Annotated in this window: 93 protein-coding genes, 1 tRNA gene, 1 other RNA gene and 1 pseudogene (2 of these 96 running past the window's edge); 40 read left to right on the forward strand and 56 right to left on the reverse strand. The window is 63.0% G+C overall.

All coding sequences use genetic code 11. From position 1 onward, the window contains the following. Nucleotides 1–1426, reverse strand: partial view of a tetratricopeptide repeat protein gene (locus HRU71_11985; protein ID QOJ04158.1) — the 5' portion only. Its footprint begins 17 nt before the window's first position; only the first 1426 of its 1443 coding nucleotides appear in the window; it begins with the start codon at nt 1424–1426; its stop codon lies beyond the left edge, outside the window. A gap of 365 nt (nt 1427–1791) precedes the next feature. On the opposite strand from HRU71_11985, the gene HRU71_11990 reads away from it, so the two are divergent. Next, a complete protein-coding gene (locus HRU71_11990; protein QOJ04159.1) occupies nt 1792–2499 on the forward strand; it encodes a hypothetical protein in 708 nt (235 codons plus the stop codon). Nucleotides 2500–2538: 39 nt separating this feature from the next. Here HRU71_11990 and HRU71_11995 read toward each other — a convergent pair whose 3' ends face one another. Further along, nucleotides 2539–3270 carry an SDR family oxidoreductase gene (locus HRU71_11995; GenBank protein ID QOJ04160.1) on the reverse strand — a complete coding sequence of 244 codons (732 nt, stop codon included), beginning with the start codon at nt 3268–3270 and terminating at the stop codon, nt 2539–2541. A gap of 345 nt (nt 3271–3615) precedes the next feature. On the opposite strand from HRU71_11995, the gene HRU71_12000 reads away from it, so the two are divergent. After that, a complete protein-coding gene (locus HRU71_12000; protein QOJ04161.1) occupies nt 3616–4113 on the forward strand; it encodes a DinB family protein in 498 nt (165 codons plus the stop codon). 47 nt (nt 4114–4160) lie between these two features. On the opposite strand, the gene HRU71_12005 is transcribed toward HRU71_12000, so the two are convergent. Together HRU71_12005 and sppA are read right to left on the reverse strand one after the other, a co-directional pair. Beyond that, the gene (locus tag HRU71_12005) at nt 4161–5006 is read right to left on the reverse strand and encodes a hypothetical protein (protein QOJ04162.1); all 846 of its coding nucleotides are present in this window, start codon (nt 5004–5006) and stop codon (nt 4161–4163) included. A gap of 315 nt (nt 5007–5321) precedes the next feature. Further along, on the reverse strand, nt 5322–6323 hold the full coding sequence (gene sppA / locus HRU71_12010; protein ID QOJ04163.1) for a signal peptide peptidase SppA: 1002 nt from the start codon (nt 6321–6323) through the stop codon (nt 5322–5324). A gap of 261 nt (nt 6324–6584) precedes the next feature. Here sppA and HRU71_12015 point away from each other — a divergent pair, with 261 nt between their 5' ends. Continuing rightward, nucleotides 6585–6839 (forward strand): hypothetical protein, encoded by a 255-nt coding sequence (locus HRU71_12015; protein QOJ04164.1) that lies wholly within the window; start codon nt 6585–6587, stop codon nt 6837–6839. Nucleotides 6840–6948: 109 nt separating this feature from the next. Here the strand turns inward: HRU71_12015 and HRU71_12020 are convergent, their stop codons facing one another. The 4 genes from HRU71_12020 to HRU71_12035 form a co-directional block, all read right to left on the reverse strand. Then, a complete protein-coding gene (locus HRU71_12020) occupies nt 6949–7746 on the reverse strand; it encodes a class I SAM-dependent methyltransferase (GenBank protein QOJ04165.1) in 798 nt (265 codons plus the stop codon). 185 nt (nt 7747–7931) lie between these two features. Continuing rightward, on the reverse strand, nt 7932–11723 hold the full coding sequence (locus HRU71_12025) for an isoleucine--tRNA ligase (GenBank protein ID QOJ04166.1): 3792 nt from the start codon (nt 11721–11723) through the stop codon (nt 7932–7934). Nucleotides 11724–11751: 28 nt separating this feature from the next. Continuing rightward, nucleotides 11752–13413, reverse strand: a complete 1662-nt coding sequence (locus tag HRU71_12030) for an MATE family efflux transporter (protein ID QOJ04167.1) — start codon at nt 13411–13413, stop codon at nt 11752–11754. A 301-nt stretch (nt 13414–13714) separates the two neighbouring features. Beyond that, a complete protein-coding gene (locus HRU71_12035; protein QOJ05005.1) occupies nt 13715–13936 on the reverse strand; it encodes a NifU family protein in 222 nt (73 codons plus the stop codon). Between the two features lie 381 nt (nt 13937–14317). Between HRU71_12035 and HRU71_12040 the strand changes: the two genes are divergently transcribed. Further along, entirely contained in the window at nt 14318–15109 is a 792-nt protein-coding gene (locus tag HRU71_12040; GenBank protein QOJ04168.1) for a hypothetical protein, read from the forward strand. Between the two features lie 72 nt (nt 15110–15181). Here HRU71_12040 and HRU71_12045 read toward each other — a convergent pair whose 3' ends face one another. From HRU71_12045 to HRU71_12060, 4 genes are all read right to left on the reverse strand, one after another. Beyond that, nucleotides 15182–15730: a dihydrofolate reductase gene (locus tag HRU71_12045; GenBank protein ID QOJ04169.1), complete on the reverse strand. Its 549-nt coding sequence runs from the start codon at nt 15728–15730 to the stop codon at nt 15182–15184. Nucleotides 15731–15826: 96 nt separating this feature from the next. Continuing rightward, nucleotides 15827–16681, reverse strand: coding sequence for a thymidylate synthase (gene thyA, locus HRU71_12050; GenBank protein QOJ04170.1), 855 nt, complete (start codon nt 16679–16681; stop codon nt 15827–15829). Between the two features lie 293 nt (nt 16682–16974). After that, nucleotides 16975–18474: a hypothetical protein gene (locus HRU71_12055; GenBank protein QOJ04171.1), complete on the reverse strand. Its 1500-nt coding sequence runs from the start codon at nt 18472–18474 to the stop codon at nt 16975–16977. 74 nt (nt 18475–18548) lie between these two features. Beyond that, nucleotides 18549–19487 (reverse strand): ABC transporter ATP-binding protein, encoded by a 939-nt coding sequence (locus tag HRU71_12060; protein QOJ04172.1) that lies wholly within the window; start codon nt 19485–19487, stop codon nt 18549–18551. A 293-nt stretch (nt 19488–19780) separates the two neighbouring features. On the opposite strand from HRU71_12060, the gene HRU71_12065 reads away from it, so the two are divergent. The 3 genes from HRU71_12065 (at nt 19781) to HRU71_12075 (ending at nt 24223) form a co-directional block, all read left to right on the forward strand. Next, on the forward strand, nt 19781–21385 hold the full coding sequence (locus HRU71_12065; GenBank protein ID QOJ04173.1) for a glycosyltransferase: 1605 nt from the start codon (nt 19781–19783) through the stop codon (nt 21383–21385). Between the two features lie 184 nt (nt 21386–21569). Beyond that, on the forward strand, nt 21570–22280 hold the full coding sequence (locus tag HRU71_12070) for a hypothetical protein (GenBank protein QOJ04174.1): 711 nt from the start codon (nt 21570–21572) through the stop codon (nt 22278–22280). Continuing rightward, nucleotides 22280–24223 (forward strand): family 20 glycosylhydrolase, encoded by a 1944-nt coding sequence (locus HRU71_12075; protein ID QOJ04175.1) that lies wholly within the window; start codon nt 22280–22282, stop codon nt 24221–24223. Before HRU71_12070 ends, HRU71_12075 begins: the two co-directional genes overlap by 1 nt. On the opposite strand, the gene HRU71_12080 is transcribed toward HRU71_12075, so the two are convergent. From HRU71_12080 to HRU71_12090, 3 genes are all read right to left on the reverse strand, one after another. Beyond that, nucleotides 24203–25120 carry a hypothetical protein gene (locus tag HRU71_12080; protein QOJ04176.1) on the reverse strand — a complete coding sequence of 306 codons (918 nt, stop codon included), beginning with the start codon at nt 25118–25120 and terminating at the stop codon, nt 24203–24205. The two genes, HRU71_12075 and HRU71_12080, sit on opposite strands and share 21 nt — an antisense overlap. Before the next feature lie 47 nt (nt 25121–25167). Continuing rightward, entirely contained in the window at nt 25168–25764 is a 597-nt protein-coding gene (locus tag HRU71_12085) for a sigma-70 family RNA polymerase sigma factor (protein ID QOJ04177.1), read from the reverse strand. Nucleotides 25765–25968: 204 nt separating this feature from the next. Beyond that, a complete protein-coding gene (locus HRU71_12090) occupies nt 25969–27363 on the reverse strand; it encodes a metallophosphoesterase (protein ID QOJ04178.1) in 1395 nt (464 codons plus the stop codon). 86 nt (nt 27364–27449) lie between these two features. Between HRU71_12090 and HRU71_12095 the strand changes: the two are divergent. Further along, a pseudogene (locus HRU71_12095) lies at nt 27450–28187 on the forward strand (glycoside hydrolase family 1 protein). Nucleotides 28188–28885: 698 nt separating this feature from the next. On the opposite strand, the gene rnpB reads toward HRU71_12095, so the two are convergent. After that, nucleotides 28886–29362, reverse strand: an RNA gene (rnpB, locus tag HRU71_12100) — RNase P RNA component class A. A gap of 460 nt (nt 29363–29822) precedes the next feature. On the opposite strand from rnpB, the gene HRU71_12105 reads away from it, so the two are divergent. Beyond that, the gene (locus HRU71_12105; GenBank protein ID QOJ04179.1) at nt 29823–30254 is read left to right on the forward strand and encodes a hypothetical protein; all 432 of its coding nucleotides are present in this window, start codon (nt 29823–29825) and stop codon (nt 30252–30254) included. Between the two features lie 46 nt (nt 30255–30300). Then, on the forward strand, nt 30301–31839 hold the full coding sequence (locus HRU71_12110; GenBank protein ID QOJ04180.1) for a TlpA family protein disulfide reductase: 1539 nt from the start codon (nt 30301–30303) through the stop codon (nt 31837–31839). A 25-nt stretch (nt 31840–31864) separates the two neighbouring features. Here HRU71_12110 and HRU71_12115 read toward each other — a convergent pair whose 3' ends face one another. After that, nucleotides 31865–33016: an RluA family pseudouridine synthase gene (locus tag HRU71_12115; GenBank protein QOJ04181.1), complete on the reverse strand. Its 1152-nt coding sequence runs from the start codon at nt 33014–33016 to the stop codon at nt 31865–31867. A 143-nt stretch (nt 33017–33159) separates the two neighbouring features. Next, nucleotides 33160–34782 carry a glycosyltransferase family 2 protein gene (locus tag HRU71_12120; GenBank protein ID QOJ04182.1) on the reverse strand — a complete coding sequence of 541 codons (1623 nt, stop codon included), beginning with the start codon at nt 34780–34782 and terminating at the stop codon, nt 33160–33162. A gap of 342 nt (nt 34783–35124) precedes the next feature. Between HRU71_12120 and HRU71_12125 the strand changes: the two genes are divergently transcribed. The 4 genes from HRU71_12125 to HRU71_12140 all read left to right on the forward strand — a co-directional run bounded on the left by HRU71_12125 (nt 35125) and on the right by HRU71_12140 (nt 39453). Beyond that, complete coding sequence (locus HRU71_12125) at nt 35125–35529, forward strand: helix-hairpin-helix domain-containing protein (GenBank protein ID QOJ04183.1); 405 nt, start codon at nt 35125–35127, stop codon at nt 35527–35529. Between the two features lie 93 nt (nt 35530–35622). After that, entirely contained in the window at nt 35623–35958 is a 336-nt protein-coding gene (locus tag HRU71_12130; protein QOJ04184.1) for an STAS domain-containing protein, read from the forward strand. Nucleotides 35959–36361: 403 nt separating this feature from the next. Beyond that, nucleotides 36362–38053 (forward strand): response regulator, encoded by a 1692-nt coding sequence (locus tag HRU71_12135; GenBank protein QOJ04185.1) that lies wholly within the window; start codon nt 36362–36364, stop codon nt 38051–38053. 104 nt (nt 38054–38157) lie between these two features. After that, a complete protein-coding gene (locus tag HRU71_12140; protein QOJ04186.1) occupies nt 38158–39453 on the forward strand; it encodes a hypothetical protein in 1296 nt (431 codons plus the stop codon). Between the two features lie 538 nt (nt 39454–39991). On the opposite strand, the gene HRU71_12145 is transcribed toward HRU71_12140, so the two are convergent. Then, nucleotides 39992–41302 (reverse strand): PQQ-like beta-propeller repeat protein, encoded by a 1311-nt coding sequence (locus HRU71_12145; GenBank protein ID QOJ04187.1) that lies wholly within the window; start codon nt 41300–41302, stop codon nt 39992–39994. A gap of 147 nt (nt 41303–41449) precedes the next feature. On the opposite strand from HRU71_12145, the gene HRU71_12150 reads away from it, so the two are divergent. Both HRU71_12150 and HRU71_12155 read left to right on the forward strand, forming a co-directional pair. Then, on the forward strand, nt 41450–42556 hold the full coding sequence (locus HRU71_12150) for an alcohol dehydrogenase catalytic domain-containing protein (GenBank protein QOJ04188.1): 1107 nt from the start codon (nt 41450–41452) through the stop codon (nt 42554–42556). A gap of 83 nt (nt 42557–42639) precedes the next feature. Beyond that, nucleotides 42640–43782, forward strand: coding sequence for a phosphatase PAP2 family protein (locus tag HRU71_12155; GenBank protein QOJ04189.1), 1143 nt, complete (start codon nt 42640–42642; stop codon nt 43780–43782). 303 nt (nt 43783–44085) lie between these two features. Here the strand turns inward: HRU71_12155 and HRU71_12160 are convergent, their stop codons facing one another. The 3 genes from HRU71_12160 to HRU71_12170 form a co-directional block, all read right to left on the reverse strand. Continuing rightward, nucleotides 44086–45063 (reverse strand): hypothetical protein, encoded by a 978-nt coding sequence (locus HRU71_12160; GenBank protein QOJ04190.1) that lies wholly within the window; start codon nt 45061–45063, stop codon nt 44086–44088. 112 nt (nt 45064–45175) lie between these two features. Further along, entirely contained in the window at nt 45176–45610 is a 435-nt protein-coding gene (locus HRU71_12165; GenBank protein ID QOJ04191.1) for a hypothetical protein, read from the reverse strand. Nucleotides 45611–45627: 17 nt separating this feature from the next. After that, on the reverse strand, nt 45628–46254 hold the full coding sequence (locus HRU71_12170; protein QOJ04192.1) for a sigma-70 family RNA polymerase sigma factor: 627 nt from the start codon (nt 46252–46254) through the stop codon (nt 45628–45630). A gap of 209 nt (nt 46255–46463) precedes the next feature. On the opposite strand from HRU71_12170, the gene rpmB reads away from it, so the two are divergent. The 3 genes from rpmB (at nt 46464) to gatA (ending at nt 48529) form a co-directional block, all read left to right on the forward strand. Continuing rightward, nucleotides 46464–46727, forward strand: a complete 264-nt coding sequence (gene rpmB, locus HRU71_12175) for a 50S ribosomal protein L28 (GenBank protein QOJ04193.1) — start codon at nt 46464–46466, stop codon at nt 46725–46727. Between the two features lie 84 nt (nt 46728–46811). Continuing rightward, complete coding sequence (gatC, locus tag HRU71_12180) at nt 46812–47114, forward strand: Asp-tRNA(Asn)/Glu-tRNA(Gln) amidotransferase subunit GatC (protein QOJ04194.1); 303 nt, start codon at nt 46812–46814, stop codon at nt 47112–47114. Continuing rightward, nucleotides 47111–48529 carry an Asp-tRNA(Asn)/Glu-tRNA(Gln) amidotransferase subunit GatA gene (gene gatA / locus HRU71_12185; GenBank protein ID QOJ04195.1) on the forward strand — a complete coding sequence of 473 codons (1419 nt, stop codon included), beginning with the start codon at nt 47111–47113 and terminating at the stop codon, nt 48527–48529. The genes gatC and gatA overlap by 4 nt, the downstream gene beginning before the upstream one ends. Nucleotides 48530–48539: 10 nt before the next feature. Here the strand turns inward: gatA and HRU71_12190 are convergent, their stop codons facing one another. Both HRU71_12190 and preA read right to left on the reverse strand, forming a co-directional pair. Further along, complete coding sequence (locus HRU71_12190) at nt 48540–49805, reverse strand: endonuclease/exonuclease/phosphatase family protein (GenBank protein QOJ04196.1); 1266 nt, start codon at nt 49803–49805, stop codon at nt 48540–48542. After that, a complete protein-coding gene (gene preA / locus HRU71_12195; protein ID QOJ04197.1) occupies nt 49798–51291 on the reverse strand; it encodes an NAD-dependent dihydropyrimidine dehydrogenase subunit PreA in 1494 nt (497 codons plus the stop codon). Before preA ends, HRU71_12190 begins: the two co-directional genes overlap by 8 nt. 275 nt (nt 51292–51566) lie before the next feature. Between preA and HRU71_12200 the strand changes: the two genes are divergently transcribed. After that, nucleotides 51567–52685: a beta-lactamase family protein gene (locus tag HRU71_12200; protein ID QOJ04198.1), complete on the forward strand. Its 1119-nt coding sequence runs from the start codon at nt 51567–51569 to the stop codon at nt 52683–52685. 89 nt (nt 52686–52774) lie between these two features. Here HRU71_12200 and HRU71_12205 read toward each other — a convergent pair whose 3' ends face one another. Then, entirely contained in the window at nt 52775–53302 is a 528-nt protein-coding gene (locus tag HRU71_12205) for a RidA family protein (GenBank protein ID QOJ04199.1), read from the reverse strand. Between the two features lie 160 nt (nt 53303–53462). Between HRU71_12205 and typA the strand changes: the two genes are divergently transcribed. The 3 genes from typA (at nt 53463) to HRU71_12220 (ending at nt 57686) form a co-directional block, all read left to right on the forward strand. Next, nucleotides 53463–55286 (forward strand): translational GTPase TypA, encoded by a 1824-nt coding sequence (gene typA / locus HRU71_12210; GenBank protein QOJ04200.1) that lies wholly within the window; start codon nt 53463–53465, stop codon nt 55284–55286. A 6-nt stretch (nt 55287–55292) separates the two neighbouring features. Then, on the forward strand, nt 55293–56096 hold the full coding sequence (locus tag HRU71_12215) for a GNAT family N-acetyltransferase (protein ID QOJ04201.1): 804 nt from the start codon (nt 55293–55295) through the stop codon (nt 56094–56096). Nucleotides 56097–56255: 159 nt separating this feature from the next. Continuing rightward, a complete protein-coding gene (locus HRU71_12220; GenBank protein ID QOJ04202.1) occupies nt 56256–57686 on the forward strand; it encodes an SGNH/GDSL hydrolase family protein in 1431 nt (476 codons plus the stop codon). Nucleotides 57687–57908: 222 nt separating this feature from the next. Here HRU71_12220 and HRU71_12225 read toward each other — a convergent pair whose 3' ends face one another. Continuing rightward, nucleotides 57909–58532: a hypothetical protein gene (locus HRU71_12225; protein QOJ04203.1), complete on the reverse strand. Its 624-nt coding sequence runs from the start codon at nt 58530–58532 to the stop codon at nt 57909–57911. Between the two features lie 269 nt (nt 58533–58801). Next, nucleotides 58802–60085 carry a VCBS repeat-containing protein gene (locus tag HRU71_12230; GenBank protein QOJ04204.1) on the reverse strand — a complete coding sequence of 428 codons (1284 nt, stop codon included), beginning with the start codon at nt 60083–60085 and terminating at the stop codon, nt 58802–58804. Nucleotides 60086–60251: 166 nt separating this feature from the next. Between HRU71_12230 and serS the strand changes: the two genes are divergently transcribed. Then, nucleotides 60252–61580 (forward strand): serine--tRNA ligase, encoded by a 1329-nt coding sequence (gene serS / locus HRU71_12235; protein ID QOJ04205.1) that lies wholly within the window; start codon nt 60252–60254, stop codon nt 61578–61580. Between the two features lie 22 nt (nt 61581–61602). Here serS and HRU71_12240 read toward each other — a convergent pair whose 3' ends face one another. From HRU71_12240 to HRU71_12250, 3 genes are all read right to left on the reverse strand, one after another. Beyond that, entirely contained in the window at nt 61603–63270 is a 1668-nt protein-coding gene (locus HRU71_12240) for a sodium/solute symporter (GenBank protein ID QOJ04206.1), read from the reverse strand. 63 nt (nt 63271–63333) lie between these two features. Then, nucleotides 63334–64215 carry a methylisocitrate lyase gene (gene prpB / locus HRU71_12245; GenBank protein QOJ04207.1) on the reverse strand — a complete coding sequence of 294 codons (882 nt, stop codon included), beginning with the start codon at nt 64213–64215 and terminating at the stop codon, nt 63334–63336. A gap of 51 nt (nt 64216–64266) precedes the next feature. Continuing rightward, a complete protein-coding gene (locus HRU71_12250; protein QOJ04208.1) occupies nt 64267–65412 on the reverse strand; it encodes an aminotransferase class V-fold PLP-dependent enzyme in 1146 nt (381 codons plus the stop codon). Between the two features lie 124 nt (nt 65413–65536). On the opposite strand from HRU71_12250, the gene HRU71_12255 reads away from it, so the two are divergent. The 6 genes from HRU71_12255 (at nt 65537) to HRU71_12280 (ending at nt 70695) form a co-directional block, all read left to right on the forward strand. Continuing rightward, on the forward strand, nt 65537–66661 hold the full coding sequence (locus tag HRU71_12255; protein QOJ04209.1) for a threonylcarbamoyl-AMP synthase: 1125 nt from the start codon (nt 65537–65539) through the stop codon (nt 66659–66661). After that, a complete protein-coding gene (gene rpiB, locus HRU71_12260) occupies nt 66658–67122 on the forward strand; it encodes a ribose 5-phosphate isomerase B (protein QOJ04210.1) in 465 nt (154 codons plus the stop codon). The genes HRU71_12255 and rpiB overlap by 4 nt, the downstream gene beginning before the upstream one ends. A 105-nt stretch (nt 67123–67227) precedes the next feature. Further along, nucleotides 67228–68568 (forward strand): ATP-dependent protease ATPase subunit HslU, encoded by a 1341-nt coding sequence (gene hslU / locus HRU71_12265; protein ID QOJ04211.1) that lies wholly within the window; start codon nt 67228–67230, stop codon nt 68566–68568. A gap of 12 nt (nt 68569–68580) precedes the next feature. Continuing rightward, on the forward strand, nt 68581–69417 hold the full coding sequence (locus HRU71_12270) for an alpha/beta fold hydrolase (GenBank protein ID QOJ04212.1): 837 nt from the start codon (nt 68581–68583) through the stop codon (nt 69415–69417). Nucleotides 69418–69432: 15 nt separating this feature from the next. After that, nucleotides 69433–70503 (forward strand): tRNA-dihydrouridine synthase, encoded by a 1071-nt coding sequence (locus HRU71_12275; GenBank protein ID QOJ05006.1) that lies wholly within the window; start codon nt 69433–69435, stop codon nt 70501–70503. Nucleotides 70504–70527: 24 nt separating this feature from the next. Next, nucleotides 70528–70695, forward strand: a complete 168-nt coding sequence (locus tag HRU71_12280; protein QOJ04213.1) for a hypothetical protein — start codon at nt 70528–70530, stop codon at nt 70693–70695. A 45-nt stretch (nt 70696–70740) separates the two neighbouring features. On the opposite strand, the gene HRU71_12285 is transcribed toward HRU71_12280, so the two are convergent. From HRU71_12285 to HRU71_12335, 11 genes are all read right to left on the reverse strand, one after another. Continuing rightward, nucleotides 70741–71418 carry a cytochrome c biogenesis protein CcdA gene (locus HRU71_12285; protein ID QOJ04214.1) on the reverse strand — a complete coding sequence of 226 codons (678 nt, stop codon included), beginning with the start codon at nt 71416–71418 and terminating at the stop codon, nt 70741–70743. After that, a complete protein-coding gene (locus HRU71_12290) occupies nt 71418–71846 on the reverse strand; it encodes a thioredoxin family protein (GenBank protein QOJ04215.1) in 429 nt (142 codons plus the stop codon). The genes HRU71_12285 and HRU71_12290 overlap by 1 nt, the downstream gene beginning before the upstream one ends. A 15-nt stretch (nt 71847–71861) precedes the next feature. Beyond that, on the reverse strand, nt 71862–72110 hold the full coding sequence (locus tag HRU71_12295) for a TM0996/MTH895 family glutaredoxin-like protein (protein QOJ04216.1): 249 nt from the start codon (nt 72108–72110) through the stop codon (nt 71862–71864). Between the two features lie 9 nt (nt 72111–72119). Further along, complete coding sequence (locus tag HRU71_12300; protein QOJ04217.1) at nt 72120–73427, reverse strand: permease; 1308 nt, start codon at nt 73425–73427, stop codon at nt 72120–72122. Between the two features lie 98 nt (nt 73428–73525). Next, complete coding sequence (locus HRU71_12305) at nt 73526–73855, reverse strand: winged helix-turn-helix transcriptional regulator (protein QOJ04218.1); 330 nt, start codon at nt 73853–73855, stop codon at nt 73526–73528. Nucleotides 73856–74389: 534 nt separating this feature from the next. Further along, entirely contained in the window at nt 74390–74635 is a 246-nt protein-coding gene (locus HRU71_12310; protein QOJ04219.1) for a carboxymuconolactone decarboxylase family protein, read from the reverse strand. Between the two features lie 144 nt (nt 74636–74779). Then, nucleotides 74780–75883: a permease gene (locus HRU71_12315; GenBank protein ID QOJ04220.1), complete on the reverse strand. Its 1104-nt coding sequence runs from the start codon at nt 75881–75883 to the stop codon at nt 74780–74782. 94 nt (nt 75884–75977) lie between these two features. Beyond that, a complete protein-coding gene (locus HRU71_12320; GenBank protein ID QOJ04221.1) occupies nt 75978–76763 on the reverse strand; it encodes a zf-HC2 domain-containing protein in 786 nt (261 codons plus the stop codon). Further along, nucleotides 76763–77332: an RNA polymerase sigma factor gene (locus HRU71_12325; GenBank protein ID QOJ04222.1), complete on the reverse strand. Its 570-nt coding sequence runs from the start codon at nt 77330–77332 to the stop codon at nt 76763–76765. Before HRU71_12325 ends, HRU71_12320 begins: the two co-directional genes overlap by 1 nt. Before the next feature lie 323 nt (nt 77333–77655). Continuing rightward, nucleotides 77656–77742, reverse strand: a tRNA-Ser gene (locus HRU71_12330). Nucleotides 77743–77994: 252 nt separating this feature from the next. Then, the gene (locus tag HRU71_12335; GenBank protein ID QOJ04223.1) at nt 77995–78675 is read right to left on the reverse strand and encodes a ribulose-phosphate 3-epimerase; all 681 of its coding nucleotides are present in this window, start codon (nt 78673–78675) and stop codon (nt 77995–77997) included. A 533-nt stretch (nt 78676–79208) separates the two neighbouring features. Between HRU71_12335 and HRU71_12340 the strand changes: the two genes are divergently transcribed. Then, entirely contained in the window at nt 79209–79520 is a 312-nt protein-coding gene (locus HRU71_12340) for a hypothetical protein (GenBank protein QOJ04224.1), read from the forward strand. Nucleotides 79521–80111: 591 nt separating this feature from the next. Here the strand turns inward: HRU71_12340 and HRU71_12345 are convergent. The 3 genes from HRU71_12345 to HRU71_12355 form a co-directional block, all read right to left on the reverse strand. Further along, nucleotides 80112–81491, reverse strand: a complete 1380-nt coding sequence (locus HRU71_12345; GenBank protein ID QOJ04225.1) for a hypothetical protein — start codon at nt 81489–81491, stop codon at nt 80112–80114. 148 nt (nt 81492–81639) lie between these two features. Then, on the reverse strand, nt 81640–83565 hold the full coding sequence (locus tag HRU71_12350; GenBank protein ID QOJ04226.1) for a hypothetical protein: 1926 nt from the start codon (nt 83563–83565) through the stop codon (nt 81640–81642). A 303-nt stretch (nt 83566–83868) separates the two neighbouring features. Next, nucleotides 83869–85575, reverse strand: a complete 1707-nt coding sequence (locus HRU71_12355; protein ID QOJ04227.1) for an AarF/ABC1/UbiB kinase family protein — start codon at nt 85573–85575, stop codon at nt 83869–83871. Nucleotides 85576–85715: 140 nt separating this feature from the next. Between HRU71_12355 and HRU71_12360 the strand changes: the two genes are divergently transcribed. Next, complete coding sequence (locus HRU71_12360; GenBank protein ID QOJ04228.1) at nt 85716–87341, forward strand: DUF2142 domain-containing protein; 1626 nt, start codon at nt 85716–85718, stop codon at nt 87339–87341. Nucleotides 87342–87368: 27 nt separating this feature from the next. Here HRU71_12360 and HRU71_12365 read toward each other — a convergent pair whose 3' ends face one another. Then, the gene (locus HRU71_12365; protein QOJ04229.1) at nt 87369–88643 is read right to left on the reverse strand and encodes a hypothetical protein; all 1275 of its coding nucleotides are present in this window, start codon (nt 88641–88643) and stop codon (nt 87369–87371) included. Next, complete coding sequence (locus tag HRU71_12370; GenBank protein ID QOJ04230.1) at nt 88630–92616, reverse strand: alpha-mannosidase; 3987 nt, start codon at nt 92614–92616, stop codon at nt 88630–88632. The genes HRU71_12365 and HRU71_12370 overlap by 14 nt, the downstream gene beginning before the upstream one ends. A gap of 113 nt (nt 92617–92729) precedes the next feature. On the opposite strand from HRU71_12370, the gene HRU71_12375 reads away from it, so the two are divergent. The 3 genes from HRU71_12375 (at nt 92730) to HRU71_12385 (ending at nt 96801) form a co-directional block, all read left to right on the forward strand. Continuing rightward, nucleotides 92730–95021: a tetratricopeptide repeat protein gene (locus HRU71_12375; protein ID QOJ04231.1), complete on the forward strand. Its 2292-nt coding sequence runs from the start codon at nt 92730–92732 to the stop codon at nt 95019–95021. Between the two features lie 92 nt (nt 95022–95113). After that, nucleotides 95114–96331, forward strand: a complete 1218-nt coding sequence (locus HRU71_12380; protein QOJ04232.1) for an aminopeptidase P family protein — start codon at nt 95114–95116, stop codon at nt 96329–96331. A gap of 53 nt (nt 96332–96384) precedes the next feature. Further along, entirely contained in the window at nt 96385–96801 is a 417-nt protein-coding gene (locus tag HRU71_12385) for a rhodanese-like domain-containing protein (GenBank protein ID QOJ04233.1), read from the forward strand. Nucleotides 96802–96861: 60 nt separating this feature from the next. On the opposite strand, the gene HRU71_12390 is transcribed toward HRU71_12385, so the two are convergent. Continuing rightward, entirely contained in the window at nt 96862–97377 is a 516-nt protein-coding gene (locus HRU71_12390; protein QOJ04234.1) for a TIGR00725 family protein, read from the reverse strand. A 197-nt stretch (nt 97378–97574) separates the two neighbouring features. Here HRU71_12390 and HRU71_12395 point away from each other — a divergent pair, with 197 nt between their 5' ends. Then, nucleotides 97575–98450, forward strand: coding sequence for a type II secretion system protein (locus tag HRU71_12395; GenBank protein QOJ04235.1), 876 nt, complete (start codon nt 97575–97577; stop codon nt 98448–98450). A gap of 170 nt (nt 98451–98620) precedes the next feature. On the opposite strand, the gene HRU71_12400 is transcribed toward HRU71_12395, so the two are convergent. From HRU71_12400 to HRU71_12420, 5 genes are all read right to left on the reverse strand, one after another. Further along, the gene (locus HRU71_12400; protein ID QOJ04236.1) at nt 98621–99349 is read right to left on the reverse strand and encodes a hypothetical protein; all 729 of its coding nucleotides are present in this window, start codon (nt 99347–99349) and stop codon (nt 98621–98623) included. A gap of 134 nt (nt 99350–99483) precedes the next feature. Then, nucleotides 99484–100101, reverse strand: a complete 618-nt coding sequence (locus HRU71_12405; protein QOJ04237.1) for a PEP-CTERM sorting domain-containing protein — start codon at nt 100099–100101, stop codon at nt 99484–99486. A gap of 58 nt (nt 100102–100159) precedes the next feature. Further along, nucleotides 100160–100864, reverse strand: a complete 705-nt coding sequence (locus HRU71_12410) for a prepilin-type N-terminal cleavage/methylation domain-containing protein (GenBank protein QOJ05007.1) — start codon at nt 100862–100864, stop codon at nt 100160–100162. Nucleotides 100865–101169: 305 nt separating this feature from the next. After that, entirely contained in the window at nt 101170–101445 is a 276-nt protein-coding gene (locus tag HRU71_12415) for a hypothetical protein (protein ID QOJ04238.1), read from the reverse strand. Between the two features lie 189 nt (nt 101446–101634). Beyond that, a complete protein-coding gene (locus HRU71_12420) occupies nt 101635–102402 on the reverse strand; it encodes a DUF2817 domain-containing protein (GenBank protein ID QOJ04239.1) in 768 nt (255 codons plus the stop codon). Between the two features lie 55 nt (nt 102403–102457). On the opposite strand from HRU71_12420, the gene ispG reads away from it, so the two are divergent. Next, nucleotides 102458–103672 carry a flavodoxin-dependent (E)-4-hydroxy-3-methylbut-2-enyl-diphosphate synthase gene (gene ispG, locus HRU71_12425; protein ID QOJ04240.1) on the forward strand — a complete coding sequence of 405 codons (1215 nt, stop codon included), beginning with the start codon at nt 102458–102460 and terminating at the stop codon, nt 103670–103672. Nucleotides 103673–103794: 122 nt separating this feature from the next. Here the strand turns inward: ispG and HRU71_12430 are convergent, their stop codons facing one another. The 4 genes from HRU71_12430 to HRU71_12445 form a co-directional block, all read right to left on the reverse strand. Further along, nucleotides 103795–105987, reverse strand: a complete 2193-nt coding sequence (locus HRU71_12430; GenBank protein QOJ04241.1) for a glutamine synthetase III — start codon at nt 105985–105987, stop codon at nt 103795–103797. Between the two features lie 338 nt (nt 105988–106325). Then, nucleotides 106326–106667, reverse strand: a complete 342-nt coding sequence (locus HRU71_12435; GenBank protein ID QOJ04242.1) for an MmcQ/YjbR family DNA-binding protein — start codon at nt 106665–106667, stop codon at nt 106326–106328. 70 nt (nt 106668–106737) lie between these two features. Next, nucleotides 106738–107364, reverse strand: coding sequence for a hypothetical protein (locus HRU71_12440; GenBank protein QOJ04243.1), 627 nt, complete (start codon nt 107362–107364; stop codon nt 106738–106740). Between the two features lie 45 nt (nt 107365–107409). Then, complete coding sequence (locus tag HRU71_12445; protein ID QOJ04244.1) at nt 107410–108399, reverse strand: hypothetical protein; 990 nt, start codon at nt 108397–108399, stop codon at nt 107410–107412. A 1620-nt stretch (nt 108400–110019) separates the two neighbouring features. On the opposite strand from HRU71_12445, the gene HRU71_12450 reads away from it, so the two are divergent. From HRU71_12450 to HRU71_12460, 3 genes are all read left to right on the forward strand, one after another. Beyond that, a complete protein-coding gene (locus HRU71_12450) occupies nt 110020–112950 on the forward strand; it encodes a hypothetical protein (GenBank protein QOJ04245.1) in 2931 nt (976 codons plus the stop codon). 281 nt (nt 112951–113231) lie between these two features. Beyond that, complete coding sequence (locus HRU71_12455; GenBank protein ID QOJ04246.1) at nt 113232–115139, forward strand: hypothetical protein; 1908 nt, start codon at nt 113232–113234, stop codon at nt 115137–115139. Between the two features lie 124 nt (nt 115140–115263). After that, nucleotides 115264–115343, forward strand: partial view of a hypothetical protein gene (locus HRU71_12460; protein ID QOJ04247.1) — the 5' portion only. 643 nt of this gene lie beyond the right edge of the window; only the first 80 of its 723 coding nucleotides appear in the window; its start codon is at nt 115264–115266; the stop codon falls past the right edge of the window.

Here is a 115343-nt window from a genome sequence, read left to right on the forward strand (position 1 = left end):
CCGGGCGCGGCGGATACAACTCCAGCCGCTTTTCGGCTCGCCGGCGTGCGTCGGGGTCGGACGCGGCATGGGTCGCCGCGCGGGTCCACGCTTCGCGAGCCGCGTCGCGGTCGCCGCTAAACAGGGCGACGTCGCCAGCGGCAAGCAGCCCCTCCACGTCGTCGGGGGCGGCTGCGAGTACCGCGTCAAGCGTCCGACGAGCAGAGTTGTAATCGCCTCGCCGCGCTTGAACAAGGGCCAGCCCGCGGAGCGACGGCACGTGTTGCGGCGACTTGGCCAGCGCAGTCTTGAAGGCGCGCTCGGCGTCCTCCAGCCGACCTTGGAGAATGAGAATCCCGCCCAGATCGTGCCAGGCGTCGAGCAGGTTCGGGTCGAGTTTCAGCGCTTCGCGCAGCCGCACGACCGCGAGATCGTATTCCCCGCGAAGCCGATGGTACGTTCCCAGATCGAATCGCTTTTTCGCGTCGCGGCTGGTCTTCACATCGACCCGCGTCGCGCCGGCATCCGGCTCGCCGGCAGGAGTGAGAGGCTCCGATCTGCGAGGACCGGCTTTCATGCGCTGCGACTCGCTCGCGCCGCGTTCGGTTCCATCGGCAGAGAGCGAATCCACCATATCCGAATCGGCCGCTGCATCGTCCGCGCCGCGGACCCGCGCGCCATCGGCCGTAATCAGAAGCCGGTCGGAGATGTACTGACCGACATTCCCCGCGCGGTCGCGCGCGGTCAGGCGAATCTCCACTCGGCCGCTCACGTCGCCGGGCACGGTCCAGCGGTACGCGCTGATATCGGGCAGCCCCTCGGCAATTCGGCGGTAGGTCTTTGAGGTCTCGGTCCGCCAGTCGATGGCGACGGGGCGGTCGGCCATCGCCGCGTCGGCTGCGCGCCAGCGAAGATGCACTTCTCGATTCACCGAGAAATCCGGGTCGGCCGTGAGGCTCAAGAGTTGCACCTCCGGCGACGTGGCATCGACGCGAATAAAGGTTTGCGGCGCGATGCCCGGCCGGGGGGCGTCCGAGGACGGACCCGCTTCGTTGTGCAATACGAGGAACAATCCGTATTCACCGTCGCCGGGGAGCGCGCAGCGAACCGCACCGGTATCGAGCGTCGCATCGTGGGCCTTGGTCCAGGTGCGACCGTGATCCGTGGTGAACCACAACTCGGCGGAGGTGGGGGCCTCTTGACCATCCATTGTCTGAAAGCCGACGCGAACGGTTCGTGATTTGACGATCGGCGGCGTGGGTGCGGCGTTGGGCTTGGTCTCCGACGTTGCCTTCTCGCCGTCACCATCGGTTTGCTCGACCAGCGGAGCTTCGGGCGACTCGAAGGTTTCCGGGCGATTGGGAAGGGGGGTTGCGTTTGCGAGCGTTCCACCTAGCGACCGGATGAAAATCGCGAGAATGACAAACCGGGCAATCACCATGTGCATGAACTTTTCAAGCGGATGTCGGATCGTGCAGGCGTCGCGCGAAATGCGGCCGACTCCTTCGTTACCTTCTTATCGGGCAAACATGCTCCTCGTGGGCAGTCTGCGAGCGGTCGGGACATCACGTCAACGAGGCATTTCATAGGCGCTGTTCGTAACCGCGCCCAACCGGAACGAGTTAACGGTACTCCGAGGCCGATGCGCCGATAGGAATGGCGTTACAGACCCTGTCACGATGCCTCCCGCGCACGTCGCCCGGTAGAAGTCAACCCGGCAGAGCTGCCATTCGATGAAGGCTCCGTTGGCGGTCTGGTCTGCATTTTCAATACTGAAAATGGGGCCTGGCCGGCCGGGCGAACAATGCCGCCATGCGACGAGGGTATCAGGCCGTCGCGAATCGGACGCCCGGAGCGGATTCACACAAGCCGGCGAATCATCGCTTCGACCGGCGCAGGTGGGGGGACGGGGCGATGGGGCACGAACTTCTTCGCAACCAGATCGCCGTTCAGGCGAATCGCGCGACGCGTCTTCAATTCACTTTGGGCACAACGGGCTCAACGGCGCTCCTTCGAGTAGCAATCATCGTCTTGGCGAGCCTCACGGTCGGATGTTACCCCGCCCGTGATGCCGACATGGCCATGTCACCGCAATCCAAGCCGATGACGGGCTACCGAAACTACCCCTCGCCGGGCAATCGGTCCTCATCGGGCGGCTCGACGTCATCCGGTTATCGAAATAACAACGGCACAAGCAGTGGATCGATGGGCTATCGATCACCGAGCAAGAGTGCTTCACCGGGAACCTATCGTGCGGCGCCGAACCGCGCGAACGCGCCCCGCAATCTCAACGCGCCCTTGCCGGACCTGGTTCCCGCACGACCCGGCTCGCCGGTGTATCGCAACACGCCATCTACGCCCCCTCCCCAGCCGGACAGCGGCTGCGGATCATGTCCCGGTGGGCGGGCCGCACCGGTTGATCCTCCCATGCGCGAGCCGGCGCAAAAACCGGTGGACGCATCCGATGATGATCGCCATCCGAGCCGGTGGAAAAAGAAGCTCAAGGCGCATTACGCATAATCGGCTGCACGGGCCGGTAGGCCGGCGCGCCGGGGCTGATCACGGTTTATTGATCGGAATCGTCTGCCCGCTGATGTATCGGCAGGCCGGTGAGAGCAGCGTCTCCACCAGTGCCGCCACGTCGTCGGGAGCGAGGGTTTGTTCGGCGGGGTATTCCGGAAACGCGCCGCGCAACATCTCGGTTTCGACGGCCCCGGGCGCGACGGCGTAGGCCCGCACACCGTGCGGCGCGCCCTCGACCGCCAGGCCACGGGTGTATAAGTTGACAAAAGACTTCGTTGCGCCGTACGCCGCCAGCCCCGGGAACGGATCGAACGACGCCATCGACGAAATGCTCACCACCGCGCCGCGCCGCCGCACGAGATCAGGCCAGGCCGCCCGCGTACACAGATAAACCGAGCGAACGTTGGCCGACAGCAGGTGTTCAAACGCCTCCGGTTGCAAGTCCGCCAGCGTACTTAAGTACGCGAACCCCGCGTTGTTGATGAGCACGTCGATCGGCCCAAACGTCGCACGCGCTTCCTCCGCGATCCGCTGCACGTCGGCGTCGTTCGACACGTCGCCCACCAGCGCCAGCGCTCGGCCGCCCTGTTGCGTCACCAAGTCGCGCGTCTGCTGAATTTGATCGGCGCTGCGCGAGACACATGCCACGCTCGCCCCGGCTGCCGCAAGCCGCCGCGCGATGGCCCGGCCGATGCCGCGCCCGGCGCCGGTGACCAGGACCGTGCGCCCCGCCAGCGATGGTTGGGTCAATTCAAGTGACACGGCCATTCTCCGCATCCGCTCGCCGACTGGTCACGCTGATTTCGATCAATTCGCGTCGCGTGCCGAGTCGGTCCGTTTCGGCTGACGGCGCAGCTGAACGACTCGAAGCGGCGCACCCGCAGGATGTACCGCAGGCTGACGGACGGCGCAGCGCCTGCACGATTCGGACGATCAGGGCGACCGCAGCGCACGCGACGATTACGAGGGCGACCACCGTTTGCATGAGGAGATTCTACGCACGCGCGAAAGACCCCGCCACGAACCCACCTGGCTTTGGCGAACCTCCCCGCAACCGGATAAAATGCCGCGACGCATCGTCGCAACGCAACGTTGTTCTCAAGGAGCTCACGCATGAACGTCGCCGAGTTGTTGGCCAATCGACTGCACCTCGCCCGCCAGTGGACGCTTAGCCTGCTCGGCGACCTTCCGGAATCGTCGTGGTATGACTGCCCGATCCCGGATTTCGGCCATGTCGCGTGGCAGGTGGCGCACCTCGCCGTGTCGCAGATCGGGCTGGTCCACGTGCGCTGCTTCGGCAAGTCATTCACCGACTTCGCGCCGGAGCCGTATCTGAAGCTGTTCGGGCGCGCGTCGAGGCCCACCAACGGCCCGGCGGGTTATCCCTCGCTCGGCGAGATCAAGACGTTTTTCCACAAGACGCAGGACAGCACCCTGCAACTCATCCGCTCGATGGATGACGCCATGCTGTCACGCCCGACAGCCGGCGACCCGCACCCGATGTTCAGCGACTGCGCCGGGGCCGCGGCGATGGCCGGCGCGCATGAGACGTTTCACGGGGGGCAGATCGCGATGATCCGGCGGATGCGCGGACTGGCACCGCTGCGGTAGTCAATCTCGTTCACAAAGGGTGATCGCTCGGATCGAGCGAGTCGGGGTTATTCGCTACGCCGTACGAGGTCGTCGAGCAGATCGTCGGTCACGGGGATGAACCGACCGCCGGTGGCGTTGGCGATGGGCGAGAGGTCCTGCTCGGCCGCCTGCCCCAGCGCGACGACGTGCGTGATCGCGCCGGACTGCTCGGCCGCCTGCGTCAGCAGGGCCATTTGCTCGTTATCGACGGGCTTGCTCAACAAGAGGAAAAGTTGATCGGCATACCAGCCGCGCGTGGTCAGGAGCGCGCGGGGCAGATCGGTGTCGCCGGTGGGCACACGGGAGACCAGGACGCTGCGGGCACCCTCAAGATCGCCCGACGGCTCGGCCACTTCGACGATGTTGCTGCGGTCTCGATTGGCAGGGCGGACGATGCCGAACCGCCGACCCTGGAGATGTTCCGAGCGGGTCAGCGAGTTCGTCACGGCGGCGAGTCGGTCAATGTACGGAGCCATCGTGCGATCGTTGTCAACGACGAGGCCGATGGTCTTGCCCTCGAGCGGCAATCCGAAATAAGTGGTTTTGGGATTGGATTCGAGGATGGCCGTTTTCGGATCCCACGGGGCGGGCGGCGAGGGCTCAACCGGCGTCGCGCTGACCGGTGGCGTCATGGCGACAATTGTCGGCGGCTCGCTCCGACCTTCGCCGGTCCACAGCCACACCGTCAGGCCGACGCCGATGAACAGGCACGCCGCCGCTCCACCCGTGAGAAGTTTGGCCGTCAGCGTGCGAGGGAGATAACTCGCTGACGCCCATCGTGTCGGCTTCGCAGCCTGGCTGCCCGAGGAACGAGCGGGGGCGCCGGCGCGGGATTTGATTCGGTTCGGCGTGGCGGCCGCGAGAGGCGGCATGGCGGGGCGCTGCGAAGGTCTTGCAGCGGCTTCAACACCGGCGCGCGGAACGTGTAACACATTTCGACAGCGCGGACATTTGCAGCTCGCTCCGGCGAAGACCGGATCAAGCGAAAGATCCTTGCCACAGGATGTACACTTCATCCGCAGCGGCATAGAGATACCGCTCCTGACGAAAGGCATTCCCACCTGGGCTTGGCAGACTGACGCCTTTTTCGCCGCGGGATTCTAGCCAGTTGCGGGAGAGGTCAGACGACGGCTATCCGCAACACGTGAATTGCAAAGGCCTTACCGCACGACGATTCTGCCACGACCCTACCCTTCCACACGCCAAATATACATGAAACGGGGGCCTCCTGTAAAGAGCGAAGGCAGTTGAAAGTTGAAAACGTTAACATTGGCCGGGCTTTCCGGCCCGCCGCGGGCGTAGATATTCGGTGTCCAATCCAACGGGCGATGGTAAACCACGACGTTGGCACGCTTTATGTTGGCGCGGGTCTTCGCGGCGGTCAGGGCGTCGTCCAAGGTCCCGATTCGATCAATCAGGCCCGCCTCCAGGGCCTGCTGGGCGTTGTAGACCCGGCCGTCGGCCAGTTTCACGATCTGCTCGCGCGTCAGCTTCGGCCGCCCGGCGGCGACAATATCGACAAATTGATTATAGAAGCCGTCGACCAGGTCCTGAAACACCTTGCGCTCTTCGGGCTTCATTTTTCGCAGCGGCGAGCCGGCGTCCTTGAAGGCGCCCGACGTGATTGCGTCCGTCACGACACCGATCTTGCCCAGCGTGCCCGATACATCCATCATCTGCATGATGACGCCGATCGAACCGGTCACGCTTGTGCGCTGCGCGATGATCTCATCCGCGGCGCACGAAAGGTAGTACGCACCGCTCGCCGAAACATCCTGAAAGTAGGCGATCACCGGCTTGCCGGTCTTCTTCCGAAACGCGAGGAGTTCCTCGTACATCGTGTCGCTCGCCGTCACGCTGCCGCCCGGCGAATTGATGCGCAGCACGATGGCCTTGACGCGGTCATCCTTCGCCGCGGCCTGGAGTTTTTCGACGAGAAATGAAACGGGATGCTCGCCTTCGGAGAACAGACCCATCTGGTGGCTGTTCATCAGAATGCCGGAGACTTCGATCAGCGCGATGCGGTTGGATTCCCAGATCGACTCGGTGATGACCAGGCGCTCCTTGAGCGACAGGTCGGCCGGAAGCGCCGTGACCTTGAAGCTGCCGGTCGGCGCGCAGCCGACGATGCACAGCATGAGTACGCCAGGCACGCAGAGCACGACGCGACGATGAAAGCATGGAACCATGTGGGGTGATCTCCTTCCACTCTATATCGGCGGCGGCTTGACTGGCGGCCGAACAGAAGGCCTCGATCGGGCCGTCGACGAGGATTCTAAGTGGAGCCGCAGAATGATTCATCGGGTGTGGCACCCGCCGCGGCGGGTGAATCACAGGCGAGACGCCAGTGCCACAGGTGAATGCTGATCGCGGCTTCACTTAGTCATCGGCGGTTGTCGGATCGTGCCGCGCTGGTTAACGTACCCAGGATGGCAGCAAGTGATCGGACGATGTTTGAGATTTATCGCGAGGCGGGGTACGGCCGTGCGTATCGCGTGGTGTACTTCACCGAGCTGGAGGAGAAGAACAAGGAGCAGGAGATCAACCGGGCGATGGCGGGCGAGCACGTCTTCGACGGGTTTCTGCTCGACTTGAAGAAAGAGACCGGCAAGGCGCGCGTGGCGGAAATTCTGACGCGGCTCAACGCGGGGGAGGCGCTGGGGTCGGAGGAAATCGCGGCGCAGCTGGAGGGATTCTTGGCGTAGGGCGCGTTCATCGCCTCTTGGAGCGTCAAGACGCTCCCTCCGGCGGGCGAAGTGACGCGTCGTCTCCTAACGTCTATTGCAATTTTGCAATTGGCTTTTTCATTTTGGCTTACGGCAGCGCCATCATGTAGGCGTGCCAGCCCGGGCAGTTCTCGGCGCGCTCGGCCCGGCGAAAGACGCCGTTGCCCTCGCCGTCGCGGCCGGTGCCTTCCCAGTAGACGTGTGACGATTTGAAACCTGCGGCGCGAAGGCAGTCGCGGATGCCGCCAATCGTCCACAGCCGCCAGTCGTAGGTGAAGGCGCGCTTCAGCTTCGTGCCATCGGGAAACTCAAAGTGAATGTGGCAGATGGCGTCGTCGGTGGTCGGGTTGTAGGCGGCCTGATCCCAGACGTAGGTGAACCCCTTGTAACGTGTGCGCTCCTGCATGACTTTCTGCGATTCCCAGCCGCCGTAGGAGTCGAGCACGAACAGCCCGTCGCGCGCGAGCGAACGGCGCACCTGCGTGAAATACGCCGTCAACAGCTCGGGTGTTTTGAAAACGAAGAAGCTGAAATTGAACGCGCCGACGACTTGGACCTTCGGTTTCGTGACGTGCAGCACGTTGCGCCGCAGCAGGTGAATACGCCTTTGCTGTTCGGCGGACAGTTTCGAGAGATTGTTCCGGCGGCCCCATGCGAGCGTGTCGGCGCAGAGGTCCACGCCCCAGGCGACGTTGTCCCGCCGCCGCCGTACCCATTCGCAGGAGATCAGCGCCGTGCCGCAGAAATCCTCGCGGAAGCGCGTTGGAAGACGCCCGTATTCTTTCCGATAGACGCGGTCGATGAAATCAATCTCCGCTTCGGGCGATTGAACCGATTCCTGGTAGAGCACGAACTTGTCAGCCGTGCGTGCGGTGAACTTTGCCATGCGTGCTTCGATCCTCTATTGGCTGCGATCCCCATGCTGCTTCGCGCCATGCTTCGTTTCAACGATTTCCGTCGCTCCTGAAACGGGGACGGGAAAGTTAAGGGCTGCGTGGCGAGTTGAAAAGCCTTAACACGCGTGCGCCACGGGGTCAGCCCGCCGCTTGGCGGTGTGCAGCGCGGAACGCCTCACAGATGATGCACGTAAATCTCCACGGCGTGCCCCTCGATCTCCACGCGGGCCGGTTCCACGTCGTGCAGTGGTGCATCGCGCAGCGAATCCGCCAGCGTCTCGCCGCGGATCGTATCGCCATGCGCCGCGAGCACGCGCTGGATGTCCGCGTCGCCGAGCACGGCGAGGTCGATGTGCTGCTCGTAGCGCAGGTTGAGATTCTTCCGCACCTGCTGAATCTGATTCACCAGGTCGCGCGCCATGCCCTCGTCGATCAACGCCGGCGTCAGATGCGTATCGAGCACGAGAATGCCGCAGCCCGGCACGCGCTCGGCGGCGAAGCCCTCCTTCGCGTGCAACTCGACGAGCATCTCCTCGGAGGTCAGTTCCACGTCCTGCCCGGCGACGTTGATCTTGCAAACGCCGCCTTGCTCGAGCTGCCGCACGAGCGCGTCCACATCTTGGTGCGCCGCCAGGGCCGCCTTGATCTTCGGCGCGAGCGGCCCGTGCTTGGGGCCGATCTTGCGGAAGTCGGGCTTCAATTCGTACGTCACATACTCCGCGATCGCGGCCGAGTCCTTGTACTCGATTCGTTTGACGTTCAGTTCATCGCAAATGACGGCTTCGTACTTGCGCACCACCTCGGCGCGCCGGTGGAACAGTTCCATCGTCGCGAGGGGCTGCCGCACGCGCAGCTTCGACGCCGCCCGGGCCGCGCGCCCGCACGACACGAGCTGCCGCACCAGTTCGATTTCTTCGTTGAGCGCGACGTCGATTCGCGCGCGCACCGCCTCGCGCGTGTCGGCAGTCACCGGGTAGTCGCAGAGATGCACGCTTGACGGCGGCAACGAGCCGCTGGCTTCAGCCCGCGCGGCACCAGGAATTTTCGCGCCAGCCACCACCAGATTCTGATACATCTCCTCGGCGATGAACGGCGTGAACGGCGCGATCAGCTTCGCGACCGTCACGAGACACTCGTACAGCGTCGCGTAAGCGCTGTGCTTGTCGGCGTCCATTGCCGATTTCCAGTAGCGGTCTCGACTGCGGCGGATGTACCAGTTCGACAGCGCATCCACGAACGCGCTCAACGTCCGCGCGGCGGTGAAGTTGTCGTACGCTTCCATCGCATCAAAGACGCGCACGCTGCACTGCGCCAGTTCGGAGAGAATCCAGCGGTCGAGTTCGGATCGGGTTTCGCCGGACGGCGCTCCCGACGACGGCGCCGCGCGGGCTGAAGCCCGCGGCTCGTTGGCCGATGGCGTCCATTGGTCGATGTTCGCGTAGATCACGAAGAAGCTGTAGCAGTTGTAGAGGCGAATGAGGAATTCACGCTGGCCCTCGGCGATGGCGCTCTCCTGAAAGCGGATACTCGTCCAAGGCGTCTGGCCGCTGAAGAACAGCCAGCGCATGGCATCGGCGCCTTCGTGATCGAAGATGTACGTCGGCTCCTTGTAATTCTTCTTGCTCTTGGACATCTTCAGCCCGTCTTCGCCCATGAGCAGCCCGAGAACGATGCAGGTTCGAAACGGGAGCGGGTATTCCTGTGGCTGGATGGCCGTAGCATGAGAGCCAACGCCCAATGAGCCGTCCAATGAGCCGTCCAATGAGCCGCGGGCTTCAGCCCGCGCGGAAGCCGTATCAGCGGTTGCATTCAACGTCGCCACGCCGTCCTTCCCGAACAGCATCGTGCTGATCGCCACGAGTGAATAGAACCACCCGCGCGTCTGATCCAGGGCCTCGCTGATGAAATCCGCCGGAAACTGCGACGCAAACATGTCATGATTCCGGTGCGGCCAGCCCCATTGCGCGAACGGCATCGCGCCGCTGTCGTACCAGCAGTCGATCACCTCGGGAACGCGCCGCATCCGCGACGAAGCATCATTCTCAAACGAGCCGCGGGCTTCAGCCCGCGCGGCCTGTCGATCGTGCGCGCACTTCGCACACGGAAACGTCACCGCGTCGATGTACGGCTTGTGGATCTTCAAATGATCCGACAGCGACGGCTCGGCGGCTTTCGCCTTCTCCCACACGTCCAATCCCGCCACGCCCGGTTTGGCTGTCAGCGCGGCGTACGAATCGACGGCCTCCATGTGGCCGCACGTTTCGCACACCCAGATCGGCAGCGGCGTTCCCCAGTAGCGCTCGCGCGAGAGCGACCAATCGACGTTGTCGCGCAGGAAGTTCCCGAAGCGGCCTTCCTTGATGTGTTCGGGCAGCCAATGGATCTGCGCGTTGTTTTCCAGCATCGCATCGCGGAATTGCGTCGTGCGGATGAACCAGCTCCTGCGAGGATATTGAATGAGCGGATCCTCATCGGCCCGCCAGCAGAACGGATAGTCGTGGCGATACTGCTCCTGATGCAATAGCAAGCCGCGCTCCTTCAAATCGCGACAGATGTCCTTGTCGCATTCCTTCACCCAGCGGCCGCGGCAGTACTCGGGGCCTTCGTCGGTGAAGGTGCCGTTCGGGGCGACGGCGCAAAGCAGCGGAATGCTCGCCGGGTTCTTGAACCGCTTGCGCTCCTGATTCATCAGGTCAAAGTCGACTTCGCCGAATGCCGGCGCTTCGTGAACAAGGCCCGTACCCGATTCGAGGGTCACAAAATCGGCGTGCAGCACACGCCAGCAGGCGTAGTCCGCGCCACCGGCGGCGAGTTCCGGTTTGTAATCGCCGAGGAGGTCCGCCGGGCTTGCGTGAGCGACGTGCGGCTTCGCGGCGCTTTTGCGGTACAGATCGAACGGCGGGCGATAGCTCAACCCCACCAGCTCCGCGCCCTTGACCGTCCGCTCGACTTGCCAGACGTCGGTCTTTTTCACCTTCTTGGCGATCGATTCGACCAGTGCCGCGGCGAAGATCAGCCGCTCGCCGGTTTCGCGGTCGTGCACGATGGCGTAGTCAAAGTCTTTGTGCACCGCCGCAAACATGTTGCTCGGCAACGTCCACGGTGTGGTCGTCCAGACGAGGAGCGAATAACGAGCCGCGGACTTCTGCCTGTGCGGCGCTGAATCGATGAGTGAATCGCTCTCTCCCATGCGATCGGCCGCGCGAGCTGAAGCTCGCGGCTCATTGTGGGAAGCTCGCGGCTCGTTGTGGGAAGCTCGCGGCTCGTTGTGGGAAGCTCGCGGCGCTGCCGCCCACGTATCGAGCTTCTGCCGAAACCGCTCATCCTCGACCAATGGAAATCGCACGAACACGCTGGGGTCGTCCACCTCGCGATAGCCCTGACCCACTTCGCCGCTCGAAAGCGCCGTGCCGCCCTGCGCCCACCACCAGACGATCTTGTGCCCCTGGTAGAGCAGCCCCGCGTCAAACAGCTGCTTCAACGACCACCAGACGCTCTCAATGTAGCTCTGGTGATAGGTGACGTACGCCTCGTCGAGATTGACCCAGAAGCCCAGCCTCCGCGTCAGCTCCTCCCACTCCTTCGTATACCGAAATACGCTTTCGAGGCACTTGCGGTTGAACGCCTCGACGCCGTATGCCTCGATTTCTTCTTTTGTATGAATGCCAAGATCTTTGCAAACCTCGACTTCGACCGGCAGGCCGTGGGTGTCCCAACCGCCCTTGCGCAGGCACCAGTGGCCGGTCATGGTCTTGTATCGCGGGAACAGGTCCTTGATGGCGCGGGTGAGGCAGTGGCCGGGGTGCGGCAGGCCGTTGGCCGTCGGCGGGCCTTCAAAAAAAACAAACGGCTTGCATCCCTTTCGTGCATCGAGCGATTGCTGATAGATGTTGTTGGCCTGCCAGAAGGCGAGGATGCGCTTCTCCATCGCGGGAAAATCGAGTTGACTGGGGACTTCGTTGAACATGTGGTTATCTCAAATTGGCCGCTTGTTCTCATGGAGCCGCGGGCTTCAGCCCGCGCGGCGCTGGATTCGCGAGAGCATCGTTCAATCCCGTTTGATCGGCCGCGCGAGCTGAAGCTCGCGGCTCGTTGCCAGAAACGCACGGCTCGTCGCCTGAAGCTCGCGGCTCGTTGCCAGAAACGCACGGCTCGTTGCCTGAAGCTCGCGGCTCGTTGCCAGAAACGCACGGCTCGTTGCCAGAAGCTCGTGGCTCGATTTCGGACGAGCGAGGCTCGATAGCCTTTGCATCGCTTTCGCGCTGGTGGGCGAAGATGTCGATCTTTCGCCATTTTCCGCCCTGCCAGCGACCGTACATCAGCACGCCGAGGAAGATAATGTAAAGCGTGCAGGTCATCCACGGGCCGTGATGCAGCCAGCCGGGCAGCAGCTTCGTCGCGAGCCAGCCGCCGCCGATGAACAGGATCCAGCAATTGAGAATGACCACGACGGCGGGCCACTTGGCGTCGCCCGCGCCGCGCAGCGCGCAGGTGTAGGTGATGCACGCCGCGTCAAACACCTGAAACACGGCGGCCCAGATGAGGATCCCCGCGCCGACGGCGATCACCGCCGCGTCGGACGAGAGAATCCGCATCAGTGACTCGTTGAATACCCAGAAGCCGATGCCGACGACCCCCATGTATGCGCCGGTGATCCACATGCACGCGCGCACCCGCCGCATCGCCAGGTCCAACCGCTTCTCACCGATCGCGTTGCCGACGAGCGTGCTGACGGCGATGCCCACGCCGATGGCCGGCATGAATGACACGTGCATGTATTGCATGGCGATGTTGGTTGCGGCGAGGGTGGCGGTGTCGAACCCGGCCATGAGCCAGGCGAGGAAGACAAACCACGAGGCGACGTCGAGCGTCCACTGGATGCTGGCCGGCGCGCCGAGGTTGAGGATGCCGCGCTGGCACGACCAGTCGAACCGCCAACCCGAGCGCGAGGCGAACTGCCGATGGTACTCGCGTGACAGGAAGATTCCCGTGAGCATCGCCGCGCGCACCAGCCACGAGATCAGCGTGGCCCAGGCCGCGCCCTCGATCCCCAGTCGCGGCAGCCCGAATTTGCCGAACACCAGGCCGATGTCAGCAAAGATGTTCAGTACGACGGCGACGAGCACCGAGTGCATGGCCACCTTCGGATGGTGCACGCCGTTGAAGAACGACTCCAGCCCGGTGCAGAGAATGGCCGGGCCGATCGACCACATCACAATGCGGCAATAGGCGATTTCCATTTCCTGCACGGCCGGCGCGTGTCCGACGGCGCCCCAGAACGTGGGCAAGGCCGAATTGATCAGCGGCACGAGCGCGGTGAACGCCGCGCCGATGTAGAACGTCTGCCAGGCGTAGGCGGCGCCCTCGGCGGGCTTTCCGCGGCCCAGCGACTGGGCGGCGAAGGTCTGCACCGCGTTGGAAAGCCCCATGCCCAGGCAGAGGATGATGAACAGAAAGAAGGTGCTGGGGCTGATCGCCGCAGTGGCCTCGGTTCCCAAGCGTGAGACGACGATGAAGTCGGTCAAACCCAGCGCGAAGTGAGAGACCTTGGTGCCAATGATCGGCAGGGCGAGGATGATGAGCGCGCGCATGTCGGCGCGGAGACCCGTTGGGTCGGGTTGCTCGGCGACGGGCAGCGGCATGGATGGACCACTCATAACGTGATATTCCAACAAAAAAGCCCTGGAAGCGTTGGTCTTCCAGGGCCGGTGAACTTGGTTCGCGCGAGCTCGCGGATCGTCCCAGCCTAGGAAGCTCCCTTCATAACAATGTCCGGCGCAATCAGCGTCGGCTGATTGGCCGTCGCAAGGATGATGGAGTACCGCGTCAGCATGGGACGTACCTCAATTCGACAAGGGCATGGTAGAGGGCGGCGCTTGACGTGTCAAGCGGAACGTGCGAAGGGCGAGTAGCAAGAGAAACCAGGCGAACGATGACTGGTATGCGGTTCGACGTTTCCTAGACGCAGACGACTTCCCGCACCTGTGGCAGGTGTTTCTTCAGCGACGCTTCGACGCCCATCTTGAGTGTCATCGCCGCAGAGGGGCAGCCGATGCAGGCGCCGTGCAATCGCACGCGCACCACGCCCTCCTGCGTGATGTCAACCAGCTCGATGTCGCCGCCGTCGCTTTGAACGGCCGGACGAAGCTGCCGAATGATGTCGGCGACCTGGTCGTGCAGCGTGGTTGCATCGGATGCGGCATCGGACGGCGCGGCCTGGGATTTGGGGGCGACGGGCATCGAATGACTCCGCAGGTGCTTCGACAGGATTATAACACCTTGGGGCCACACGACCAAGTTTGTCGGCCGGCGCGTCCGATTTGCTCGCCGCGTCCTGAAAAGTCGCTGCTTGCCGAACGAGAGTCGATGGATGCGGCCGGAATCCGAGTTTCGCGTCGCGCCGGGACGATTTGTATTTGATACTTGGTGTGCGGCGATGCCCAATTCGGAGGCGCGCCCGGAGATCGGACTCTGCACCGGATTGTGAGTACCGCGATGAATTGGGATTTTGTCTCTTCGCGCTCGCAGCACCGCGCCCCCGTTGCCAGTTGCTTGCGCCCGATGGGTTTTTCGTTCGCCCTGATGATCGCGATGATCCTCGCGGTCGGTTGCGGCAATCAGAGCGTGTCCGGTCTGTTAAGCGCGCTGGGCGGGCAGACGCTGCCGCCGATGACGCTCGAACAGTTGCAGCAGATGGTCGACTCGGACGGCGACGGGATTCCAGATGCTTTTGACCCGTTTCCCTTTAATCCTGACGCCGACAACGACGGAATCATCGACGGTCTGGACAACGACTGGGACAACGATGGGATTCCCAACAACATCGATCCCGACAATACCGGCAACGACGCCGACGGCGACGGTATCCCCGACTTGCTCGATCCGTACCCGCTCGATCCCGATGCCAACAACAACGGCGTGCCGGATGGCCAGGAGACCGACTCCGACGGCGATGGGCTGTTCGACTCGGTCGATCCCAACCCCGGCAATCCCGACATCGACGGGGACGGCATTCCCGACGGCGTCGACCCCGATCCGTCCAATCCCGATGTGAACGGCAACGGCATCCCCGACGGCTATGAGACTGACTCCGATGGCGATGGCATCCTGGATGCCGAAGACGCGTATCCGTTAAACCCCGACGCGAACGGAAACGGAATCCTCGATGGCAGCGATCCCGACTACGATAACGGCGACCCCTACGGCGACCTCACCGGCGTGGATGAAGACGTCGACGCCGACAGCGACGGTCTGGCGGCCGGTCTCGACCCCGATGACAACGATCCCGACTTCGACGGCGACGGGGTGATTGATGGACTGGATCGGTACCCTCGGGATTCCACGCAATGGTGATCGCAGGATCGCGACGGTCCGAGCTGTGCCGCAACAAGCATTCACTGGTGGCGCCGGCGTTTCACCTGTGATTCACCCGCCGCGGCGCGCGTAGCGGACAAGGTCCAGCCCCGCGTCGTTCGCGACGGGTGTCGCGATCCAATCGGTCTTGTTCCACTCGGGAAAAAACGTGTCGCCCACGGCATCCGGGCGATGCATCCACGTGACGATCAGTTCGTCCGCGCGCGGCAGGGCAGCGGCGTAGGTCTGCGCGCCGCCGATGACGAACGCGGTTTTTTCGCCGCGCCGGTGGCATACCTCAACGGCCGCATCAAGCGAATCCGCCGTCTCAAGTGTTGCGTCGACGATGCCGGCGCGCTCGTTGTCGTGCGGCAAGGTGGAAGGCGCGTGGAATTGTTGGCGAATACGAGTTGCCCACGCCGCGTCGCGCGTCAGCACGAGGTTTCGGCGATTCGGGAGCGGTTTGCCGATCGATTCAAACGTCTTACGGCCCATGATGACGGCATGACCGGTGGTGGTGCGCTTGAAATGCGCCAGGTCGGCCGGATCGTGCCAGGGCAGGGCGCCGCCGCGACCGATCAGGCCCTGCGGCGTCATGGCGACGATGATGGCGAGTTTCATGAAAGAGTTCCGGGGCCTGCTGCCATTGGCCAAGCACTCGCTTCCATTTCCGCATCGCGACCGGCTCGCCTGCGACCGTTCGGATAATTCATTCCTTCACACCGCCACCTTGAATCGAATCGGATCGTGGCATCGATAGCCGACCAGTTCGAAATCCTCAAAGCGCAGCTCATCAAACGGCTTCGGCGCGATCAGCAGCTTGGGCAGCGGATACGGCTCGCGCGTCAGTTGCTGTTTCAATCCCTCCAGGTGGTCGTGGTCCTGCGTCGCCGCGCCGGGTTTGGCCACGTAAATGTGCGCGTCGACAATCGTATGCGCAAAGCGGCCGGCCTGCATGCCGACTTCCTGCGCGATCATCTGCGTGAGTGCGGCGTAGGCCGCCATGTTGAAGGGGATGCCGAGGGCCAGGTCGCCTGACCGCTGGCAGAGGTGACAATTCAATCGCCCGTTGGCCGCGTGAAAGGCGAAGGTGTAATGACAGGGCGGCAGCTTGCTGCGGATCGCGTTGCCCGGTTCCCACGCCGAGACCACGAGCCGTCGGCTTTCGGGGTTTTGCTTCAGCGCGTCGATCACGTAGCGGATCTGATCGACCTCGCGCACGCGCCACTGACCGTCTGCGTCCTTCTCGGCGCTGGGGAAGTGCCGCCAGTAGTAGCCGTAGGCCGTATCGAGGTTCCCGTCGGCGTCGGCCCAGTCGTCCCAGATTTTCGTGTGCTGCCGGAGATTGCGAATGTGATTCTCGCCGGAGAGATACCAAAGCAACTCACGCAGGACGGCGTTCCAGTTCATCTTCTTGGTCGTCAACAGGGGAAAGCCGGCGGCGAGATCGAGCTGATAGTGCGCCGAGAAGAGGCTGATCGTGTCGACGCCGGTGCGCGAAGGCTTGAACACGCCTTCGTCCATGACGCGCTTCACAAGATCGAGGTACACCACATCGGCGTGCGTGGACATGCGGACTCCCTTCCGATTTACACGGCGATTCTTACAAAGCTGTTTCAAAACCCCATCTCCCTTTCAGGAAGAGGCTCGGGGTGAGGGTGAATCCTTTCGGTTGAACTACTTTTCCCCCTCACCCAACCTCTCCCCCAAGGGGGAGAGGAGTTTTGAAACCAGTTTCTAGTCTACGGTTTTCCGCCGGCGGCGGAAGGGGGGTGTGAATTTCAAACTTGTTGTTTGCTTCATCGCCTTGCGGAGATTGCAGATCGTGATTTTTCCCTGCATTGAATCTCGATTTTCGCCATTCGCTATTCGCTATTTTTCATCACCCGCCCCGCGTACTTCGCCCGGCTCGCCAGGACCATCGCGCCCAGCGCCAGCACGCCTTGCACGATCAAACCGCTCCACACCGGTGCATCGAAATTCTTAAACGCCCACAACCAGGTGCCGACGGGCGACGCCGTGAACAGGATCGACCGCGGCCCGTCGAGGTCCAGTTCGCGCATCGCATCGAGCGAAGCGTCCGCGAACGGCGGAATGGCCCAGGTCGCGATGACAAAGAGAACAATCGCCCAGAGGGCCTTGGGCGACGCGGCATACACGAATCGCAAGACGCCGCCCAGCGTCAGCAGCGTGAGAAACGATGCCGCCAGCGCGGCGCACAATCGCGCTTCCACGATTTGCCAGTTCTCAGTCTCCAACAGCCGGCTCCAGTCGCGCCCGGCCACGGCCGTCAGCACGCCAAAACCCAGGATGCACGCCAGCAGCGCGCCGGCCCAGTAGTTCAGCGGGCGCTTCTCGCGAAAGAGCGGGTCCAGTGCCTGGCGACGGCTCCAGACGGCGTGATGAAACGCCGCGCTGGCGACGGGCACCATCAGCACGAACGTAAGCAGCAGCGTCGTGAGGAACATCCAGTTCGACGGTTCGTTGAAGATTTCGTTCGGCAGGAAAAAGGTGGTGCGCGGCTGCCAGAAGCGCAGGCCGACGCCGCCGACCAGCCCGCTCAACGCCGCCAGAGCCATTGCCAGCAGCGGGTCGAAGGCGGCGAGGTCATCGTGGTGATACTTTCGCGCCGAGGCGACGAAGAAGATCAGCGCGAAGCCCAGTTGTGCGAACACCGAGAACATGAGCCACCAGGCGATGGTGGCCAGGGACGATTGATCGATCAGATCGGTGGCGATGGACGAGCCGAACAGCATGGCCAGCCCCGGCACGATGTAGATGAATTTCGCGTTCGTGGCGATGAACACGCATACGATCAGCGGCGCGACGGACACTTTGCCGCGCGTGCAGAGGCCGGTGAGCAATGCGAACGTCCACCAGCTCAACCCCATCACGAGCATGACCGCGAACAGGCCGATCATGCCGACCGGCGATTGCCCCAACGGCGTGGTGCCCATGCGTGCGAGAAGGGTGCAGATCAGCCAGTTCACGAACGTGACCATCATCGCCTGCGCCAGAGGCCCGGTGAGATAGCCCATGCAGGCGGTCGCGCCGGACATGCTGGTGCGCCGATGTGATGAAATCATCTCCGAGGTGAAGTCGCGCTGGATGGCCTTCTTGATCGCGCCGGTACCGACGAAAAAAATGAACGCGGCGGCGATCATCAGGTTGACGTTCAGCGCCGCGTCCGCGAACCGCGGCAGCGTCACTTCTTCGCGAATCAGCCGGTAGATCAGGACATGCACGACGAGCGACACGAGCGCGTAGCCGCCGGTGGCCATCATCAACCGCTTCCATCCGCCCGCCAGCCGCACCTGCGCCCAGCCGATCGGATCGTGAATCAGTTCGTCAACCGTTGCGGCCATCTTTGAAAGGTCCCGCTCGACCGTTCGCGCGGTCGGCACCTTGTTCTCGATTGCTCGCGCAATCGGCTCTTTGGTCAATCCACCTGGCGGATGCCGGTCCGCAGGTACGCCTGCTCCAGATCATGCTCCACCGGCGCGAACCGTGCGACCGGCAGCCCGGACTCCAGAAACTTCGCCAGCAGATCGGCCGCCGCCTGGTCATCGTGCTCGTACTCAAACGACACCTGTCGTCCGTGCACTTCCAGCGCCGTCAGGCCCGGAATCGCGCCGATTGCCCCGGCGACATCGGGGATCTGCCTCGCCAGCGTCACTTCCCATCGGCAGCGGTTGTCTTCCTTCGCGCCAACCACCTGCGCGACCGTCCCGAACTGTATCATCCGACCGCCCTGCATGATGCCGATGTGCGTGCAGTACTCGTGCAGGTCGGCGAGGATGTGCGAGCTGACGATCAGCGCCTTGCCCTGATCGCGCAGGCTGGCGAGCATCTTACGAAATGCGACGCGCCCGGCCGGGTCCAGCCCCGCGGCCGGCTCATCGAGCAACACGAGCGGCGGATCGGGCAGCAGGGTCCGCGCGACGGTCAGACGCTGCTTCATGCCGCGCGAGAGGCTCTTGATTTTCGAATTGCGGCGATCGTGCAGCCAGAGCTGTTCCAGCCAGAAGTCGATCCGCTCGTTGATGAGATCGAGCCGGATGCGATGCGCGCGACCGATGAACTCCAGGAACTGCGCGACCGTCAATTCGTCGTAGACCGGCGGCGTGTCCGGCGCGAAACCGCAACGCGAGCGAACCAGCGGGTCGGTCAGCGTCAGCTCGTCGCCGAGAATCGTGACGCGCCCGGCCGTCACCGGCACGATGCCGCACATCGCCTTGAGACAGGTCGTTTTGCCCGCGCCGTTCGGCCCGATCAATCCGAGCAGGTGCCCGGCCGAAAGTTGGAGTGAAAAATCCGAGAGCGCCGTGAAGCGGCCGTAGTCGACGCGCAGGCGTTGGGCATCCAGAACAATGGTCATGCGAGGGTCCGTATCCGTTCCTGCGGTGAACGTCGGGTCGCCGTGGCGTGTCGGAGCCAAAGGCCTGCTTCTACCCTGACGATACCGCCGTTCAGCCGCAAATTCGAGTCGACTGCGTCAGCAACGTGGGATGGCCGCTTTTCACAGCGTTTCTCCACCCGCCGAGACGCGGATTTGACAGACAATTGAAAATAAAGCTAGAATCCACCGGCAATTAGCTTCACGGGATCATCGCCGCGATCCAGCCGAAATCACCTGCGATCTGCAACGATTGAAAGGGCGACCGCCTTACCATGGAATCGTATTCGTACTGGCATTACCTGCTTCTCTTTACGCACCTGTTCGTATGTCTGGCGCTGGCGGCCTACGGCATTCATCGCTATTCGCTGGTGTACCTCTACTACAAGTACCGGCGCAATTCGCCCCGTGCGAAGGCCTGCTTCCGGGAGAAACCGTTCGTCACCATCCAACTCCCGATGTTTAACGAGCAGTACGTCGCCCAGCGGGTCATCGAGGCGGCTTGTCACATCAAGTGGCCGCGCGATCGCCTGGAGATTCAGGTGCTGGACGACTCGACCGACGAGACGGTGGAGATCGCCCGCTCGACGTGCGAACGAATGGTCGCGCAGGGTTGCCCGGTGACCTTCATCCACCGCGACAACCGCGAGGGGTTCAAGGCCGGCGCGCTGGCCAACGGGCTGAAATCGGCGCGTGGTGATTTCATCGTCATCTTCGACGCGGACTTCATTCCGCCGGAAGACATTCTTGACCATCTGATCGATCACTTTGTCGACGACAAGGTTGGCATGGTTCAGGCGCGGTGGGAGCACATCAACCGCGAGCAATCCCTCCTGACCAAGACGCAGGCGATCCTGCTCGACGGGCACTTTGTCATCGAGCACACGGCGCGGCATCGCTCCGGCCGATTCATGAGCTTCAACGGCACGGCCGGCGCGTGGCGGCGAAGCTGCATCGACGACGCCGGCGGCTGGCAGCACGACACCCTGACCGAGGATCTCGACCTGTCCTATCGCGCCCAGATGCGCGGCTGGAAGTTCATCTATCTGCCCGACGTCGTCAGCCCGGCCGAGCTGCCGCCCGAGATGAACGCCTTCAAGAGTCAGCAGCATCGCTGGGCCAAGGGCGGCGCGCAGACCTGCCGCAAGTTGCTGCCGGCCATTCTCCGTTCGCGCCTGCCGTGGCGGATCAAGCTGGAGGCGTTTTTCCACCTGACCAGTTGCGTCAGTTACTTTTTGATTGTCATCCTTGTGGTGCTGCTGCTGCCCGTGCTGCATCTGAAGTTGCACATTTTCTCCAACAACGCGGCGCTGCGGGCGATCTTTGACATTTCACTCGTGTTGATCGCCACCTGCTCGGCCAGCACGTTTTATGTCGCCTGTCAACGCGAGTTGTTCCGAAGCTGGGCCGACAGCCTCAAGTACCTGCCGTTCCTGATGAGTCTGGGGGTCGGCGTATCGCTTAACAACGCCCGCGCGGCGTTGGAAGGCTTCTTCGGCAAGGCCGGCGAGTTCGTGCGCACACCCAAGTTCGGCGTGGCCGGCCGCGAGGACAAGGAACTGGCCCGTAAGGCCGCGCGCCATCGGCTCGATCCGAAGCGCGTCCAGGCATGGTGCGAACTGTTCATCGGGCTGTACCTGGCGACCTGCGTTGCGTACTGTCTGATGCATAAGTTCTGGATCGGCACTTTCTTCATCTGCCTGTTCATGATCGGCTACCTGTACGTCGCCATGCTCACCCTCCATGGGCAATTCGTCACGGCACGTGCGGCGAACCAGTCGGACACCTCGGCGGCCGATGCGGCCTTGTCCGGGCAGCCGCCCAGGCCGTCTCACTCGTACAGCGCGCGGGCCTTCGCGCCGGTCAGAACGCGCGAGTAACTCCGCCGCGCGCGGTCAATCCATTCCCCTCCGGCGTCGGCGTTAAACCGGTGAGCATTGACCTGCCGGATTGCTTTTTGCGTTGACATGGTTCCGCTCGCCGCGCACCATGTGCTCGGTGCGTTTCCACACCAGGGTCGCGCCGGTTGCGTCCGGCGGAGCCCGCGCGCCGGGAGCATCGCGCATGACCATCCGACGGATTGATGTTTGCCGCACGTCACACACGCTGACTTGTTGGATCACCGCAGCCGTTCTGGGCCTCATGCAGGGATCGGCCTGCAATCGTGCGCCGTCGGCGGAGCCACCGCCCGTTCAGGATGCGTTGAGCGTCTACATCGACGGCGGTGAAGCCGATGCGACGCGCCGCGCCGTGCGCGCCGACGATTCAACAGCCGACACAGCCAAGTCGAGCGAGCATCTTCCTCGTACACTGGCGTTTGAGATGGCCGGCGTGGCCCGGGCCGATGCGAATCACGCCGAGGCCGCGCGCCAGGCGGCTGTCATCGAGGCATTCGCCAAGGCGCTGATCGAAGCGCGGCGTCTGCGCCGCCAGCCGACGGCGGATTTCACCGCGCGGCTCGGCCCAAGGCTGACCGTCATCCATCGGTCGCTGGGCGACGGCTGCGAGATCGAAGTAGCGCTCACGCATCGCGGCGAGGAGACGCGCTTTGATGTCAAGCGCGGTGTGCTGCAACACGAACCGCGCAACCCCGACACGCTGGCGCGGCTCTTCGACGAAACCAACGGCGAGTTCATCCTGCTCGAAACGCGCTGGCTGCCATCGGGCGAGGAGTGCCTCGCGCGCGTTGCCTGTTTCCGCCCGGCCGGTTTGGGCACGCTCGCGCCCGAGACGCTCGCCGGCCACCCCGACGACGAGCCGCCCATCGAGCCGTGATGGCGCCCGACCGACGGCCGCGCGATTGGATTTCTCGCCGCTCCGGGCCGCGACCCGTGCTTTCTATCGCCCAAGTTGCGGAGTGCATCTTCCCACGGCCGCGGCGCATTGCGCGCGTCGCCGGTTCGCCTGTGCGATTAGGCCTTACGACACCGATCACGTTGTTGTGCCCGGAAACGATCGCTCACGTTCACCGCGCACTCCGGCGCATCTTGAACAAACTCCCGGCGGCCAAGCGACCACGCATCAACCTGCTCGGCACGATCGGCGCGGGCAATTTAACCTCCCAGGGTTATGCCATTGACATCCGCGACGGCGGCGTCACGGCCATCGCGGCCGATCTCGCCGGGGCACGATTCGCCGTCACAACTCTGGCACAGTTGATTCGGTCTGCCCGTGGACCGATTCCTGCCCTGACCATCACCGACTGGCCTGACTTCCCCGTGCGCGGCGTCATGCTCGACATCAGCCGCGACAAAGTCCCGACGATGCGCACTTTGATGCGTCTCATCGACCGCCTCGCCGACTGGCGGATCAATCACCTCCAGCTTTACACCGAGCATACGTTTGCCTATCGCGGGCACGCGCGCGTCTGGCGCGGCGCCTCGCCGATGACGCCGGCGCAGATTCGCAAGCTGGATCGCTACTGCGCCGAGCGCGGCATCGAACTCGTGCCGAATCAAAACTCGTTCGGCCACATGGAACGCTGGCTGAAACACGAGCCGTACCGCGCGCTGGCCGAGACGACCGGCCCGTGGAAATCGCCTTTCGGCACGATCCGCACGCAGGCGGCGACGCTGAACCCGCTCGATCCGCGCTCGTTGAAGCTCGTCATCGGACTGTACGATCAATTGCTGCCGAACTTCACCAGTCGGCTGTTCAACGTCGGCTGCGATGAGACGTTCGAGCTGGGGCAAGGTCGCAGCGCCGCCGAGTGCAAGCGCCGCGGCGTTGGCGAAGTCTATCTCGACTATTTGCTGAAAATCCACCGCGCGCTCGCGCGCCGCGGCCGGCGCATGATGTTCTGGAGCGACGTCGTCCACCAGCACCCGCGCATCCTCCCGCGCCTGCCGAAAGACGCGATCGCGCTGATCTGGGGATACGAATCCGATCACCCGTTCGACGCCCAGTGCCGCGCGCTGCGCCGCGCCGGGCTGGACTTCTACGTCTGCCCCGGGACGTCGAGCTGGTGCAGCTTTGGCGGGCGCACCGCCAACATGCTCGCGAACCTGCGCAACGCGGCTCGAGCAGGTCGCCGGCACGGCGCGATCGGCTATCTCGTCACCGATTGGGGTGACTACGGCCATCGTCAGCAGTTGCCCGTCAGTTACCCCGGATGGCTGTTTGGCGCGGGCATCGCATGGTGCGCCGAATCCAACGAGCGCATCGACCTCGGCACCGAATTGAGTCGGCTGGTCTTTGACGGTTCATCCCGTGCGGGCGAACTCTGGTGCGAGGCAGGCCGAATCCATGAGCCGACGCGATTGAACCTGAAGAACAAGACGCCGCTATTCGTGGCCATGCACGGCGACTGGCTCGACCCGGCCAGCGTTAACGGGCTGACGCTTCGAAGCATCAACGCCATGCTCGCGCGACTGAAGCCTCTGTACCGGTCCGCATTAAGTCTCAAACTCAAGGAACCTGACCCCGCCCTCGTTCGGCGGGAGTTGATCCTCACCTTTCTCGTGCTGCGCCATGCCGTCTTGCGCGCGCGGGCGGCGCTGAACCCGCGCTTGCGCGCCGCAGCCGCGCGGCATTTGCATTTCGACCTGCGCCGGATCATGGCCGAGCATCGACGGCTGTGGCTGGCGCGCAATCGCCCCGGCGGACTCGCGTCGAGTCTTAGTTACTACGAGCGCAATCTGAAGGAGTACGCCGACTACCTGAAACGCGCCGAACCGCGATCCCGTCGGAGGACGAATCTAATCACGGTAATGGATTAGCGCCAGCCGCACCGCGACATCCAGCTTCGCCAAAGCCTCGCGCGACGAACCGACCATCTCGATGATCCGCTCGAAGGGCACCGGCCCGCAGCAGATGTAGGTCGTGGCGTTCTGGTGCCACGCGACGATGTGCAACGTCTGGCCGGACTCATCGTCGACTTCGTAGCGGCGGTAGCCATCGCCGGTGCGAATGCCGCCCTTGCCGCATTTGTCGAGGCAGTCCCAGCGCGGAATGCTGAAGACGCTCAACCGCTGCGCGCCGCCGGCCGAGGCGTAAATCAGGTGCGCCCCCTCGCAGCCGGGTTTGTTGCGCACACCGCACAGATTAACCGATTCAAAGGAGAAACCGAAACGGCTCAAGTCGGGCGTCAACGAGGCGATCGTCTCGTGGTACTTGTCTTTGAGGACCGGCCCCAGGGCCTTCAGCTCGCGTGGCAAGGCGTCGCTCTGGTGGTCCGGCCCGTGAGCGCAGCAGGTGTTATGCGTCTGGGCGATCATCGTCGCCGCCGAGGCGCTGCGCGGAACCGTGATCGTCGCGCTGGACGACTCCACCACACCCGGCAGATACCACACCGCGCCGACCGCCAGCAGCAGACACGCCGCCACCACCAGCGGCCGCAGCACGCTTAACTTGCGCGGGGCCATCGCCGGTCGCGGCCCGCTCGCCAAGGCGGCGTCGCTTCCCGTCGCCGCGAAGATCTGTTGCTTTAATCGCGAAGGCACCGGCACGCGCTCCAGGTCCTTCGCCAGCTTCGCGCGAAGCGCCTGGTGCTCGTCCACCAGCGCTCCGCACACCCGGCACATCTTGAGATGGTCCAGAATGTCGCAATTGCCCTTCACGTCCAGCTGGCCGTCGGCAAATGCGTAAATGTATTTTCGAACGCTGTCGCAGTTCATCGGTCTTCGTCGGCCTCCACCCGGCCACTTGCTCCTGCCGTCTTATTCTAGCGTTCCACCGGTCGAATGCCCCGCTTGGCGGCGTACTCGGTCAGCGCCAAGGCGAGTTGACGTCTCGCCCGAAAAAGACGGCTCATCACCGTTCCGATGGCGATCCCCAGCACCTGCGCGATTTCCTTATACGACATGTCGCCCAGCGCCCACAGCAGCAGCACCATTCGATACTCGGGGGCGAGCTTTTCCACCGCGTGCTTCAACTCCTCATCGAACAAGTCCCAGTTCAGGCGCCCCGGCGCCAGGCTATCCAGCGTCTGCGGCTCGAAGTCGGCGGCGAAATCGTTGAGACTCAAATCATCCAGCAGCGTCGGCCCCCGACCCGCGACGCCCCGCCGCGTCAGGTACGCGTTGTGCATGATCTTCAGCAACCAGGGCTTGGCGCCGTAATCGCGCAGTTCGAAGCCGCCGAAACTCCGCCGAGCCTTCAGGAAAACTTCCTGCACCAAGTCTTCGGCTTCGTGGGCATCCCCCGTGAGCTTGTAGGCCAGCCGGTAGACGATGTCGAAGTGCGGCAGGACCAGCGCCTCAAAGGAGCGGTCTTCCGTCGGCTCGTCGGTACGGGTTCCCGGTGTGGTCGGCATCGCCATGCTTCAGCCTACTCTAACCCGCCCCAGGGACGGATTATTCCAGCGAATCAGTAGACCGGCGAATCCGGCGGGAATCGGAAATTCTGGTGTGGTAATCTAAGGTTTTCTGCCGACGGGCTTGTATTCTTCGGAGTTCGAACCAATTAGCCGGCGGGCTTGCCCGCCGCGAGTGCGCCGGATGACCCCCGACCCGACCTAACCGCGTCAGACCAGCCGCAACTGCACAATCTCGGCCGGGGCATTGATCCGCACCGGGAACCAGTTTCCCACGCCGGAATTCACGAACAGCCGCGACCGGTCATCCCCGAAGAACCCGCGGATGTATCGGAAGAGCAGCTCGCCCGCGCCGCGGTCAAAGCCCGACCCCGGCGGCGCGAACATCAGTTGCCCGCCGTGCGTGTGCCCCGACAGCGTCAACGGCACGCCGCTGTCCCGCAGTGCATCCCACGTGTGCGGATGATGCGCCAGCGCGATCATCGGCCCTTCGACGTTCTTGTCATAATTCATCAGCGCCGAACGGACATCGCGGCGATGCCCCGGCCGACTGCCACGCGGCTCGTCGCTTCCCGCGTAGTCGATTCCGGCGATGCAGAGTCGCTCGCCGCCGATCTCCAGCGAGCGCCGCCGGTTGATGAGCAGATCGAACCGCTCGCGCACCATGCGGATGAACTCGGCGCGATCATCAATCTCGTCGTGATTGCCGATGCAGAGGAAGCAGCCGTAGCGGTGCTGCATGCGCCCGATCGCGTCCAGCGCAGGCGGCAGCAGGGCGTTGGAGTTGTCGACGACGTCGCCAGTGATCAGGAGCAAGTCGCTGTTCAGCGCGTTCACCGCGTCCACGACGCGCGGAAGCATGTCGGGCCGGAACAGCCGCCCGACGTGCAGGTCGCTCACGTGCGAAATGGTCAGTCCGCGCAATCGATCAGGCAGCCACGGCGCGGGCACATCATGTCTGCGAACGACGAACGCCGCCTGATCGCGCCACGCCAGGACCGACCCGCCGAGCAGCGCCATCGGTGCTGTCGCGACGGCTGTCTTTAACAACGCACGACGCGATACGAGCGCGTTCGGCGTCGTTTGCTCCGCGCTGGAAGGCGGTGCGCGCGGCGGAAGCGGCGCGGGATCGTGTTCGACTCGTCCTCGCCCGCACCACCGTTGCCATGACCAAGAGAAGGCCAGTGCCGCAAGCCGAAGCCCGGCGACAAGCGGCAAACAACAAACCAGCCCGATGTTCCAGAGCGTGACGGCCGAGGCGTACCAGACCGGCCCCTTCATGAACTGCGGCATGCGGCCGGTGATGAACATGTACACCATCGGCGCGACAAGGCCGGCGGTGAAAGCGCCGGCGATGGCGCGCGCGGCATTCGAGAATCGCGTTGACTCGATGCAGCGCGCGAATCGACGATCGGCGATCGACCACCAGAGGGCGTTGAACACGAGCATGGAGAGGATGACCAGTCGAAAGCCCAGCCCGCGCGGCGTCGGCACGAACCGCGCGATCACGAAGCCGTACAGCAGCAGCGCCGCCACGAGGGCGATCAGCGTCCATTGAAGACGCGAATAGAATCGATCGGTGGGGGCGCGAGGCGGTATCCACATGAGCGATTATAGGGTTGCGTGGTACGCTCGCCTTCTAACGAATTGCGCGTCTCACGCGTCGGCCTGCTTCCGCGCATAATGCCGACATGACGATCCCGGCGAACCGACCTGTCTCGAGGCGATGCACGCGCGCGATCATTGCCGCCTGCCTCGCCCTTCTCCTGCCGGCGCCGGTCGCTTGCATTCATCCGACCTCGCGGAAATACGACATTCCCCCCGCGCCGAAATCGACTGCTTCGCAGCGAGCCTCCGAACCGCAGCCGTTCTGGTGGGGGGTATCAACCTCGCCGTATCAGATCGAGGGTCCGCCCCGTGCCGACGGCGGCACGACCATCTCGTTCAAGACGGACTGGGATCTGCTGCACGAGATGGGCAAACTCGACGCCGCGCGCGATCGGCGGATCGACAGTTTTGAATGCTTCGAGCGGGATCTGGCGGCGCTGAAGTACCTCGGCGTGACGCACTATCGCTTTGGCATCGAATGGGCGCGCGTCGAGCCGACGCCCGGCGCATTCGACGAAGCGGCGATCGAGCGCTACGTCAGCATGGCTCGCCGCCTGCGCGAAGAAAATATAACGCCAATTGTCTGTTTTTGGCACTTCTCCCTGCCCCACTGGCTTTGCAATATGGTTGAAGACCCCGACGCGCACGGCTGGTTTCATCCGGACGCGCCGGCCGCCTGGGAGCGGTACGTCTCGCGCATGGCGAAAGCCCTCGCGCCGGACGTGGAACTGTTCGCGCCGCAGAACGAGCCGAACATTTACGCGCTGGCGGTCTCGATCGGAATCTTTCCGCCGGGTAAAAGCCTGGGCAAGCCCTATTACGAAAAGTTGACGGAGCGCGAGGTCCAGTTGTTCCTTCGCGCAGCCGAGATCATCCGCGCCGAGCGCCCGGGCGCGAAGATCATCAGCGTGCAGAACATCATCCATTGGGAACGCGACGCGTTTGACCTCTTCGGCATCTGGTACGACATCGCCCGGTGGCACAATTACGCCCATCTGGATCGCGTCGCGTCGGCCGTTGATTACATCGGCTTCAACTATTATCAGCGCGAAGTCGCCAGCCCGCTGGCGCTGTGGGCGCAGTCGCTGCGAAAGGGCGAGCACGTTTCCGATCTCGGCTGGATCATCGACCCGCGCGGGCTGGAAGAGGAGATCGTCGAGCTGGCCCGGCGCTACCAGAAACCGATGGTGATCATGGAAAATGGCATCGCCGACGCGGGAGATGAAAAACGCCAGTTGTATCTATTGCAGCACATCCAGGCCGTGCGCCGCGTGCGCGAAGCGGGCTACGACCTGCGCGGCTACTTTCACTGGTCGCTCATGGACAACTACGAATGGACGCACGGCTACAGCCAGAAGTTCGGCCTCTTTGCGTTGGAACCGACCATGCCCGCCGCGCCCGGAGCAATCGCCGGCCCGTCAAAACTGGTCCCCAAGCCCTCGGCGAATCTCTATCGGTTTCTAATCAAAAATGCGCTTCACGATGTGCAAGCCAAGGCGTTTGAGGGAGAGCTTGAAAAAAGCAGAGTGGGCCGGTAAGCCGAATTCTGTCCCGCAGGATCGCTCCCGCGGTGGCGATCATTTCTCTGGGCCGACGATTGCTCGCCGGCTCAAGCGCCCTACCCGCGGCGTGGTGCGAGACGGGCCGCCTCGCGCCGCCGCGACGCCGATCAGCTTTCGCCGATCGCGCCCGCACTCGTCGATCGAAATCGACAATCGCAGGCTTTCGTCGCTGCGGACTCGCCGCTTACATGGGCTTGCTGGCGGTGGGGTTTGCCGTGCCGCGACCGTCGCCGGCCGCGCGGTGCGCTCTTACCGCACCGTTTCACCCTTGCCTGTGATGCCGTCTCGAGAGCCGGCACCCATCGGCGGTCTCATCTCTGTGGCACTGTCCCTGGCGTCGCCGCCGGTGGCCGTTAGCCATCACCGCGCCCGGACCAGTTCGGACTTTCCTCCCGAAGCGCTCTCGCGCCCCGGGCGACCGCCTGGCCCACTCTGCTTGGAAGCATTGTAGCCGAGGGTGGATGCTGCGTCCGGGATGCCCCGAAGGGGCTATGGAATATAACCACGGGTGCAGATCGCGCATGCCACCGGCACCCGTGGTCGCATATTTTCCGCTTGACATCGCCATAGGGGGGGGGTATGCTACACGAAATGGCTCTTTTGCTTTTTGCACCAATGGAGGCTTGAACTATGTCACGGATTAACTCGCTGATTGTTTCATGTATGATGTTGGTTGTGTTGACGGGATGCCCTGTCAACCCTTGTTTGAAGCCCGCTGGAACTACAAACTGTATTACTGCATGTGCGGCAGCCGCGAATCCGCGTCGCTCCTGCAACTCGTGCTGTAACGCCAAACCACAAACACCGCTGGCTCGTCAACAATGCTTCGACGCCTGCAATACAGCCTATGGCGGATTCGCAATCATAGCGAACCCGGTTGAAGAGGTCAGAGATGTGGAAGCAACTGAAGTAATCGTAGAAACTGAATCCGTGGATAATAGCTTGAGCGCATGCTCTTGTGAACGCATCGTGCCATGCGACACATCGATTACTCAACCGATTCTCATGGCTATTCCGGAATTCTGGCGAACCGTGACGATTGCAAATTTCATTTGTTATCTTTCCCCGTCGGAGCGATCCGAACTGCTCATGGACATTCAGAATTCGGAGAATTGGGTGTTTGGACGCACCCAAGCAGATTTTGACGCTCAAATGGCAATACTTGACGCGGCCGTGATTGAGATAATGGCGGCCAATGAAGTAGAAGGTAGCGCCCATTATACTTTCTATATGAACAACTTACTTTATGGGCTATGGGGAATGCACGGGCCAGACTTGATCAGAGAGGTGCCGGAGCCTGTTCCAGCTCCTCCGGAAGCACAATGAGAGAGTAGATCGCATTTGTAAATCGCCAGAGATATCGAGGCAGTCGATGAAGACTCGTCCGTGGATCGGGATCGCAGCATTTGCAGTGGCGGCAATGCTTGCAATAGCTGTTGCAGCATATTGTCTAGTGGATGCCGGCCCTGGCTCCGCCGGTTCAAAGCCTGCACAGGTACTCTGTCCACTTGATTCTGTTGAGTGGTTTAATACCGAGAGGCCCGTTTCATGGCAAACGCTTCGCGGCAGGCCGGTCCTGCTGGAAGTTTGGGCGACATGGTGTTCCGTCTGCCTCAAGCAAGTTCCAAAGCTCAACGCCCTGCAACGGAAATACGCTGACCGCGGGCTTGTCGTCATCGGCGTCACCGAGGAATCCGCTGAAAAGGCTCACGCTTACATCAGGCGTTATCAAATGGAGTATGTCGTCTGTACAAACCAAAAATTAGTTGGCGTCAATGCCTTGCCAACAGTAATTCTTATTGATGGCAGTGGAAATGAGCTGTTGAGAGAAGTAGGAGAAACATCGACTCGGCGTCTCGAAACAATATTGAGCCAAATGCCATTAATGAGTGTAGATAATCCGGTTCGACTTGGAGCGATGAGCGGATTTGTCTCAAACAGGCCTGCGTCTGCCAAGGGCTACGATCAAGCCGCCTTGAATATTGAGATCGATCACTTCATTACTCGAATTGAAGCAGGTCAAGCGGATGAGATTGAGAGGGACATCAAGCGTATTATGAGTTTCTACCAGGCAAATCTTCCGGTCGGTGGCTGGCAGGGCGATTCGGCATGTCGTCTCTTTCTTATGGGAGCGTTATTTGATCTGTTGACACCCATGAAAGCACGCAACCTTAATGCGGGTATTTCGTTGCTAGGCGACGAATTACTGGATACGTTTGACTGGACCGAACCGGACTGGGAAGTTCGAGCCGAACGAGCGCGAAAAGTCGGCAAGGCTCTGCGTCCCGGGAATGCGCGAGCGATCAACGTATTGTCACAGGCCGAGCGTTCGGAAGCTCATCCCTTGGTTCAATACGCTTTAATCGAATCCTTGTCGCAACTGGACAAGACCAGGCCACGAGTTATTCGACCGCCGTCAGAATGGGAAATCGCCTACAGAAAATATACAGACGAATCACTAAAATGGACCACCCGATGGTTCGGTGCAGCCGGGGAGTACAAGGCATTTGATGACTATGTTCGCGACATGGAAGCCCGGATGACAACGGCCGACATGGAAATACTGTTGTCAAAGCTGATGTCTGATTATTCAATTCATTCGGGAATGTCGGAATTAGATTTGCTGGTTCGTTATTTTATTCTCGATCAACTCAGCACAATCCCATACAGCCGCACAGTGACCAAGAGCGACCGTTGCCGCATGCAAAAATGGTTGCTATCCGTTCTCAAGCATCACGAACCTGATTGGCGCATTCGGCTCCATTTGCTACTCACGCTCGACCAATGGAAATATGATTGCCTTCCATTGCCTGAACTGATTTACGTGTTGGATGAACGAATTCGTAGCGAAGACGTGAAATATGTGAAAGCCCATTTCGAATCCATACGAATGCAAGTCGCTTCAAAATAGAAGCGAGCAATAAGGTCTCGTTCCTTCACCGCCCCCGCTTCGGTCCCGTCGGATGGACCAACGGCCGCTGTTCCAGCAGGTCAATCAACTCCTGCATATCCGGCGCGACCGGGGCGATCAGTTCCAGCGGCGTCTGGTGGATCGGATGCTGCACCACCAGTCGGTGCGCGTGCAGCATCTGCCGGCAGAATCGCGGCTCGGCGCTGTCGCTCGGCCGGCCGGTCACGTCGCGCAGCGAGATATTCCGCCCGCCATAGAACGGATCGCCGACAATCGGGTGGCGGATATGCGACATATGTATACGCAACTGGTGCGTGCGGCCGGTGCGGGGGTGCAGCTCTACCAGCGAAAAACCCTGATACCGCTTGAGCACCTTGTAGCGCGTGACGGCGCTCTTGCCCAGCTTTTTCTCGAACTTGCCGCCCATGCGCTCGGCCAGCCCGCTGGCGACGTAGCGATCGTGCACGGTCGGATGCTGCCCGATGGGCACGTCGATCACGTCTTCGTCGAACTCGGGGTTGCCGTGGACGACGGCGAGATACACTTTCGTCGTCGTTCGATTCTCGAACTGCGCCGCCAGCCGCCAGTGGGCCTCATCGGTCTTGGCGATGATCATCACGCCTGTGGTGTTCTTATCCAGCCGATGGACGATGCCGGGGCGGAAGACATCCCCCCCGCGCGACAGGCTCTTGCAGTAGAACGCCAGCGCGTTGGCGATCGTGCCGCCCTGCGTGCGACTCGCCGGGTGACAGATGATGCCCGCGGGCTTGTTGATAGCGAGGACAAAGTCGTCTTCGTAAATGATATTCAGCGGAATGTCTTCAGGTGAAACGTCATACACCGGCGGCGGCGGGAAGATGATATCAATCACGTCGTCGCCTTCCATCTCGTAGCTGTTCTTCGTCGGCCGGCCGTTGACTAAGACGTCGCCCTGCTTGATGAGGCGTTGAATCGTGGTGCGCGAAACCTTGGGGAAGCGGCTGGTCAGATACTTGTCCAATCTCGCGCCGGGGAGACGTCGGCGGACGATGATCTGCACGCGCGGGCGGGATTCGTCTTCGGCTGCGTCAATCGTTTGAATCGTCGCGGCGTCGTCTGCGGCAATGACGGACGGATCTTCAATCGGCGCGGCGGGGGCGACGGGCGCGACGATCTCGTCGTCAACATCGGCGGACATCGATCCGTGGGCGGGATTCCTGGACGCTTTGTCGGTCATCACGCCGGAATGGTAGATGAACGGCGGCGCGATTGCGAACGCACCGGAGTCCCGTCTCATCCGCCACAGGACGGATCTGCGCCTCGCGCCTGTGGCTGGGATGATTACTGCGCCATGGCCACGACCGGATTGAGCGCGGGTGCATGTTGAGCGGCAGCGGGGGCGGTTCTCGCGGCGGCTGGCAGATGCAGCGTCGCGGTGGCGGGGACCGCCTCCGGCTCAAGTTCGCTCGCCGAGTCGGATGTCGCTGCATTGCCGCGGGTCAGCCAGCCGGTGTTGCGAAGCGTGAAGGCCGAGTAGGGAATGATCCACGAGAAACCCGGCACCCAACTGAATTCGTAGAGGAACAGCCAGATCCAGTCGCTGTCGCGCTCGTTGACGTAATAAATCGTCGCCATCGTCGCGCCGTAGATCAGCAACATGCCAAGCTGGTGCATCACGTAGCCGTAGCTGGTGAAGAGCAGCAAGGTGCTGTTGAAGATCATGAACGGCGGGAGGACGAGCGTCAGCGCGACCAGCACCATTTGAAACTGGAACGTGCGGAGGTACTCGCGTCGGAAACGCGTGAACAGGAAGCGGAACAGAACAATCGTCTCGCGAATGTTGCTGCGGCCCCAGCGGAGCAGCATCCTCACCATGCCCGGGTACGTGTGCGGCATCTGGCTGTAGACCACCGCATTCTGCTGGTACGCCGTCAGCCAGCCCTCGCGCAGGATGAGGTTCGTCATGGCGCGGTCTTCGCCGGTGGTGCAGGGCAGGCCGAGAAAGTGCTGATTCAGCCATTCGTCGGCGACTTTCCGCACGACGTCGGCGCGATAGACGCTCAATGCCCCCGGCGTGCAGAAGACGCCGTAATACTGATTCTGGTAGGCCCGCACGAACTTGAACGACAGGCTGAACGTGGTCTTGAGGAATCGCGTGATGATGCTCTGCCGGGGGTTCATCACCTCGACGCAGCCGGCCACCGCGCCGATGCGAGGATTGCGCACGACGGGCGAGACGGCGTTCCGCAACGCTTCGGGGTGCAGCACGCTGTCGGAGTCGATGGTGACGAATACGTCGCCGCGGCCGTGCATGAAGCCGTGATACAGAGCGTGGCGCTTGCCCATGTTCTTCGGTTGCTTGTGGGTGGTGATGCGGATGCGCGGATCGACTTCCGCCGCCGCGGCGCGAATGTGCAGCCATGTGTCGTCGCTGCTGCCGTCGTCGATCGCGAAGATCTCCAGCTTGTGGCGCGGGTAGCGGTTGGCCGCGACCGACAGGATCGACTGGCGAACGAGCGCGCCTTCGTTGAAGGCGGGGATGATGACCGTCAAGGAGGGGAGATGCTTTTCCGGCACGGCGTCCATCGGCTTGTAGCGCCGCCACATCACGACGCGCCAGACCAGCACGGCGTACATGAGACCGCCGTAGAAAATTGCCGAGTACCAGAACGTATCGCCCAGTGCGCTGCCCGTGAACAACGAGTGGCGAAGGGTGAATCGACCGCTTGCGATAACCATCGCGGCGACGACGACGCACAACACCAGGATGCCCGCCTTGATCCATGCCTCATAACGAACCATCGACTGCGGCTGCTCCGGCATGAACCGCGCCACGTCCTCGACGGATGGGCGATCGGTCCGTTGTCGGTCGCGGGCGCGGACGGTTGGTTTGCGGAACGAGTGGGTGCGGCGGCCGCGCGGTGCGAGCCGCTGTGCTCCATCGACGAATTGAGCGCGATACATGGATGATCCTGAACTGATGAACCCCATCCAGAAGGACGTTTGGTGGCGATCTGGCTTTTCTGGAATGCGAACCCTCGCGAGCGATTGCGACGCGCCGATCACTCCCACGATGGCTCGACCCGTTTCAGGCGGGGCATCCAATTCTTCAAACTAGACAGCACCAACGCAAGGACGTTAGTCACAAACCACTTGCCTGTTTATCATGATCTCCTGACAATCCGGCCGTGTGATCGGAAGGTCCTAAAACACGGGCATACGTGGCATCGCATGGACTAGAGCCGTTGCGGACTCGCAGAAGCTCGCGCGGGGCGATGGCCATAATCTTCTGACAGAACGAAAGATATGTACGACAAATGGACCGCCGAAGTTGCAGTCGATTCGGAACTATCCCAGCGACGGGCCGATTGGAACCGCTCAATTGCGGTCGTTTCGAGTGTGGTGCTTGCGGCCCTGTTATTCGTCCACTTTCTGGCGATACCCGTTTCCTGTCCGGAAACTGGTCAGGAAGGCGGTCGATGCAGTGAGATTCCGGGAAAACTGGACCTGAATCGTGCAATGTGGTTCGAGCTGGGACAACTGCCGGGCGTTGGAGAGGGTCTAGCTCGCCGGATTGTCGAGTACCGTACTTTGGCGGGACGTCCGTTGCTGGTGCGGGATCTGATCGCGGTAAAGGGAATCGGCAGTCGCACGCTCCAGCGAATCGGTCCCTACCTTAGCGTTCGCAGAGTAAGGGAGCAACCTTCGTGAAGACCGGACCGGTTTGTGTTGACAGCATTTCCATGCACCGATACCGTTGCGGCCATTGGCGGGAGATTCCGAGCCTGTTTTGGGTCAGATGCAATGTCTCTTAAAGACTGGTCCGACAACATTATTCTGGCGGAATTGCAGGATGACCCCCTGTTTTCTGACGATTTGAACTCGCTCCACGAGATGGTTGAGCGGCGAGGCGGCTGTCACGTCGTCCTCGATTTCACAGCCGTGAACTACTTGAATTCCTCCAACATCGCCAAGCTGCTCAAGTTGCGAAAGATGATGAGCAGTTCGGCCCCGGGGAAGCTGCGTCTTTGTGGCATCAAGACCGGCGTTTGGGGGGTCTTCCTCGTCACCGGCCTCGATAAGATCTTCGATTTCTGCGACGACGTACCCAGCGGTCTGGCAAGCGTACAGCTTAGCTAGATCCATGCATGAATTAACCCGTGCCAGCTTGGTCTCCCCCTCGCTGATTCCAGCGAAACGCCTTGTACTCGGCAGTAAGAAAGCGATCACTTCCAGCGGCTCCAAGGGGTGAGAGCTTGATCTTGGTACAGCCTGTGTTTAATGGGCAAAGCCCCCTGTTGATAGGGCCGACGATAGCATCCGGTCGATAATAGATGGAATGGGGCGCGTAAAAACGCGCAATTTCCGACGTAAGGGGGGAGGGGGTTGGTTTGGAAGGTGCAGGCGTGATAGAATCCAGCACAAGGGCCTTGGTGAAAGGTTTTCGCATGGCTGCATACCGGGGGATTCCGGTCTGTTCAACTCGTCGATGGGCTCATCCCCTGCGCGGTCGTAGGGAATTTAAACAGCGGGTTTGTACGCGATGAACGGCACGGCGACTCATTCACGAATCCTCGTCTTGAGCCGCCCCGGTTCTCCCTCTTCCGACCGCGTTTCGCAGATTTTTCCCGAAGCCGAAGTTCGAACCGTCGCCTCGTTTGATGAAGCGGTGGCGGCGCTGCGCGACGGGCAATACGACCTGGTCATCAGCGACCAGCGCGATTTTCTGGCGTTGGAGCGTGCCTCGATCAATCACCAGGCGACGCTGCTTCTAGAGACGATCGGGCAGGGCGTTTGCATCGTGGGGCTGGATGGTCGGCACGTCTGGTCGAATCCCAAGATGCAGAGCTACCCGGCGGATTTGCAGGAGAAAGTCTGCGAGGTTTGCGCCAAGACGTTCGGCGGTGCCGTGGAGGCGGATCCCGCGCAACCCTCGTATCACCGCGCGCGGCGCTTCAGTCTGACGGGCGGCCAGGATCAGTACTTCGATCTGACGGTGACCCCGGTCATGAATCCGCGCGGCGAGGTGTCGCAGGTGGCGGCGGTGGTGTGGGACGTGACGCACAGTCGCCGTTTGCAGAAGAAGATCGACGCGATCGACCTGGCGGGCCGGGAGTTGGCGCGGATCGACGCGGAAACGTATGCGGGGATGAACGTCGAGCAGCGCATCGCGCTGCTGGAAGAGAAGATGCACGGCTACCTGAAGGAGCTGTTGAACTTCGACAAGTTCGCCGTGTTGCTGATCGACAAGAAGACGAACAAGCTGGACTTCGTGTTTCACCACGGGCTGTCGCAGAAGAGCCGCGATTACGTGATCTATGCGGAGCCGACGGGCAACGGCACGAGCGGCTACGTGGCGGCGACCGGACAAAGCTACATTTGTAAGGATACTTCGTTGGATCCCCTGTACCTCCAGGGGCTGGACACGACGGGCAGTTCGCTGACCGTGCCGCTGCGGCTGCGCGACGCGGTGATCGGCGTGCTGGACATCGAGTCGGACCAAGTCAACGCCTTCAACGAGGACGACAAGCAGTTCGCGGAGATTCTGGCCCGCTACGTGGCGATCGCCCTGAACACGCTGGACCTGCTGATCATCGAGCGGTACGAGTTCGGCGGGCAACTGGTCGACGACGTGTGCAGCGAAGTGGCCGGGCCGGTGAACGACATCATTGCCGAATCGCAGGGGATCATGGACGAGTACATCGGCAACGATTCGCTCCGCCGGCGGATCGCCGCGATCTGCGAAAACGCCAAGGAAATCAGCAAGCGCATCAAGGCCGCTGGCACGACCCGCGCCGGCATCCTCGGCCGTCACAACGACGCCACGCCGGTCGATCCGCTGATCAACGGCAAGCGCATCCTGGTCGCCGACGACGATCAGACGATCCGCGAGACCATCGCCGAGCTGCTTGCCCGCCGCGGCGGCAGGATTGACATGGCCACCGACGGCAGCGACGCCATCGCGCGCATCAAGCAAAACGGCTATGATCTGGTGCTGTCCGACATCCGCATGCCGCATAAGAACGGGTACGAGGTTTTTTCCGCGGCGCGCGACAAGCGGGCCGATTGCCCCGTGATTCTCATGACCGGCTTCGGCTACGACCCGAATCACTCGATTGTCCGCGCGCGGCCCGAGGGATTGAGCGCCGTGCTGTTCAAACCGTTCATGGTCGATCAACTGGTCGAGGCCGTGCGCAAAGCGCTGATGCCTGCGGGTACCGGAACGCAGCAGTAGCGCGGCGAGGAAGTGCGTCGAGCCGCTTCGGGGGTAGCCTTACTCATAACGTGGATGCCGCGTAGAATTCGCCCCCGGGCCGGGCGGACGGAGGACGTGCCGACATGAAGCTGCGATGTCCGCGGTGCCAGAAGGCCCTGCAGATCGCCGACAAGTATGCCGGTCGAGCGATTCGCTGCCCCGCATGCAATCGTGCCTTCACCGTGCCCAAGCTGCAAACCGCCCTGCGGAGCGGAGGGGCCGGCGACGATCTCGATCTGGAGCGTCTCGCCGCGCTGGAGAAACAGGCCGGTGAAATGGAAGGCGAGGAGCTGAAGGCGGCGCAGGAGGCCGCCATCGCCGCCGCGCAGAAGGCAGCCTCCAAGGGCGACCCCAACGTTCGGATCTGCCCCAGCTGTCAGAAACCGACCCAGGCGAAAGATCCGTACACCGAAGTGCTTTGCTCCAATTGCTGGAACCCGATCCCCGCGCTGGTCAAGGCCGGCGGGCCATCGCCCCGTCGGCAGAGCGGTCCGTCCTCCGTCGCGCTGTTTTACAGCGGCATCGGCAGCGCGATGGCCTATCCGATCCCCGCGATCGCGTCGCTGATGAACGCGGCGGGCATCGCGGTCGGCGCGGGGCTGGTACCCGTGGCGATCTTCACGTCGCTGACTTATCTCATGCAGCAAAGCGCGGCGGGGACGGAAGCCGCCGAGCAGACCGGTGATTTGAGCACCGCATCGCTGATGCTGATGGGCATCTTCGCGCTCGAGGTGTTTTTCTTCTCGGCCGTGGCGATCCACACGTTTCTTGACGTGGTTCGTGCAACGACGGTCGGGCAGGAGGCGCCGCCGAATTTGTCGTGGAGCCCGGCCCAGTGGGGCAAGAGCGTCGTGGCGTATCTTGTGTTAAATGTCTATTTCGCGGTGATGTTGAGCATCGTCGTGTTTCTGACGATGGGCAAGACACCGGTGGAGTTCGTCATGGAGACGAACGCGACCGACCTGCTGGAAAAAGGCGGCGCGGGGTTCTTTGTCGGCTTGCTCATCATCTCGCTGGGCGTCCCGATGAACCTCGTCGGCATCGCGCTCGGATCGGTGTCGCAGGGCATCAACCCGGTGAACGTGGCCAAGGGCATCGCCCGCACCCACGTGCATTACCTGTTTCTCGTCGTCATTCTCGTGGTCTATGGCATCCTGTTCGGCGGCGCGTTCTGGGCCATCGTTCACGACTGGTTCATCCCGAAGATCAGCCAGATGTCGGCCGGCTCGAAGGAGGGCAACCTGCTTCAGGTCGGCCTTGCCCTCGTCGCGTGGGGCGCGGTCATGGCATTCTATTTCTACGGGATGTACGTCCTGGCCCGGCTGCACGGCCTGTTCGCCCGGGCGTTTCGCAAGAATCTGGAGTTCGGGGCGCAGTAGACCGCATCAAGACCTTGTTGACGCCGGTTTTCGTTTGGCTACACTCGGCTTCGCTCTTGCATGAAGTCCGCTTCTATGGCGGGCGCGAGCGCGAACCCGTACAGGAGGCCATCCCGTGGGTATTGCAGCGATCTTCTCGGCGATCTGGTACTTCTTTGTCCTCATGCAGTGGATCCTCTACCCGGCTCCGCGTATCTAATCACCCGCGCCCGGATAATCTCCGGTTGCGATCATAAGAAAATGAAAGCCCCTTCGCCGCCGCGAGGTGAACGAGGGGCTTTTTTCTTGCAGGGTTCTAGAACTGGTTTCAACACTCCTCTCCCCAATGGGATGGATTCGAGACGCGGGAGGCGACTTGCTCCTAGAACGGCTTCAAAACTCCTCTCCCCCTTGGGGGAGAGGTTGGGTGAGGGGGAACAGTAGTTCAACCGAAAGGATTCACCCTCACCCGAGCCTCTCCCTGAAAGGGAGAGGGGGTTTTGAAACAGCATGGAATCAGCAACGCCCGGTTGTGGGCATCAGATTTTGCTGCGAGGCCTTAGGACTTCGCACCGACATCCAGGGCCATGATGACCTTGCGATCGCGCAGGTAGAGCCGCTTGCCGACGAGGGTCGGATGGGTCCAGGCGGCCTTGGTGAGCAGGGGCACGTTGGCCTTGATCTTGAACGACTCGGGGTCCGGCTCGACGAGGCCGACGTTGCCGTCTTCATCGACGACGAAGAATTTGCCGTCGCCATAGACGAATGTCGCCTTGGCGAAGCCGCGTTCCTTCCAGCGGATGTCGCCGGTCTTGACGTCGACGGCGTAGAAGATTCCGGGGCCGCGCCCGCCCGATGAGGTGTAAATCGTGTCACCGAGGCGGATCGCGTTGGAGTGGTGAATCTGAAGTTTGGGGTTGGCCCAGACCTCTTCCACCATCGTCTCGTCCCCCTCGCGTGACAGCTTCAGGCACTTGCTTCCGCCCTGGGCCACCGACGTGATGAACAGCAGGTGGTCCTTCGCGTCCCAGACCGGCAGGCAGACGTTCTGGCCCCACTGGTTTTTGTGCTCCACGCGCCAGAGCAGCTCGCCGTTCTCGGGGTTCAGCGCCGCCAGTTCCTCGGCCATGAAGCAGAGCAACTGATCCTGCCCGTCGACGTTGATGACCATCGGCGTCGAGTAGCTGTTCTTGAAATCCTGCTTCTTCCAGACGACCTTGCCGTTGTCCTTGCGAAAGGCCATGAGGCTGTGGCCCTTGCCGCCGACCATGGCGATGACCGTGTCGCCGTAGTCCAGGGCGCTGGAGGAGTAGCCGTGGTTCAGCACGGTGCCCTTGAACTCCTTCCAGAGATCGTGCTTCCAGACGACCTTGCCGTCGGCCTTGTTCAGGCAGTGCATGATGCCCGAGACGCCGATGGTGTAGACGCGGTCGTCGCAGATGAGCGGCGTGGCGCGGGGACCGGCCCCGAACTCCATGACGTGTTCATCCGACGGCTTGGCCTTGTACTTGTACTCCCAGATCGTCCGGCCGGTGCCGGCATCAAGACAGATGGCAACTTCCTTGCCGTCTTCGCCTTCCTCGCGATACATGGTGTACAACTTGCCGTCTTCCTCGCTGATGGACGAGTAGCCCTCGCCCAGCTCGCGCGTCCAGATTTTCTTGGGGCCGCTTTCGGGCCATTCGCCGGCGAGCTTGCCGCACTTGATCTTCCAGTCCTGATTCGGTCCGCCCCAGCGGGTCCAGCCGCTCTCGGCGCGGGCATGGACGGTGCAGCAGAGGGCGGCTGCGGCGGTCAGGCAGCAGACGGCCGCGCGCGACGCGCGCAGGATGGAGATTGAACGCAGTGCGTCGTAATACGCGAAGGCCATGTTCGGATGCTCCTGGAGGGTTGAGGCTCGCCGAGTCGGTACAGGATACAACGTATTGTGCCGTGCGGACTTTGGAAACTCAAGCACGGCGGGCAACGCAGCGGTGCTTTGACGATTCCAACGTGGGCCGACAGAATCACGGGCATCATGACCAGAACCGCACAAGCCGCCGTGATGCACGCGTTCAAGCAGCCGATTCGCGTGGAGGAGTTCCCGCTGCCGACGGAACTGGCCCCCGGCGAGGTTCTGGTGAAGGTCGAGATGGCGGGGGTCTGCGGGACGGATGTCCACTTGCACGAGGGTCAGTTGCCGGTTCCGCTGCCGCTGATCATGGGGCATGAGACGGTGGGGCGGGTTCATGGCGTGGGCGGCGAGGCGACCGACTGGCTGGGCCAGCCGCTGCGGACGGGGGATCGGGTTTCGTGGACGGTGGGGATGACGTGCGGTCAGTGTCGATATTGTCGATTGTATAAACTTCCGGCGCGGTGTTTGAATCGCAAGGCTTACGGTGTGAACACGCCGTGCAACGCGCCGCCGCATTTCCTGGGCGGGTACGGGCAGTATCACCATCTGCGCGCCGGGACGGCGATCTTCAAATTGCCGGACGATCTGCCGAGCGAGTCGCTGATCGGCGCGGGCTGCGCGCTGGTGACGGCCGTGCACGCGTGCGAGAAGATGCCGTATCGCTGGGGCGAGAGCGTGGTGATTCAGGGCGCCGGGCCGGTCGGGCTGGCGGCGCTGGCGATCGCGGCGGACGCGGGGTGCCGGCCGATCATCGCGATCGGCGGGCCGCGCGAGCGGCTGGAGCGTTGCCGGCGGTTCGGAGCCGACATTTGTATTGATATCGACGAGGTGCGCGACGCCGACAAGCGGCGTGGCATCGTGCTGGAGCACACCGGGGGGCTGGGCGCCGATTGCGTGGTGGAGTGCGTGGGTCATCCGGCCGCGGTGGCCGAGGGCTGGCCGCTCGCGCGCGATGGCGGGCGGTACATGGTGCTGGGTCAGTATTGCGACGCGGGGCCGGTGATGCTGAACCCGCATCACATCACGAAGCGCGAGCTGGAGATTCACGGATCGTACGGTTCGGAACCGGTGCATTGGGCGCGGGCGCTGACCTTTTTGCGAGCGCGGAAGGATCGCTTCCCGTTTCATGAACTGATCACGCACCGGTTCCGGCTGGATCAGGTCAACGAAGCGCTGGAGGAAGTGGCGCACTGGCGCACGGGCAAGGCCGTGATTCTGCCGAATGGTTGAGCAAGGCTAAGCCTGCGGGTACTATCCTGCCGGTGCGCCATGGATGGCGCGAGGCGGCCTCGAACCTGATGGGAGGCTTTGTCATGTCACGGTTCATTCTTCCTGCGATTGCATTCGTTGTTTCACTCGCCGGTTGCGGCGCGCGGACGGCGAGCGTGGCACCGCAAGGGCTGGCGGGTCGGCTGGATCAGATCGAGCGGGAGCGATTGGCGAGCGCCGGTGATTCGCCGCATACGGACAGGAATCGGGCATGGCGAAGTTCCGGGTCATCGCGCTCCGCGACGGTTCGAATGAACCAGCCCGTCGCGATCGAGTCCGAATCAACCGGTGATCCGGCCCGTGGAGCGTCGCGCGAGGGCGGTATCACGCTGGCGCAGGCGGCGCAGCTCGATTTTGACGAAACGATTCTGCTGCTCGGGGATGCAGGCGAGGAGGCCCATGCCGCGGACGGGGTGGAGATCAACTGGTCGGAGAAAGAAGACAAGTATCTTCGTCGCCCGCCGCTGCCTTTGTTCTGGGAGACGGTCAAGCGCGACGTGAAGAACGCGCCGGCCGATCTCTGGCGTGACACGAAGCGCGTCTATGCCAACCCGGTCAATCTCGTCATCCTCGGCGGCACGTTTGGCGGGGCGATCGCGATCAAGGAATCGCGCGTCGATCATTCGATCGAGCGGCACTTCAACAAAGAGGGCGACTGGCGGCCGGCGCACCATCATTTCAAGGAAGACTGGCGCGACGCGCTGGGGGCGATCGGCAATCCCGGCACGCACTTTGCCCTGGCCGGGGCATGGTACCTCATCGGTCAGCAGCGGCTGGATGACAAGACCTACGAAGTAGGCAAGACGCTTTTCTCGGCGCTGGCCATCAACGGCGTGACGGTGATGCTGGGTCAGGCGGCCTCGTACGACCGGGCACCGAACGGTGAGCGCGGCACGATGCCGTCGGGCCATACGTCGAGCAGCTTCGTCGTGGCCAGTGTCATGCACGAGGCATATGGTCATGCGGTGGGCATTCCGCTGTACGCGCTGGCTGCGCTCGCCGGGTACGAACGCATTGAGGATGGCGAGCATTATTTCTCCGATGTGGTCATGGGCGCGGTGCTCGGGACGGTGGTTGGGCACAGCGTCGCGTCGGGCCGCGATCCGGAGTTCTTCGGCTGGAAGATCGCGCCGTATGCGAGCACGCAGGGCGGCACGGGCATCGCGTTCGTGAAATCGTTTGATTGAGGACGAAAAAGGCAGTTGTCTGTTGTCGGGGATCAGTGGTCAGCATAGCGTAGGGTGCGTCCACGACGCAACAATGCGACATGCCTATTCCCCCATCCATACAAAATTAAGGCCCGCGGTCGACAAGCGACCGCAGGCCCACTCCACCCACGTATCTCACGCGGATGCCACGCTCATGTTTTCCGCCGGCGATTCACTTCGCCAGCGCATTCAAGTTAGCCCTCACACGCCGACCTGTCGAGTCGCGGACTGCGACTCGAAACGCGGCTGTGAAATCTTCTCCAATGCGTCGACGCTCGCGCATCACTCACCCGGCGGCGGCGGCATTTCGCCGTCTTCCGGCGGCATGTCTTCGTCGGGCCGCGGCCGCGGATGACGCGGGCCTTTGCCGTCACGCATCCGCAGGCGGCGCTCATCCGGTCCGCCCAGACCCGGACCCTCGGGTCCGCCCGGCGTGCCCGGTCGCCCCGGACCGAAGCCTCGCCCTTCAAGCGGGCCGCGCTTCGGCGGCAACTTCCCGGCCTTGATGTCCTCCAGCCGCTGGTTCACGAGTTCATCGACGCGTGTCTTTTCATCCGCGAGCTTGGACTGCTCCTCGGCGAGGCGCTCCTGCTGCTGGGCGATCCGCGCGGCGAAGTCCGCCAGCCGCGCCTCGCGCCGCGTGAGCATCAGGTTCACCTGCGAGCGAACCACTTCGCGCATCGTCGTCTCGATTTGCGTCTGCTTCGCCGCATCGCCCGTGGCGGCGCGATACTGCTCGATCAGATCGGCCAGTTGTTGCTCGCCGCGAATCTCGTCGATCAGCGTCTCGGCCATTTCGGGATGGCGCTCCTTGAGCATCTGATACTCGTGATAGACGCCGACCATGCGCCCGATCGCACGGCGGAACCGGTCGGGGTTCTCCTCACGCAGCCGCGTGAGCCGCTGATGCATGATCGGGAACTTGTCCGCGACCATGGCCATGACCTGGTCGAGCATTTCATCGGTCAGTTCGGGCGGACCTTCGCGCCAGCGGCGGCCGCCGTCCGGACCTTCGCCGCGACGCTCGCGCATCGGCCGGCCCGGTCCGTCGTCCATGCCGTCTTCGTGGTGCCCCGGCGGCGGACCGCCGTGCATCCGCGGACCGCCCATCGGACCCCGGCGCGGCGGTCGATCCTGGTCGGCCGCACCCGGCCGGTCGTCCGGCGGCACGGTCGCCCGCGCCGACGAAACTGCCAAAAAGCTGACACTCAGCGCCAACCCCATCATGCCCGCCACTGCACACCTGATTCGCCCGTTCATGTTCTTGCCCTTTGTTTTCTTGTCTGCCCGCGCCGGCGATTGCCGGAACGCGCCACCCACACCCTTGCCCGCTCATGTCTGCATTCTGCTTACGATCCAATCGTCCCCACGTTTACGCGCCGATCTCCAGGGCCGCTTCGCGCACGCCCGACAGCACATCGTCCAGCGATTCGGACTCCAGGGCGGACAACTCGCGTTCCCAGTCGCTGTAGCGGCTAAGCTGCTCGGTGGTATCGATCGACAGCGGAATCGGCTCGCCCGTTTCCGCCGCCGTCAACGACGAACGACCCGGTCCGGGGAGGGAGTACCAACCGACCCCGATTGCCAACAGCAACGCCGCCGCAGCCGCCAGCGAGCCGTGCCAGCCGGAGATTCGCCGCATGGGAGCGGCCCGCTCCCCCACGCGGTCACTACCCAACTCCGCGGTCAAAACTTCTTTCATACGCGCGATGGCCTTCGGCGACGGCGACGGCGTCTCGAACTGCCGCAACCACCGCTCGCCTTCGGCGATCTCGCGTTCCAGATTGTCCGGATCAAACGACCGCATGACTCGACTCCTGCCTGCTAAACGCTCAACTTGCCGCCGGATTGCCGGGCGAAACGGTTCGATTCCCGCGATTCCATCAACTCACGCAGGCGACGCAGGCCGCGATGCCCGCGCGCGAGGGCCGTCCCCAGCGGCGTGCCCGTCGCCTCGGCGATCTCCTTGAACGACATCTGTGAAAAATGTCGTAGCATGATGACTTCCCGTTCGCCGTCCGGAAGCTGCGCCAGCGCCGCATTCAGGGCGTCTACTTCTTCGCCCAGCGCCATGCGGGCATCGGCCGCCGGCTCTTCACCGGCTAACTCGTCCAGTACGGGCGATTCGCTGCCGCACCCGGTGGAATCAGTGCCGTGACCCGACAGTTGACGCGGTCGGCGACGCTGCTGCCGAACCCGGTCGCGCACCAGGTTCGCGGCGATTCGAAACAGCCAGGACTCGAATCGGCCGTCGTCCTCGTAATACGCCAGCATCCGTACGACGCGAACGAAGACCTCCTGCGTCAAGTCTTCGGCGTCGGCCCGCGAGCCGGTCGAGCGGTAAAAAAAACCAAAGATTCGGCCCGCGAAGAGATCGACCAGCCGGTGCATGGCCGGAGCATCGCCGCGCTTGGCCAGCTCAATCGCCTGCCGCAACGAGGCGTCATCCATCTCCGACCTCACAGGAGGCCTAACGCGGCCCGGCGTGGTTCATTGCCGGTATTCGAGAGCAGCCCGGGTGAATCCGACATTGGTTATCGGAACCAGCTTGACGGCCCATGGCGAATAAGCTCCAGCAAGCACTTGAAAAAAGCGCGAACCGACTTACACTTGCCGGATTCTACGGAACTGTTGGGATTTGGACACCGTCGAGGTGCAGCATGCCACGCGTTTGTAAGTTCACAGGGAAGAAGACGACCACCGGCCGCCAGTACACCCATCGCGGCAAGGCCAAGTACCTGGGCGGCGTCGGTACCAAGGTCACGGGTCGCACCAAGCGGAAGTTCAAGCCCAACCTTCAAAAGGTCCGTGCCCTCGTCGACGGCAAGATCACGCGGATTCTTGTCTCCACCAAGGCGATTCGCATGGGGCTGGTGGTGAAGCCGGTGCGGCGCAACTGGAAGCCCGAGGCCGCATCGGCCTGACGCGGCCTTCGCCGATCCGAGGTTCCTGGCTGGACATCTCCGCCAGACCCGTGCAAGCTTCTGCGCACGAGGTTTGAATCGTCCATGCCCGCCATTGATCCCAAGCTCGTCGAACACATCGCGCACCTGGCGCGGCTGAAGCTGCCGCCGGATCGGCTGGCGGTCTATGCCGGCCAACTCGGCGACATCCTGACGTATGTCGCGCTGTTGAACGAAGTCAACACGGATGGGGTGGAGCCAACGGCGCACCCGATGCCGATGGCGAACGTCTGGCGTGAGGACGTGCCGGGCGAGTCGCTCGGCGCTGATCGCGCGCTGGCCAACGCGCCGCAGCGCGACACGCCGTACTTCAAAGTTCCCAAGCTGCTCGATCAGGGGTCGGCATGAGCGAATCGGCGGTTCAGCAGGTCGCCGCGTCGCTCGAGCGCTTCGCGCGGCTCGACTCGAAGCTTCAATGCGCGATCAGTTTGTTGGAAGCGCCTGCGCGGAAAAGGGCGGCTGATCTCGATGCCGCGGCTTCGCGCGGTGAGTCGCGCGGGGCACTGCACGGTGTGCCCGTGGCGGTGAAGGACGTGTTCTGCACCGACGAGGGCACGACGACCTGCGGGTCGAAGATGCTGGCGGGCTTCAAGTCGCCTTACAACGCGCACTGCGTTGAGCGGTTGCTGGACGCCGGTGCGGTCATCGTCGCCAAGACCAACACCGACGAGTTCGCCATGGGCTCGTCCACCGAGAACTCGGCCTATTTTCCAACGCGAAACCCGTGGGACCCCGATCGCGTGCCGGGCGGATCGTCGGGCGGGTCGGTGGCGGCCGTGGCGGCGCGGATCGTGCCGTACGCGCTGGGTTCGGACACGGGCGGATCGATCCGGCAGCCGGCGTCGTTCTGCGGCGTGTGCGGGTTGAAGCCGACGTACGGCCGCGTGTCGCGCTACGGGCTGGTGGCGTTCGCGAGCAGTCTGGATCACGTCGCGCCGTGCGCGACGAGTGCCGAGGGTCTGGCCCGCGTGCTGGGCTGCATCGCGGGAAAGGACGCGCGCGATTCAACCAGCGTGGATCAGCCGGTGCCGGATTATGCGGCGGAGCTGGGCAAGCCGCTGGGATCGCTTCGGCTGGGCGTGCCGCGGGAATACTTCGGCGAGGGGCTGGATGGCGAAGTGCGGGCGGCGGTGGAAGCGGCGATCGAGCAGTATCGAAAGCTGGGAGCGGCCGTCGCGGACATCTCGCTGCCGCACACGAAATATACAATCGCCTGTTATTACCTGATCTGCACGGCCGAGGCGTCGAGCAATCTGGCGCGATACGACGGCGTGCATTTCGGGCATCGCACGGCGACCGGCAGCGATTTCATCGAGATGGTCGCGGCGAGCCGGGCCGAGGGCTTCGGGCCGGAGGTGGCGCGGCGGATCATGCTGGGCACCTATGCCCTGTCGAGCGGATACTACGATGCGTACTATCTCAAGGCGCTGAAGGTGCGGACGCTGATTGCGCGGGATTTCCGCGCGGCGTTTGAGAAATGCGACGTGATCGTGTCGCCCACGACGCCGACGGCGGCCTTTCGCCTCGGCGAAAAGTGCGGCGACCCGTTGCAGATGTACCTGGCAGATATCTATACGACCGCTGCGAACCTCGCCGGCATTCCCGCGGCGTCGATCCCCTGCGGGTTCACGTCGGACGGCCTGCCGATCGGCTTGCAATTGATGGCCCCCGCTTTCGCCGAAGCCCGGCTGCTGCAAGTCGCCCATGCCTACCAGCAGGTGACGGATTATCACACGCGCGTACCGCCGATGTGCGCCGCGTAGCATCCAGCGCCTACATGCCGATCAACGCGCTGACAAACCCGCTTATGTCCGCGGCGTCCACCAGGCCGTTGCCGGAAAAATCGCCCTTGGCGATGCGCAGCGGGTCGTTGGCCGGCCCGGTCGTTATCAATCGCACGAACCAGTCGATGTCGCCGCCGTTGACGGCTGCGTCGAGGTTGACGTCGCCATTGGCGGGGACGGGCACCGTCAGTCGGAAGTCGATGACCAGAGGCAGGTGGTCGTAGCCGCCCGGAGGTGACAGAACAACGTCATATTGCTGCAAGCCGTTCGCGGCGAGTTCGGAGGTGGTCATGGTGACGGTGTTCAGCACGAGCTTCTTCGCGGCGTTGATGGCGGTATCGGTGTAAATCGCGTAATCCAGCCGACCGGGATCAAAGCCGCTGCCGTCCTCGCGCCACGTGTAATCGGCCGGGCCGACGAGGTTGTGAAGCGGGTGCACGTCGGTGCTGCACGAGGCGTCCCAGTCGGGCGGGGAGTCGGGTCCGTACGTTGTGTTGTTGCTGATGTCGCCGCAGAGGACCGTGTTGAGCGGGGCAAGCGAGCCGACGATGTTGAGATCGCCGAGGACGAGCATCGGCGTGCCGGTCGGCAGCGTGATGGACCCGCCGGCGGTTCGGGCGTCTCGAAGCCAGGCGATGATCGAATCGGCCTGCTTCTGGCGGCGGTTGTCGTTGGTCGCGCCGCTGCAGCATTTAAAATGCTCGTTGATGATGTAAAGGTCCCGCGCGAAGCGATCATTCGGCAGATCGACGAGTACCATGACGCGCGGCAAGTCCCCCGCGGGGGTCGTCTGGGTGGCAATCATCGAGAGCGGCCAGCGGCTGACTGTGACGTTGTTGTAGCCGATGGCGCCGTGCCAGCTCGCGCCGCCGGGCAGGGGCAGCACGTCGTTGAAGATGGCGGTGACGTCGCTGACGGGCCGGCTGCCGTTGATTTCCTGAAGCGTCATGATGTCGGGGTTGATGGCGGCGATGAGCCGGCGAAACTCGGCGACTTTGTTGCAGCAGCGGAAGGAGTGATTGTTCGGGTCGTTGTCGGGGAAGATGGAATCCCAGTTGACGTTGTAGTCCGCGATGCGCAAATCACTGGGCCACTGGCGGTCGAGGAAGGTGCCGGTCTGGGCGTGAGCGATTCCGTTCGATCCGAATGCAATCGCCGCAAGTACCAATCGAGGTGACTGCGCGAGCAATCGGGTGCAGCACTTTTTCACCGGGGCGACAGGCTCCGGCTCTGACTTGCGAGAATCGTTACACATGGCTGGGCGGCTCGATTTTCTGCATCTCGCCGGAGGCGAGCTTGGCCTGGTATTCCTTCCAGTTCATCTTCGGCAGGCCGCTGTCGACCTGTTTCATCGTGATGCAGCCTTCCACCGGGCAGACGAGCGAGCACATGTTGCAGCCGACGCAGGTGTCCTGCTTGATGGAGAAGACACCGACGTAGCCGTCGCCCGCGCCGGGCAGCACTTCGACATCGCCGCTTTTGTGAAAGTGCATGTCGGGGTTGATGAGGCGGTGGCCGTTGCCGTTGGTGTTCGCGGGATGGGCCCGCACAGCGGACCCTGCTGCTGCACCCTCACCCCGGCCCTCTCCCTGGGAGGGAGAGGGGGCAGCGCCGTAGCGCTTGGTGAACTCATCCAGCGGCACCTTCTCCCACTTGATCGACTGGTGGCATCCGTCCTCGCAGGCGATGTAGCACAGCCCGCAGTGGATGCACTTGGCCTGGTTTATCTCGGCGACGACTTTGTATGACAGATCGAGATCGCCCCAGTCGACGATGTTGGGCACGCTTCTTCCGATGAAGTCAGACGTCTTCTTGAAGCCGCGCTCGCGCATCCAGTTTTTCATGCCGCTGATCATGTGTTCGACGATTCGGAAGCCGTAATGCATGACGGCGGTGCAGACTTGGACACTGGTCGCGCCGAGGAGCATGAACTCGACGGCGTCCTGCCAGGCCTGGATGCCGCCGATGCCGCTGATGGGGATGCCGACGCCGGGGTCGGCGGCGATGCTCGAGACCATGTTGAGGGCGATCGGTTTGACCGCCGGGCCGCAGTAGCCGCCGTGCGAGCCGCGACCGGCGACGTTGGGCCTGGGGGCGAACGAATTGAGATCGACGCCCATGATGGAGTTGATGGTGTTGATGAGCGAGACGGCGTCGGCCCCGCCGTTCTTCGCGGCGCGAGCGATGGCGCGCACATCGGTGACGTTCGGCGTCAGCTTGACGATCACCGGGATGCGCGACGCCTCCTTCACCCACGACGTGATCATCTCGGCGTATTGCGGCACCTGGCCGACGGCGGCGCCCATGCCGCGTTCGCTCATGCCGTGGGGGCAGCCGAAGTTCAGTTCGAACCCGTCGCAGCCGGTGTCCTGGGTGCGCTTGACGATGTCGTGCCAGGTTTCGCGTTTCGACTCGACCATGAGTGACACGAACAGGGCATGATCCGGGAAGTCGCGCTTCACGTCGCGGATCTCGGCGAGATTCACGTCCAGCGGGCGGTCGGTGATCAGCTCGATGTTGTTCAGGCCCATGACCTTGCGGCCGTCGTAATCGACCGCGCCGTAGCGACTGGAGACGTTGACGATCGGTTCGTGGGTGAGGGTCTTCCAGACCGCGCCGCCCCAGCCGGCCTCGAAGGCGCGACGGACCTGGTAGCCGCTGTTGGTCGGCGGGGCCGATGCGAGCCAGAAGGGGTTGGGCGATTTCACGCCGCAGAAGGTGATGGAGAGGTCGGGTTGCATGTCGGGCGCTCCGATCCGCGCGCGTCAGGCGCGAAGGTGCATTATATCAAGAATTGGCCGTCTGCGCCAGCGATCGTACTCAATGAGTCGAATGCGCGAGCAATCGGAGCACTGCGCGCGTTCGTCGCTTGCTTGCGCAATCGGCTTTTTGTCCGGCGCGAAATGGCCGTGAATGACGGACCCGCCCTCCGTTTTGAGTATCATCGTTAAGAACGGTCCCATCCAGACGGGGTACCGATATGCGTCTCATTTCAATTTCGCCATTGGTTGCGACCATGGCCGCTTTGAGCTTTGTGCCAAGCGTTGCTGCTGATCCGCTGACAACGCAGCCGGCGGCCGACGACGTGACCGCCATTCTGAAGGATGTCCTAAAAAAAGACCGCGTGCCGGGGATGGCGGCGGCGGTGGTTCGCTGCGAGGGGCCGATCGTGGTCGGCGTTGCAGGCAGGCGCGCGGCGCGAGGCAAACAGAAGATCGCTGCGGAGGATCGGTTTCATCTCGGCTCATGCACGAAGTCGATGACGGCGACGCTTTGCGCAATGCTCGTGGAGCAAGGTAAGTTGAAATGGGAGACGACGGTCGCCGAGGCTTTTGGCGAGCAGGCGGAGAAGTTGAACCCGGCGTATCGCACCGTCACGTTGAAGCAATTGTTGTGTCATCGCGCGGGGCTGGCGGAGGATCGGCGGCCGGATTTGGCGACGTGGCCGAAGGTGTTGCTGCTTTCTGGGGATATGCTCAAGCAGCGGCGTTCGCTTGTTGAGATCGTGCTGTCGCGCGAGCCGGCGCACGAAGCGGATTCAAAATTTGCGTACTCGAATTACGGCTTCGCGATTGCGGGGGCGATGTGCGAGGCCGTGACCGGCGAAGCCTACGAAGCACTGATGAAGCGAATGATGTTCGAGCCGCTGGGGATGACGACGGCTGGTTTCGGCGCGCCGGGTTCGCCAGAGAAGATCGATCAGCCGCGTGGGCACGACACGCTGTTCGGGATGTACAGCGCCGTGCCGCCGGGGCCGGGGAGCGATAATCCGGCGGTGATCGGCCCGGCCGGCACGGTGCATTGCTCGGTCGGCGACTGGGCGAAGTATGCGCGGATGCATCTGCTCGGCGCGCGGAAACCCGAGGCTGTTCCGCTGCTCAAGCCGGCGACGGTTGAGATCCTGCACACCGATCCCTATGAACAGGGCTATGCGTTTGGCTGGGTGATTCGCGATGAGGAGTGGGCCGGCGGGAAGATGCTGGCGCACGACGGATCGAACGGCCGCTGGTACGCGGTCGTCCTGATCGCCCCGCAGCGTGATCTCGCCATTCTCGCGGCGACCAATGCTGCCGATGACACGGCGCAGAAGGCGATTGGCGGGGCGATACGAAAACTGCGTGAGTCCTTCAAATAGGCAAACATCAAAGGTCCGATTGCGCCGGCAATCGAAGCCCTGCGCGCGTTCGTCGATTGCTTGCGCAATCGGCTCTTTATATCGCGCCGTCAAACCACGCAGACGCAATCGACTTCCAGCAGCGCGCCGGGGACGACGAAATCCAGCACAACCACGGTGCTTCGCGCCGGGCGCGGTTCGGGGAAGATCGTCATATACACTTCGTTGAACTTCGCGAAGTCTTCATACTTCTTCAGGAAGCAGGTGCACTTGAGGACTTTGTCCAGGCTCGAACCGGCTGCTTCGACCGACGCCTTCAGATTCTCCAGGGTTCGCCGCGCCTGCGATTCGAAGTCCGCATCCAACGCCGACTTGCCGTCTTTCTGATACGTCCCGACGCAGCCGGCCACGAACACGAATCGACCCGACTGCATCGCGCGCGAATAGGCCTTGCTCGGGCTGCCGGGCACGGCGCGGCGGTCGGGGCGATTCACTTTCCCATCCTTGGTTTGCGGGTCATCGGCGAGTGCCGTTTGTGTGACGATGCCCGATGCGCCGGCCGCCGCGGCGCCGGTCACGATCGCCAGCTTGCCGGTGTTGCTCAAGAATCGGCGACGTGTGCTTCGGTTGGTTGCCATCTGACGTTCCTCCTTACTCGTTTCTCGCTCGATTGCGTTCGTACGCCGCTGATTCGCATGAATCATCGCCGGCCCCTACAATACTCACGAAACAACGACGCCGATCGTCGGTAGACCCGAAACCACAACACGATACCACACCCGGAAACGACACCCCGCCATGCTGCTACGAAACGTCGCCATCATTGCTCACGTCGACCACGGCAAAACGTCCCTGGTGGACTGCCTCCTGCGGCAGACCGGCATCTTTCGCGAGGGCACGGCCACGCAGGACCTCATCCTGGACTCCAACCCGCAGGAACGCGAGCGCGGCATCACCATTTTCGCAAAGAACTGTGCGATCCGCTACAAGGATTTCAAGATCAACCTGATCGACACGCCGGGCCACGCCGATTTTGGCGGTGAAGTCGAGCGCGTGTTGAAGATGGCCGACGGCGTGCTGCTGCTCGTCGATGCGTTCGAAGGCCCGATGCCGCAGACGCGCTTCGTGCTGAAGAAGGCGTTTGAGTACCACCTCAAGCCGATCGTGGTGATTAACAAAATCGACCGGCCCGATGCGCGCATCAAAGAGGTTGTTGACGAAGTGCATGACCTGTTCATTGAGCTGGGCGCGAACGAGGAGTGCCTCGAATGGCCGATTCTTTATACCAGCGCCAAGCTCGGCTTTGCGCGGACATCGCCGACCGATACCAACACCGACATCCGACCCTTGTTGGATGAGATGGTCAAATCCGTGCCCGCGCCGCAGGTCTCGGTAGAAGAGCCGTTGCAGATGCTCGTCGCCTCGCTGGACTACAGCGACTACGTCGGGCGCATCGCCATCGGCCGCATCTTCAGTGGTTCGATCAAAACCGGTCAGCGCATCGTGCGGATCAGCCGCGACGGCCACCATTGCGGCGAGACGGTGGACACGGTGTTCATCTTCGACGGCCTGGGTCGAAAGAAAGTCGATTGCGCGGCGGCCGGCGAGATCGTCGCGCTGACGGGTCTGGCCGAAATCGGAATCGGCGACACGGTGGCCGATCCGGACAATCCGCAGCCGCTGCCGACGATTCCGGTCGACGAACCGACGCTGACCATGGTGTTCTCGATCAACACGTCGCCGTTCGCCGGGCGCGAGGGGAAGTTCCTCACGACGCGGCACATCCGCGATCGGCTGATGAAGGAATTGCAGCACAACGTCGCGCTTCGCGTGGAAGACATGCCGCAGAAGGACAGTTTCCGCGTCTCCGGGCGCGGCTTGCTGCACCTGGGCGTGTTGATCGAATCGATGCGGCGCGAGGGATTTGAGTTGATGGTGGGCAAACCGAAGGTGATCTACCGAGAAATCGCCGGGAAGAAATGCGAGCCGATCGAGTACCTCGTGGTCGATGTTCCCGCCAATGCAGCCGGCGCGGTGATCGAGCTGGTCGGCGGCCGCCGCGGTGAGATGATGAAAATGGAGACAAAGGATGCCCAGGCGCACCTGGAGTTCACGATCCCCGCGCGCGGGCTGATCGGCCTGCGCACGCGCATGCTGAACGCGACGCGCGGCGAAGCGATCATGCATCATTCGTTCTACGAGTACGAGCACTTGCGCGGGGCGATTCCTGTGCGGCACGTCGGCGTGATGGTGGCGACGGAGACCGGCCGCGTGACGGCCTACGCGCTGGAGGCGCTGGCCGACCGCGGGACGATGTTCGTATCGCCCGGCGACGAGGTGTACAAGGGGCAGGTGGTCGGCGAGCACTGCAAAGACGAGGACATCGAGGTCAACGTGGCCCGGCTGAAGAAGCTGACCAACATGCGCGCCGCGGGGGCTGACAAGACGGTCGTGCTGAAACCGCCGCGACAGATGGCGCTGGAGGCGATGCTGGAGTACATCGAAGAGGATGAATGGGTGGAGGTGACGCCCGGCGCCTGCCGGATGCGGAAGAAGCTGCTCGACCCGACTGATCGCAAGCGCGCCGGGCGTGAAGCGATGGCGGTGGAATCTGAAATGTGACGCGCGATGAACGAATCAGGCGAAGTTATTTCTGCCGTGCGGCGCTCCGATCGGGCGCTGGTGGAGCAATTGAGCGATTGGGAGTCGCTGGAGTTCGGCGTGGCGCACACGTCGAGCCGGCATCCGGCGCTGGCGAGCGCGAACCAGTTGCGCGAGGTGTGGCTGGCGGAGGTTACGGCCGAGTCGGCATACGAACGCGCCGAGGCGTATTACGCCGAGCGCGCGCTGACGTGCCGCTTGTGGACGCCGGCATCGGGCCAGGCGCCGGAGCCGGTGGAGCGGCTGCTGCTTTCGCACGGTTGGCGCTGCATGGACCGGGCTGCCATGTATCTGACAACGATGGACGCGCTGACCGATGCGATGCCTCCTGCGATTCGCGTATTGCCGGCGCGGGCCATGCCGAAGGCGTTTCGGCAGACGTTCGCGGCGGAAGGCGCCGCGGCCAACGCGGATCCGGCCTTTGCCGGCGCGGCGGCCGACGCCCAGGCCGAAGCGGCCATCGACCGGCTGAATGATTCCAATCACGACGCATTCGTTGCGATGCTCGATGGAGTTGCCGCCGGGCGGATCAGTTACTTGCAGGCAGGCGATATCGCGCGGCTGGACGACCTCACCGTGCTGCGCGCGTTTCGCGGGCGCGGCGTCGGCGGCGCGCTGGTGTCGCATGTCCTGCACCTCGCCAAACGCCTGCTTCCCAAGATCCTTGTCGCGACGGCGCCCGCCGACTGTCCCGAGCGAATTGGATTCCTGCGCGGATGGGGGTTCGAACTCGGCGGCGTCGTGCGGGACTTCGTCCGACCGGCCGGCTGATGTGGCCAACGAGTCGACTGCGCAAGCGATCGGACACGATGGCGCGGGAGGATCCGATGTGTCACGCAGCATCGCACCGGCGGCTCGGGTCGACGGCTCGAGTCGCTGGCTCATCGGGGTCTTGATGAACCACCGCCTCGCCGTACGATGCTTGGCGGCATGATTTCGTTCTCTCCCGACAGCATCGTCTTCACGCGGCGCTATCGCCAAGCCGTCTTCGCACTGCTGCTGATTGTGAATGCGATGGTGTGGGTTCTCCCCAGCAACGTGGCCGAGCAATTCGCGCGCGAGCAGCCGGTGTTGCTGGGCCGCTACTCGCGCACGCATGTCGCCTGGTTGATCGGCATGGCGATCCTCACACCGATGATCCTGTTTCCGGCGTTCGCCACGTCGCCCGCGATGCTCCGGCGCCGCGTCTTCGCCGTTTTCAGCGCGGCCATCGCCGCCACGCTGGCCCTGCTGGCGATCAACGTCGGCCTGTATTTCGTCACCGATTACCCTTACGTCGCGGGGGATCACGTCTATCACCGTCCGCCGAACGCGCGCTATCACTCTGTCTACGAAGACCGGCCCGAACCGGGACAGGCCTATCCGGTTATTCGGCCGGGCTTCGGGCGCGTCGAATGCACGCTCACGTTCGACGCCAACGGTTACCGCAATCGCGCCGTTCCGGATCAATGCGACATCGTGACGGTCGGCGATTCCTTTACCGAGGGCAGCCGCGTCACCGATGGCGACGAGTGGCCGGCGCGCTTGGCTGTCTTGACGAATCAGAGCGTCTATAACCTGGGGTTGTCCGGTTACGGGCTGCCGGAGTACGTCGCTGCGGTGAAGGCTTATGGGTTGACGCTCAAGCCACGCATCGTCGTGTGCATGTTGTACGAGGGGAACGACTTTCGTTCGACGACGACGCAGGCCCAGCGGGGCGTGACCTGGTTGCAGGTTCTGAAGGCGTCCCCCCTGCTGATGCGGCTGAATGACGCCCTCCTTCGCGGGCTGGGTCCGATCGGCTCGCAATCGGCCGCGCAGCGACTGCCGATGCTTGCCTGGCAGCCGATGGCGCTGCCGGAGGGGCCGGCGGCGCGCTATTACGCCTTTGCGCCAAAGCAGTTGCTCGAGCTGTACGCGGAAGGAGAGGAGTTCCGGGGCAGCGGCGCGTGGTTCGCATCCAAGGGACTGCTGAAGGAACTGGATCGCGCGTGCCGAGAAGCCGGCGCGACGCTGGTGGTGGCATACGCTCCGTCCAAGGCACATGTAGTGTTTCCGCCTGCCGCCGATCGTCTGCCGGGAAACGACGTCCTCGCATTTTGTCGTTTGCGGTACAACAAGGCGCTGCCGCCGGCGGATCAGATTTGTCGCGCGATCGCCGCCGGGTTAGGCCGGCGTGAGTCCGTCATCTCGCAATGGTGCCGACAGGAGTCGATTCCATTCGTCTCACTCACTTCGGCGCTTCGCGAGGCGTGCATGGGGGGGCGACCGTGCTATTACACCTACGATCAGCACTGGTCGCCGATCGGCCACGAAATCGCGGCGAAGGTGATCAGCGCGAGTCTCAACAAGTCCACTCTTGCGCACGTTGAGGGGCGCTGAAAACGAAAACGCCCCGGCGGCGGCAACACACCGGGGCAACCAAGGATCGGCTCTACAAGCTGTTTCAAAACCCCCTCTCCCTTCCAGGGAGAGGATTGGGGTGAGGGTGAATCAATTTCGTCTGAACCACATTTCCCCCTCACCCGACCTCTCCCCCAAGGGGAAGAGGAGTTTTGAAATCGGTTCCGGCCGATCCAACCGTGCGAAGGCTTGAATTCCCCGTTAGGGCTTCTTGGGGGCATCTTTTTTCGTGCCGTCGTGATGAGTGGGCGCGGCATGGTGTTCTCCTGCGTTGCCGACCAGCTCGCGCGTTTTGGTCACTTTGCCGGTCTTGCCGTCCACGATCACGTCATAGGCCTTGTCCGCCGCAACGCATTGCACATCGAATGCCAATGCGCCTTGCTTTTCGGCTCGAGTTCGAGCCATCACCGCAATGCCTTTGGTGCTGGCCTGTGCGGTTTCAATTGCCTTGACCAATTCGATCTTATTGGTGTCCATCAGCTTGACCAGTTCGTGGGTCGCGCCGTGCGCCTTGGCATCCACCGCGGCGACCGCCTTGCCGGCCTTGCCGGTCTTCACGTCGATCGGAACCTCCATGCACTTTTCATTGGCGCTGCACCGTACCGTCACCATCAACTCGTTGCCCTTCAGCCAGGCACGGGCTTCGACGGCTTTGCCCTTCGACGCGGCTTGAGCCGTCTGAATGGCGTTGGCCAATGTCAGCTTGTGGCTTTCCAGCGCTTTGCCGACCTTCTGCGGTTCGGTCTCCCCGGCTACCAGCACCGCCGATGAGAACAACACACCGACGATTGTCGTGGCTGCCCGAATGTTCGTGCTACGAGTCATAGACATTCTCCTTGAAACCAGCTACGGTGCCGATCTGGTCCGGCAACACACCGAACCCGGCGCCGTGTTCATCAGATTCCTTTAACGCTCGACCGGATGGTCTGTGTTCAAACTAAATGGTTGGCACGACGAGATGACGGTTTTGTCGCCGGTGCGCGATCGGCGCGGAGGCTTCGCCATGCACTGTACTTATGGATGGAATCGCCTCGGCTGATTCCTGCCGGGCGATACATGGATGTTACAGGCGGGATGTGATCGGACACCCGACGTTACGGTTCCGGATTCTCGTACCAGATAACCGCGTCCGCAGCAGGCGTCGCACCCTGAAGCGCCGCGACGACATCGGGCCGGCCGTCGCCATCGAAATCCCCGACTGCGATGCGAATCGCGTTGACCGTCAGGTCGCGCAGATTGTTCTCCACCCAGCCGACCGATTGCGCCTGGCCCGGCGTCGGCACGAACCATCGCAGCGTGCCGGCGATCTGCGTGCTGACGAGGATGTCCGGCTGCGCGTTGTTGTCGACGTTCGCCGTCTGCAGGTCCGTCGGCGTGTTGGATGTGTACATCGTTACCTGAAAGCCGCTCCAGTTGGTGGTTGCGTCCGTGGGTCGCTGATACCAGCCGACGATCCGGCCGGTCGGATTGATGACGACGACGTCGCTTCGGCCGTCGACGTTCAGATCGGCCGTGATAACCCGCGTGCTGGCGGGGAGATTGCCGACGGTGTGCTTGGTCCAGGTTCCGGCGACGGGGTCGGTGGGATTGGCAAACCAGGCGATGCGCGCTGCCGATTCGCCCGGTGCGGTGGAAATGACATCGAGGCGGCTGTCGTTGTTGAAGTTATCCAGCGCGATACCCGTCGCGGTGGTGCGGCCGGTCGCGGCGATATCGACACGTGTCCAGCCTGTGCCGTCGGCGATGTTGGCGGCCGGGCTGCGGAACCAGCTCACGCGGCCGGGTGTTTCGTTGCAGGCGACGATGTCCGGACCGGCGGCGTCGTCGATCTCGCCGATGGCGACGTCGTTCCACTGTCCGAACGCGGCGTCGTCGGATTGCGCGATGACGCTTTGCGACCAGCCGGCTTCGCTCCGCGCGTCGGCCCCGCTATGGAGGTAGACGAGCCGCCCGTTGCAGGCCGCCACCACATCACGCCGCCCGTCGCCGTCGAGATCGGCGATGGCCAGCGCGCGGATCACGGCGAGATCGGCACCATTGCCAATGCGCACCGCGGTGAAACTCTCCACGTCGTCCTGAAAGAAGATGAACACAGCCGCTTCGGCCGCAGCCGTTCCTTGATAGCCGACGGCAACATCAAGGCGACTGTCGTTATCAAAGTCGAACACGCCGATGGCGCTGGGCCGCGTCGCGGCGCCGGTGTTCACGGTTCGCGGCGTCCAGGCCGTCGTCTTTGGAAACCCCGAGCCGCCGCCCGGCAGGCTGAAACAGGACGTGCCCAGGCACGACGCCGTGCCGGTCAGCGCGAGAATCACGTATCCGATAAACGATCGCTGCCTTTGATTGCTTGCTCCCACCGCCTGATTGATGCGCCGCATGGATACCGCCTTGTGATTGTCCTTGGCGCGAAGGCTCTGCCGCCGGCCGCGCCGTTGCAGCAGTATACCCGCTTTGCCGACGTCGGCTGCTTTGCTCCGCTCCCTTTTTGCGTATCATGGTGACGACGTTTTTTTCCGGCACCCAGTGAATCGGAGCGCCTCCTTCATGCTCGATATCAAGTTCATTCGTGATAACCTCGACGCGGTCCGCCAGGCCGCCCGGAACAAGAACATCCAGTGCGATCTGGACCGGCTCATCGCCGTCGATGACCGCCGCCGAGCGCTCCAGACCGAGGCGGACAACCTGCGAAACCAGAGCAACGAGCTGTCCAGCCAGGTCGGGCTGTACAAAAACCCCAAGAGCAAGTGGTTCCAGGAGGCGCTGGCGAAGGGCGCGACGGCCGAGCAGTTGCAGGCAGAGGGGGAGAAGATTCAGGCGCAGTCGGCCGTGATCAAGCAGCGTATCAAGGAGCTGGAGGAGGAGGCGCGAACGGTCGGAGAGGAGTTCCGCGCATTGATGCTGACCGTGCCGCAGGTGCCGTCAGCCAGGACGCCGATCGGCCGGGACGCGGAGGAGAACGTGGAGGTGCGGCGTGTCGGCACGCCGCGAACGTTTGAGTTCGAGCCGAAGGATCATGTGAAACTTGGCGAGGCGCTGGGCATCCTCGACATCGAGCGCGGCGTGAAGCTGGCCGGCACGCGGAATTACCTGCTGCGCGGCGCGGGCTGCCTGTTGCACCATGCCGTCCTGCGGCTGGCGATGGATACAATTGTCTCGCGCGGCTTCGAGCCACTGACCGTGCCCATTCTCGTCAACGACGCCCAGATGTACGGCACCGGCTACTACCCCGGCGGGGAGGAGCAGGCCTATCGCTGCGAGCGCGACGGCAAATCGCTCGTTGGCACGGCCGAGGTCTCGTTGACGGCGATGTACGGCGATGAAATTCTCGACGAGGCGATGCTGCCGGTGAAGCTGGCGGCGGTCAGCACGTGCTTTCGGCGCGAGGCCGGTGCGGCCGGCAAAGACACCTACGGCATCTATCGCATTCACTTTTTCGACAAGGTGGAGCAGGTGGTCTTGTGCCGCGCCGATGACGCCGAGAGTGAGAAACATCATCACGAGATCATCGCCAACGCCGAGGCCGTGTTGACCGCGCTGGAGCTGCCGTATCGCGTGATGATGGTCTGCACCGGTGACATGGGCCAGGGCAAGGTGGAGATGTACGATATCGAGACGTGGATGCCCTCGCGCAACGGCTACGGCGAGACGCACTCGGCCAGCCGCTTCGGCGAGTTCCAGGCCCGGCGGCTGAATCTTCGCTATCGCGGAGGAGACAAAAAGACCTATTTCTGCCACACGCTGAACAACACGGTCATCGCCAGCCCGCGAATTCTCATTCCCATCCTTGAGCAGTACCAGAACGCCGACGGCAGCGTGACCGTGCCGAAAGTCCTTCGGCCGTACATGGGTGGCATGGAGCGAATCGGGCCTTAAACGGTTGCGGCGTCGCGCGTCGTCATCTCCCGGCGCGAATCGGAACGACCACGTAAAACGTCGCCCACAGCGCGACTAAGATCGCGCACAGCGCCACCGTCGCGGCGATGGTCAGGCGGCGGCCTCGGTGCGTGCCTTCGGCGATGGCGACCGCGTGGGCGTCGCGCGGGGTCGTCGCGAACGTCAACCCGCGCAGGCGCTCGTTGCTCATCGGCGCGGCGGCGAGACTGACCAGTACCAGCACGGCTGCGCACACGACAAACATCAGAATCGCAAAATGCAGGAAGTTCATCGCCACGAGCCGGTGAATCATGCCCGTTCCCAAGTCCCATTCCCACGCGGCCTGCCCCAGCTCGAGTACCAGCCGCGCGGAGCCGAGCACAAACCCCGTCAACAGCGACGCCAGCGCGCCCGCTCCATTCAGCCGCTTGACGAACAGCCCCAGCAGAAACACGGCCGCGATCGGCGGACTGATGTACGCCTGAATCTTCTGCAAGTACTGGTAAATCTGGCTGCCGCCCAGGAGTGCCATCATCGGGACGTAGGCGATGGCGATGCCGACCATGACGACGGTGACGGCGCGGCCGACGTTGACCAGTTCGCGCTGCGAAGCATTGGGCCGGCGCGGGTGATACAGATCCATGGTGAAGAGCGTGCCGCAGGAGTTGAAACACGCCGCGAGGGACGACATCATCGCGGCAAAGAGGCCGGCGATCACCAGTCCCTTGACGCCGGCCGGCAGGAGCGTGGTCAGCATGGGGTAGATCAGGTTCGACTTGTCGGGCGCGACGCCGGGAAAGAGCTTCAACGCGATCATGCCGGGAAAGACGAGCAGAAACATCGGCAGGATTTTGAGGAACCCGGCGAGCAGCGCGCCGCCGCGGGCGTGGTTCACGTCCCTGGCCCCCAAGGCCCGCTGCACAATGTATTGATCGGTGCACCAATACCAGATGCCGAGGATCGGCAGGCCGAAGATCATGCCGGGCCACGGGTAGGCGTGCCCCAGCGGCTTGAGCATGGACCAGTGCCCGGCCGGGACGGCGGCGATGACCTCGGACAGGCCGCCGGCGCGGTTCAGCCCGGCCAGCGTGAGGACGATCGCACCGCCAATCAGTACAAACGCCTGAATCAACTCGGTATAAATGACGGCCGCAAGCCCGCCGGCGACGGTATAGACACCGGTAACAATCACGAGCACGAGGCTGGAGGTGTAAAGGTCCCAGCCGAACAGCATATTGAGAAAGAGGGAGCCGGCGTAGAGGGTGACGGAGATCTTGGTGAGGACGTAGGAGACGAGGCTGATGACGGTGAGGTAGGTTCGGCAGGGCTTGTTGTAGCGGCGTTCGAGGAATTCGGGCATGGTGAAGACGCCCGCGCGGATGTAGAACGGCACGAAGACCCAGCCCAGCACCATGCAGGCGACGGCGGCGAACAGCTCAAACTGCGCCACGGCGAAACCGCTCGTGTAGCCGTCACCGGCGAGGCCGACGAAATGCTCGGAGGAGATGTTGGCGGCGAAGAGGGCTCCGCCGACGGCGATCCATCCGGCGTGCCGTCCGGCGAGGAAGTAACCCGCAGCATCGCGCGATCGCCGCGAAAAATAGGCGCCGATGGCGAGGACGATCGCAAAATAGAGGAGGATCGAAGTCCAGTCGAGCGTGGAAAGCGATTGGCGCTGGAGTTCCGGCATGGCCTGCCTCGGTGCTGCGCATGTTGCGACGCGATCCTGCTGTGGGCGGCGCGAGCGGGCGGTTCAGGAGCCGGACGCGTCGCGCGTCGCCGCGCGGTCAATCGCTTCCAGCCCGTCGTAGTCAAGCAGATCGTAAAGCTCCCGCCGCGTTTGCATGCGATCCAGCCAGCCGGCCTGATCACCCGCACGTTTCAGGTCACCCAGCATGGCCGTGATCGCGCCGAACGCCACGCGCAGCGCCGTTTGCGGATAGATCACCATCCGATAGCCCAGCCGTTCCAGCTCGGCCAGCGGCAGCAGCGGCGTCTTGCCGTACTCGGTCATGTTCGCCAGCAGGGGAGCTTTCACGGCGGCCGCGAACTTCGCCAGTTCCTCGGCACTGGTCATGGCTTCCGGGAAGATCGCATCGGCCCCGGCGTCGAGGTATCGCTTCGCGCGATCGACGGCGTCTTCAAACGAGGTGACCCCGCGGGCGTCGGTCCGCGCGATGATGAGAAAGTCCTTTTCGCTTCGCGCTGCGCAGGCCGCGCGCAGCTTCTCGGCCATCGCCGGCGCCGGGATCAATTCCTTGCCGTCCAGGTGGCCGCACTTCTTGGGCAAGACCTGATCTTCGAAATGAATCCCCGCGACGCCTGCCGCCTCCATCTCCGTCACGGTTCGCGCGGCGTTCATCGCCTCACCGAAGCCCGTGTCGCCATCGACCACGACCGGCAGCGACACGGCGGCGCAGATCGTCCTCGCATGGCGGACCGCCTCGGTCATCGTAATGAGACCCACGTCAGGCAGACCATAGACGGCGTTCGACAATCCTGCGCCGGAGACGTACACGGCTTCGAAGCCGGCCTTTTCGATCGCGCGGGCGCACAGCGCGTTGAACGCGCCGGGCATTTGCACGGTCTTCGTGTTGATCAGGCGGCGAAGCGTTGCGGTGCGTGTGCTGCTCATGCCGTGGATTATCCGCGCCGCGGGAAGCTTGGCAATCGCGACGCGGCCCGCCTACGACCCAACGCCCAGCGCCGCCAGTTGCCTGGTCACGCCGGCGACGATCTCGATCGCGCGGTCGATTTCCTCGCGCGTGGTCTCGTGCGACAGGCTGAACCGCACTGCTCCGTGAGCGATGCGCTCGTCAATGCCCATGGCCTTGAGCACGTGCGACGGCTCGAGCGATCCGCTGCTGCACGCCGCGCCGCTCGACGCACACACGCCTTGCTCACTTAAGGCAATCAGCACGGCTTCGGCCTCCAGCGCGGTAAAGCCAATCGTGGTCGTGTTGCACGTGCGGTTTGCGCGATCGCCGATCACGCGTGCGAAGTTCACCGACGCAAGGACGCCGGCTTCCAGCCGATCGCGAAGCTCGGCCACGCTTCGCATCGCGCCGGCGGCGAGTCGCTCGCGGGCCAGCCGCGCTGCTTCGCCCATTCCGACGATCGCGGCGACGTTCTCCGTCCCCGGGCGCAGATCGCGCTCCTGGTGCCCGCCGACCTGGCAGTTGCGCAGTCGCACGCCGCGACCGACGTACAACGCGCCAGCGCCCTTGGGCCCGTGAAACTTGTGCGCCGACAGGCTCAACAGGTTCGCCCCCAGCGCCGACACGTCAATCGGCAGCTTCCCGGCCGTCTGCACGGCGTCGACGTGCAGCGGCACGCCCCGCGCCGCGCACCGCCGGGCCACCTCCTCAACCGGAAAAATGACTCCCGTCTCATTGTTCGCGTGCATCACGCTGACCAGGGCCGTCTCGTCGCCGATCGCGGCCTCCAGCGCCGCCAGGTCCAGTCGGCCGCACGAATCCACCGGCAGAAACGTCACGCGATGGCCCTGCGTCGCCAGTCGCTCGCAGAGGCTGTGCACGGCGACGTGCTCCACGGCGGTGGTCACGATGTGCCGCTTGGCGGTCGCTCCAAGCGCACCGAGGATGGCGAGGTTGTCGGCCTCGGTGCCGCCGCTGGTGAAGACGATCTCGCGCGGTTTCGCGCCGATCAGCGCGGCGACGTGCTCGCGCGCGGTTTCGATCGCATGTCGCGCCGCCTGGCCCATCGTGTGCAGGCTGGAGGCGTTGCCGTACTGCTCGCGCCAGAAAGGCTCCATCGCCGCCTGCACGGCCGCGTCGACACGCGTCGTCGAATTGTTGTCCAGGTAGATCATGTCGGTGCCGCGAAACTTCTCGAGCGTGGCGCATTATAGTCGACGCCGCGCGGGGGGGCGTCGCCGCGGATTCTTGACAGCGCCGCGGCGCGTTCGCATAATCCGACGGGAGATTCACGCGTACATGGCCGCCGAGTTGATCTCGCTTTCGTCCGAGGGGGACCCGCGTGCCGCGGTCCGCCGCGCCGCCAAAGCCCTGGCCGACGGCGCGCTCGTTGCCTTCCCGACCGAGACGGTTTACGGCCTGGCGGCCAACGCCGCGAACGAAGACGCGATCCGCCGACTGCGCGCCGCGCGGCACGACGCGACGGACCAGCCGTATACGGTGCACGTGGCACGCGGCGAGGATTGTGACGCCTTTGTTCCACGCATGGCTTCCCTGGGTCGCCGGTTCATGAAGAAGGCCTGGCCCGGTCCGCTGACGCTCGTCGTGGAAGTGCCCGATCCCACCCGGGCTAAAATATACCCCAGTCTTGGACCGGCCGGGCGCGCCGCCATCTTCGGCGGAGGAAACGTCGGTCTGCGATGCCCGGACCATTCCATTGCCACCGAATTGCTCGAGGCGGCATCCGTGCCGATCGTCGCGACCGGCGCCAACCCGCCGGGCCAGCCCGCACCGACCGATGCCGCGGTCGTCCATCGCCAGGCCGGCGCGAACATCGACCTCGTTCTCGACGCCGGACCGACCCGCTACAAGAAACCGTCCTCCATTGTCGCGATCAACGGCGACGGCTATCGGCTGATTCGCTCCGGCGTCCTCGACGAGCGATCCATCAAGCGGCTGGCGAACGTGAACATCCTGTTCGTCTGCACCGGCAACACCTGCCGCTCGCCCATGGCCGAGGGATTGTTCAAGAAGATGATCGCCGAAAAGCTCGGCTGCGCCGTCGGCGATCTGCCGCGACGGGGAATTCACATCCGCTCGGCCGGCACCATGGCCTTCGGCGGCGGTGGCGCTTCGCGCGAGGCCGTGGAAGTCGGTCGGCGGCGCGGATTCGACCTGACGCACCACGCCGCGCGAACGGTCGATCCGGAACTGATCCACTCGGCCGACTACATTTTCACGATGGGCCGCCATCACATTGACGTGCTGCGTTCGATCAGCCCGATCGATGGAGGGCGCGCGCTTCCGCTGGATGACGAATCGGACATCAGCGATCCGGCCGGCGGCTCACTTGACGAATACGAGCGCGTCGCGGATAGAATCACGGCGGCGCTGCGCCATCGCCTGGAAGAGGTACCACTATGAAGATCGCCCTCGGAGCCGACCATCGCGGCTTTACCGCCAAGAGCCACATCAAGCCCGTCCTCGAGGAGCTGGGGCATACTGTTGTCGATTTCGGGACGGATTCAACCAAATCGATGGACTATCCCGACCCCGCCGCCGCCGCCGCCCGCGCGGTCAAGTCGGGCCAGTGCGATTTCGGCATCCTCTTCTGCGGCACCGGCATCGGCATGTCCGTCACCGCCAACAAGATTCACGGCATCCGCGCCGCCCTCTGTCACGACGAGCTGACGGCCGAAATGGCCCGCCGACACAACAACGCCAACGTCCTCTGCCTGCCCGCCGATCTCGTGGGCGACGCGCTCATGCGGCGCATCGTCGAGGTCTATTTGAAAACTCCGTTCGAGGGCGGCCGCCACGAAGCACGAATCAGCAAGATCAGCGACATCGAACGCACCGAATGCCGCTCCGACGGCGCAACGTGACTTCCGGTGCGATTCGCGCCGGTTTCCGCTACAATGTCCCACGAATTGCTGCGACTCGATCACGCATGACGGCTGTGCCGTCGCCGCATCAGGAAGACCGTACCCATGCACGATCTGACCCCCCGCGCCATCGTGGCCGCGCTGGATCAATTCATCATCGGCCAGTCCGCCGCGAAACGCGCCATCGCCGTTGCCGTGCGCAACCGCTGGCGGCGCTTGCAGTTGCCCGATGCGATGCGCCAGGAAATTGCGCCGATGAATATTCTCATGATCGGCCCGACCGGCGTCGGCAAGACCGAGATCGCCCGGCGCATGGCGGCCCTGGTCAACGCGCCCTTCATCAAGGTCGAAGCGACCAAGTTCACCGAGGTGGGCTACGTCGGTCGCGACGTCGAGAGCATGATCCGCGATCTGCTCGAGCTGGCCATCGCCATGGTGCAGAAGGAGCAGTCGGAAGTCGTGCGCGAACAGGCGCAGGCCCAGGTCGAGGAGCGTCTGCTGGATGAATTGCTGCCGGACGCATCGGGCGAGTCGACCGCGACGGACGAGGAGGCCGAGGCACGCCGTCAGCGCACGCGTGACAAGTTCCGCGCGCAATTGCGCAACGGCGAGCTGGAGGAGAAATCCATCGAGCTGCGCGTGGAGAAGAAAACCCCGCCCATGGGCATGTTCGCCACGACGCTCGGGCCCGACCAGATCGGCCCCGAGTTTCAGGACATGCTCGAACGGCTGATGCCGTCGCAACAGAAGGACCGCCGCGTGTCGATCCGCGAGGCGCGGGCGATTCTCTTTCAGCAGGAATGCGAGAAGCTCATCGACCGGGACAAGGTCATCGAAATGGCCGTGCAGCGCACCGAGAACTCCGGCATCGTCTTCATCGACGAGCTGGACAAACTGTGCGGCGGTCGCAACGGCCACGGTCCCGATGTCAGCCGGCAGGGCGTTCAGCGCGACCTGCTGCCGATCGTCGAAGGCTCGACGGTCAACACGCGGCACGGACCGGTCAAGACCGATCACATTCTCTTCGTCGCCGCCGGCGCGTTTCACACGGCCAAGCCCAGCGATCTGATGCCCGAATTGCAGGGCCGGCTGCCGATCCGCGTCGAGCTGGACGAGCTGACGCAGGCGGATTTTGTGCGCATTCTGCGCGAGCCGCAGAACGCGCTCACCAAGCAACAAATCGCGCTGTTGGGCACCGAAAACCTGACGCTGAAGTTCACGGATGACGCGGTTGAGGAGATCGCCGCGGTCGCCAGCACTGTGAACCAGCGCACCGAGAACATCGGGGCACGGCGGTTGCAGACAATCATGGAGAAAGTCGTCGAGGACCTGTCGTTCGATGCGCCGGAAATGGGCGGGAAGTCGGTCACCATCGACGGCGCCTTCGTCCGCAAACGCCTCGCCGAAATCGTCAAGGACGAAGACCTTAGCAAGTTCATTCTTTGACGGGAGATTGCCATGCCCCTCGCCACGCTCGCATTCACGATCTGCCTGTTGCTGACCGGCGACACACCGAAACCGCAAACCGTCTCGTTCAAGACCTCCGACGGGATCACGATTGAGGCGGACTACTACGCGCCCAAGCCGGCCGACAATTCGGCGGAGCTTAAGTCCGGCGATGCGAAAGCGGACGACAAGACCGGCGAGAAGCCTGTCGCGTCCGCCGATGCCAGGAACGTGGCAAAGCACCCCGTCGCCATCCTCATTCACATGTACCCCGCCGACCGCACAAGCTGGGCGCCGCTCGTGCCGAAGCTGCACGATGCCGGGTTCGCCGTATTGGCCTACGACATTCGCGGCAAGGGCGGCAGCAGCGGCGGGGCCGACAGCAAGCTCGCCCGCCAGTACGCCGACCGCGACGAATCCCTCTTCGCCGATGCCTGGAAGGATTGCGAGGCCGCCAAGAAGTGGCTGACCGCACGGCCGGAATGCGACACGACGCGCCTGGTCTGCATCGGCGCGAGCATCGGATGCAGCATTTCGATTCAGTATGGCGCGAAGGACAAAGATGTGAAAGCGGTGGTGTGCCTGTCGCCCGGCACGAACTACTTCGGCGTCGATTCCGTCGCGCACATCAAGAAGCTCATGCCGCGCGATGCACTGCTGATTGCGCCCGAGGGCGAGTACGCCGCCGTCACGAAACTCATTCAGGCATCCGGCGACAAGGCCGTGGGCGGCATGTTCCCAGGCGGGCGCGAGCGCCACGGCACGAACCTGTTTGCGCCCGACTACCGCCGCAGTGGCGAAATCATGGATGCCATCATCGAGTTTGTTACCAAGGCAACGAAAAAATAAACTTTGCCGGCTGCCATGCTGCGAATCGGCCCTATCACGCTTGACGCTCCCTTTGTGCAGGCCGCGCTGTCCGGCTACAGCGACGCGCCCATGCGCCGCCTCGCGCGCGAGTACGGCTGCCCCTACACGCTCAACGAAGTCGTGCTCGACAAGCTCGTGAACACCGGCGGCAAGAAGATGCGCCGAATGCTGGCCATCCCGCTGTCCGATCACCCCGTCGCCGGGCAACTCATGGGCAGCGAGCCGGAGCAGTTCGCACAGGCCGCCCACGTCCTTGTCGAGATCGGTTACGACGTGATTGACCTTAACTTCGGCTGCCCGGTGAAAAAGGTGCTGGGCCGTTGTCGCGGCGGGTTTCTGCTGTCGGTGCCGGATACGGCCATCGACATCCTGCGTCGCGTTTACGACGCCGTCGGCGGTCGCGTGCCCGTCACGGTGAAGATGCGCCGCGGCATGGACGACTCGGCGGAGAGCGAGCGGAACTTCTTCGCCGTGCTGGACGCGGCGTTTGAGATCGGCCTCGCCGCGGTCACGGTTCACGGCCGGACGGTCCGGCAGCGCTACGTCGGGCCGAGCAACTGGGCGTTTCTCTCGCGCGTCAAGCGGCACGTCGGCGATCGGACGATTCTGGGCAGCGGTGATTTGTTCAGCGCCGCCGATTGCGTTCGCATGTTGGAGGAGACAGGCGTCGACGGCTGCTCCATTGCCCGCGGCGCGATCGGTAACCCGTTCATATTCAACGAAGTGCGAGCGCTGGTAGCCGGGCGCGACCTGCCGCCGCCGCCGACGATCTTGCAACAACGCGCCGCCCTGCAACGCCATTACGCCCTGATGGTAGAACACTACGGTGTGAAACTGGCCGCGCCGCTCCTGCGGAAGTTCGGCGTGCGGTACAGCGAACTGCACCCGTGCCATGCCGAAGTAAAACGTGCCTTCCTCGCCGTCGCGAACGCCGACGGCTGGCACGCCATGCTAGATCAGTGGTACGCCGACGACGATGCCCACGGACCGGTGACGCGCCGCCCGCGGCCCGAGTCACTCATCGCCGCCGGGGCCGCGTGGACCTGCGAGCCGGTGACGGCATAAACAGGGCCGGTCTGAACGGACACGATGGATTTCCTGATTGCGATTTTTCTGGTGAGTCCCACCCGGCTGGGCATCTTCGGCTTCACGGCCCTGGCGGCGATGCTGTTTATCCGCCGCAGGCTGGAAGGCCCGTCGCGGCAGGCTGAACGAACTCGGCGGCCACGCGCAGACCCGCAGGTAGCGTCGAATTGACCACGGACGTCGTCGTACACTGATTTCAGCCATGATCTATTCACCTCATGCAAACAGAAGATAGACACCCACAATCAGAATCAGCAAGCCTGCGAACCTGCGGAGCACGTCCGCGCCACGATTCCAACCGCGAGAGTCTGCCAGTCGTTGAACCAATCCAATCGAGGTTCCGCCAGCCAGCACAAGTCCACAATGGCCCAGACTGTATGCAACCAGCAGGATTGCACCAAAGGCCGCACCCTTGAGCGGCATGATCGAGAGCAACGCGAGCAAGACCGGGCCGGCGCACGGCATCGACACGAGGCCGAAGAGCAGCCCCAACAGCAGCGCGCCAATGAAGCCCTTCTGTTTCGGTTGCATTCCAGCCGGCGCCGGGATGTGGAATCGCAGCAAGCCCACCAGATGCAAACCCATGAGCAGACACACGCCGGCGGCGACGTACGTCCACCAACTTGCCTTCAACACCGAGCTGGCGGCCCACGTCGCCAGGAACAGGACCGCGAACATCATGGTCAGACCAATGCTGAACGTCAGTGAGAGCAGGAACGATCGGCCGATGTTGTGATTCTCCTGTCCCGCAACGTATCCGATCATCAGCGGCACCATCGCAAGAACACAGGGATTCGCAGCGGTTAAGAGTCCGCCGGCAAACGCGGCCGCGGGCGCCAACCAGGGGTTGTTCTGCACGATATTCGCCAGGTTTTCGGAAAGCTGTTCGAGCATTACACGGCTCCCAGCTCCTTCAACTTGGTGATGATCTCATCCTTGGGCAGGAACCCCTCATGTCGCCAGACCTCCTTGCCTTCTCGGTCAAAGAAAATCTGCGTCTGGATGATGCGGATGTCGTAGGGCTCGCCGGCCTTCGGGTTCTTCCAGACGTCGATGAACTCGACGGTGGCCTTGCCTGCGTATTCGGTTTTCAATTCCGCGAGAATCGGCGCCATCTTCTTGCAAGGAATGCACTTGTCCGCGCCGAGATCGACCATGCGCGGTAATGCGCGCGCCGATGACACTCGTGGAGACTCCAACGCCGCTCCGCGTGTTTTCTGCGGCTCCGGCGATTCGCGAGATTCGCGCACCGTGGCCACGACAATGACCAAGGCGACCACACCGCCCGTCACCAGCAAACTCGTCAGCAGATTACGATTCATCGGTGCTCCTCCCGGTCAGCGCTGCGCCATGACGCTAGTGAGCAGCCGCGTGATCTCTGCCTCGGGGGGGACCCTACCCGCCGCGACCACCTTGCCATCGATGGCCAGGGCCGGCGTAAACATCACACCGCGTTTCATGAACTCGTTGATGTCCTTGATGTGCTCGATTTCGTAGTCGAGCCCGAGCTTGTCGGCGGCCGATTTGGTAGCCGCTTCGAGCATGTTGCACTTGGCACAACCCGTTCCCAGAATTTCGATTTTCATGATGCGCTCCTATCTGAAATGGCCGAAGAGCAATCCCGTGATCGTCGCCATGACGACAATCAGCAGACTGAATGCGGCGGTTTTCTTCACGCCCATGACCTTGATGAGCACCAGCATGTTCGGCAGCGACAGCGCCGGCCCTGCGAGCAACAGTGCCAGCGCCGGGCCGCGGGCCATGCCGTGTTCCATCAGCGCTTGCGTGATGGGCACTTCCGTCAGCGTCGCGAAATAGAAGAGCGCTCCAACCAGCGACGCCACGAAATTGGCTCGCAGGCTGCTGTCACCGACCAGTTGACCGATTTGCTTGTCGGGCAGGAGCGCGGAAATGAAGCCGACCACAAAGACGCCGCCGAACAGCAAGGGAATGAGCAGCTTGGTGAAATCCCACGTGTTGTGCATCCACGTGCCGAATTCCTCGCGGTCCACCCAGCGCCAACTCATCACGACGACTGCCAGACCCATCAAGCCCGCGATGTACCAGCGGAGGTGATACACATCCATCACCCAGCTCCGGGCTTCTTGGATGGCGACAATTTCGCTCTTGGGTAGTGTCAGCCGCTCGCCGGCGCGAACGCCGCCAACCGACTCCTGGACTTGAATCATGACCTCATCGTGCATCTCCTGAAGCACGACGCCGCGGATCGCTGTGCCGTTGGTCCGCTTGATGATCGCATCGCCGGGGTTGAACCAGTCAGAGAAGACGAGGAAGGCGATCATGCCTCCCAGCAACATTGCGTTTTGCCACAGCCTGCGGCGCGGTGCGGGCGGATCGGGCATCAGCATCGCCGCTTCCGCCTTCACTCGCTCCTCACGGCCGAAGATCCCGGCCATTCCGAGGCCGACCAAAAAGGCAAATCCAATCGCACCCAGGGCTCGCCACAGACCGATGTCGAAACCGAGCACGCGGGCCGTAAGGAAGATCGCCAGAATGTTGATCGCCGGACCTGAGTAGAGAAACGCGGAGGCCGGACCGAGCCCCGCGCCGAGCTTGTAGATGCCGGCGAACATCGGCAACACGCTGCACGAGCAGACGGCCAGCACCGTGCCGGCCACCGAGGCCACCGCGTAGGCCGCAAGCTTATTGGATTTTGGACCGAGATAACGCATCACGGACGCCTGCGATAAGAACGTCATGATCCCGCCGGCGATGAACAGTGCCGGTAGGACACAGGCCAAGACGTGGTTTCGCGCGTACCACTGCAGCAGCTTGAACGCCTCCAGGATGGCGGCGCTGATCTTGGGATTGGCCAGCGGCAGGAAATAGGCGACCAGAAAGACGGTCACGAACGCGGCAAGAATCTTCAGTTGTTTGGACATTGCGGTCTCTCATCCTTCATAAGGAACCCACCCGCAACATTCATGCCATAATGGCAATTTCGCCATGAATATGGAAAAAAAAGAGGACTCTTGTTCGATCATCGCAGCACCGCCTGCTGAGCCTTCAAATTCTCGCTCAACACCGTTTCCAGGCACTTCCAGAAGCCGCTCAGGCAACAGACCTTGACACGGTAATACGCCATGACGCCTTCCTTGCGGTCTTCCACCAGGCCCGCCTGCTTGAGAATGGCAAGGTGCTTGGAAACCGTCGATTGATCCGCCCCGACAAGTTCCGTGAGGTCGCATACGCAAATCTCGCGGCCCTCCAGTGCTTCAAGGATCATGAGTCGGCTCGGATGGGCGAGCGCCTTGGCGATCCGGGCACGGGCTTCATACCGCTGACGAGAATGTCGGGGCTTGGTAATCATGGCTCTATGGCAATTATACCATATAGACGAGCTTTGTCAAGTCGCTCACATCGCTATTTCTGACTTTCCAACTCCCACTAACGGCTAGCCCCGCTCTTGGGTCACCCGCGGCATTGGCTGCAGGGCAGAGTCGCCGGCCTACGTGGACGTATCACCAGAAGGACAACAGTTCTTGGCGGGCCAGCGGCCAGCCTCCGGCTTCGAAAACTGCGGCACCATTGGTTTACTCTTGTGGCCGATATCGCATCTCAGGTTCAGGTTGGACGCCAAGAGCATCCATGACGCGGTTGCTGTAGTTGAAATACCCAATCGTCTGTACGGCGTCGAGAATGGTCTCATCGTCGAAACCAGCGGCCCGTACCTCTCGACATCGCCGCGTCGCAAGCACATTGGCTGCGTTGTCATCTTAACCGCGAAGTCGAGTAACGCCCTTGTCGCAGGTTCGAGATCGACCCGATTATGGTCGGCCTGAATTGCCTGAACTTTCGTTTCGTCCTTGATCTCCGACCGGAGATCGCCTTCATGGCTTTCAATTCAGTAATGGCAGCCGTTGGTGCGCGAGACGACCGTCGCTATCAAGACTCGCTGGAGCCGTGAAAGCTTGCCTGGGCTTTCCATTAGATGTCGATAGAACTTTCTCCCTAGTGTCATCGTTTCTGGCCGCAGGCTTTGTATCCGTACAAGATTGATAACGCGTCCGAACTTGGCTTTGCTCTCGTCGTAGATGCTCGCGAGCAGCCCCGTTGCGTCTTCGTCTGCGATGGTTCGAATCCAACTCATTGATCTGCCTCCCGAGAATGCCTGTTTTTTGTATTACAACGAATTATTCAGCTCGCGCTGTCCCACCGTCTCGCAATGCGTTTGAGGGCAGTTGCGCACATGTAATCATTGTGGCGCGCGTCCGACTGTCATTGAAGATATAACTTAGAAGATGAGCGCCGCGGCGAGGCCGACCACCAGGAAGAACCCAAACAGGATCACCGCCAGCTTTCGCGAGACCTCGCGCCACAAATAGATGCTCGGAATAATGCTGTACGTCCCAAGTGTCATAGCGAAGAGCATGACGTAGCCGGACGGTACGCCCTGATGTTGAAGCTGGGCCGCAAACATGACATCCAGTGCAATCGGAACTGGCATGAACACAGAGATTAGGCTGACCAGTGCAGCGCGGAGCGGGGTCACCTCGGACAGCAGCGTGGTCCAGGGAACGAGAGTCAAGACCACCGAGGACACGATGCTCGCAAGTAGCATCAGCGTGATCGTCGGCTTGACCAGCATCCACACATGCTTGCCATAGTCTGCCGCCAGCTCCTTGAACACGAGCCAGATTGGTTCCGTGCAATCCGCCGTTGGTGGAGGCACGAGCCCACAGGCCGCCCCTTCAACGTCGGGAGTAAAGGCGTTCATCGGCTTGTCTCTTTCAAGGCGGGCGATTACGGCGGGAACGAACACGACGATGACCAGCAACAGGATGGCGTATTTCGTGACGCTCATCGCGAGCGGAAAGGCCATGAACGTCATCATCAACACGACCGGGTTGAAATTCGGAGAACTGAAGAGGAAGCCGAGGGCCACCTCGACGCGGCCATGCCCGCGAGTGACGCCGCACGCGACGGGCACCGAGCAATTTGCACACACCCCGGCTGGCACGCCAACCAGCGCGCCTTTCAGGGAGTTTAGATAAAGGTTCTTTCCGATTTTCAGCGGGTAGTATCGCAGCACCGTGTGCAGCAGCGCACCGAACAACACGCCGAAGGTCATGCCGATCTTCATGGCGTCCAGCCAGTTTACCGTACCGAAGAGAATTCGCTTCCACGCCGGTGCGGTCACGGCGACTTGCAATACCTCGTGGCTGTAGGCCATGCTCGGCACAGCCTGCCCGACATGCTTTGATTTGCTTATCAATTGCGGATAACGCGACGCGAACCAGAACACGCAAAGCAGGACGACGGCAGCGGAGACCAGAATCAGCGGGCGGTAGTAGCACGCGAGGCGGCGAGAGTGAAACGGGATTGAAAGAGTGCTCATGGAAATCTCCATTCTTTGGGACCATTGATGCGTATCAAGGTTTCGAGAAAATACTCTGAGTCAGCCATTGTCGTCTCTGCAAACGTAAGTCGCGTCACTCCAGCTCGGACATGAAATGAATCAACTCGTCTTTTTCGGTACGGGACACCGCGGCATAGATCAGGTTGTTGCGCAGGCAGGCTACGACGGAATGGCCCTTGCACCGGTCAACCCAGTATGTGCGGCCGTCATGCGATACGCGCTCCATTTTGCCGAGACTGCTTGTATCTCCAGCCAATACGACGAGACACGCGGGATTTGCGTCCATTTCGTACGATGCAAATGCAGCAGATTGGCCGTTCAGTTTGCACTTGCGAGCACCGATCAGCTTGCAGTGGACTCCAGTCGTGGCGGGCAGTGATACTTCTAAGCCGGTCTTGCCACGCAACCACTGCGACACCTCTCCGCGATCTGCCGATGCAATCTGGACCAGCCTCCCCTCGCTGAGGAAGTGATTAAAGTCGGTAACGAGTAAATCAACCAGAGCACTCTGATGAAACGTGGCATCCGACGGATCGGACAAGTTATTGGCAAACACGCTCAGGAGAATAACGGCAGCGATACCGATCCCCAAAGACATCCAAGCCCACATGCGTCGTCGAGCTGGAATGTTCGCCGGGATGGTCATGACCGTGCGTAACAACTCATCCAACGATGGCGATTTCCCGGAATCATGCTCCATCGCGGAAGCGAGTCGCCTTTGGACCAGCCGTTCTGTCTCCGCTTCACGCGCGCAATTGGGGCAGTGCTCCAAATGGCGTTGAACATCAATGCTGAGTGCGGCGTCCAACTCGTTGTCGAGAAACGTAAAAAGCAATTCACGCACTTCGCCACAGTTCATTAGTGCCCTCCCCTTTCTTGGCTCTGAGTCGCCGCATAATCGGCCAGTTGCTCCCGAAGTGCTCTGCGAGCGCGTGCCATACGCGACATGACAGTACCAATGGGACATTCGAGAACGTCGCCGATCTCCCGGTAATTGAGGCCACCCGCCACGGAAAGTACGACGACCTCGCGATAAGGCGGCTCAAGCGTGTCAAGTGCGGCGGCCACTCTGTCGTCGAGAAACTCACGGAACTGGCTTTCGTCCATCGTTGGAAGGGGCGCGAATGGCTCGGACGAAGCGGGGCCAGCAACATCGGTCAGGTCCGTGTTGAAGAGCGGGGCGAGTCTTATTCGTCGTTGCGATGATCGATGCCATTCCGCAGCAACATTCCGCATGATCACAACAAGCCATGCACGTTGATACACGCACGTCTGAGTTGAAGAGAAGCTTCTCCAAGCCCGCAGGAGGGTTTCCTGCATTAGGTCGTTGGAATCCGAAGGCGTTCGGACATATTGGCGCGCGAGAGTGGCGAGCCGCTCATAATGCGGTGCTACGAATGCCTCGAAGGTCGCACCCTTGGAATCCATGATGATCAGCCGTCCGCTGAGACTGGGTCTCCTCAATTAATGGAATGACATAACATCGCGATTTCATCCCGATTAGCAGAACAATAGTGTGTTGTGCCTTTGGGATAGTCCGCGAATCGCCGTATTGAGGGCAGTTTGAGGGCAGACCGACGGTCAAGAATTGAAAAAGTCCCACAAGTCACGTGGCTTCAGGAGATTGCGCGACCTTCGCTTCGAGTTGCGGTGAGTGTCAGGCTCTCGTGAATTGCCCATGATGAGCATTTTACGTAAATTCATTCCCAATAACGAGTTATAGTTTGCGGTTCGCAACCTTGTTGCTATAACGGAGAGGGAGGGATTCGAACCCCCGGTACGGTTTCCCGTACTGCGGTTTTCAAGACCGCCGCCTTCAGCCACTCGGCCACCTCTCCATGCTTCAGCGATTAGCTTCTAGCCATTGGCTGTGAGCCAGTCCCAAACAGCCTTGAGCCGCGAGCCAGTCTGATATAGCCATCAGTTGGTAGCTCCAAGCCCTTAGCTAATCCGGTGCGTCGAGGACGCACCCTACGTTTACTTGAGCCGTCAGCCGATCCACTTCGGCAACGGTCCGCCGCGTAATCAGGTGCTTACCAGCGACGGCCCATTCAACAATCTCAATTCTACATTCTCCATTACTTCGCCATTCACCCTCGCACCGCCGACCGGATCTCCTTCAAGCTCTCCGGCGGACGCGGATGCTGGAACATCCCCGACGACACCACCAGGATATCCGCACCCGCCTCCACCAGCCGCCGGGCGTTGGTCGCCTTCACGCCGCCATCGACCGTGATCGTCGCCTTCGACCCCGTCTTTTCAATCAACCGCCGGATGTCGGATATCTTGACAAACGTATATTCAAGCATCGCCTGACCCGCGAACCCCGGCGCGATCCCCATCACGCACACGTTGTCGAGGTACGGCAGCACCGGCTCCAGCGCGCTCGCCGGCGTCTCCGGGTTGATCGCCACACCCGGCTCCCACCCGCCGCGCTCGATCCCCTGGATCACCCCCATCGCCCGCGTGCTCGCCTCCAGGTGAAAGATCATCCGAAACTGGCCCAGCCCCGCCATGCGGCTCAACCAGTCGTCCGGCCGGCTCACCATCAGGTGAACCTCCACCGGCAGCTTCGTCGCCTCGCACGTCCGTTTCACCATGGCCTCGCCAAAGCTGATCGTCGGCACGAAATGTCCGTCGCACACGTCGAGTTGGATCAGGTCCGCACCGGCCTGCTCGCACAGCCGAATCGCCCCGCCCAGATCCAGCAGATCGCCCGACAGGATCGACCCCGCCAACTGCACCCCGCCGCCGTTTGAATTCGTGCTCATGCCGGAAATGGTACGGCCCGGTGGCATCGGTTTCCATCCGGGGTAATGGAATCGTTTGGGTCAACTCGCGCGCGTCAGCAAGTTGAATATCCACCGTGGGGGGCGGGTTCGACTGCGCCGACGTCAAGAAGCCGCTCCCAGACCCGCGGCTGCGGGTCATCCTTCGCAGCTCGGATCGAGACGCAATCACGACTGCAAGCTGTTTCAAAACACCCTTTCCCTTTCAGGGAGAGGGTTGAGGTGAGGGCGAATCATTTCGTTTGAACCACAGTTCCCCCTCACCCGACCTCTCCCCCCAAGGGGGAGAGGAGTTTAGAAATCGGTTCTAAGTCCGGGCCTGGAGGTGAGAGCCTCTGCAGCTCCCAAGGGGGAGAGGAGTTTAGAAATCGGTTCTAAGTATCGCTCGGCACGACACAACCAGTTGGAAGTTTGGTCGCTGCCAGGTCCCCGCAAACTTTGCGCGACTTAGGGAACGCTCCCCAGTGCCCGCCACATCGGACAACTCGCGCCCGGAATCGGCCGATACCTACCCTATGCCTGACCCAACGGGTGATTACCTCGATATCATCTCGGCCCCCGACGGCGAATACGCCCCCGAGCGATTCGTCCCCGCGCCGCCGTCCGGCTTGGTTGCCGGCGTGGTTCCTGCGCAGGAATCGGCCGCGGCGGCTTCGCGTCCATGGATCGGCATCCATTTCGCATGCTGCGGTCACTACATTCGTGTATATCGTCGGCCGAATGAAACGCGCTACGTGGCCAAGTGCCCGAACTGCCACCGCCGCGCGGTGTTGAAGGTCGCCGCGAATGGCACCAGCGCGCGCATCTTCCGCGCCGGCCCGAACTAGAGATCGGGCCGGGCAGCCAAGCGATAAATCGACGTAGGCTGCATCCTTCCGGATGCCGATGATCGGGATTGTGACAGAATGTGTCACTCCGCGCAGATTTATTTCATTTTCTGAAAAAAGAGTATTGACTTTCAGAGATCAACTCTGTTAGCATCGCGGACGTGTGTTGAGGAGATACCTCGGCGCGTAAATCGCAGTAATTTGGGAGGCTTAAAGGGGACATTCTGGAACCTATCCCAAAACCTCTTTGAGCAGCAGTTGCCTTGGCTCACAGTTCAACTGGAATCTCGGGACGGTATTTTGTGAGAGACTTCGCCGTCGCCACAGGCGGCATCGCCGGCGTGATCGACCACTACAACCATGATCGGCTGCACAGCAGTTTGAACTTCCTGCGGCCGGTGTGGATTATTATCGAGGAAACCCGGAGGCGCTGCTGGCCGAGCGCCGCCGGAAACTGACCACGGCCAGACAACTGCGAAAGCAGGAGAACCTGAACCTCCGCCAACGCCTGCTGCCCTGACCGGCAGCCCAAACCATCCTTAATTCTCAAAGGCGAACGGTCTCACTTTGAGTGAAACATTTCATCGGCGACTACCGCTCGATTTGCTTGGATTTCTTGCGGCGCTCTTCTTCTTCCCGAATCCACTTGCGCAGGTTTTCAATTTCCGTACTGGAGTAGCGCTGAAGCTTGTCTTTCACGTCGGGGTTGTAGCCGCCGCGTTTCAAATAATACTCTTCATCCGGCACCGACTTGTCGCGCGAGATGTTCTCCTGCACCCATTTCGTCCAGTTTTTTTCCAGCGTCTCCTTGGCCTCGGCGGGGAACTTTTCCTCCCACGCGCGCGTGCGGTCGCCCATGTATGTCGTCTGGCGGTCGGAGCCGACGCGCTTGGACAGGTCAAACACCGCGCGGAAATCCTTCCAGCCCTGGCGCCCGCCGCCCATCATGTAGGCGGCCAACGACCACGCCTGCGCATAGTTCAGGAAGCCCTGCTCGCTGGTCATGTCTTTGTGCCAGCTCTCGGGGTCGATCGTCCAGACGTAGTTGAAATCCTTCCACTTGGGCGTGCCGACGATGCGGCGAATGACCGGCGCGTAGCGCCCGCGATTGGGAATCTCCGCGAAGTTCTCCTCCACCGTCTTGTCAAAATCCCAGTACTCGAACACCGCCGCGTGGCCTTCGTTCCACCAGCGCGGGCAATCCACCGGCACGCCGATGTTCGCACCGGGATAGAGCGTATTCCCCAGGCGAAGCTGCAATTCCATGTGGGCCGCTTCGTGCTTCAGCGTGCCTTTTTCCCACTTGCGAAAATCGGTCACCCCGTCGGTGAATTGCTGCAAGCGATAGCGCCGGGCCGGCCAGTGCGGCCCCCGATCGCCCACCAGATGCCCGAACGACATGAAGAAACCGCCGCTGCCCGGCGTGCCCCCGTTCTGCATGTAAGTCTCGCGATCGGCGAAGACGATGACTTCGATCTTCTCGCGCACGTCCGCCGGAACACCGCCCAGCAGCTTCGAATAGGCCCGGCCATACTCGCGATGGAGCATCTCCATGTACATCGCGGTATCCGCCGTGAACTCCTTGCTGATGTCGGTGCGGACAATGAAGGGGTGGCCCATGTACGTCCAGAGGCGGACTTCTTCCTGGCCCTTCATGAAGGTGCCGTCGCTGGAGTCGCCACGCTTGTCCTGCTTGATGCGCTTGAGCAGACGTTCGTAGCGCTTGTCGTACTCGGCATCGGTCTCGTTGCGCTTCTGGCCCCAGCGCACGCGCGGCATCTCGTCGTCCGACTTCTTCGGCTTGGCCTTCTTCTTCGAAGTCGATTTCTTCCCACCCTCGTCGGGCCCGGTCTGGACAAACTGTTCGCACGTCGGACCGGCCTGCACGCGGCCGGCGGACGACCACGCCGCCAAGCCCACGATCAACGACAACCCGACCGTCCAGAACGTCACTCGGTACTTGTGCAACATCGCACCACGCCTCCAGCCGCAAGAAGTTTTGACCTGTTCGTCCTCGGCGCGCGAAATCCAGCCTGTCGGGCACTCCGAGACGTCGGTCCTATTGAGTATTCTAAGCAAGGGATGATGGAAAGTACCAAGGAATTTCGCACCCGAGTCGTCAGCGGTTCAGGAGCGGTCGCGCCAGGGTACACAGCGTGTAGCCGTCAGGAAGCGATTGCGAGGCAATGACTTCCGACGGTTCGAGGGTCGCTCTGCGGCGGAGGTCGGGCCAGAGTCTGCGCTTGGTCTCCGGCGGTGACCAGCCGGGGAAGCCGCCGTGAATCCAGTCCCACTCGCGGTCCGGCTCGTCGGGCCGTACGAGGTACTGCGTCATGCCTTGCGGATCCGATTGCGACCCGATCAGGTGATCGAGCCTCGACCAGAACGCACGGTACTCGGCGACCCGGCAGTGCTGACCCGTGAGATACGTCAGCACATGGGCATCCAGCGGTTCGGCCCAGACCTGCTTCACGTCGTGTTCGACCAGTGCATCGGCCACGCGTTGCATCGGGTGCGGCGCGCCGACCTGCTGAACGAGGGCTGCCTGTCCAACCATCCAGGCCACGCAGAGTGCGACTACCGCCGCGCGACCGGCGGCGGGCAATCTGCGATTGATAAAGACGCACGCCGATAAGCCGGGCAGAAACACCCAGATCGGCAGCCAGTAGCGGATCGTCGTGAAGTTGAAACTGCATCCGCCGAACAGGTACAGTCCGATGCAACCCATCGCGCCGAGCGCCAGCAGCGCCACCGGATGGTGCACACCGGGCGTCATGCGAAGCAATCGCCCGAGGCGCGGCCCCGACGTCAGCAGCAGCACTGCGCCGGCCGTCATCGCCGCGCCGGCCACGATGCAGTTCGCGCCGCCGACCAGCCCGCCCCAGGCGATGTCCAGCGGCGCAAGCGAGGCATCCTGCCCGACGGTCACGAGCCGCAGGAACGGCTGCGGATCGGCCCCGAAGAAGACCGGCGCGCCGCATAGTAAATATACGAGTGTATCGCCGATCGCCCACGGAGGTCGCAAGCCCAGTGGCAGCGTCGGTTCCAGACCCCGGCCGCGCAGCATCGCCAGGACGACGTACGCGATGGCCGGCGCCGAACCGACCACCGCACCCAGCAGCAGCGGGCCGCATCGCGGTATCATCGCTCGCGCAGACGCTACAAGCCGCCCTCGCCATGCTGCAACCACGCCGACAACGCCCAGTACGACTGCCGCGGCCGGTCGGGGAATCAGCCCGAGCAACAGTGCCGACTTCACGCCGGACTCATCGACTTGTACGGACCATGCGGTGGTGACCAACAACAACAACGCCACGACAACAACGGTCAAGGCCGTGACACCGAGGCGGTCGATCACGGTCCAGGCGGCCGCGCGCGGCGTGGCGTCGCGAAGCATCCGCAGCGGCGAACCGAGCAGGTAATGCACGAGAACTGGAGCGAGGAAAAAAACAACCGATGGGTTGAGCCACAGTCCCGAGCCGACCAGCGCGCCGAAGACGAATTGCCGACGGGTCATCCGAACAAGCGACGCCTTTGTCACGGCAGCGCGGATCCGCGGAGATGCATGATTGCTCCTCGAAGATGGACAGGCGAACCACTCCGCATACGCCCAGAGTATCAACGTCCCCCAGAGCAGGTTCTCCACGTACGCCCCGCGCGCGGAGATCGTCCACTGCGCGAACATCGGCGGACCGCACAGCAACACCGCCGCGCCGACGAATCCCGCGCGACGGCCCAGCCAGCGCGTGAGCATCAGGTACTGCACACCGACCATCGCCGCGAAAAAAATCGCCGGTGCTGCCCGCAGCGCGTGAATCGGTTTGGCAAAGAACGGCAGCAACGCCGCGACGACGTAGGCCTCCAGGGCGCCCATGTAGCGCTGGCCGTAGAAATAAAGCGGGAAGCGCGTCCCCTCGGCGATGTCCTGCGCCATCAGCCCGACGATGGCTTCATCGGAGTGCAGCAGCGTCTCACCGCGAAGGATGAGCGGCGAGCGAATCGCCAGGGCGGCGACACACAGCACGGCTGCCGCGAGGGAGTCCATCCGGGAGAGCTTAAAACGCCGAAACGGTGACGCCGCGGCACTTCGCAAAGAGCCGACGCGACCCGAGGAAGCCGGCCGGAAGGGATGCCTTTCGCGCGGTTCACGATAGGTTTCGATTGTCACGATCGCATCATCGCCGATTGGCACGTCGGAGCGGTGCGGCGGATGGCTCGTTTGGGTTGATGGCGGCATGAACGCTTCCCCCGAAGCGCATTGCATTGCGATTTGCCGTTGTGCGGCGGGCAATCCCGCCGGCTGAAGAACCGACCGCTGCCCGCCTGCTGCCGACTGCTAACCACTGCCTCACGACAGTCGGCCGCTGCGCAGGATCGCGATCAGCAGCCACGCCGACATGACAAACGTCAGCGCGTAGCCGACGAATCCCAGGTATCGAATCGGCAGGCTGCCGAACAGCAGCACGTCGGCGTTCATCGAGAGCAGCATGGTGCTGCCGATGATCGTCGAGGCCACGAGCACCGAGAAGGCCAGCCGGTTGCTGGAACGATCCAGCTCGCTGGCAAGGTGATCGAGATTCTCGTGGCGGATGTTGATTTGAAACTGGCCGCGTCCGATACCGCGCAGGGTGTCGCGCAGCAGGCGGGGTGCGTCCCGTAACACGCTGGCAAGATGCCAGGCCGAAATGCCGAAGAGGCGCGAGAGCCGACGAGGGTGAAAGCGTTCGCGCAGCAGCGTGTTGATCCGCGGCTGGAGCAGTTCGAGCAGGTTCAAATCGGGATCAAGCTGCATCACGACGGCCGAGACGGTCGCCAGCGATTTGAACATCGCGACGAAGTTGCGCGGAAGCGTCACGTCGGATCGGCGCATCGTCTCCAGCAGCTCGCGGAAAATCGTGGGCACTTCCAGCCGCCGCAGCGGCAGGCCGTAGTACTTGTCGAGCATGTCGCGCAGATCGCGCGCAAGCATCTCGCGATCCGTCGAGCGGCCCAGCGCGCCCAGATCGGCCAGCACCTCGATCAGCACGTCGATCTCGCGCTTGACCATCGCGACGATCCCGATGACCAGCCGGCCCATCAGCTCGTCGTCGATGACACCGACCATGCCGAAATCAAACAAGATCAACTTGTCCGGCGGGCAGACCAGCAGATTCCCCGGGTGCGGGTCGGCGTGAAACAGCCCCATCTCGAAGAACTGCTTCATGAAGCTTTCGGCCAGCCGATGGGCCAGTGTCTTCGGATCGCACTGCGCGCGGTGCGTGCCCAGGGCATCGCGCAGGTGAAGCCCTTCCATGAATTCCATCGTCAGCACTTCGGTGCCCGTCAGGTCCCAGCGCACCAGCGGCGTGCGGATGTGTTCGTCGTCCTTGAAGGCCTCGTAGAACCGCGACGTGGCCGACGCCTCGTTGACAAAATCCAGCTCCTTCTGGATCGTCTGCGCGAACTCGTCCACCAGCATGCGCGGGTGATACGGCCGCAGCTCGGGAAAGAGCGCCTCGGCCCGTTCGGCCATCCATCGAAGCACATAAATGTCCAACTGCACGACCTGTTCGATGCCCGGCCGGCGAATCTTGACCACCACTTCCTGACCGTCCTGCGTCGTCGCGCGGTGCACCTGGCCGATCGAGCCGCTGGCGAACGGCCGCTCTTCGAAGGATCGAAATGCCTTCTGGAGGGAGAGTCCGGTGTTGGCCTCGAAAATCTTCCGCGCTTCATCGACCGGGAAAGGCTGCACGTCGTCCTGCAAGCGCTCCAGGGCCGCGACGATCTGCCCCGGCAGCAGGTCGGGCCGCGTGGAGCCGATCTGCCCGAGTTTGACAAATGTCGGGCCAAGTTCCTCGCACACCTTCACGAGCCGCTCGCCGATCGTGGCGATCGGGTCGGCCTCGCTCTCTTCCGCGTCGCCGCCGCGCTTGAATCGAAGGAACGACGGAACGTACTGGCCCAGTTGCAGGCGGTCGACAAAATGCCCGAAGCCGTGCCGGGAGAGCACCTGCGCAATAACGCGAAGCCGTGCGAAAGTTCGAACGGTCCGTGGCAGGGTGACGATGGACATGGCGGCTCCCGAGGGGCGGCAATCCCAAGAAGGTATTGCGATTCGCCCCGGATTATTCATCGCATCGCCCATCGGCGTCAAACGCGGCTTGACGCCCCGGCCTCCGGTTCGCAGACTCCGCTGACCGGATGAACAGGCGCGTGACGCGACTTCTGACATGGCTGGGCAACTGGAACCGGTTCTGCGCGCTCATGATCGCGTTGTTTCTGACGCGGGCAGTGTTCCTCCTCTCCGTGATGCCGCCGTATGAAGGGTGGGACGAATACCAGCACATCGCGTACGTGGCGCACTGGATCGAGCACGGCGCGCCGCCGGTACTCGGCGAATCGCCGGTCCCGCGCGCGCTCTATCCGGCGCTGGTGCGATTCCCGCAGCCGAAACTGGCCGTCGATCAGATCGGCGCGATCGGCGCAATGGAGTATCACGCATACTGGGAGCGGCTCGCGGCCGGCGGCTCGATCGAGGTTCGCGCGACCGCGCCGGACATTCCGCTATATCAGGCCCAGCATCCGCCGCTGTATTACCAGCTCATCGCGCCGCTGTTTCGCGGGCAGCTCGATCCCGACCGCATCGGTCACGCGATCGCGCGAGCGCGATGGCTCGGCGTGGCGTGCGGCGCGGCGGCGCTGCTGCTGTTCGGCTTGTCGTTACCGAGTCTGGTTGCCGCCGGGCCGGCACGATGCCTGATCCTGCTGGCCGTCGCGACGCAGCCACTGTTGCTTTTCAACTGCGCGCGCGTGGCGAGCGATCCGCTGGCGGTACTGCTGGGCACGTTGGTGGTCGTGATGGTTCTGGAGTTTCGCATCGAGCGCTGGCGGCGGCACGGGTTGATCCTCGGGCTGGCGCTGGGGCTGTCGATTCTGGCGAAGGTATACAACCTGCTGCTGGCGCCGTTTGTAGTACTCGTGTGGCTGGATCGGTGGCGGCGGGGACGATGGCGCGGGGCGCAAACCGCCGCGTCGTTGCTGCTGATCCTGTCGGTCGCAATATTATTGACTAGTGACTATTTTATGGAAAACCTTCGCCGGCACGGCCTGCTCACACCCATGCAGGAATCAGTCGAAAACGCGCGGCACGGCGTCGGCACGAGCGCGCTCCTCCGACAAGCACTCGCGCTGGACTGGCTCGGCGAACTGGCGAGGAAGTACCTGCGGCAGTCGCTGTTCACCGGCGGCTGGAGTTACGTGAAAACCTCCGGCGCGATCACGTGGGTGTATCAAGTGTTCCTGTTGATCGGGGCGGGGCTGGCCGTGGCGGCGGCCATTCGCTGGCGACGAAGCGGGCAGCCAACCTGCTTCTCGCGCGACGGCGCAGGCCGGGCGTCGGCGCTGCTGGGGGCGTTGTTTGCGATGGGGCTTGCGTGGCACATGGTGAGTTCGCGACAGGCGTGGGGCAGCATCACCACAAATGTATGGTATGCGGCGGTGTCGTTCCCGTGGCTGCTGTGCCTGTATTACCAGGGCGCGGCCGCGCGAAACCGCCGCGCGGTGCTCATGATCCTCGGCGGCGGGCTGATCGTGCTGCACGGTTCCGCCGAAACGTGGGGCATCCTCGGCGAGATGGTCCCGCGCTACACCGGCGCGCCGTGGGGCGATCTCGCGCGCGAGCGCCTCGCATCCATGCATCCGGCATCGCTCGGCCCCCGGTGGACCGTGCCGGCCATGCTTGTTGCGAACGCGCTGCTCTGGCTGGGGTTGTTCACGGCATTTGCGAGAGACGCGCAAGCGCCGCGTGATGACTTGCGCCCTCGGCTCAATTCCCAGTAGATCATGCTCGACCGCTCGCGCGTTCGGTTATGGGCGTGAGCGCGCAACGGGCATATTCAACACGATTGTCGGATTGTACGTCGTCACCTGGTGCTCCCTCGCTTCAGACCCGTCAGAGGCGATCGGCCCGTTGATGATTAACAAATCCGCCGTCAGCACGGCTGGATTGAACAGCCGCCAGTCGAGCTTGAACGTCGATTCAGTCGGCGGCGGCACGACGAATTCCAACCGCACCGCCACCCGCGCGGACCATGCCCCCAGCGCCCGGTCCCCCGGTCGAGTTGCCCCATCATTCAAATACGCCTGATCCGGCCCCAGCACGATTGATGACAGCACGGCCGGATGGATCGCTTCTGCCTCGGGCGACGTACCAGTGAGTGAAATGTTCTCTCGCAACAAGCGGACCGCCGCTTCGCACGCGGAGCGCTGTTCAACCGGCGTCACAAAATCAGCCTGCTTCCGGTCAATGGGCCGCCAGGTCTCCAGCAGCGCGAGCGGGAGATAGGCCTCCACGAGCACGCGATCCGGCTCGCGACGGACCACCGCCTGAACGCTCTGAAACCGATGCCGCATCATTGACGCCAAACAATCGCCGGCCATCGGTCGAGCGACGTTGTCCGCCGCACCCTGTGACGCGGCTTGCGACCGCGGCCAAAGGTCCAGCGTCTCGGCGTTGCCCGCGCTGGTCAGCCGCACGAAACGCTCGGCCTCGCTCGACTGCTCCCGGATGCGCAGGGCCAGTTGTGTCGGAATGATGGCATCCTCCGGCGGCGCCTGGCGAAACGTCACGTGTTCCAGCGGCCGCTCCGCCACGTACTCCAGCTCATACAGGGCGCGCACGCCGCCCCAGGCGTACGCCAAGCCGCGATCGGACGCGGGCGGGCTGAATGCGGCAACGCGCTGATCGCGCTGAACGCGCTCTTCGGATCGCGATGAGGTCGGATCGGCCGCGTCCGCGAGGGCTGGTTCGAGTCTTGCCTGCGTCAGTCGACCGATCAGCAGCCGCCCGGTTTCATCCCTCACCTCCAGTCGGCGGACCATGTTGCCCGCACGCCGCGCGAAGGCGCGCTGAATCTCCGAAGCCGACCAATCGCTGCTCGCATGGGCTGCGGGCATTTCATGGATCAACGATTCGCCCGCTTCCTGAAGCGTGATGCGCACTCGCGAGCCGCCGATGACCGCCACGCCACGCGCCACCGCGATCGGATGCGCGACCACGCCAGCAGTCCATGCGTTTGCGCCGACGATCGCCGCGGCCAACGCCGCGAGCGGAATTGAAATGGCCCGCTTACTCGGCGACATCCACGTCCACCTCGGAGAAGAATGTCCCCTGACTCGGCGTGATGAACAGCAGGTAACGGTACACGCCGATCTCGCGGGTTTCCCGGCGCGCCGCGTTCGCGTCGTCTCCGCCGCTCGATCCATCGTTCTCCGCGACAACCTCGACGGCATGCACGCCGCCGTCGCCGAGCTTCGTTGTGTCCACCCGGGCGAGGAGCTTCCATTTCGTATCACGGGCCGACGTGAAACCGGCGTCGGGCATCGTCGGTTCGTTCGAACCCCACAGCGTGTAGACCTGCGGCGCGCGGCGGTCGCGATGCCACGAGTAACTTCGCACCGCGCGGAGCTTCACGCTCGCGCCGAGATCGGCATGGAACCGTCCCTCGCTGTCGTACCAGACGTTACGCTGCGTATCGTCATGGTTCCGAGGCAACTCGCCGTCGTTCAGCCGCGGGAGCCTGTCGCCCTCCGCGCCGGACTGGCGATGCGGCACGAACTCGCCCTCGCCGCCAAAATAGCGAAAAGTCACTTTTCCGCGCGAGGCGTCTGCATAGTCGTCATTTGTCGGCTGTGGCAGCTTGAGCGCCGCGAACGATTCGGCCCGTTCGCTGCGCACCCGCGCGATCGGCTCCTGCCCTTCGTCCACCGGCGGCGGATACTGGTAACGAAAATCCATCGGCCCGCGGCCGGTGAAATCGTCATACAGCGGGCCGGCGGGCTGCGCCGCATCGTTCTCATTGGTCGCCGCCGTGATGGCAAAGACCTTGATCCGCTCATCCTTCGGCAGCTTGAGCCGCTTCGCCGATTCAGGCACATCGAGCCGATATTGGTACATGTAGCTGAATTGATAAGCTTCGTTGCCTTTCGTCGGATGATGCCGATGCGTGGCGAACCACGCGATGGCATCGCGCCGGATGTAGCCCGGTGTCAGACCGGTGACGCGGCCCTCGCAAACGAAGTCCACCGCGTTGAACGGCCGATCCCAGGTGCGATCATCAAACTGCCCGACGAAGCCCGTCCAGCTTTGAATGGGAATCTTCGTGTTGCGGCCGTCCACAGCGAATTCGCCGACACACTCTTCACTCGCCGCGGCAAGCAGGTACAACCGATTCGCTCCCCCGCCGGAGAGTCGAATCTCCTGACCGTTGCAAGCCATTGCGTTCTTCTCACCGGCGCGACCGGAGCCAAGCTGGAACGCGATGCCGTCGACCACGAGCTTCGCGGGCACTTGCTCCGCCGGATACGTCCGCCCCTCGGCGTCCATCGCGCCATCGGCACGATTGGAATCACTGCTCATCACGTCGGCGTCATACTCCAATCGGATCGGCGTGCTTCGCGGCGGCATCAACTGCATCGGCGCCGGGCCGAGCCGCACCGCGAAACTGCGCGGGCTGTATGGCGTCATATCGAGCAACAGTGCGCCGGCGACGAGCTTCGCCTCGCCGATGCGCCGCTCCTGCCCGTCCACCTCGTGCGCCGAGACAATCGGCCCGGCGAACCTCACCGTCACGCCCTTCGCCGCGCGGCCCCACAACTCCTGCAAGCGCACGATGACCCATTCGCCCTCTTCGGATCGCTTCACCGCACGGACATCGACCTGCTCCGTGTTGACGTTCAGCAGCGAAAACGACTTGCCCAGCGCCCCCGCGTGCCGCGGCGCGGTGAACGCAACGAGCGGTTGATTCAGCCGCCGCCCCTGCCACTCGCTGCGGCCCTCGCGCCAGTCGCCGGCGTGCGAATAGAGCGCGTACATCATGTCGTGAACACCCCAGTCCTGGCTGTGCTGATCGAGATAGCCGCTGCGCACGCCGGGCGTGTAGAGCAATGTCAGCCGCACTTCGCTGTCGCTCGGTTTGTCGGAGCCGAACTTGCAATCCTCCAGCACGCTGACGCCGAAATTGCCGGACTTGTCCGTCAGATCAAACCACTCATGCGACGGCACTTCGTACTTCGTCGGCTCGTTGTTGGCGCGGTCGATTGTGCCCATGCCCCAGTTGTACGTCGCCTTCGGGTTCGACGCCGTCAGCGGAAACGACGCCCGCAGCGCGACCTGCGCCGACTGCCAGTCGATGTGCGTCTTGAACTCCACGCGGCGGCCCGCTTCACCGGCGGACAGGCGAATCTGCTGCGTGAAGATCGATCCGCGCGCTTCACGCACCATCTCCAGCGCCACGCGCGCCGGGCCGCGCTCGACGATGCGCACCTTGGCCGGCCCTTTCACCGCGTCGATCGGCGGCTTCTGGCGGTCGCGCCAGTCCATGTTCCACGCGGGCCAGTTCTTCGGCTTCTCATGCGTGAAGACCAGCTTCGCCGGCGCGGCCAGCAACTCGCGCCCGCCCTGCGCCTTGTCCACGATGCTCGACACGTCGCCGTCGGCGTTCAGCGATACGCGATACCACTGATTCTCCAGTGTATCCTCCGAGATTTTCAGCGCGCCGTCGGCGTCCGTGCCAATTGTTGTTTGCGACGTTTCGGGCGACCCGCCCGGGCGCACATGAAACACCGTCCACGATACCGGTTTGACCGCCGCGACGAATGCCACGGTGATCGAATCGCCCTCGCGCGACAGCACCTGCGAAAGCGCCTCGCGCCCATCGGGACCAAGCACGCGCACGGCGCGCGGCGCGCCGCCCGCGTACGTCAGCCTCGCCTCGACCACGTCCTCCCGCGCCTGCGCCAGCGGATTGAACACCACCACCGCCTGCCCCTCGCCGCGCGTGTCAAGTGTGCGACACACTGCACCGACGCCGTCCGCCAATGCCGCCGCGAAGCCGTTCATCGCCACGATCTCATCGTTCCACGAATAGGTGTACGCCTTCGGCAGGCTCGTGCCCGGCAGGATGTCGTGCATCTGATTCGCCAGCAGCCGCACCCACGACCGCTCGATTTTTTCCTTCGGATACGGCGCGCCGCCCAGCCAGTCCGCCGCGACGCTCGCCCGCTCGGCCGCGTCGGCGAGCAGCTCGCCCTTGCGATTCCAGCGCTTCATGCAAGCCTGGCTCGTCAGCGTGCCGGCCGAATGCTCCGTCAGCAGCAGGTCGCCCTTGTAGCGCGGCAGCTTCGCCGCCATTGCCGGCGGGATGTCCTGATACATCCGGTCTGACGAGACCAGCGCCACGCGGAACGGCCCGTCTGCCTTCGCTGCGGCCGTGTAGTTCTTCACGTCCTCCTCGCGCGGGGCGCCGCCCATGTCGCCGATGCCGTAATAGTGGTAATCCGCCCAGACGCCGTATTTTTCGCCGTTTGTCGTGATACGCTCGGCCCATTCCGCGCTGGCGTGCACCGGCCCCACGATCGCCCCGACATACGGTCCCGGGTCCAGCGCCGCGATCACCCCGCGCCCGTCCGGCCCCTCCCACACGCCGATTTTGAACGGAATCCCGACCGCCGACCCCCAGGTCAGCTTCTGCGTGGAGAAGCCGATCAGCCCGCAGTGCGCCCAGATCGACGGCAGCGACGCGGGGAAACCGAAGCAGTCCGGCAGCATGAAATCAACGCTCTCCTTGCCGAACTCGCGCCGGAAATACAGATTGCCGTAAAGCACCTGCCGGATGATCGCCTCGGCCGACGGCGCGTTCACGTCGCCCTCGTCGACCGACGACCCGCTGACGAACCAGCGCCCGGCGGCGATGTACTTTTTCAGTTTTTCGTAATGCTCCGGGTAGTATTCCTTCATCATTTCGTAGCGGACGCTGCCGGTAAAATTGAAGACGTACTCCGGGTATTTCTCGATGAGTTTGAAGTTCCCCTCCAGGGTGTCGCGGATGTAATGGTCAATCGTCTGGCAGAAATCCCAGCGCCATTGTGTGTCAAGGTGCGCGTAGCCGATGCAGTAGAGCACGCGGTCTTTCGAGAGGTCGTAGCGCGGAGTTCGTTCGCGCGGCGATTCGGCGAAACCGGGCGCCGTCGCGGCGAACGCGATAAGAAAGAATGCAGCCGCGATGCGAACGGGGGATGGATCGCTGGTGATTTGATTCGCTGAATCGAATGTCATGGTAGCTCCTGTTCACGCATGGTTCGGATTGTATCCGATGGCCCCGGCACTGGATTCCGTTGCAGACTGGGCACAGCCCACCCTGCTTCTGACTTGCGATAGAATGCTCGCGCATGCCACCGCGCTCACCCGGACCACCTCCACCCGCTCCCATCGCCGAAACACCGCGCAGGGCCTCGCGCGCCGCGCGATGGATGCCGCTGCTGGTTCTCGCCGTCGGCATCGCCGCCTATTGGAACAGCTTCGCCGGCGTGTTCCTCTTCGACGATGACCACGCCATCGTGCGAAACCGGTACATCAAATCGCTTTGGCCGCTGACCGACGCCATGTCCGCTCCCGCGCAATCGAGCGTGTCGGGCAGGCCGATCGTGGCGCTAAGCCTCGCGGTGAACTACGCGCTGGGCGGGCTGAATCCGTGGGGCTATCACCTGTTCAATCTGATCGTGCATCTGCTGGCGGGGCTGGCGCTGTATGGCGTGGCGCTTGAGACATTCCGGCGCGGCGAAAGCAGCCCGCTGTTCGTGAGGCACGACGGGAAAGCGTCGAACAGTCAAACCCTCGAACAGTCAAAACGACTGCCCAAACACGCGATGGCTGATACGCCGCGCTCGTCGAACGGCGACGCGCGGGCCGCGATTCTGGCCGGCGTTGTGTCGATGATCTGGCTTGTTCATCCGCTCCAGACCGAGAGCATCACTTACATCATCCAGCGGGCCGAGGCGATCATGGGGCTGTTTTATCTCGCCACGCTTTACTTCGCCATCCGCGCCATGACCTCTCCCCGTCCGATCGGCTGGCAGCTTGCGGCGGTTCTCGCGTGCGCATTGGGCATGGCCAGCAAGGAGGTCATGGCGACCGCGCCGATCCTCGTCGCGCTCTACGATCGCGTTTTTGTGTCTTTAACGTGGCGTGAAGTCTTCGCCCGGCGCAAGGGCTTCTATGCCGCGCTCTTCGGCACCTGGGTCATTCTCGGCGTCATCGTCGCCGGCGCGCCGCGTTCCGACTCCGCCGGATTCGGTCTGACGGAAATGACGCCCGTCACCTACATGCTGATGCAGTTCAACGCCGTGCTCCTCTACCTGCGACTGTCCTTCTGGCCCGCAACGCTCTGCCTCGACTACTGGGCGCCGCCCATCGACTCACGCGGCGAGGCCCTCGCCCAGGGCGCGGTCATCGCGCTCCTGCTCGCGGGGACTTTCTGGTTGCTGGCCCGTCGGCCGCGAATCGGCTACTGGTGCTTCTGGGTCTTTGCCGTGCTTGCGCCGACTTCCACCTTCATCCCCATCGCCGATCCGATTTTCGAGCATCGCATGTATGTGCCGCTCGCGGGGCTGGTGATGGCAGCGGTCGCGGTGTGCGCCGGTTGGCTGCGGCGATTGCCGGCGGCGCAAGCGAAAACGGTCGGCCTCTCGTTCGCCGTAGTCGCGATCCTCGCGCTCACGGCGCGGACGGTCGCGCGCAACCGTGATTATCACGATGCGAAAGTGATGTGGGAGAAGGTGTTGGCCTATCGCCCGCGCAATCCGCGCGCATGGGCCAACTTGAGTGAGGTGCATCTCCAACGTGGCGATCCGGCGGCGGCGCTGGCGGCCTGCGAACGCGCGTTTGAAGTTGCCCCGCATTATCACGATGCCTACAAACACCTGGCACGCAGCCTCGTCGAGATGGGCCGCGTCCCCGAAGCCATTGAGACCTATCGACGGGCGCTGCGCGACAAGCCCGGCGATTACCAGGTGCTGACCAACCTCGGCGAGGCGCTGGTCCGCGTCGGCCGCCACGACGAAGCCCTCGACGCGTTTAAGAGGGCCATCGCCGCGAACGGTTCCGAGCCGCTGCCTCATTTCAATCTCGCGCGCACCTTGCAGGTGCTGGGCCGCGCGGCCGAGTCCATCGAGCCGTATCGCGCCTGCCTCGCCATCGATCCGGACCATCGCGACGCGCGCGCGAATCTCGCCTCGGCGCTGGGCGCGATCGGCAAACTCGACGAGAGCGAGGCGCAGTTCGCTGAGCTGCTCCGTCAGTCGCCCGACGACGCCGCCATCCTGTACAGCCGCGCGGTCGCGCGCGCGCGCGGCGGCCGCCGCGACGCTGCGATGGAAGACTATCGCCGCGTTGTTGCGCTGGATGCGAAGCACGCGGACGCGCGGTGCAACTTGGGCGTGCTGCTGAAAGACGCCGGCCGAATCGACGACGCCATCGCGATGCTTCAAGCGGCGATCGCCATCGACCCGCGCCATGTGCTGTCGCATTACAACCTCGGCACGATCTACGCGACGCAGCATCGCTACGTCGAAGCCATCGCGGCTTTTGACGCGGCACTGAAAGTCGATCCGAACCACGCTCCAAGCCGCCAGGCACTGGCCGCCACGCGCACGATGATGACCACCGGCCAATCGGGCGGTTAGTCGCGCTTGCGAGTCCGCGGCGCGCGACGTAGATTGAACGGCCCGGCAGGCGGACCCCGCTACCGCCTCCTCGGCCAATCAGGAGGGACACGATGTACGCGGAGCGAATGAAACGCCTTGCCGTGGCGATGAAGAACGCGAATCTCGATGCGGTCTTCGTCTCCAACCAGAAAAACATCCAATACCTTACGGGCATCCGCGCCATGATGGCCGGCAACGTGCAGCCCTTCGGGGATCCGGAGGGCTTCGCGGTGATCCGCAACGGCCGGTGCGAGGTGCTCTGCGACGGGCGGTACTTTGCCGAGGTGGACGCGCACGACGGCGTGTCGGCGCGGCTGCTGAACGCGCCGGTCAGCGCACAGGAAATCGCCACGCGGCTGCGCGAGTCGCTGGGCGGTGCGGCAAAGCGCATCGGGTACGAGAGCGACGCCCTGACCTACGCCGACGCGCGCGACCTCATGGCCCTGACGCCGGAACTGGCGTGGGAGCCGGCCGAGAAAGTCGTGACGAGCCTGCGGCACTGCAAGGGCGCGGATGAAATCGCGCTGCTTCGCAAGGCACAGAAGATCACCTCGGATTGCTTCGAGCACATCTGCGGCTGGATCCGCGTCGGCATGAGCGAGCGCGACGTGGCGTTTGAGATCGACAGCTACCTCCGCAAACACAGCGAAGGCAGTTCGTTCAACCCCATCGTCGCGTTCGGCGAAACCGGCTGCCACCCGCATTACACGCCCTCGCCCACGCGAAAGCTCAAGAGCGGCCAGATGGTGCTGCTGGATTTCGGCGCGATTCACAACGGCTATTGCGGCGATCTGACGCGCATGCTCGTCATGGGCAAAGCAAACAAGCGGCACCACGAGGTGTACGATCTCGTACTGGCAGCGCAGCAGAAATGCCTCGATGGCATCCGCGCGGGGATGAAGTGCCACGATGCCGACGCGCTGTGCCGCGATTTCTTCCGCACGATGGGCTGCGACGAGGCCTTCAAACACGGCACCGGCCACGGCGTGGGACTGGCGATCCACGAGCCGCCGACGCTGAAGCGCACCGTCGAAACCATTCTCCAGCCGGGCATGGTCGTGACGGTTGAGCCGGGGCTGTATTACGAAGATTGGGGCGGCGTGCGCATCGAGGACATGATCGTCATCACCGAAAAGGGCCACACGAATCTGACGACCTGCCCGAAGAAGCTGCGCGAGATCGGCGCGCGGGCAGTGAGCAGCGCGAAGGTTCGCAGCGCGACGAAGCGCTTCGGAAAGAAGCGAGCCGTCGGTAAGGCAAGGCGCGCCACGTCGCGCGGAAAGAAGTAACGCGGGACGTTCCGCATCCATGGTTTTATGCATTTGAACCGGGAGTGAAGCGCATGCAGAAGGTGACTCGCATTGTCGGATTGTGCCTGGTCGCAACCATCGGGTTGACGGGCTGTGCGGCGCAGGACGGCCCGCCCATCACGGAAGTGAAATCGGCCGCAGCCTTGCAGGAGCAAATGGCCGCCGGCGTGATGGTCATTCACGCTCTGGACGCCGAGCATTACGCGAAGGGCCACGTCCCCGGCGCGATCAACATCGACTATGAAAAAATGACGCCGGAAATGCTCCCCGCCGAAAAGAACAAGCCGATGGTGTTCTACTGCGCCGGCGGCATGTGCCCAGTCGGCCGCATGGCCGCGAACAAGGCGCGGTCGTGGGGTTATACGAACGTCTCGGTTTACGAAGGCGGCATCAAAGACTGGCGCGCCGCAGGGATGAACGTGGAATACGGTTCCGAGCCACGACCGTAAGCGACGCCGCGTGCCGCATGCTCTGTACGAACCTGCCCGGCACGTCCGAGCGCGCCGGCGCTATCGGACGAGTTCCCTCAATTTCCGCTCCAGCTCCGCCAGCGTCGGGCAATCGACAATCGTATCTTTCCTCCGGTGATCGATCGCCCGGCCCGCCAGTTCACCGGCCCAGCCGCCGGTTGACGACAGCGCCAGCACCGGCCGGCCATACATCCACGCGAACGCGATTTCGCTCAAGGTGCCGGCCGCGCCGCCCATGCACACAATCACGTCGCCCGCGATACCGGTGATGACGTTTCGCGCCCAGCCCAGCCCCGTCGGGATCACGATGTGCGCGAAATTGTTCGCCTCGTCCATGCTCGTGCCCGGCACGACGGCCACGACCGTGCCGCCCGACGCGGCGCACCCGCGCGAGGCCGCCTCCATGATGCCGTCCCGCCCGCCCGTCACCAGCACCAGCCCCAGCCGCGCGATCAACGTCCCGACCTGCTCGGCCAGGGCCAGCGTCGTCTCGTCCGGCTCGCTCGGGCCGATCAGCGCCACCTGTCGCCGGCGCGTGCGATTCGCTCCCGCCATGTTCGCTTCCTCCTGTGGACGCATACGCGATATCGTGCGTCCACGGCAGCGTAACCGGCCGCCGCGAATCCGAAAACGGCCATCCCTCCGGCTCGACGCTTGTCGCATGGCCGGTTGAATCGCTATATTGATTGCAACGGCGTCGTGTGTTCGGCGCCCCTGTCTCGTGCTCGTCTCATGTTGCTTCGGATCACGCCATGATCCAGCCACGCCGCTGCCATCGCTTGCCCCGTGCGATCGACCGCGCCTTCACGCTCATCGAGGTGCTCGTCGTCATCTCGCTGATCGCCCTGCTCGTTTCAATCCTGCTGCCGGCGCTGAACAAAGCACGCAACGAGGGGATGATCGTCAAGTGCCTGGCGAACCTGCGCGAGCTGATGATGGCCACGCAGTACTACTGGGACGCCAACGACGATCAGAAACTCGTGCCGTGGTACCAATGGCCGGTCCATGCGGGCTACAACCCGAATCCAATCTCGCCGTGGGTCTTCGGCGGGTCCAAAGCGACTCGGCCCGGGCAATACCCGAATGCTGACAGCAGTCTCTATCCGGCCGAGATTCGCCCGCTGAACAAGTACATCGACCCCTACGCCCGCGGCACGCAGTTGATCCGCTCCTTCGTCTGCCCCGGCGACCGCTCCAATTACGCCCCCATCATCGGCACCAACCAGGAGAACATCGAAGAGGAAGTCGTCTCCTCCTGGGAGGCCAACGGCACGAGCTACTCGCTCAACACCAGCTTCATGGAAGGCTACGGCGGCGGAACGGGGAACTTCAGCATCAACGACATCCAACCGTTCACCCTGCGGATCGCCCCCTACCTCACGGGTGGCCACGCAGCGCGATTCATCATGTGGGGCGAGCAGGGCTTCTATACCTCCTGCTATCGCGCCACCCCGCAACTGCCCAACCAGGCCAGCCCCCTTAAATGGGGCTGGCATCGAAAGTTTTCCCACTGGTCGGCCGGCTTCGCCGACGGCCACGCCATGCACGGATTTTACGACACACGTCTCGTTTACGGCCTGGGCGGCACGATCTGGCAGCCGGATTTTCGATTGCCGAATGGGTCGTAGCCTGATCAGCGCCGCGAATGTCAGGGAGCGGATTCTTCGTTCTCGCCAAATTCGCATCAAATTGAATCACGCCGCGGGCCATTGCTGTTCCGCCGCAGGACGGCGACGGCTCGAACCGAGGACGGGCGCGGCAGGGCCGCGGCCTTTGACGGCCATGCTCGCCAGAAGTGTCACGTACCAGTCAGCAGCATCCCCACGAACGACCCGATATCCTCCACCGACGCATACCCGTCGCGGTTGGTGTCGGCCCGGCAGCGGTCCTCATCGGTGTGGCCGGCGGGGTCGAGCACGGTCGCGACAAAGTCGGCGATGTCGCGCCCGTCGATCGCCGTATCCCCGTTGCAGTCGCCGCGCACGCAATCGACCGTCGCGAAGTGGAAGGTGAACTCGCTCGACGTCGCGTAGCCGGTCGTGCCGGTGTCCACGAGCTTGAACGTCGCCCGCCAGAGCACCTTCAGCGGATCGAAACTCGCATGATCCGAATTAACGTGCCACGTCAGGTGCGCGTGCAGCGCCGCCCCGCCGAGCAGCGCTCGTTCGCCGGGATCGTCGATGATGGCGAACGTGTTGGTGATCGCGCGAAACGCCGGATCGGCCGCGACCAATTCCAGCCGGATCTGGCAGCCGCTCGCGAGCGTAAATAAATCATTCTCCGGCTCATCGACGACCAGGTGATCAAACCCCGGATTGTTATCGGCCCAGCCGTTGAACAGACCGCTGCTGGGAGGCAAGAGGACGATTTCATCATCGGGAACGAACCCACCGGGATCGATGCGAAGGACGTTCGCACCCGACCGCCCGACGATGACATCGCCGGCGTGCGGCTGTGCGAACACTGCATTACCAAACACGGCAACCAGAACGGTCGCGGTCCATCCATGCAAAGTGCGGTACGTCATGACAACCTCCCAATCAGGCTAAATCCATGCAGAAAACGGTGGCCGCACGAGGGAACAGGCCGGCGCGGCGGGTTTGCCGCGCGCAACCTGAAGCCCCCGGCAGAAAGACTCCATCGCACATCAATTGCTTCAACCTACCGCACGACGCGACGCCGCCTCCACGCAAGGCAGGTCGCCCCCATCGCCATGAGCGTCAAGGTGGCCGGTTCCGGCGTAAAGACAACTGTCACGGGATCGCTCGCCGCGTACCCGTTCGGATTGGCGTCCACAAACCGAAACGTCGCATGCCATTCGGTCTGCATCGGGTTGAATCCGGCATCCGTGGAATCGACATGCCAGAACGGGTGACCATGCACCGGCGTAAGCCCGAGGCTCCACGTGTCACCCGGATTGCTGAACGTGGATGAGAATCCCGGCGTCCAGCCCTTCAGCGCGGGATCGAAGCTGATGACTTCCAGCACGATCTCGACGTCGTCCGGCAGGGGTACGAGCCCGTCGAATGGAACCTCCAGCGAGATCAGCCCCGGCTCATCCAGACCATAGCCGAACAGAGGACCCGCCAATTCTCCCAGCGCGACTTGCTCGCCCGACCAGATCACGGCCAGCTTGTTCTGGTCCACGTCAAGCCCGATGTTGACATCATCCTCTTTGATCATCCCCGCGTGGGCGGCCTGCGCCATGGCAGCCACCAGGCCCAGCGTGACGAACAGACGAAACGGCGCGCGCAAGGCGCGATGAAAACTCTTTGTCATGAGAACACTTTCCCTTCACAAGAAACAGTGACCCGGCCACCGTTTCGGCCGCGCGGGCCTACCAGGCGATTTTCGGGTCGTACTTGTTATGAATCCACGAGAGGTTTGGAAATGAGCTGTGGAGCAGGTCGATGGCGTACGTCTCCTCGAACCGCTCCGGCTCGGCATGGCCGTCCACAAATCCGTAGTTGGCGCGCGTCTGGTGCCGCTTGATCTGCACCTCGCGCGACGCCAGCGGCAGCGGATTGGCGAACCACGTCTCCGGGTGAACGTGATCGGCGACGGCGAAATCGCCCGTCTCCGCCAGTTCAGCCCAGAAGATCGTGGTCGACGGCCGGGTGATGCGCGTGGCGTTGTTGAACTCCTCACGCCCCTCCAGCGTTCCGACGGTGTAGTAATTGGTCGCGTAACTCAATCGCCGCAACTGGGTCGTCCCCGGAAGGTGTTTGATCCAGTACGGGCTTTCATCCGCAGGGCAGCGGCAGACCTTCTCCGAACCGATCTCCTGCGACACCGTGTTGATCCACGCATTGGCCTCGTCGACGCTGCCGCCGTGGGCAAACCCGACGGCCGGCAACCGCCCGTCGTTGTTGTCGGCGTACATCTGCACGGCCTGACCGAGGCTGTGCAGATTTGCCAGACAGGCGGTCGAACGACTGATCTGCCGCGACTTGTTCATCGCGGGCAGGAGGATGCTGATCAACAGCGCGATGATCGAGATCGAAACCAGCAGCTCGATCAACGTGAAGGCACGTTGCTTCATGGCAGGCTCTCATAGCCGATTCAAATCACCCTCTCCCTTACAGGGAGAGGGCTGGGGTGAGGGTCGTTTGTTGAGAGTCCTCAACGTTTCCCCCTCACCCGACCTCTCCCCCAGAGGAGGAGAGGAGATTTTGAACCTTCGCTAGCAATCACCGGAGAGATCGACCCAGCGACTGCAACCAAGCGGACGATTGAACAGATTGAACGCGAAAAACACCGCGCGGTAGCGCGTGAAGGCACGGACGCCATGCAGAGCGAGCGCGCGGGGCGCGGGAATGCACGATGGCCGTGAGTGAGAAGTTCGCGTTAGTCCAGAGGCGGCGCGCGGGGCGAAGCAGGCGTGCGATGGATTCGGCTGATCGGTGCCGCCAACGCGACCGCTTTTGCGCGACGGACCGATTGCGGCAGGAACATGTAGAACGCCGCCGCGACTATTAGCGCCGCGGCAACCGTGACGAGCAGGTAACAGGTCTCGCAGCCGGCCTTGAACCCGGCGTCGTGATCATGCAGCGCGGCCGCAGCGCCCGTCGCGAACGCGGCGAACGTCAGCACCAGCAACCAGGTCAAAACGCGCTGTTTCATATTCAACGAGCCGATGGTGCGAGTCGAGTCGCAGACCGCCGCAACGGGCAATCGATGAACCCACTCGCATTACATTGTAATACGGCCGACGGGCCTGTCAACTGGATTCCCGCGGCGGGAGATCGCATCCGATCGGCCGTGCGGGTCGGGCGACTCACCTTTGGAGAGCTGAAGCCCGCGGCTGGTTGCCTACTCACCGGGCGGCGATTGCGGAAACGTGATTGCCGCGACCATCATCCGACCGTGGCGGGTCCAGAGAGCATCCGGGGAGAGCCGTTCCTCGTTTGGAGGTAGCTCCAGCGTGATGATGGGGATCCCCAGCGACTCCCCGGCAAACGACCCCAGCGATCCGGGCCGGCCCCCCAGCTTCTTCACCGGCAGTTCGCTGTACCGACCCATCGCCCGGGCCAGGGCCTCGGCCGGGCCGTCGTAGTCGATGCACACCAGCGGCTGATGGATGCTCACGATCCGCGCCGGGCGATGCTTGAGGAGCAATTCGTGCAATACGCGACTTTCCGGTTCGGAAAGCGCCGAGTTGCCGTGCCGGTCCGACGTCTGGTAGTTGTCGGCCGGGAAGTTTCGATTCAAATCGACGCCGCGCACGTTGTGACGAATCTTTTTCGCGTAACCGTCGGGGTTGGCCACGGGCATCAGCAGCACGCGGCGACCTTCGAGCATCGCGGGGTTTGCGGCGATGTACTCCGCGAGGCGGTTGACGATCGGGGTACCAGCCCATTCGTTGCCGTGAATCGTCGCCATGATGAACACGACATCCGGCCCGTTGCCCGCGGTGAGCAATTCAATCGGTCGGTTCTCGATCGAGCGACCGAGGATCGTGCTTTGCCAGATTCCGTCACGTGGCGGCGACGGCTCGTTCGGCTTGAGGCACCCTGCCGACAACAGGAACGGAGCGAGCAGAACGCAACGGGATGTGAAACGGCGGGTGGCTGTGCTCAAATCAGGCTCCCAGCTAGAATCCACGAAACTGCGGGCAGTTTCGGAGACGAGCGGCATGAATGCAAGGCGGCGGACGCGACAGGTGCGGGTTGGGCCGGTGGCCATCGGCGGCGATGCGCCGGTGTCGATCCAGTCCATGACCAGCACCTACACGTGGGAGATCGACAAGACCGTTGCGCAGATTCAGGCGCTGTCCCGGGCCGGGGCCGACATCGTGCGCGTGGCCGTGCCAGAGGCGAAGGACACCGAGGCGCTGAAGCACATCCTGCCGCAGGTGCCGGTGCCGATCGTGGCCGATGTGCATTTTCACTTTCAGCGGGCGATCGAGGCCGTCGAGGCGGGCGTTCACAAAATCCGCCTCAATCCCGGAAACTTGCAGGATCGCAAGCAGGTGGATCGCGTGATCCGGCTTTGTCGCGAACGCAGGGTGCCGATCCGCGTCGGTGTGAACGAGGGCGGCATCGTCGAGCGGCGCGACAAGGACAAACGCGCGGCCGAGAAGGCGCGGCTGGAGACCGACTACGAGGGCCACCTCGTCGGCATCATGCTCGAGAAGCTCGCGGAGTATCTGCGCATCTTCGACGAGAACGATTTTCACGACGTGGTGATTTCGGCGAAATCGATTGATCCGCGGATCGTGATCGCGGCATACCGCGAGATCAGCCGGCGCTACGACTACCCGTTGCACCTGGGCGTGACGCACGCCGGGCCGAAGGAGACGGGCTGCATCCGCAGCGTGGCGGCGCTGGGGGCGCTGCTGGCCGAGGGAATCGGCGACACGGTGCGGATCAGCTACGCGAGCGATCCGGTGTTTGAAGTGGAAGACGCCAAGGAGTTGCTAAGCTGTCTCGGCCTGCGGGCGCGCGTCGAGCCGGAGCTGATCGCCTGCCCGACCTGCGGCCGAATCGAGATTGATCTCATCACGATGGTGCAGGACGTTCGCCGGCGGCTGGCGGAGATCAAGACGCCCGTCAAAGTCGCGGTGATGGGCTGCGTCGTGAACGGCCCCGGGGAGGCCGAGGGCGCCGACGTGGCGATCTTCGCCGGCAAGGGCAAGGGCATCATCTACGTGCAGGGCGAACAGAAGCGAACAGTCACCGAGGCCGAGATGCTCGAAGCGCTGTACGAGGAGTGCGTGGCGTTCGCGGCGCGCGTCGAACGCGGCGAGGCAAAGCTCTCCGGCGGCGGCGTGACGATCAAACCGCCCGACCCGCTGCCGCGGGCCGATGGGAGCTTGCCGTTGACCGTCGTAGCAACCAGGCGCGATTAGCGAATGTGCAGAGGGTGCGTCCCCGACTCGCCGGGGGATACCGTTGTAGGGCGCCTCCGCGATGTGCACGCCATGGGCGGTGCGCCGAGGACGCAACCTACGGTTGGCTCACGGTTCCCGCCTCAATACATGAACAACATCTCACGATACTTCGGCAGCGGCCAGTAGTTGTCGTCCACCACCAGTTCCAGCGCATCGGCCGCCGTGCGCACGTCGTTCATCGCGGGCTTGACCTGGTCGCGGTAATACAGGGCGTGCTTGAAATGGTCCCCCCCGCCATGGTCGGCCTCACTGCGGATGCGGTCGAGCGTGTCGACGGCGGTGTGCAACCTGGCCAGCAGGGTGGACACGCTGCGCAGCGTCTTCTCCGGCGCGGTCACGTCGCCGCCGGCCTGCTTCGTGCCGACAAGGCAGGCCGCGACATCGGTCTGATATTTCATCACCGCCGGGAGAATCTGCGTCCGGGCCATGTCGCTGGTCAGCTGCGCTTCGATGTTGATCGTCTTGATGTAGGCTTCCAGCGCGATCTTGTAATTCGCGTCCATCTCCGTCGGCGTCAGCACGGCGTGGCGATTGAACATGTCCTTCACGACCGGATCGACCAGCACCGTCAGCGCGTCCACGCTCGACTTCACGTTGGGCAAGCCGCGCTTCTCGGCCTCGGCCTCCCACGCGCTGCTGTAATTGTCGCCATTGAAGAGAATCGCCTGGTGCTTCTTGAGGTTGTCCTGCACGACCTTCTGCACGGCCGCCTCGAACTTCGCCCCGCGGGCCGTCTCGGCCTCGATCTCGTTGGCGAGCGTGTCCAGCGCGTCGGCGACGATGACGTTCAGCACCGTGTTCGGAAACGCGATGGACTGGCTGGAACCGACCGCGCGGAACTCGAACTTGTTGCCGGTGAACGCGAACGGACTCGTGCGATTGCGGTCGGAATCGTCGCGCGGCAGCGGCGGCAGGCTGGAAACGCCAAGCTGGATGAACCCGGCGGAGCGAACGCCCTCGGGCTTGCCGCTGATGATGCCGTTGACCACTTCGGTCAATTTGTCGCCGAGATAAACGCTGATGATCGCGGGCGGGGCTTCGTTCGCGCCGAGGCGATGATCGTTGCCAGGCGTGGCGATCGATGAGCGCAGCAACAGCGCGTTCTTGTGAATGGCACTGATGACCGCCGTGAGAAAGACAAGAAATTGCGCGTTCTCATGCGGCGTGTGGCCGGGGTCGAGCAGATTGTTGCCCCGGTCGTCGGCGATGGACCAGTTGTTGTGCTTGCCGGATCCGTTGACGCCGACAAACGGCTTTTCGTGCAGCAGGCACTTGAAGCCGTGCTTCAGGGCCGCGTTCTTGAGCACCTCCATCAGCAGCATGTTGTGATCGACGGCGACATTCGTCGTCTCATAGACCGGTGCAATTTCAAACTGACCCGGCGCGACTTCGTTGTGCCGCGTCTTGATCGGGATCCCCAGCTCGTACAGCGTGCGCTCCGCGTCCATCATGAACGCCAGCACGCGCTCCTTGATCGAGCCGAAGTAATGGTCCTCCATCTCCTGCCCCTTGGGCGGGCGCGCGCCGAACAGCGTGCGGCCGGCGTTGATCAGATCGGGCCGCAGGAAATAAAAGCGCCGATCGATGAGAAAGTACTCCTGCTCCGGTCCGGCCGTGCAGGAGACGGACTTCACGTCCTGGTTGCCGAAAAGCCGGAGCATTCGCACGGCCTGCTTCGACAGCGCGGTGATGGATCGCAGGAGCGGCGTCTTTCGGTCCAGTGCCGTGCCGTCGTAACTGTAAAACGCCGTGGGGATGCAGAGCGTCTTGCCGTTGACGCTGTCCATGAGAAACGCGGGGCTGGTCGGGTCCCAGGCGGTGTAGCCGCGGGCTTCAAACGTGCTGCGGGTGCCACCCGAGGGGAAACTGCTGGCGTCCGGCTCGCCCATGATGAGGTTCTTGCCGGAGAACTCGACGATGGCCTGACCCTCGGCCGTGGGTGTCAGAAACGTGTCATGCTTCTCGGCGGTCAGGCCGGTCAGCGGCAGGAACCAATGGCAGTAGTGCGTCGCCCCGCGCTCAATGGCCCAGTCCTTCATCGCGTTGGCGACGACATCGGCCACCGCCGCGTCGAGCGGTACACCCTCACGCATGGTCCGGATCAGCGCGCGGTAAGCGTCCTTCGGCAGCTTGGACTGCATCGTGGAGAGGTTGAACACGTTTTTCCCGTAGATCTCGCGCACCGGCTCGGCCTCGGGGTGAATCGTGGCGGCGGGCATGCGCTGGGCGCTGATCGCGGCAATGGCGTCAAAACGACGGCGGGCAGGTGTCATACGTGGGGTTCCTCTGGAATCGTCAAAACGTCTAATCGTCGATACGTCCTATCAAGTCCCGACGAGCCGACCGCGACAGCGGTCCAACCCAACAAGACGATTGAGCGAGCAATCGAATCAAGGGCGACGGAAATCTCGGCGCGCGGATCGCTTCGCTGCTTTCCCGTTGGGTACGATCCAGGCTTCCGAACGATGACATACGGTGCAAGCCGACACCGGGTTCTACAGCGTGTCGGGCGCTGCTTCTTCCGACCGGACGGCCGATCAGCCTTCCGCGTAGAAAGCGGTATTCTCGGACGCCCACGGGATTTTTCAAGGCGGCGCGAAACGGCCCGATTTCATTGGCCGGATTGGAACTTTTTGATCAGCTTCGCCGGAGCGGTGTTGAGCCACGCGGTCAACAAGGCGGCCTTCACCGAGGCTGCCCTCGCCGGCTTAAGCAGGATGTACGTCGCGCCGCGCTGGCCCCAGCCGCCGGGGACGGGGGAGAAGACCTTCGGCGCTTGTGTGACGAATTCGGCCTGCTGCGCCGGGAACAGCCTGACCATTCCAAGACCTGCGTCGGGTCGAAGCGTGGCGAAGATCCTGCCGCCGACGCGAAAATCGGGATGACCCATGTGTTCGTGCTCGATCGTTTCAGGAAGCGCCAAGGCGAGTTTACGGTATGCAGACGGAGACATCGAACGCTTAATCTTAACCATTCATGGCTGACTGCTGCCCGAATTCAATTCGCGTTCGAGCGTGATCGACTCAACTGCCTTGGGATGCGCCGGTGGACTGACTCGACGGAATCTGCGCAAGCCCTTCGTCCGCCATCTTGATGAGCGATTGGCCGGCCAGGTTCGCCATTTTGCAGACAACGTCATCGTTGCCCACATTCGCGCTTCCGACCCGCCGAAGACAGGAATACAGCCGTTTGGCCGCGGCGTGGTCCCCCGCGTCCATCGCACGCTGCGCCCGGCGTACAAGCTCTTGCGAGAAATCGCCGAGACTTTGGTACCCAGCCAGTTGCTGTTTGGCCCACTGCCCAGCCTCTTCTGCCGACGTGCGAGAGACCTGCTGGGTGTACTCTTTCACAAACGCCGTTTCGGACATCAGACTCGGACGAAAATCCTCATCCGGAGCGTCGGATTCAGCGAGCTTCAGCAACGACGCAATGGCTGCATCCGTTCGGCCGTCGGCCCAAACGGTGAGAATCTCACGGATGTTTTGCCGGTCGTGCGCGGTGGAACCGCCGTCCGCCGGCGCCGAATTGAGACTGGACGATGCCGAAGCAGGACGCGGGTCGCCCTGCTTATCGCAACCGGATTGGCTCGACAGGCACAAGGCGGTGACTGCCAGGATGGCTGCACAAGCATGTGGGATGGTACGTGGCATGGGATCCCTTAACCAATGATACGACCTGACCGAACAACCTGATGGCTACGGGCATTGTGAAGCCACGAAGGCCTGTGCGTCGTCATCCCAAACCTTTGCTCCCTCTGGGGGAACAATCCGGAACATTTCAACCGGGATCTCCGTATTCACGAACAGATCAGTAAGAGTGTACCTCATTTCAAGGGCAGGCGTTCCGTCCGATTCATAACCGGTCATGACAACCGAGTGCGGCCAGCAAGTCTGATCGACGCCCGTTCCCGATGTCAAATAATCGCCAAACTCGACCGAGGCGAACATCCGGCCCGTCGTCGTCACCCATTCAATTCGAGCCAATTGATGGCTCGAGCCGGCTGGGACATAAACGTACTGGACGTAATCCTCCCCCTCAAAGACGCCTCCCGGGAACTGGGCTCGCTTAAGGGCGCGGTTCGGAGCGTTTGGCGGAGGGATGAAGTCGGTCCAAGTCACGTTCCAGAAAGACTCCCCGACCTGGTCCGCTCGAATATCCTTCAGACGCACAAACACGGGATCATTCCGGTCATCCACCGGATATCGAAACTGAACCAGTTGGAGGATGGGATTCGGCAGGACGCCCAAAACACCGGCCTTGTCCGTCGAGGAGACCGACAGCACCTTCGCGTCATCAAATAGAATCTGAAAGTGATCCCCGTCGAAGGCGACGGCGCCGTTGTAGCACGTCAGGCTGTTGCCCTCAACGTGCGAACGGTAGTGATACCGCTCACCATCCGCCCAATACTCCACCTCGGCGCCGACCGGAGTCCCAACCACGCTTTGATATTCGGCGGGGTAGGTCGCGTCGGCCCGGATGACGAGAATCTCTACCAATGACTTGAAATACAAACCGCGATCCGCTTGAAACTGGCTAAAGAGCGATCGCAGCCCTTCGCTCTCAACAGGCAAGTCGGCGCGAAGGCCAAATGGGACATGCACCAACGCAGCCAGTCCGAACAGGATTCCATACAACCAGGTACGCCGGCTCGCGGATTCTTTGGCACGACGGGGGGCGTTAGGCATCAGAATCCTCCGCACGATCAGCGATTCAATCGCCCGGCCATGGACGGCGTTCCGCGAACACACGGCGCAGGCGATAGCGACGCATACCGTCAAACGGGCGGACCCGCCCTGCACAGGCCGGACATCGGCGGCGGGCCGCACGAGATCGGGAAAAGACCGAAAGCATATCGAAACCCGCAGCGGCCGCCGGTCGTCTCGAGGCTTCCTGTCTGGCTTGTATCAACCGCCAAGACTGTGATGGACGACGGCGCAGGAGCGCATTTTGTGCCGGGAACCACGCAGGGTGTCACCACCCCGCACTGGGGCGCGGCGCCTGCTTCTCGAACCAGCGAAAGATTGCGACCAGGCGGTTCCGAGATCCATGAACCAGTCAGCACGAGTGCGGTCAGCCCAACGTACCTCGGCTTCATGGCGGCACCTCCCTTACATTTCTATGCTCGACTATTACAGAAATGGGACTGGCGGTATTGTACCCAACCCCCCTTCTGGAAAGTCAAGCCGGCTCGCAAGGCTTCGGGGACATATTCAGGACACTAACCTTCTTGATTTTTGCTGGGATGCGGCGGAATTTCACTCCACCGTTGCCCATCGCGTGGCGTGGGTACGATTAACCAGGAACCGCTTCCCATTTTGGTAACTTTTGCCCATTTCGAGGCCGGTTTCAGGTCAAGATGGGCGAGTACGGCGGTAGCTTATCCCGACCTTTTTTAGATAACCCATTACAGAAAAACCAGTTATATCATTCCTCGCGCGATGGGATCACTCTGGCAAAGCGCGGTGGCACGGCCCTTGCCCTTTCTTACTTTCGTCCCGACGTGCCGACAACGGCGCGACGAGGCCTGGAACGAAAAACCTCGGTGCGAACGCGACTGCCCTTGCGGCGCACCGATTCAAACGTGCCAGACCCAGAAATGGGTCGGTTGTGTTAGGGGCGGGCTCGAGTGCGAGGCGAGCCCGTCCTTTTTTTATGCGCTCAATCTGACCGGTTGGCCGCGAAGTCTCTCGCAAAATACCGTTCCGAGATTCCAGTTGAACTGTGAGCCAAGGCACTCTTGCACAACTTACAAAGCCGTCTGCGGTTTCAGATCGATACCGTATCGAGCGTTAGAAATGATCCGTGCCGTTTCCATTTTTTCAGTGGGACGGTCCAACGGCATTCAAACCAAGCTCGGCTGCGGATCTGTTTCAGGACCCGGGTCCGGTTGAATTTTCGGGGAACAGGCTGATAACGCGGGTCGGGCGAACCGGTATAACCCGTGTGAGGCCAGCCAGTGCTGGAAACGCGGATTTGGGGTCTGCGCGGTATCGGACGGGCCGGCCAGTCCGTGGTGAGATGGGGCTTGCAATAAAGGGGCGGCGTGCGTAAATTCTATTGGAATCAAGGCACGGAGTGACCCGCCGCGGCTTCCCACCCGATGCGCCCCAGCAGGGGTGCCCTACCTGAAGCGAGCGATGCCCGCGTCCGGTCGAAAAGACTCCATGGCTTGAGAGCCTGCCAAAGCGCTGGTGGATGGGGACGGCACGCGTGGATGAGAGCACCGGTTTAAGACGCCGGTGGTAGAATGACCCGGTAGACGGTGACGACCGAGGCAATCGGTCGCGACGGTTGAGGAGATGGTCATGTTCAAGCTTCGCACACGGAGTATGGTTCTCGGCATGGTCCTGTTGGCGGCGGTCGGCGTCGCGCGGGCCGACGATGAGCCGAGCGCTTCGGAACGCCTGGCGGCGGCGATCAAACTGGTCGAGGCGGGTGACTACGCAGCGGGCAAGGATGCGTTGCTTGAGATCTCCGAGGACGAACTGAACGACGACGAGCAGATCAATCTTCAGCGTTACCTTGGTCAGGCCGAGCGGGCGCTGGCGGATCGTGCCAAGGCGCGTGAAGACCTCGCCGCCGGCGAAAAGGCGATGAAGGCCGGCAAGGCCGACGACGCGCGAAAGGCGTTTGAAGCCGTCGTGGCGTGCAAGGTGGCCGAATCGGACGTGGTTTCCAAGGCCCGCGCCCAGTTGGCCGAACTCGACAAATCGCAAAAATCGAAGAGCGAGGCGGCGGCCCCGGCGAAATCGAACAGCGCCATGACCGATGCGCCGCGCTCCGCCGCGCCGAAGTCCGGCGGCGGTCTCGTGGATGAACTGGCCGAGGAGCACGCGCTGCTCTGGCAGCAGGCGGTCAAGACGTACAAAGAGTCGGAGTCGAAATTGCGCAAGGCCGTGCTGGCGGAGGATTTCGCCGAGGCCCGGCGGCTGCTGGATTTCGCCAGGCAGACGATCGAATTGAACCGGCGTTACGCCTCGCCCGCCTCGTTGTATGAAGATTATCGCAATCAGGCGAATGAGCTGGAGCGTTTTTTGGAGGACGAGCAGCGCGATTACGACGAGCGATTGATCCGCATGAAGCGCGAGGAAGTCGCCGCGCGGGAGCAGGAGCGCGTCGAGCAGGTTCGCATCCAGAAGACACGCCAGGTCGAGCAGTTGATGGATCAAGCCGCCGAGCTGCGCAAAGAGCAACGGCTGGACGACGCCATCCAGGTGCTCAAGCAGGTGCTGGCGATCGATCCGAACAACGAGCAGGCCGCGTGGATGAAGGAGACGCTGGAGGACCTCGCCATCAACCGGCGCAACGTCGGCGCGACGATTGACAAGCAGAACGAGGCCCAGGATCTGCTCGTCACGAATGAAGAGTCAGCCATTCCGTGGCACCGCGACATCATGTATCCCAAGAACTGGCGGGAGATTTCCGCCAAGCGCACCGGCGCCGAGGAAGCGGCCGAGCCGGAGAGCAATCGCGTCGTCCGCCGAAAGCTGGAATCGGTGGCGCCCGAGATCAAGTACGACGCCGTTCCGTTCCGCAAGGTGATCGAACAATTGCGCGATCGGACGGGGCTGAACATCGTCCCGAACTGGACGGCGCTGGATTCGGCCGGCATCGACCCCGAGACGGAAGTCAGCCTGCGGTTGAGCAGCGTCAAGTTCTCCAAGGCATTGCAGTTGATTCTGGATGCCGTCGGGGCGGGTGACGTGCAACTGGCGTATGAAGTGGACGATGGCGTCGTCGCCATTTCGACGAAGGAAGACCTCGCCCGCAAGACGTTGACACGTGTCTATCCTGTGCAGGACCTGATCATCTCGGTGCCGACGTTCCGCGGACGGCAGATCAACCTTGACCAAATCGGCCAGAACAGCAATCAGCAGGGCGGTCTGGGCGGCGGGCGGTTCATCGGCGCTGGCGGCGGCGGCGGTGGCGGCGGCGGAGCAGGGGGAGGCAATCTCTTTGGCGGTGCCGGAGGCGGCCAGCAGGATGATGATTTGCAGAATACCGCAGAGGATCCGATCCGGCCGATTATCGAGCTGATCCAGCAGACGATTGATCCCGAAAGCTGGCGCGAGGCCGGCGGCAACACCGGCTCGATCCAGGCGCTGAATCAGCAACTGGTCGTCACGCAGACATCGAGTGCGCACACGCAGCTTCGCGACCTGCTTCGGCAGCTTCGCCAGTCTCGTGCGTTACAGATCGCCGTCGAGGCTCGTTACATCACCATCACACGCAACTGGCTCGAGCAGATCGGCGTCGATCTCGACGTGGTGCTCAACAACGGCAACGCCGGGTTTGATCGCACCACGATTCTCGATCCGGCCACGAACAATCCCGTGCTCGTGCCTCGGCAGTTTGTTCGCAACGGGTTCACTCCCGGTGCGCCGGGCGGCGTCGGCATCGCACTGCCCACCCAGCCGTTCGGCCAGCCTTTTGGCCAGCCGGGTCTCGTTCCCGCGAACGGCAACGTCGGACCGGCCATCGGCACCATGACGCCCATTCCGATCGTCAACAACACGCTGGATCTGGCCGCTCCGAGCAACACGAACATCAACGGCACGCTCGGCAGTCTCGCCAACAGCACCCCGGCGTTTCAGATCTTTGGGAGCTTCCTGGATAACATCCAGGTTGACTTCCTGCTCCGCGCGACGCAGATCGACCGCCGTTCCAGCGACCTCGATGCCCCGCGGCTGGTCCTCTTCAACGGCCAGCGCGCCGCGTTCGAGGCCTTCATCGAGCAGGACTACATCGCCGCGCTGACGCCGGTCATCGGCGACAACGCCGGTGCCTTTCTGCCCAACATCGCGACGGCTCTGACCGGACGTTCGCTCGACGTGCAGGCCACCGTCACCGCCGACCGCCGCTACGTCACCATGACGGTGCGCACGTTTACCCGCGTCACCGGCGACTTCCGAACCGTCTTCTTCGGCGGTTCGCAGACCGTCGGCTCGGGCTTCATCGAACTGGCCACGCAGACCACGCAGCAGGTGCGGACGACCGTCTCGGTGCCTGACGGCGGCACGCTTCTCATCGGCGGCCTGAAGCTCTCCGCCGAGCGCGACATCGACGCCGGCGTACCGATTCTCTCGCGCATCCCCGTACTGAAACGCGCCTTCTCGAACACGTCCAACGTCAAGGACGATCAGGTGTTGCTGATCCTCATCAAGCCGACCATCATCATCCAGGAAGAGGCCGAGGCCGAAGCCTTCCCCACGCTGACCTCCGCCACCGGCTTGTAGCCCTGAAAAAACTCTGATCGTGTCGATCAACGGCCGGTCGATGGCGTCCCCATCGACCGGCCTTATTATTTGCCGATGAATTCCCGGTTGCACGACGAAAGCTTTTCGCGTTGCACGACGACCGCCCTCGGCGCGCGACGCGCAAGACGAACATTCAGCCGGCGAGCCTGCTCGCCCCTCCCAGCGCAATGAATTCACCGCCGCCATCATCTCTGCCTTCAACAACACCGTCGAATCAGCCATCAGAGCGATTCGGTGTTCTCTCCCAGATCGCAGTCGTCGTGGCGGTCGCCCTCTTCGTTGCCCTGCTTGGCTGGTTCAAGCTCGGCGATCTCGACAGCGGTTACCACCTCGCCTACGGGCGGCACGTTCTCGACACCGGCACGATTGTCACGCGCGACCCCTTCATTGATCCCGCCAACGTGCAGGACTTTATCAACGCCAACTGGGGCGCGCAGGTCGTCATGGCCTGGCTGGAGCGCGCGGCCGGGCCGAACGGCCTCATCGCCCTGCGCACCGTGCTGCTCGCGGTCATGTTCGCGGGCGCAGCGGTGATCGTGCGGGCGCTGACAAGATCGTGGCACGCCGTCGCCTGGGCAGCCTTGCTGGCGGCGCTGGGGGCCTACGAGCGGTTCAGCATGCGCCCGGAGCTGTTCAGCCACGCGCTGCTGGTCATCCTCGTGGCGGTACTCGTTCGCGGCGGATCGTCGCGCCGGCAGCTCGTGGGACTCGGCGCGTTGCAGGTTCTCTGGGTCAATCTGCACAGTTATTTTCTGATCGGCCCGCTGGTGACCGGCGCGATGCTCGCCGGGGCGGCTTTGCGCCGCTGGCGGCGGCCGGCAGAACCGTCGCGCACGAAGTTCCTCGCGACCTTGTTTGTGGTGCAGCTCGTGGCGTGTGTCGTGAATCCGTGGCACGTTCGCGGAGCGTTCTTCCCGGTCTCCACGCTGCGCTATTTGAGTCAGCACGACGTGATGGCCTCCGGTCCGAAGGATGCTCGCGGCAGCGCCTGGTCGGAGATCTCCGAGTTTCATTCGCCTTTCAAGTACATCGGGCAGCCGATCAATTCGAGAACGATTAACACGTACTTGCTGCTGGTGGCGCTCGCCGCGGTCGGGACAGCGCTGCTCGCCCTGCGCGGCCGGCTGGGGGAGGCGTATGTTCTGCTCCTGCTCGCTGCGATGTCCTTTCAAATGCGACGAAACATCGCGCCCTTTGCGCTGATCGCCGCGCCGCTGGTTGTTGCCGCGATCCACGGGATCATTGCCCGGCGTCTGGCTCTGATCCGCCAGACCGGTCAGATTCTCTCGGCTGTGACGGCGCTGCTGCTCGCGGGCTGGTGGTGTTTCGGCATTGTCAGCGGCCGCTTTTACTACACCGAGCGGCGGATCACGCGCGAATTCGGCGGCGGCTACAGCGACGTGACGTTCCTGCGAGACGCCGTCACGTGGTTAAGCCGGCACGAGGCGATCCGGCCCAAGCTTTTTGTCGATTATTTTTCATCAAGCAACACACTGCTGTGGCTGCCGGTGCGCTTCAAGCTCTTTGTCGATACCAACACGTTCGCGTATCCCGAGCCGGTCCTCCGTGCCGCGTTCGATGTCGGCGTCGGCAAGCTCGATCACAAAACGTTCCTGGACGAGCACGGCATCAACGTCGTGCTGCTCCATGCCGGGCCGGACACGCAGCCGCTGATCCGCCGGCTGGCGCTGGACGTGGATAACTGGTCTCCCGTCTATTTTGACCCGTACGCGGTCATTTACCTGCGTCGCATCCCCGAACACGAGGCCCTGATTCGGGACAATCCACAGCGGGAGGAGTTGCTCGATCCGGCAAATTGGATCGCCCGGGCGCGGGGCGGCCCGTATCATCGCGCGCTGACCCTGGGGACGATGCTCAACGTGCCGATGACGATCGGCTGGTGGTCGGCGGGTCTGGCCCTGGCGGACGAAGCGCTTCGGCTCGCGCCGGATTACCATGAGGTGTGGTACCACAAGGCAGTCGCCGAAGGCAATCTCGCCAAGGCGGCCGCGCGGCGCAATGACTGGGAGGAAATGCGTCGGCGCATGACGCGCGCGGTCGATGCGGCCGAAACGGTGTTGAAGTACGTGCCCGATCACCGCGGTGCGGCGACGATGCGGGATGATCTGCGGCGGACGCTGATGCTTTACTCCGGCGTGGGGAATTGACAGCGACCGGCCCTTCGCGCGACGATCCAAGCCGTGACCATCTGGTCCGGAACTCACCGTGGCGAGGTGCGCCGAGAAACGCTTCGTAGGAAGTACCCCGCACGTGACGTCGAGAAGCACCGCAATGCCACAACATCGAAAACCGAGTCCGGACTGGGCGTTGGGCGCGCTGCTCGCGCTGGCCTTCGTCGGCGCGTGCTCGCC

This window comes from Planctomycetia bacterium (assembly GCA_015200345.1).
GTDB lineage: Bacteria > Planctomycetota > Phycisphaerae > UBA1845 > UTPLA1 > PLA3.

Bases quoted from the DNA above. Each gene is read 5' to 3' on its own strand.
- HRU71_11990 (QOJ04159.1), top strand. From the start codon at position 1,792: ATGCGACGAGGGTATCAGGCCGTCGCGAATCGGACGCCCGGAGCGGAT.
- HRU71_11995 (QOJ04160.1), bottom strand. From the start codon at position 3,270: ATGGCCGTGTCACTTGAATTGACCCAACCATCGCTGGCGGGGCGCACG.
- HRU71_12000 (QOJ04161.1), top strand. From the start codon at position 3,616: ATGAACGTCGCCGAGTTGTTGGCCAATCGACTGCACCTCGCCCGCCAG.
- HRU71_12005 (QOJ04162.1), bottom strand. From the start codon at position 5,006: ATGCCGCCTCTCGCGGCCGCCACGCCGAACCGAATCAAATCCCGCGCC.
- sppA (QOJ04163.1), bottom strand. From the start codon at position 6,323: ATGGTTCCATGCTTTCATCGTCGCGTCGTGCTCTGCGTGCCTGGCGTA.
- HRU71_12015 (QOJ04164.1), top strand. From the start codon at position 6,585: ATGTTTGAGATTTATCGCGAGGCGGGGTACGGCCGTGCGTATCGCGTG.
- HRU71_12020 (QOJ04165.1), bottom strand. From the start codon at position 7,746: ATGGCAAAGTTCACCGCACGCACGGCTGACAAGTTCGTGCTCTACCAG.
- HRU71_12025 (QOJ04166.1), bottom strand. From the start codon at position 11,723: ATGTTCAACGAAGTCCCCAGTCAACTCGATTTTCCCGCGATGGAGAAG.
- HRU71_12030 (QOJ04167.1), bottom strand. From the start codon at position 13,413: ATGAGTGGTCCATCCATGCCGCTGCCCGTCGCCGAGCAACCCGACCCA.
- HRU71_12040 (QOJ04168.1), top strand. From the start codon at position 14,318: ATGGGTTTTTCGTTCGCCCTGATGATCGCGATGATCCTCGCGGTCGGT.
- HRU71_12045 (QOJ04169.1), bottom strand. From the start codon at position 15,730: ATGAAACTCGCCATCATCGTCGCCATGACGCCGCAGGGCCTGATCGGT.
- thyA (QOJ04170.1), bottom strand. From the start codon at position 16,681: ATGTCCACGCACGCCGATGTGGTGTACCTCGATCTTGTGAAGCGCGTC.
- HRU71_12055 (QOJ04171.1), bottom strand. From the start codon at position 18,474: ATGGCCGCAACGGTTGACGAACTGATTCACGATCCGATCGGCTGGGCG.
- HRU71_12060 (QOJ04172.1), bottom strand. From the start codon at position 19,487: ATGACCATTGTTCTGGATGCCCAACGCCTGCGCGTCGACTACGGCCGC.
- HRU71_12065 (QOJ04173.1), top strand. From the start codon at position 19,781: ATGGAATCGTATTCGTACTGGCATTACCTGCTTCTCTTTACGCACCTG.
- HRU71_12070 (QOJ04174.1), top strand. From the start codon at position 21,570: ATGACCATCCGACGGATTGATGTTTGCCGCACGTCACACACGCTGACT.
- HRU71_12075 (QOJ04175.1), top strand. From the start codon at position 22,280: ATGGCGCCCGACCGACGGCCGCGCGATTGGATTTCTCGCCGCTCCGGG.
- HRU71_12080 (QOJ04176.1), bottom strand. From the start codon at position 25,120: ATGAACTGCGACAGCGTTCGAAAATACATTTACGCATTTGCCGACGGC.
- HRU71_12085 (QOJ04177.1), bottom strand. From the start codon at position 25,764: ATGGCGATGCCGACCACACCGGGAACCCGTACCGACGAGCCGACGGAA.
- HRU71_12090 (QOJ04178.1), bottom strand. From the start codon at position 27,363: ATGTGGATACCGCCTCGCGCCCCCACCGATCGATTCTATTCGCGTCTT.
- HRU71_12110 (QOJ04180.1), top strand. From the start codon at position 30,301: ATGAAGACTCGTCCGTGGATCGGGATCGCAGCATTTGCAGTGGCGGCA.
- HRU71_12115 (QOJ04181.1), bottom strand. From the start codon at position 33,016: ATGTCCGCCGATGTTGACGACGAGATCGTCGCGCCCGTCGCCCCCGCC.
- HRU71_12120 (QOJ04182.1), bottom strand. From the start codon at position 34,782: ATGTATCGCGCTCAATTCGTCGATGGAGCACAGCGGCTCGCACCGCGC.
- HRU71_12125 (QOJ04183.1), top strand. From the start codon at position 35,125: ATGTACGACAAATGGACCGCCGAAGTTGCAGTCGATTCGGAACTATCC.
- HRU71_12130 (QOJ04184.1), top strand. From the start codon at position 35,623: ATGTCTCTTAAAGACTGGTCCGACAACATTATTCTGGCGGAATTGCAG.
- HRU71_12135 (QOJ04185.1), top strand. From the start codon at position 36,362: ATGAACGGCACGGCGACTCATTCACGAATCCTCGTCTTGAGCCGCCCC.
- HRU71_12140 (QOJ04186.1), top strand. From the start codon at position 38,158: ATGAAGCTGCGATGTCCGCGGTGCCAGAAGGCCCTGCAGATCGCCGAC.
- HRU71_12145 (QOJ04187.1), bottom strand. From the start codon at position 41,302: ATGGCCTTCGCGTATTACGACGCACTGCGTTCAATCTCCATCCTGCGC.
- HRU71_12150 (QOJ04188.1), top strand. From the start codon at position 41,450: ATGACCAGAACCGCACAAGCCGCCGTGATGCACGCGTTCAAGCAGCCG.
- HRU71_12155 (QOJ04189.1), top strand. From the start codon at position 42,640: ATGTCACGGTTCATTCTTCCTGCGATTGCATTCGTTGTTTCACTCGCC.
- HRU71_12160 (QOJ04190.1), bottom strand. From the start codon at position 45,063: ATGAACGGGCGAATCAGGTGTGCAGTGGCGGGCATGATGGGGTTGGCG.
- HRU71_12165 (QOJ04191.1), bottom strand. From the start codon at position 45,610: ATGCGGTCGTTTGATCCGGACAATCTGGAACGCGAGATCGCCGAAGGC.
- HRU71_12170 (QOJ04192.1), bottom strand. From the start codon at position 46,254: ATGGATGACGCCTCGTTGCGGCAGGCGATTGAGCTGGCCAAGCGCGGC.
- rpmB (QOJ04193.1), top strand. From the start codon at position 46,464: ATGCCACGCGTTTGTAAGTTCACAGGGAAGAAGACGACCACCGGCCGC.
- gatC (QOJ04194.1), top strand. From the start codon at position 46,812: ATGCCCGCCATTGATCCCAAGCTCGTCGAACACATCGCGCACCTGGCG.
- gatA (QOJ04195.1), top strand. From the start codon at position 47,111: ATGAGCGAATCGGCGGTTCAGCAGGTCGCCGCGTCGCTCGAGCGCTTC.
- HRU71_12190 (QOJ04196.1), bottom strand. From the start codon at position 49,805: ATGTGTAACGATTCTCGCAAGTCAGAGCCGGAGCCTGTCGCCCCGGTG.
- preA (QOJ04197.1), bottom strand. From the start codon at position 51,291: ATGCAACCCGACCTCTCCATCACCTTCTGCGGCGTGAAATCGCCCAAC.
- HRU71_12200 (QOJ04198.1), top strand. From the start codon at position 51,567: ATGGCCGCTTTGAGCTTTGTGCCAAGCGTTGCTGCTGATCCGCTGACA.
- HRU71_12205 (QOJ04199.1), bottom strand. From the start codon at position 53,302: ATGGCAACCAACCGAAGCACACGTCGCCGATTCTTGAGCAACACCGGC.
- typA (QOJ04200.1), top strand. From the start codon at position 53,463: ATGCTGCTACGAAACGTCGCCATCATTGCTCACGTCGACCACGGCAAA.
- HRU71_12215 (QOJ04201.1), top strand. From the start codon at position 55,293: ATGAACGAATCAGGCGAAGTTATTTCTGCCGTGCGGCGCTCCGATCGG.
- HRU71_12220 (QOJ04202.1), top strand. From the start codon at position 56,256: ATGATTTCGTTCTCTCCCGACAGCATCGTCTTCACGCGGCGCTATCGC.
- HRU71_12225 (QOJ04203.1), bottom strand. From the start codon at position 58,532: ATGACTCGTAGCACGAACATTCGGGCAGCCACGACAATCGTCGGTGTG.
- HRU71_12230 (QOJ04204.1), bottom strand. From the start codon at position 60,085: ATGCGGCGCATCAATCAGGCGGTGGGAGCAAGCAATCAAAGGCAGCGA.
- serS (QOJ04205.1), top strand. From the start codon at position 60,252: ATGCTCGATATCAAGTTCATTCGTGATAACCTCGACGCGGTCCGCCAG.
- HRU71_12240 (QOJ04206.1), bottom strand. From the start codon at position 63,270: ATGCCGGAACTCCAGCGCCAATCGCTTTCCACGCTCGACTGGACTTCG.
- prpB (QOJ04207.1), bottom strand. From the start codon at position 64,215: ATGAGCAGCACACGCACCGCAACGCTTCGCCGCCTGATCAACACGAAG.
- HRU71_12250 (QOJ04208.1), bottom strand. From the start codon at position 65,412: ATGATCTACCTGGACAACAATTCGACGACGCGTGTCGACGCGGCCGTG.
- HRU71_12255 (QOJ04209.1), top strand. From the start codon at position 65,537: ATGGCCGCCGAGTTGATCTCGCTTTCGTCCGAGGGGGACCCGCGTGCC.
- rpiB (QOJ04210.1), top strand. From the start codon at position 66,658: ATGAAGATCGCCCTCGGAGCCGACCATCGCGGCTTTACCGCCAAGAGC.
- hslU (QOJ04211.1), top strand. From the start codon at position 67,228: ATGCACGATCTGACCCCCCGCGCCATCGTGGCCGCGCTGGATCAATTC.
- HRU71_12270 (QOJ04212.1), top strand. From the start codon at position 68,581: ATGCCCCTCGCCACGCTCGCATTCACGATCTGCCTGTTGCTGACCGGC.
- HRU71_12275 (QOJ05006.1), top strand. From the start codon at position 69,433: ATGCTGCGAATCGGCCCTATCACGCTTGACGCTCCCTTTGTGCAGGCC.
- HRU71_12280 (QOJ04213.1), top strand. From the start codon at position 70,528: ATGGATTTCCTGATTGCGATTTTTCTGGTGAGTCCCACCCGGCTGGGC.
- HRU71_12285 (QOJ04214.1), bottom strand. From the start codon at position 71,418: ATGCTCGAACAGCTTTCCGAAAACCTGGCGAATATCGTGCAGAACAAC.
- HRU71_12290 (QOJ04215.1), bottom strand. From the start codon at position 71,846: ATGAATCGTAATCTGCTGACGAGTTTGCTGGTGACGGGCGGTGTGGTC.
- HRU71_12295 (QOJ04216.1), bottom strand. From the start codon at position 72,110: ATGAAAATCGAAATTCTGGGAACGGGTTGTGCCAAGTGCAACATGCTC.
- HRU71_12300 (QOJ04217.1), bottom strand. From the start codon at position 73,427: ATGTCCAAACAACTGAAGATTCTTGCCGCGTTCGTGACCGTCTTTCTG.
- HRU71_12305 (QOJ04218.1), bottom strand. From the start codon at position 73,855: ATGATTACCAAGCCCCGACATTCTCGTCAGCGGTATGAAGCCCGTGCC.
- HRU71_12310 (QOJ04219.1), bottom strand. From the start codon at position 74,635: ATGAGTTGGATTCGAACCATCGCAGACGAAGACGCAACGGGGCTGCTC.
- HRU71_12315 (QOJ04220.1), bottom strand. From the start codon at position 75,883: ATGAGCACTCTTTCAATCCCGTTTCACTCTCGCCGCCTCGCGTGCTAC.
- HRU71_12320 (QOJ04221.1), bottom strand. From the start codon at position 76,763: ATGAACTGTGGCGAAGTGCGTGAATTGCTTTTTACGTTTCTCGACAAC.
- HRU71_12325 (QOJ04222.1), bottom strand. From the start codon at position 77,332: ATGGATTCCAAGGGTGCGACCTTCGAGGCATTCGTAGCACCGCATTAT.
- HRU71_12335 (QOJ04223.1), bottom strand. From the start codon at position 78,675: ATGAGCACGAATTCAAACGGCGGCGGGGTGCAGTTGGCGGGGTCGATC.
- HRU71_12340 (QOJ04224.1), top strand. From the start codon at position 79,209: ATGCCTGACCCAACGGGTGATTACCTCGATATCATCTCGGCCCCCGAC.
- HRU71_12345 (QOJ04225.1), bottom strand. From the start codon at position 81,491: ATGTTGCACAAGTACCGAGTGACGTTCTGGACGGTCGGGTTGTCGTTG.
- HRU71_12350 (QOJ04226.1), bottom strand. From the start codon at position 83,565: ATGGACTCCCTCGCGGCAGCCGTGCTGTGTGTCGCCGCCCTGGCGATT.
- HRU71_12355 (QOJ04227.1), bottom strand. From the start codon at position 85,575: ATGTCCATCGTCACCCTGCCACGGACCGTTCGAACTTTCGCACGGCTT.
- HRU71_12365 (QOJ04229.1), bottom strand. From the start codon at position 88,643: ATGTCGCCGAGTAAGCGGGCCATTTCAATTCCGCTCGCGGCGTTGGCC.
- HRU71_12370 (QOJ04230.1), bottom strand. From the start codon at position 92,616: ATGACATTCGATTCAGCGAATCAAATCACCAGCGATCCATCCCCCGTT.
- HRU71_12375 (QOJ04231.1), top strand. From the start codon at position 92,730: ATGCCACCGCGCTCACCCGGACCACCTCCACCCGCTCCCATCGCCGAA.
- HRU71_12380 (QOJ04232.1), top strand. From the start codon at position 95,114: ATGTACGCGGAGCGAATGAAACGCCTTGCCGTGGCGATGAAGAACGCG.
- HRU71_12385 (QOJ04233.1), top strand. From the start codon at position 96,385: ATGCAGAAGGTGACTCGCATTGTCGGATTGTGCCTGGTCGCAACCATC.
- HRU71_12390 (QOJ04234.1), bottom strand. From the start codon at position 97,377: ATGGCGGGAGCGAATCGCACGCGCCGGCGACAGGTGGCGCTGATCGGC.
- HRU71_12395 (QOJ04235.1), top strand. From the start codon at position 97,575: ATGATCCAGCCACGCCGCTGCCATCGCTTGCCCCGTGCGATCGACCGC.
- HRU71_12400 (QOJ04236.1), bottom strand. From the start codon at position 99,349: ATGACGTACCGCACTTTGCATGGATGGACCGCGACCGTTCTGGTTGCC.
- HRU71_12405 (QOJ04237.1), bottom strand. From the start codon at position 100,101: ATGACAAAGAGTTTTCATCGCGCCTTGCGCGCGCCGTTTCGTCTGTTC.
- HRU71_12410 (QOJ05007.1), bottom strand. From the start codon at position 100,864: ATGAAGCAACGTGCCTTCACGTTGATCGAGCTGCTGGTTTCGATCTCG.
- HRU71_12415 (QOJ04238.1), bottom strand. From the start codon at position 101,445: ATGAAACAGCGCGTTTTGACCTGGTTGCTGGTGCTGACGTTCGCCGCG.
- ispG (QOJ04240.1), top strand. From the start codon at position 102,458: ATGAATGCAAGGCGGCGGACGCGACAGGTGCGGGTTGGGCCGGTGGCC.
- HRU71_12430 (QOJ04241.1), bottom strand. From the start codon at position 105,987: ATGACACCTGCCCGCCGTCGTTTTGACGCCATTGCCGCGATCAGCGCC.
- HRU71_12435 (QOJ04242.1), bottom strand. From the start codon at position 106,667: ATGTCTCCGTCTGCATACCGTAAACTCGCCTTGGCGCTTCCTGAAACG.
- HRU71_12440 (QOJ04243.1), bottom strand. From the start codon at position 107,364: ATGCCACGTACCATCCCACATGCTTGTGCAGCCATCCTGGCAGTCACC.
- HRU71_12445 (QOJ04244.1), bottom strand. From the start codon at position 108,399: ATGCCTAACGCCCCCCGTCGTGCCAAAGAATCCGCGAGCCGGCGTACC.
- HRU71_12450 (QOJ04245.1), top strand. From the start codon at position 110,020: ATGTTCAAGCTTCGCACACGGAGTATGGTTCTCGGCATGGTCCTGTTG.